Source organism: Pseudomonas sp. HT11 (assembly GCF_044875395.1).
Classification (GTDB): Bacteria; Pseudomonadota; Gammaproteobacteria; order Pseudomonadales; family Pseudomonadaceae; genus Aquipseudomonas.
The window spans coordinates 6207552-6321512 of the sequence record NZ_CP173217.1 but is presented as its reverse complement, the minus strand read 5'-3'; the positions used below and the strand labels follow the sequence as shown (position 1 = coordinate 6321512).

The window sequence follows — 113961 nt, the reverse complement described above, 5'->3', positions numbered from 1 at the left end:
ATACTCTGGGTTGGTCTGTCGCATTGGGTCTGATCTTCGTCCTGATTTTCCGCATGGCGGCAAAGAAGGCGACTTCCGGTCAGCCGGGTGCTTTGCAGAACTTCGTTGAAGTATTGGTCGAATTCGTCGATGGCAGCGTGAAAGACAGCTTCCATGGCCGTAGCCCGGTGATTGCACCGCTGGCACTGACCATCTTCGTCTGGGTGTTCCTGATGAACGCCGTCGACCTGATTCCGGTCGACTGGATTCCTCAGCTGGCCATCCTGATCACCGGCGATCACCACATTCCATTCCGTGCGGTTTCCACCACGGACCCTAACGCCACCCTGGGCATGGCCCTGTCGGTGTTTGCGTTGATCATTTTCTACAGCATCAAAGTCAAGGGCATCGGCGGCTTCATCGGCGAACTGACCCTGCACCCGTTCGGCAGCAAGAACATCTTTGTTCAAGCCCTGCTGATCCCGGTGAACTTCCTGCTGGAGTTCGTAACGCTGGTCGCCAAGCCGATTTCCCTGGCCCTGCGACTGTTCGGCAACATGTATGCCGGCGAGCTGGTGTTCATTCTGATCGCTGTGATGTTCGGCAGTGGTCTGCTCTGGCTTAGCGGCCTGGGCGTAGTTCTGCAGTGGGCGTGGGCTGTGTTCCACATCCTGATCATTACCCTGCAGGCCTTCATCTTCATGATGCTGACCATCGTCTACCTGTCGATGGCGCACGAAGAGAACCATTAAGACCAGTCTCGACTAGTCTGATGTCCTTCCCGGTAACACGGGAAGGTGGGCCCTACCGGGCTATGAAACGATTTGTTTTACCGCTTTAAAATCTAAAAAACCTAAACCATACGACGTAAAAGTCGGGAGGAAAGATGGAAACTGTAGTTGGTCTAACCGCTATCGCTGTTGCACTGTTGATCGGCCTGGGCGCCCTGGGTACTGCCATTGGTTTCGGCCTGCTGGGCGGCAAATTCCTGGAAGGCGCAGCGCGTCAGCCAGAAATGGTTCCAATGCTGCAAGTTAAAATGTTCATCGTCGCCGGCCTGCTCGACGCCGTGACCATGATCGGCGTTGGTATTGCTCTGTTCTTCACCTTCGCGAACCCTTTCGTTGGTCAACTCGCTGGCTAATCACTCGAATTTTTCGAGTTGATTGGGGTGATGGACAACGAATGAGCGAGGTGTTGGCGTGAACATTAATGCAACCCTGATTGGCCAATCCGTTGCGTTCTTCATTTTTGTAGTGTTTTGCATGAAGTTCGTGTGGCCTCCGGTCATCGCGGCTTTGCACGAACGTCAGAAGAAGATCGCAGACGGCTTGGACGCTGCCACCCGTGCAGCTCGCGACCTGGAGTTGGCCCAAGAGAAAGCGGGTCATCAACTGCGCGAAGCTAAAGCACAGGCAGCTGAAATCATTGAGCAAGCCAAGAAGCGCGGTAACCAGATCGTCGAAGAGGCTGTTGATAAAGCCCGCGTCGAAGCTGACCGTGTGAAGGCTTCGGCTCATGCCGAGATCGAACAGGAACTGAACGGCGTCAAAGACGCGCTGCGTGCCCAACTGGGTGCTCTGGCGGTCGGCGGTGCTGAGAAGATCCTCGGTGCCACAATCGATCAAAACGCGCACGCGGAGCTGGTTAACAAACTGGCTGCTGAAATTTAAGCGAGGGCGATCATGGCAGAACTGACCACGTTGGCCCGACCTTACGCTAAGGCAGCCTTCGAGCACGCCCAGGCCCACCAGCAGCTGGCCTCTTGGTCAGCCATGCTCGGCCTGGCTGCAGCAGTGTCGCAAGACGACACCATGCAGCGCGTGCTCAAGGCCCCGCGCCTGACGAGCGCAGACAAGGCCGCCACTTTTATTGAAGTGTGCGGCGACAAGTTTGATGTGAAAGTGCAGAACTTCATTCACGTCGTTGCCGAAAACGACCGTCTCTCGCTATTGCCGGAGATCGCCGCTCTGTTCGACCTGTACAAGGCCGAAGAAGAGAAGTCGGTAGACGTTGAAGTGACCAGTGCTTTTGCATTGAACCAAGAACAGCAAGACAAACTCGCCAAGGTTCTCAGTGCACGACTCAATCGGGAAGTGCGCCTGCAAGCTTCGGAGGACGCATCCCTGATTGGGGGTGTTGTTATCCGTGCCGGCGACCTGGTTATCGATGGCTCGATTCGCGGCAAAATCGCGAAACTTGCCGAAGCATTGAAATCTTGAGTTTGAAGGGGCAGCAGAGCAATGCAGCAACTCAATCCTTCCGAAATAAGTGAAATTATCAAGGGCCGCATCGACAAGCTCGATGTGACCTCCCAAGCCCGTAACGAAGGCACTGTCGTCAGCGTATCTGACGGCATCGTGCGGATTCACGGTCTGGCCGACGTAATGTACGGCGAGATGATCGAGTTTCCGGGCGGCGTCTACGGTATGGCCCTCAACCTGGAGCAAGACTCCGTAGGTGCCGTTGTATTGGGCGCGTACACCAGTCTGGCTGAAGGCATGAGCGCCAAGTGCACAGGCCGCATCCTGGAAGTTCCGGTTGGTAAGGAACTGCTGGGTCGCGTAGTCGACGCACTGGGTAACCCTGTTGACGGTAAAGGTCCACTGGGCAACACCGAGACCGACGCGGTCGAGAAAGTTGCTCCAGGCGTGATCTGGCGTAAGTCGGTAGACCAGCCTGTACAGACTGGCTACAAGGCTGTCGATGCCATGATTCCGGTCGGCCGTGGCCAGCGTGAGCTGATCATCGGTGACCGTCAGATCGGTAAAACCGCTCTGGCGATCGACGCGATCATCAACCAGAAAGACAGCGGCATTTTCTGCGTCTACGTAGCCATTGGTCAGAAGCAATCGACCATCGCCAACGTGGTTCGCAAGCTGGAAGAAAACGGCGCCCTGGCCAACACGATCATCGTGGCTGCCAGTGCTTCGGAATCTCCTGCGCTGCAATTCCTGGCACCGTACTCCGGTTGCACCATGGGTGAATTCTTCCGCGACCGCGGTGAAGACGCGCTGATCGTTTATGACGATCTGTCCAAGCAAGCAGTGGCTTACCGCCAGATTTCCCTGCTGCTGCGCCGTCCACCAGGCCGTGAAGCTTACCCAGGCGACGTGTTCTATCTCCACTCCCGTCTGCTGGAGCGCGCATCCCGCGTATCCGAAGAGTACGTAGAGAAGTTCACCAACGGCGCAGTGACCGGCAAAACCGGTTCCCTGACCGCACTGCCGATCATCGAAACCCAGGCTGGCGACGTTTCCGCGTTCGTTCCGACCAACGTGATTTCCATCACCGACGGTCAGATCTTCCTGGAATCGGCCATGTTCAACTCCGGGATCCGTCCTGCTGTGAACGCCGGTGTTTCGGTATCCCGTGTGGGTGGTGCCGCTCAGACCAAGATCATCAAGAAGCTCTCCGGTGGTATCCGTACCGCTCTGGCTCAGTACCGTGAACTGGCGGCATTCGCCCAGTTCGCTTCTGACCTGGACGAAGCCACCCGTAAGCAACTTGAGCATGGTCAGCGCGTTACCGAGCTGATGAAGCAGAAGCAATACGCCCCAATGTCGATCGCTGACATGGCGTTGTCGCTGTATGCCGCTGAGCGTGGGTTCCTGACTGACGTCGAAATCACCAAGGTCGGCAGCTTTGAACAAGCGCTGATTGCTTACTTCAACCGCGATCACGCCGACTTGTTGGCCAAGATCAACGTGAAGGGTGACTTCAATGACGAAATCGACGCTGGCATGAAAGCCGGTATCGAGAAGTTCAAGGCCACCCAAACCTGGTAAGCCGCAGCGGGAGCCGCAAGGCTCCCGCTTGCTAACCTGATAGGTGTTACATGGCAGGCGCAAAAGAGATTCGCAGTAAGATTGCGAGCATCAAAAGCACGCAAAAGATTACCAGCGCCATGGAAAAAGTGGCGGTCAGCAAAATGCGCAAGGCACAAATGCGCATGGCTGCTAGCCGTCCTTATGCGGAACGTATCCGCCAGGTAATTGGGCATTTGGCCAACGCCAACCCGGAATACCGCCACCCGTTCATGATCGACCGCGCCGTTAAGCGTGTGGGTTATGTGGTAGTGAGCAGTGACCGTGGTTTGTGCGGTGGTCTGAATACCAACCTGTTCAAGGCCCTGGTCAAGGACATGGCGGTAAACCGCGAAAACGGCGTCGAGATCGATCTGTGTGTTGTTGGTAGCAAGGGTGCGGCCTTTTTCCGTAACTTCGGCGGTAACGTCGTTGCAGCTATCAGCCACCTGGGTGAAGAGCCGTCGATCAATGATTTGATCGGCAGTGTGAAGGTGATGCTGGATGCGTACCTGGAAGGCCGGATTGACCGCCTGTCCGTGGTATCCAACAAGTTCATCAACACCATGACCCAGCAGCCAACCGTGGAGCAATTGATTCCACTGGTGGCGACTCCGGATCAGGAACTCAAGCACCACTGGGACTACCTCTACGAACCAGACGCCAAAGAGCTGCTTGACGGCTTGATGGTGCGCTACGTGGAGTCGCAGGTGTACCAGGCGGTGGTCGAGAACAACGCAGCTGAACAAGCGGCGCGGATGATCGCGATGAAAAACGCTACCGATAACGCCGGTGATCTGATCAGCGATTTGCAGCTGATCTACAACAAGGCGCGTCAGGCTGCGATCACCCAAGAGATCTCGGAAATCGTCGGCGGCGCTGCCGCGGTTTAACGGTTCAAATATTCAGAGGATCCAGCTATGAGTAGCGGACGTATCGTTCAAATCATCGGCGCCGTTATCGACGTGGAATTTCCACGCGACAGCGTACCGAGCATCTACAACGCGCTGAAAGTACAAGGCGCGGAAACTACTCTGGAAGTTCAGCAGCAGCTGGGCGACGGCGTAGTTCGTACCATTGCGATGGGTTCCACCGAAGGCTTGAAGCGCGGTCTGGACGTAGTCGACACTGGCGCAGCCATCTCCGTACCGGTCGGTAAAGCGACCCTGGGCCGGATCATGGACGTACTGGGCAACCCGATTGACGAAGCTGGCCCGATCGACACCGAAGAGCGCTGGGGCATCCACCGTCCAGCACCTTCGTTCGCCGAACAAGCTGGCGGCAACGATCTGCTGGAAACCGGCATCAAGGTTATCGACCTGGTTTGCCCGTTCGCCAAAGGCGGTAAAGTCGGTCTGTTCGGTGGTGCCGGTGTAGGCAAAACCGTAAACATGATGGAACTGATCCGTAACATCGCCATCGAGCACAGCGGTTATTCCGTGTTCGCCGGTGTGGGTGAGCGTACTCGTGAGGGTAACGACTTCTACCACGAGATGAAGGACTCCAACGTTCTGGACAAAGTGGCACTGGTTTACGGTCAGATGAACGAGCCGCCGGGAAACCGTCTGCGCGTAGCACTGACTGGCCTGACCATGGCCGAGAAGTTCCGTGACGAAGGTAACGACGTTCTGCTGTTCGTCGACAACATCTACCGTTACACCTTGGCCGGTACTGAAGTATCCGCACTGCTGGGCCGTATGCCTTCGGCAGTAGGCTACCAGCCGACCCTGGCTGAAGAGATGGGCGTTCTGCAAGAACGTATCACTTCGACCAAAGAAGGTTCGATCACCTCGATCCAAGCGGTATACGTACCTGCGGATGACTTGACTGACCCGTCGCCTGCGACCACCTTCGCCCACTTGGACGCCACCGTCGTTCTGTCCCGTGACATCGCTTCCCTGGGTATCTACCCAGCGGTCGATCCACTCGACTCGACTTCGCGCCAGCTGGACCCGAACGTGATCGGCCAGGAGCACTACGACACCGCTCGCGGCGTTCAGTACGTGCTGCAGCGTTACAAAGAACTGAAGGACATCATTGCGATCCTGGGTATGGACGAGCTGTCGGAAGCCGACAAGCAGTTGGTAAACCGTGCTCGTAAGATCCAGCGCTTCTTGTCGCAGCCGTTCTTCGTGGCTGAAGTCTTCACCGGTGCTTCGGGTAAATACGTTTCCCTGAAAGACACCATTGCTGGCTTCAAAGGCATCCTCAACGGTGACTACGACCACCTGCCAGAACAAGCGTTCTACATGGTCGGCGGCATCGAAGAAGCGATCGAGAAAGCCAAGAAACTGTAATCCCGGCGCCCGGCAACGGGCGCTCATCAGGTTGAGGCAATCAGATGGCTATGACAGTCCATTGCGATATCGTCAGCGCGGAAGGGGAAATCTTCTCCGGTCTGGTAGAAATGGTGATTGCACACGGCGAACTCGGTGACCTGGGTATTGCCATGGGCCACGCGCCGTTGATCACCAGCTTGAAGCCAGGTCCGATCACGCTGACCAAGCAAGGCGGGGAAAAGGAGGTGTTTTACATCTCTGGTGGTTTCCTCGAGGTTCAGCCGAACATGGTCAAGGTACTTGCCGACACCGTGCAACGTGCTGGCGACCTGGATGAAGCCTCCGCTCAGGAAGCCGTCAAGGCTGCCGAGAAGGCCCTGAACGAAAAGGGCGCGGACTTCGACTACAGCGCTGCTGCTGTACGTCTGGCCGAGGCTGCAGCTCAGCTGCGCACGCTCCAGCAGATCCGCAAGAAGTAAGCGGCCCAGCCGTCATGCTTCATGTGCGATTGATTAAAAAGGGTAGCCTCGGCTACCCTTTTTCTTTTTTTGCAAAACACTTCTCTGGTCTGAAGCCGGACCGCCCAGGATTGGTAGCCATTCATGTCTCTTGAAATCGTCATCCTCGCCGCAGGCCAAGGCACTCGCATGCGTTCGGCCCTGCCCAAGGTGCTGCACCCGGTCGCGGGTAATTCCATGCTCGGCCGTGTTATCCACAGCGCCCGGCAACTGGACCCCCAGCGGATTCACGTAGTGATCGGCCACGGCGCCGACGTGGTGCGTGAACGCCTGGCGGCGGATGACCTGAATTTTGTGTTGCAGGACAAACAGCTGGGCACCGGCCACGCCACCGCGCAGGCCGTGCCGTTCATCAGCGCCGACACAGTGCTGATCCTCTACGGCGACGTGCCGTTGATCGAAGTGGAAACCCTGCAACGCCTGCTCAAGCACGTAGTGCCCGGCCAAATGGGTCTGCTCACTGTTGAACTGGATGACCCCACCGGTTATGGCCGCATCGTGCGCAATGCCGACGGCAAGGTTGCGGCCATCGTTGAGCACAAAGATGCCAGCGATGCCCAGCGCGCCATCACTGAAGGCAACACTGGGATTCTCGCGGTGCCGGCCAATAAGCTTGCTGACTGGATGAGCCGCCTGTCCAACAACAACGCCCAGGGCGAGTACTACCTCACTGACGTGATCGAAATGGCCGTGAGTGATGGCCTGCTGGTCGCCACCGAGCAGCCCCACGACCCCATGGAAGTGCAGGGCGCCAACGACCGCAAGCAGCTTGCTGAGCTGGAGCGTCATTACCAGCTGCGCGAAGGCCGCCGTCTCATGGCCCAGGGCGTGACCCTGCGCGATCCGGCGCGCTTCGACGTACGCGGTGAAGTCAGCGTCGGCCGCGACGTGCTGATCGACATCAACGTGATCCTCGAAGGTCGCGTGATCATCGAAGACGACGTAGTGATCGGCCCGAACTGCGTGATCAAGGACAGCACCCTGCGCAAAGGCGTGGTGATCAAAGCCAACAGCCATATCGACGGTGCGGTGATGGGCGAGGGCAGCGATGCTGGCCCATTCGCGCGTTTGCGTCCGGGCAGCGTATTGGGGGCCAGGGCGCATGTGGGTAACTTTGTCGAACTGAAGAACGCGCGCATGGGCGACGACGCGAAGGCCGGCCACCTGGCTTATTTGGGCGATGCGGTGATTGGTGCTCGCAGCAACATCGGTGCGGGTGCGATCACGTGCAACTACGACGGTGCGAACAAGTATCAGACGACGATTGGCGAGGACGTATTCATCGGCTCGAATAACTCGCTGATTGCCCCCGTGACTATCGGCGACGGATCCAACACTGCTGCGGGCTCAACCATCAACCAGGATGTGGATAAGTCTCAACTGGCCGTAGCCCGCGCCCGCCAGCGCAACATCGACGGCTGGAAACGCCCGGTCAAAATCAAAAAGACCTGAGTTATCCACAATCAATGTGGGAGGGGGCTTGCCCCCGATGGCGGTAGATCAGTCAGCTTACGAATCGACTGACACTCTGCTATCGGGGGCAAGCCCCCTCCCACATTTGCGGTGTGGTGGGCTTAAAAATTTTATTCGCCCCGCTTGACGATCTTTCGCCAATAGGTTTTGATTGCCTTCGTTATCTTTCGAAACGAAACTTATCATCACCATGTCGAAACGAAATACTCCCCAACGACGCCACAACATCCTGACCTTGCTCAATGAACAGGGCGAAGTCAGCGTGGACGAATTGGCCAAGCGTTTCGAAACGTCGGAAGTCACCATCCGCAAGGACTTGGCCGCGCTGGAAAGCAATGGCCTGTTGCTGCGCCGCTACGGTGGCGCCATCACCATGCCTCAGGAGCTGGTGGGCGACGCCGCCCAGCCCATCTCGGCTTACAAGCGCGCCATCGCACGTGCGGCCGTGATGCGCTTGCGTGAACACGCGCGCATCATCATCGACAGCGGCAGCACCACCGCCGCCATGATCCCCGAGCTGGGCCATCAGCCCGGCCTGGTGGTGATGACCAATTCCCTGCACGTGGCCAGCGCCTTGAGCGAGCTTGAACACGAACCGGTGCTGCTCATGACCGGCGGCACATGGGACCCGCATTCGGACTCGTTCCAGGGCCAGGTGGCCGAGCAAGTGCTGCGCTCCTACGACTTTGATCAACTGTTCATCGGCGCCGACGGCATCGATCTGCAGCGCGGTACCACCACATTCAACGAACTGCTGGGCCTGAGCCGCGTGATGGCCGAGGTCGCCCGTGAAGTGGTGGTGATGGTCGAGTCCGACAAGATTGGCCGCAAGATTCCCAACCTGGAACTGCCCTGGAGCAGCGTCCATACCCTTATTACCGATGATCGCCTGCCGCTTGAGGCCCGCGACCAGATCCAAGCCCGCGGCATTACGCTGATATGCGCGGCAATCATCTAGGAGAAAACCATGTGTGGAATTGTAGGCGCAGTCGCTGAACGCAACGTCACCGCCATCCTGCTTGAAGGCCTCAAGCGCCTGGAATACCGCGGCTACGACAGCGCCGGTGTGGCGGTCTTTACCAACGCCGGCAAGCTTGAGCGTATGCGTCGCCCGGGCAAGGTCAGTGAACTGGAGCAAGCCCTGCTCGGCGAGCCGCTGGTCGGCCGCCTCGGCATCGCCCACACCCGTTGGGCCACCCACGGTGCGCCATGCGAACGCAACGCGCACCCGCACTTCTCCGGTGACCTGGCAGTGGTGCACAACGGCATCATCGAGAACCACGAAGTGCTGCGCGAGCAGCTCAAAGGCCTGGGCTACGTGTTCACCTCGGACACCGACACCGAAGTCATCGCCCACCTGCTGAACCACAAGCTCAAGGACCTCGGCGACCTGACCGTCGCCCTCAAGGCCACCGTTAAAGAGCTGCACGGCGCCTACGGCCTGGCCGTGGTCAGCGCCAGCCAGCCAGACCGCGTGGTTGCCGCGCGCAGTGGCAGCCCATTGGTGATCGGCCTGGGCCTGGGCGAAAACTTCCTCGCCTCCGACCAGCTGGCGCTGCGCCAGGTGACTGACCGTTTCATGTACCTGGAAGAAGGCGATATCGCCGACATCCGCCGCGAAAGCGTGGCGATCTGGGACGTCAACGGCAACTCCGTCGAACGCGAAGCCGTGCAATACCGTGACGGCGCCGAAGCCGCTGACAAAGGCGAATTCCGCCATTTCATGCTCAAGGAAATCCACGAGCAACCGTCCGTGGTGCAACGCACCCTGGAAGGCCGCCTGAGCCAGAGCCAAGTGCTGGTCAACGCCTTCGGCCCACAAGCTGCCGAGCTGTTCGCCAAAGTGCGCAATGTGCAGATCGTCGCCTGCGGCACCAGCTACCACGCCGGCATGGTTGCGCGTTACTGGCTCGAAGAACTGGCCGGCATCCCGTGCCAGGTCGAAGTCGCCAGCGAGTTCCGCTACCGCAAGGTGGTGGTGCAACCCGACACCCTGTTCGTGACCATCTCCCAGTCCGGCGAAACCGCCGACACCCTGGCGGCCCTGCGCAACGCCAAAGAGCTGGGCTTCCTCGCCAGCCTGGCGATCTGCAACGTCAGCATCAGCTCCCTGGTGCGCGAATCCGACCTGACCCTGCTGACCCAGGCCGGTCGCGAAATCGGCGTGGCTTCCACCAAAGCCTTCACCACCCAGCTGGTTGGCTTGTTGCTGCTCACCCTGTCCCTGGGCCAAGTCCGCGGCACCCTCGCCGAAGGCGTCGAAGCCACGCTGGTCGAAGAACTGCGCCGCCTGCCAACCCGCCTCGGCGAAGCCCTGGCCATGGACAGCACCGTGGAAAAAGTCGCCGAACTGTTCGCCGACAAAAACCACACCCTGTTCCTCGGCCGTGGCGCGCAATACCCGGTAGCGATGGAAGGCTCGCTGAAACTCAAGGAAATCTCCTACATCCACGCCGAAGCCTACCCAGCCGGCGAGCTGAAGCACGGCCCACTGGCCCTGGTGGATGACGACATGCCAGTGGTCACCGTCGCGCCGAACAACGAACTGCTGGAGAAGCTCAAATCCAACCTGCAGGAAGTGCGTGCCCGCGGCGGCCAACTGATCGTGTTCGCCGACGAAAAAGCCGGCATGACCAACGCCGAAGGCACCCACGTCATCAACATGCCGCACATCCACGACACCCTGTCACCGATCCTCTACACCATCCCGCTGCAGTTGCTGTCCTACTACGTTGCCGTGCTCAAGGGCACCGACGTGGACCAGCCGCGTAACCTGGCGAAGTCGGTGACGGTGGAGTAATACGGCACACGCTGGAGGCCCGCACCGGGTCTCCAACTTCCACGCAAGGACGCGACCTCGATGCAACCTGACTTTTCCCAACTGCGCGAACGTTTGAACGATCGCCGCTTTGCGGTAGCGACCAACACCCAAGGGCTTTCCGGCTCGGACACGGTGTTTCATTATCGAGTCGAGGGTGACGCTATTACGGGCACTTACCAGGGTGGCCGCATCCGCACGGGCCAGCAGATCGGGCGCGTGACGGGCTCCAACACTCTCGAGCTTCTATTTCAGTGCCTGACGCTGGACGGTGAGCTGCTTGCCGGGTGGTCACGCGGCACGGTCGGCGTGAATCACGCCGGGCTTACCACGCTGGCGTTCGAGTGGGGGTGGTTGTCGGGCGCGACGGGTGGCGGGACATCCAGCTACATCGAGATGGCGGCACCAGAACCCCGGTAATCGGGGTTTTTTATGCGCGCTGTTTCGGGCGTTGTAAGGATCAGATCGTTAGCTTCACCGACAAGATTTTCCCCGTGGAAGTGGAAAACCAGCTGATCCTGTACCCCTAACGACCTCCTGTCGAATCTGTGCGCTACTGCCGGGCGCGCCGTCAGGCTTTACCCCTAGAATGCCTCCCTGTGGATAACTCAGCCAGGGACGCCTTCACCATGAATATCGAACTGCTAATCGCCGGCATCGTCGTGCTGATCATTGTCGTGGGCGTGATCGGCTGGATGGTCGGGGTCTACAACGGCCTGGTCATGCGGCGTAACGATGTGGATAAGGCGTTCGCCAACATTGACGTGCTGCTCAAGCAACGGGCCGACCAGATCCCCGACCTGATGCGCGTGGTGCAGACCGCCATGAACCACGAGAACGCGCTGTTTACGCGGCTGAGCGATGCGCGTAACCAATACTTGAATGCCAGCAGCCTCAACGACAAGGTCGATGCGTCCAATCAGCTCAATGCCGCGCTCAAATCGGTGATTGCGGTGGCGGAGAGTTATCCGGCGTTGATCTCCGGGCCGAACATGGTCGAGTTGCAGCAGGCCATTTCGGCCGTGGAAGAGCGCATTGCCGACCGGCGTGAGTTCTTTAACGAGTCGGTCAACCTCTACAACATCGCCATCGCGGTGTTCCCCGACCTGTTCTTTGCGCGAATGCTCAGCTATCAGCGTATTCCGTTGCTGGCGATCAGCGCCGAAGAAACCCGCTACGAAGGCGTGAAGCTTGAGGTGCCGGGGGCATGAAAACCACCCAGGCAGGCGTCGTCGCGAAGAAACCCAAGTGGAAAACCGCGTTGGCGCTGGTGTTGCTCGCAGGCTTCATCAGCTTGATTGCTTACGCACCGCACATTTTTATCGCGCTGTTTTTCCCCGTGGGCATTCTGGTCGGCCTGCTGCTCAGCTTCGGGCCCAGTTTCTATAAAACCGAACAGCGGCTGGCCACCAGCCAGATTCGCTCTCTGGCGATGGGCTTGGTGGAAGTGCGCGGCAAAGTGATTGCCGACAAAACCCAGCTGTCGCCGGTGAATGGCAAGCCGTGCGTGGGCTATGTCTGGGTTGTCGAGGACGGCAAGAAAGACGACGACGGGCGCTGGAGCTGGAGCCGGGTATCTGGCGAGGCGCGCTGCAATGACTTTCGCCTGCAGGATGCAACGGGTGAGATCCGCGTGATCGCCGAAGGCATTGATCTGTTCGGCAATAAGGCCCCCGACGACTACGAACTCGTCGGCAGTTCCCGACGCCAAGGCGAGATCCTGCTGGTCCAGGACCTGGACGTGATGCTGATTGGCGATGCTTGTGAGCGCGACGGCAAACCTGCGATTGCCCAAGGCAAACAGCGCAACGCGGTGTTCGGCCTGGCGCTGACCCAGGATGTGGAAAACACTCGCGTGCTGGCGCCGCTATGGCGTGCCGGTGGTTTCTATGCGGCCGTGGTCGGGATGATCGGCGTGGGCATCATGGCCATGACGCCCGCGCATTTCGCCCAACTGCATTTACCCGGTCCCGACACGTATCAGCAAATGGAGCCACTGGGCCCCGTGTATCGGCTGCTGGCCTGGCTGTACCGCGAGGGCGGTTTCCCGATTCCGTTCATGGCGGCGTTTGGTTTTTTCCTGACGATCATCGTGGTGATGATGGCGACCCGGCTGGTGCTGCCCAAAGGCATGCGCCTGGCGGTGGGTCGGGTGCTGGGTGCGTGGATGGGATTGGGCATGGTCATCGGCGGCGTGGTCACGCTGCTGCTGTTCGTGGCTCAGGTGGATACCTTGAAGCTGTTTCTGGTGTGGATGCTGATCCTGCTCGGCACATTGGTGTTTTCGATCTTCGAGCAACGCAAGCTGGGTGCGGCGTACAACCATTTTGCCAAGAGCGCAGGCAAAGCCAGTTTCGGCGATGAAGACGCCTGATCAGGGCGTCGCGCAGGAGATCAAATGTGGGAGCGGGCTTGCCCGCGAAAGCGGTGGGTCAGTCAACATCACTGTTTGCTGGGCCACCGTCTTCGCGGGCAAGCCCGCTCCCACAGGGGGGATCTGCGCTTATCCAGCCAAGTACCTTGTGATCACGGCACAAACTCCACCTTCAACCCCCGGCTCGCACTGCGGCCTTGATCATCACTGACCCGCAACCGGTATTCGCCCGACTTGCCCGGCCGCCAGTTCAACGTGGTTTGCGGCGGGCCTTGGCCGATCAGCGTCTGGTCGGCAAACCAGTACAGCGTGGTTGCGTCGCTGGCCGCGTTGGCATTGAGCGGGATACTTTCCTGCGGCTGGGACAGTCGCAACTGGTAGCTCACCTGGGTCAGCGGCGAGCGAATCTGCGGGGCTTCGCTCTGATCGCTGACGCGGTTGGGCTGGCAATTTTTCATCACATTAGGCGGCGTGCGCCGGGGCAGGCCGGCGGCGCGATACAGGCGCTGCACATCGCTTGGCCAGAATTCGAAGACTTCTTCACGGGTGTATTGCGCATCGAATGGCGGGCACGCGGCCTTGCCAGTGCGGGTGTCGATCAACACCGGGCGGTGCAGGTTCGACACACGAATCGGCGACACGCCGGGGATGTACCAGGTCTTGCGGGTTTGCGGGCACCAGCGGTTGGGCAACTCACCGGAAGCGGCACACACGTCGATGCGCACCAACCCGGCGGGTGGTTTGTCAGGTTTTATCACCACGTTGGGCAGCGCCAGCGGCAGGGCGTCAGCGATGCGAAAGAACAACGGCGCAGCGGTCTTGGCGCCGATAAACGCAGGGTTCGGTCGACCATCGAAATTACCCACCCACACCACCAGCACGTACGGCCCGACCAGGCCGGCGCTCCACGCATCGTGAAACCCCCACGAGGTGCCGGTTTTCCACGCGGTGCGCCAATGGCGGCTCGGCAAGCCATCCGGCCGTGGGTTGCGGCGCAACATATCGCGCACCATAAACGCGGCCTGCGGCGTGAGCAGTTGCGGCCCAGTGGATGGCGGCTGTTCCTGCAAATACCGTAACGGCCGCAGATGCCCGTCACCGGCCAGCATCACATACAGCCGCGCCAGCTCCTCGGGCGTCATCTCACCACCGCCGAGGGCCAACGCCAGGCCGTAATGGCTTTCGCCGCGCAGGCCCTGGATGCCGGCGCGTTGTAGCAAACCATACAGCGAGGGTGATTTGACTTGGCTGGCCAGCCACACCGCCGGGATATTGCGACTACGGATCAAAGCATCCCGCGCTGTCAGCGGCCCGATAAAACTGCCGTCGAAATTTTCCGGCTGGAAGTAGCCGAAGTTGCTCGGCAAATCCTTGAGGATGCTCATGGGGTGGATCACACCCTGATCCAGCGCCAGCCCATACAGAAACGGCTTGAGGGTCGACCCCGGCGAGCGCCGCGCCAACACGCCGTTGACCTGCCCGTGAATGCTTGTGGATAAGTAATCCGCCGAGCCCACCAGTGCTTTTACGCTCTGGTCGCGGCTGTCGATCAGGATCGCTGTGGCGTTCTCCACGCCTGTGCTGCGCCGCTCGGCGATAAAGCCGGTAATCAGGCGCTCGAGCAGTTGCTGAAGCGGCAGGTTGAGCGTGCTGTTCAGCTCGTTGCCGGTCTGGGACGCCAGCAACTGTTCGCTCAGGTGCGGCGCCAGAAACGGGATTTGCTGGCGGTTGCGCGCCTCCAGTGGCAAGTCCAGCAAGCTGTCGTTTCGTGGGTCGTGTGGATAAGTCTCGCGCCAGTCGGCCATCAGGCGTAGCCGCGCGTTTTGCAGCGAGGGCCCGAAGCGCGCGCGTCGCCCCGGTTGCTGGGGAATCACCGCCAGCGCCAGTGCTTCGGACAACGACAACTGAGCTGCCGATTTGCCAAAGTAAATGCGACTGGCCGCCTCGGCGCCTTCGATATTGCCGCCCATGGGCGCCAGGTTCAGGTAGGCCTCGAGGATGTCGTGCTTGCTGTATCGCGCCTCCAGCCATAACGCCAAGGCCATCTGCTGCAACTTGCCCGGCACTTGGCGGGTGTTCAAATCCCACAAGCGCCGCGCCAGTTGCATGCTCAAGGTCGAACCGCCCTGGCGTTGGCCGCCGCTATAGGTGGCCAACGCCGCGCGCAGCAACGCCGGGGGATTGATCCCCGGGTGCCAATAAAAATTGCGGTCTTCCTTGAGCAGCAACGCCTCGACCAGTGACGGCGACATGCGCGCAAGCGGCAGCCACAACCGGTATTGGCCGTCATCCGCCAACGTCATGCGCAGCAGCGCGCCGTCGTCGGCCAACACCACCCGCGACGAGGTGACGGCCTGTTCCAGCGGGGCGTGCGGCCACAACCGCAAGCCCACCAGCACCACCGCCGCTGCCAGCAGCGGCGTCAGGCGTTTAAGGCTTGGTAATTTCAAGCTGGCCTACTTTGCCGCGCCCTTGCAGGGTGGTTTCGTACATCCCTTCGGCGTAGGCCGGTGGCGTGTTGAAGGTGCCGGCGTTGGTGGCGCGCACGCGGTAGACGAAAGTGCCCACATCGCGCAGCGCGGTGCCGTACAGCACCACCCGATCATCACGCACGTCCACGTAGTCCGGCTGCCAGTTGCTCAGCTCGGTTTCGCCGATAGGCGCCTGCCAGGCATCCGCTTCATCCCCGTCGGCGGTTTCCACGTACTCCGAATCGTCGCCTTCACTTTCATCGGCGCTGGCGGTTTCCGGCTCCGGCGGCAAGTTATACACAGGCTCGACGCCGCCGGGCAGCAGGTCGACCACGGCCACTTGTTGCACTTGGTCGCGGTCGGTCGCACGCAGGCGCAGACGCACCAGGAACTCATCGCCCACCGCCACTTTGCTCACCGGCTCGCCTTTGAGGTCGAGGTATTCGTGGATGATTTCCAAGCCATTGTTGATCGGCTTGAGCTTGGCGCCCTTGTCGAAACCGGCCTCGCTGAGCATGTAGAACGCGGCCGGGCCGTCGGTTTTTTCCATCACCAGTTTTTGCGTGGCACCCGGCACGGCGGCGCGTGGCGGTTGACCGGCCATTTCCAGCAGTTGCTGCTGCTTGTCGCCCAGCCAGGCGGTGGCTTTGAGGGTCATGTCGCTTTGCGCACGCTGGCCATAATTGTCCAGGGCACGCAGCAGCAGAGCGGCCGACAGCGAGTTGTAGCGTTGCTCATTAAGACGCTTGCCGAGCTTATCCAGCAAGGCTGCTGGTACATCGTCCAGCAACTCAGGGAAGTGGCGCGCCAGCAGGTGCAGGTGTTCGGCGTCGTGCACCAGCGGGTCGTAATACAGGCCGTCGCTGTCCCACTTATCCACAAGGGAGCGCCATGGGATTTTGCGGAACAGCGTATCGGCCTGGCGGTCCTGCTTGAGCAGCTTGTAGCTGGCGGCCAGGTAAGCGGCGCCCAGGTCGTTCTGCCAGGTGTCTTTGAAGTAACTCTCGTAGCGCTCGCGGATATCGCTCAAGGCGCCGCTTACCAGAATTCCCTGACGGCTCAGCAGGTAACTGGCGTAGGCGCGGTTGCGCAATTCCGACAGGCCTTCGCTCGGGCCGTTGGCCAGTTCTGTCAGGTAGGCGTTGGAGCGCACCAGCAAATCTTCCGGCACCGGCAGCCCACGCTCCTTGGCTTCGATCAGGAAGTCGGTGGCGTACAGGCTGGCGTACGGCGCCACGTCCGGGTTGGCCGCCCACAAACCGAAGCCGCCGGCCTGGTTCTGACGCTGGCGCAACATACGCACTGCGCTGGTGAACGCTTGCTCGGCCTCGGGCGCCGTGCCGCCCCAGATCAACGCCGGCATGGCCTTGGACACCAATTGCTCGGTGCAGGCATAGCCATAGTCATCCAGGTAATGCTTGAGGCCGTTGGCCCACACCAGCGGCGAGGCCGCCACGCCCAGTTGCACGTCGCGCAGCTGGCTGAACAGCTCGCGCGTTGGCTTGAGCTCTTTGCTGGCGCTGTCGAAACGACCCAGGCTCAGGGCCACGCGATGTTCGCTCAGCGGGCGGATCGAGGTGGTTTCTGCTACCTGGATGCGTTTGCCATCCGGCAGCACGGCGATAAAGCGCAGGTCCGCCGAACCGAGGGTTTCGCCGACCTTGATCTTGAACTCGGCGGTGCCTTCCTTGCGCGGCTGCAATGACAAGGTGCTGCCTTTGTCGCCCTGCACGGTGAGGCCGTCGCTGGTCTGCACTTCAAACTTCACATCGGCCGCCGCGTCGAGGTTGCTGAACACGCCAGCGCTCACGTTGAATACATCCCCCGGCGCGACAAAAGCCGGTACGTTCGGTGTGATCACGATCGGCCCACGCACCTCGGTGTTGGCCTCGCTCACACCGACGCTGTCGGCATCCACCGCCACCGCAAACAGGTGCAGCTTGCCGTTGAAGCTGTCCGGAACTTGGTAATGCAGCACGGTTTCACCGGCCGGCAGGTCCACCAGCCCGGACCACCACGCCACGGGCGGCTGATGTTTACGCTTGAACGGGTTGAGGTGGTTGGCCAGGGCGCCTTCCGTATCGCCACCGGGCGCCGCCCCACTGAGCAAGCGGCTGAATTCCGGCAGGATCAGGTCAAGAATCTGACTGGTACCGACCTCCAGTGCGCGCTTCTGGAAGAAGAAACCCAACGGGTCTGGCGTCTGGTAGCGCGCCACTTGCAGAATGCCTTCGTCCACCGCGTAGACCACCGCGCGGCCTGGGCGGTCGGCGGTGACCTTGATGTCCAGGGTTTGCCCCGGCTCGATCTTCGCCGGGCCTTCGACCTTCAGCGCCATGCGCCGCGCATCGAGGTTGATGCTGAACGGCACCACGCCGTAGGACAGCGGGCTCATATAAACCTCGGACGAGCCAATGTCGCGCACAAACTGCACGTTGACGTAGGCATTGCCCTCAAGGCCTGCAGGCACGCGGATATGTTGCACGCTGTTGGTGCTGTCGGCCTTGAACCATTGCTGGGTGTAAACCTTGTCGCGCTCGATGGTGATCAAACCCGCGCCGGTGTACGGCGCGCGGATGCTGATCGCAATCTCATCGCCGGTGGCGTAGCTGCGTTTATCCAGGCGCAGCTGCAACTCGGCGTTACGCTCCAGGGAGCGCGACGTGTTGCCACGTCCGGCCACGCTGTAGTCGATCTGGTTGAGCAGGTTGCCGTTGGCATCCTTGAGTTGCAGGGTGAAATCGCCCGGCGTGCCGGTGTTCAGGGTCTGCTTGGCGCCGTCCTTGGTCATCGTCAATGGCGAGGCGGGCTGGCTGATGTTCTTGATGCGTGACTCGTATTTGTAGGTGCCGTTGGACTGTTTCACCAGCACCGACACATAACGGTGCTCGACCACTTCACTGGTCAAGCCGTCCACCGCCAATGGCGTGAGGTCCGGCGCGACGGCCAGCCACTGCACCTGACGCGGGGCGTCCTTGGCGACGTACGACAGCGAATCCTGACTTTTCACACCCACCAGATAAGGCGCGGACGACACCAGCAGCGCACTTTGCGCCGTCACATTACGCCCACCTTCAGCCTCGAACACCTGGGTCATAACCTGCAGGCGATAGGTGCTGTTGGCGAAGCGTTGCAGGTTAAGGTCGAGCACGGCCTGGCCGTTGTCGTCGACGGTGGTTTCGGCGAGGTCTTCGGTGCTGGCGTCTTCCAACGAGTTGTTGAGGCGGAAGCGGTAATCGGGATAACGGTCGAAGGCCGCAAGCGTCGGGCTCAAGGACATCTTCGCCGTCACCCGGCGGCCAGCTGCCGGGGCGCCGAACAAGTGCATTGCAGTGACTTTGGCCACCACCTGGTCCGGTGGAATCCAGCCCAATACGGGCGTGTCGTGCAGGCTCAGGCTGACCTTCATGCGGTCCGGCTCGAAATCGCGGACTTTGAAACTGACACTGCCCAGGTCGGTGCGGGTGTTTTTCTCGCCAATCAACTGCAAGGTCGCGGTGTAATCGCCTGCGGGGGCGACTTCGCTGCTGGGGAAATCAAAGGTTTCAAAACCGCTGGTGGATAACTTCAGGGGTTGGCGAATCACTTCCAGGCCGCGCGGGTCGGTGATTTGCAGCTCCACCGGCAGGCCTTGCAGGGCGCCTTTCCAGTTGCCGCTGCGCACGATCATGCCCAAGTGCGCAGTCTCGCCAGGGCGATACAGGCCGCGGTCGGTAAACAGGTAGGCGCTGAGGCGATCAATCGCGCCGTCTTCTTCCAATCCGCCTACGTCAAAGCGCGACAAATCCAGCTGCTGCGACTGGCGGGCAATCGGCAGGAAGGACTGGTCATTGCCGCGAGTGACTACATACATCAGCGGCGTTTTCTCACGGCGCAGTTCATCCAGCTTGGCGAAATGCGCATGGCCTTCGGTGTCGGTACGGCCACTGCTGACCGGCAGGCCGTTGCGACCAATGATGTCGACCTGTGCGTCGGCCACCGGCGAACCATTGCCGATCGACTGCACGTACACATCATGGCTGCCGTCGCTGGAACGCTTGGCGATGATGCCCAGGTCAGTCACCACGATAAAGCGCAGGTCGCTGGTACTGCTGCGGTCGTACTCGAACGTGCGTTCTGCAGGGTCATCCTGAGGGCTGAGCTTGAGCACGAAAATGCCACGACGCCCGCCGTTGGCGGTGAGGTAATGGCTCAGGTCGACGTTGTCGTAGACGGTTTTTGCCGGGTCATTGGACGACAGCGGAATATCCAGCGACTGGCGCTCGACCATCCGATCAAAGTATTCGTTGCCGAAATTGGGCCGGGCAAAACTGCCGCTGCTCTGGTCCACCAGGTGTTGCAACTGGTTGGGCAGCAGCCGGGCGATTTCCACATGGGCGCCGGGCACGCCACGGGCCATGAAGCCCAGGCGTTTTTCACCGTTGAGGCTCAGCAGCGCGCCGTTGGACAGGAACTGCAGCGTGCGCGGATACGCCGGCATGCTGATCAACGAGGCCGTAGGGTTTTTCGCCAGATAGCCACCGATGGCTTCCAGGTTGGCGGGCACGCGCACATACAGCGCGCGACCGGCCGGGGCCTTGAACTTGAACGCGTGCAGGGTATTCAACGGCTCGACGCTGGGCACATGGGTCAGGACGACCTTGGTGCTGCGGGCGAGCAGGGCGTCGTCGATGTCGTTGCTGGTATAGGGGCGGGTGTCGTCCTGGGCTTTTTCCGGCAGCAGCCACGCCTGGACCTTACCGGCAATGGTGTCATCGGCCACGGCGCTGGAGCTGCTGAACATCAGCACCGGTTCCGGTTCACCGCGTTCATTGTCGACAAAGCTGACGTCGGCGCCGGTAAAGGTCAGGCGATAACGGCCGGGCACGATGACTTCCGACACCAGCGGCGCGGTGCTGGCGTTGCCACCGTCGCGGGCCTTGATGCCTTCGTCGAGCCTGGCGCTGACCGGCGTGCTTTCCAGTGGCGTGGCGAGGGCGGCGGAGCGTACGTAGGCGTTGAGCTTGTTATCGTCGAAGGTGATTTCCGGGCGGTTGGGCAACTGCGCGTCGCGGTAGGCCAGGCCTTTGCCGAGGGTCACAGACACGCGCTTGCGCAGGTTGTCTTCATCCACCGGGTGGGAAAAGTGGAAGGTCGCGACCAGCTGTTTCAGCGTCGGGTTGGACGGGTCTTGATACAGCTCGTTTTGTGCCAGGGTGGCGCGGAATGGCTGGGTGGAAAACTGGCTGCTGTACTGGCTGAGCAACACGCCGTCGGCCAGGAGGTTTTTCTTCGCCAGGTCCAACGTGTAGTGGGCGTCTACTGGCCAGTCTTTTTCTGGCACGAACAGTAAAGTGTGGTCATCGGACCAGCGCCAGGCGCCTGCCACGTTGGGTTTGAGGGTGATGCCCTCAGTCACCGGTTTGCCAATCGCCGCCAAGGGGGCCACGGATTCGGCGAAACGCACCTGCAAGTTATCCACCACCGGCGGTTGCTGGGTGTAATCCGTCAGGTTCGGTTTGTGCAACGAATAACCAACGGTGTGCGGCTGCGGCAGGTTTGAATACCAATGCCAGCCATAGAATCCGGCGCCAGCCAGTAAAACGAGGCCCAACACCCCGGCGCCGGCCTGGCGCGGATAGGCGCGAGCGTTGCGGCCCAGGTTCGCAAGGCCTCGGCCGATGGCGCGCAGCCAGAAAGGCGGCTGCCATTGGCCGAACAGGGCACTCACCACCGTGGTTAACAGGCCGAGAAAACGGCGGCTGATCGCTTTCAACGCATCGAACATGGTGAGCATCCCTGGCTAAGTGCGGCGTATCTTACACGCGTCTTTGATACAAAAGATGACGTGAATATGCCGCAAACGCTCAGGCGTGTTGCACAAAAGTGAGACGCACCGCAAAACCGATCAAAAGGCTGCCGAATAACCACTGCTGCAGGCGCTGCGCCGAGCGATTGCTGGCCAGCCAGCGGCCGATGCGCGCGCCGGCCAGGGCGTAGCAGCAGTCAAATGCGAAGCCCACCGTCACCAGCATCACCCCCAGCCATGCAAACTGCGCCGCCACCGGGCCGGCTTGCGGGTTGATGAATTGCGGCAGCAGCACCGAGCAGAACAGCAGGGCCTTTGGGTTGAGCAGGTTCGTCAGCAGTCCGCGTTGAAAGGCCATGCGCCAGGCATGGGCGGGTGGTGCGCCGTGAGAGGCGTCGAGCGATGGCAGCCCGTTGGCACGCAGGCATTGCACGCCCAGCCATAACAGGTAGGCCGCACCGCCCAGGCGCACCACGTCGAAGGTCCAGGGCGCCACCTTGAACAAGGTCGCCAGCCCCATGCCCGCCAACACCACATGGCAGGCCCGGGCGAGGCCCAGGCCGATGGCCGTGGTCAGCGCCAGCGCTTTGCCCTGGCGTGCGCCGGTTTGCAGCAACAGGATCATGTCCGGCCCCGGCAGCAGAAACGCCACCGAAAGTGCCATCAGAAATAGCCACAGCTCTGTCATGTTCCACCCCCTTGATGTGTCGGCTGATTCTAGGAGCGAAGGCCGGGGCAGGTGCTTGCGTATTCAGCTTAAAAGGCGTCTATTCTTGGCACTGTCTGCCATTGATTAAGCTTGCGGTCATTCATTTATGCCAAATTTGAAACTTGATGCCTTTGACCGCAAGATTCTTGAAGCCCTGCAGCGCGATGGGCGCCTGAGTAACGTGCAGCTGGCGGATGAGATCGGCCTGTCTGCCTCCCCCTGTTTGCGCCGTGTGAGGCTGCTGGAAGAAGCCGGCGTGATTCGCGGCTATCAAGCGACCCTGGATCGCGATGAAGTGGGCCTGGGCATGATGGTGTTCGTCGGCGTGAAGGTGGAGCGGCACAACGACACCGAGGCCAATGCCTTCGCGAGGCGGTGACCGCACTGCCCGAGGTGATCTCGGCATTTCTGGTGTCGGGGGAGTCGGATTTTCTATTGCAGGTGGTGGTGCCGGATTTGCGTGGGTACGAGCGCTTCGTCACCGGCAGCCTGTTGAAGCTGCCCGGGGTTAGGGACATCCGCAGCAACTTTGCGATCCAGACCGTGAAAACCCCAGGCGCCTTGCCTTTGGGGCACCTGCCAGGCTGAACACTTGAAAACACCGCAAAACCACTGTGGGAGCTGGCTTGCCTGCTCCCACAGTTGATCCGCGTTGAGCTTGAGGTGGTATTTCTCAAGTCCACCAGTAGCGAACAAGGTGGAAGAAAATCGGCGCGGCAAAACACACCGAATCCAGCCGGTCCAGCATCCCGCCGTGACCTTCGATCATATGGCCCCAATCTTTCACGCCTCGGTCGCGCTTGATCGCCGACATCACAATGCCGCCGGCAAAGCCGAGCAGGTTGATCAGCAGCGCGATCAAGAACGACTGCCACGGGTTGAACGGCGTGGTCCACCACAGCGCTGCGCCGATCAGGGATGACAGCAGAATCCCACCGACGAAACCTTCGACGGTTTTGGACGGCGACAGGTTGGGCGCGATCTTGTGTTTGCCGAACAGCTTGCCACACACGTACTGCAGCACGTCCGACAGCTGCACCACGATCACCAGGTAGGCGATCAGCAACAGGTTGCGACCTTCGTAGCCAGGAATGTCGAGGGTCAGCAGGGCCGGGACGAAGGACACGCAGAACACTGCAATCATCAGGCCCCATTGCACCTTCGACGCGCGCTCCAGGAAGTGCGTGCTGTCGCCCCCCAGCGAAGCGAGGATCGGCAGCAGCAGGAACACGTACACCGGGATGAAGATCGAGAACAGCCCGTACCAATCGGAATAGATCAGCAGGTATTGCAGCGGCAAGGCCAGGTAGAACGCGGCCACCAGCGCCGGGTAGTCACTGCGCCGGGTCGGGGTGAGGGTGAGGAATTCGCGCAGGGCGTAGAACGACACCGCGTAGAACAGCAGGATCACCGCACCGGTGCCGAGCCAGAAGGCGATGCCGATCACCACGACCATCACCCACCAGGCATTGATACGGGCGTTGAGGTTGTCGACGACCGCATTTGGCGTACCGCGGGTGCGCAACTTGAGGATCAGGCCGATCAGCGAGGCGAGCACCAGGATGGCGCCGATCCCGCCGAACAACATCAGGGTTTGGCTATCCATGTCAGACATGCTCCGGGGCAAGGGCAAGCAGGGCGTCGCGGGTGCGGGCGAGGAAGGCGGCTTTGTCTTCGTTATCCTCCAATTGCAGGGGAGCACCAAAGCTGGTGGTGCACAGCAATGGCAGCGGCAGCACGCGACCCTTGGGCATGACCCGGTTGAGGTTGGCGATCCACACCGGGATCAATTCGGCCTGTGGGTAACTTTTCGCCAGGTGGTACAGGCCGCTCTTGAAGGGCAGCAAGCCGTCTTCGAGATTGCGCGTGCCTTCGGGGAAGATAATCAGCGAGTCGCCACCTTCCAGGGCGGCAAGCATAGGCTGCAGTGGGTTATCCACAGGGTCTTTGCGCTCGCGGTCGATCAGCACGCCGTTGAACACGCGGTTGATGATGTAACGGCGCAGGGCGCTTTTGTTCCAGTAGTCGCTGCCGGCCACCGGACGCGTGAACGTGCGCAGGTTTTGCGGCAAGGATGCCCACACCAGCACGAAGTCGCCGTGGCTGCTGTGGTTGGCGAAATAGATGCGCTGCACCGGCACCGGCGCGCACCCCAGCCACAGGCTGCGGGCGCCGGTTACGGTGCGGGCCATTGAGGTAATCAGGGTGGCAACCACAGGTTCGAACATGGGGATTCCTTATCCGGCGAAAGGTAGCCAAGGGCTGGCGAGGATCACGGCCAGGGTCAGCAGCATTTGTGCGCCCAGCAGCCAGGCCTGCTTGCGCAGCAGTTTGAGGGCGCCGCGACGGCGTTCGGTCCAGGGCCGGCCGGCCCGCTTGGCCGATTGCAGGCCAAGGGTTTGCAGGGCCTGGTCGAGGTCGGGGGTGCGCTCGGTGTCGCGAGCGAGCAGCGCGAACAGGTCGGCATCAAAGGCGACGCGCAGCGCCCAGTACTTTTGCAGCAGCCCCAGGACAATCATCCACAGGCTGAGCAGCAGGCAGATTGGCGCGACACTCGCCATCAGCAGTTGGGCCAGGCCGAAAAGCACGCCGAGCAGCGTCAGGCCTGTGGATAACTGATCCAGCGAGCGACCACGGCGCAGCAGGCTGGCAACCACCTGGAGTTCCATATCAGCGGGCATGGGCTAAACCCTCCAAAGCTTCGCGGTGAGCGGGGTGCAGGACCACATGGGCCCGCGCTGTACGAATAATAGCCAGTGCCTCGTCCACCGTTGTGGCGCGCCCACTGTGCAGCAGCCAGGCTGCAACGGCGGTGGCGCTGCGTGAGTAACCGAGGGCGCAGCACACCAGTAATGGCCCGCTTGCGCGCAGGCGCTCAATGGCTTGGGCGGCTTGCAGGCATTCGGCGGGTGTCGGCGCAATCAGGTCCAGCACGGGGACGCATGCATAAGCGCGGCCCTGTGGATTAATCGGCAATTCGGCGCACAAATCGACGATCGCCTTGAATGAACCTTGCTCGCGTGCGGCGGGTATTCGACCGAGCCAGACGTTATCCACAATCAGGTCAGGCTGTGGATGCTTGCGTGTCCACAGGCGTGAGTTGATCCACGCGGTCGCAAGGTAGGGCGCATACAGCCAGCGCGCGGCAGGCGTCAGCGTGCCGTCGAGCCGTTTTTGAAAGCCCGGCGCGCCGAGTACCAAGTAATTGGCCTTGATCAAGCCCAGGGAAACCGCCGGCCATAGCAGCCACAGCCACCAGCCGCCGAGCGTTAACGCGAGAATCACCAAGGCCAGCGCGCCCAAGCCGTAGCGCACGCCCAGCCGCCAGCGTTTTCGATCCCGCGTAAGCCGCGCATTCAACAGCGGGCTCGGGTGCTCCAGCGGCCACAGCCACACGCATAGCCAGCCGGCGAGGGCGCCTGTGGGTAAGTCGATAAAGTGATGTTGATAAGTGGTCAGCACCGAAATACCGATCAACGCGAACCACCCGTGCACCATCCAGCGCCAGAAGCCCTGGCTGTGGCGCTGGTACATGATCCACAGAATCACCAGCAGTGCGATGTGCAGCGACGGTGCCTGATTAAACGGTTTGTCGAAACCTGCCAGCACGGCAAACAGCCAGCCGAATACGCCATCCAGCGCCGGCCGTTCAAAGGTGAACCGCAGCGGCCAGATCAGGAAGCAGCTCACGGCAATCACCTGGGCGGTCAGCAGGCGCAGCGCGTGTTGTTTGAGTTCATGGCGGCTAGTGGGCAGCAGCAGCGAGAAGCCGTAGAGCAGGTCGATGGACCAGTAGGGCACGATGGTCCAGGCCCAGAACGGCATATGGGTTTCCCAGCCGAACACCAGTGTGCCGACGTCGCTGCGCTGGCTGGTGACCCAGGTGGCAAAGCCGTAGGTGCTGAAAAACAGCGGCGCCAACAGCAGCAACCACAGGACCGCAGGTTTCAATAAACCGGGTTCGCGCATGCTCAGATCTTCTGTGCCAGAGACACCGTGAAAATGCCCCATTCGTCCACACGCTGAGTGATCTTGCGAAAGCCTGCGGCCTCGACCAGTTGATCCATTTCTGCCTGGCTGCGACGGCGCATCACCCAGGCCTGGCCCTGGCGATGGCTGGTCAGCGCGCGGGCGATCAGTTCCAGCTGCGGGTGCCACGGCTGGCCGGTGTACACCAGGTAACCGCCGGGCTCCACGGCTTCGGCAAGGCCGGCCAGCGAACCGCCGACCATGGCGTTATCGGCAAACAATTCATACAGCCCGGACACCACCGCCAAGGTCGGCTTGGGGTCGAGCGCCGCCAGGTCCGCGCGATCAAACGCATCGCCTTTGACGAACTGCGCAATATCCCCCAGGCCTTTTTCGCGAATCAGCGCGCCACCGTCGCGCACGTTGATGTCGCTGTAGTCGCGCAGCAGGATCGACTCCGGCAGCGGCGATACGCCCTGCAAGGCTTCAAGAATGTAGCGGCCGTGGCCCGCAGCGATGTCGACAATGCGCACCTGGCGATCATCGCTGCGCAACTTGGCCATGGCCAGGCGCAACAGCTCTTCAACATTCAGCTTGCGCTGGCGAATGCCACGCCAGCCGATGGAGTTGAGGTAGTTGGTGTCGATCATCCGCCCCAGCCCGCCTTTGCCGGTGGGCTTGTTGCGGTACACATAATCCAGTGTGCTGCCGGAATCGAAGCCGGTGTCAAAGCCCAGTTTCACCCCGTCCGAGAGATTCTTGCCCAGGCCCATGCTGGCGCGGGTCATGCGCCAGTAGAGGTCGCGCAAAGAGTTGCGCGGCAGCGGCGCGGCCAGGGATTCGGACTCGGCGCAGGTGGCGCCCAGCTTGTCGGCGTCGAGCAATGAGGCGCGGTCCAGCGGGTGCGCAAAGTTCTGCAGGATAAAGCGCCTGGCGCTGCTCACGGCCACGGCACGGTCGCGTTCACCGAGGGTGTCGTGGAAGAAGCCGGGCAGGATGTGCAGTTCTTTTTTCAGGCTGCCCAGGCGGTCGAAAAATTGCTGCTGGGGTTTGCGGTGCACCACAAAGTCCGAGCCGGAGATCAGCAGCTGGGTCGGCACCTGGATCGCCTGGGCATCGGCGACAACGCGGTCGGCAGCTTCGTACAGGCCGAGCAGCACATTCACCGAGATCGCCTTGGTGATCAGCGGGTCGCTGTCGTAGGACGCGACGCGCTCGGGGTCATGGCTGAGGAACTTGGCCTTGACGTAGCTGTTAACGAAAAAGTTGCCGCGAAATGTGCGCATCAGCGCCAGGCCTGGCCGCGCGAACGGCACGTAGAGCTTGACCTTGAACGCCGGGGAGGCGAGCACCAGTGCGCGGATTTTCGGCGCGTAATCGTGCACCCACGTGGCTGCGATCACCGCGCCGACGCTCTGGGCGATCACCGCGCAATTGTCTTCTTCGATGCCGTAAGTGGCACCGATGTGGTCTCGAAAGGTTTGCACGTCGCGGGCACAGGTGGCGAAGCTTGGGCTGTCGCCGCGCGCGCCGGGCGACTGGCCGTGGCCACGGGCGTCCCAGGCAAAGAAGTCGAAGTGCGGCAGGTCCAGTTCATCGACCATGTGGGCAATGCGCCCCGAATGCTCGTGGCCGCGATGGAACAGCAGGATCGCCTTGCGCGGCTCGTCGCCAAGCGGCGCAGTGGCCGGCCAGTGCCGGTAGAAAAGCTCGACGCCGTCGTGGGTACTGAAGCTGTGCTCTTGCTGTTCACGCATCGCAAATTCCTTATGCAGAAGGGGACGTCGTTTCTTTGAGGCCCTGGCGCACGCGGTTGACCAAGGTGTAGGCGAGCAGCGCCGCGACCAGCCACATCACCGCGTCGACCCAACCTGCGCCGAGCCAGCCCAGCGCCACGCCGGTGGCCAGCACACCCAGTACAAACGCGCGATCACTCTTGCCCATCGGCCCGTCGTAGCGCCGCGACGCCCCGACCATGGGCCCCAGCACACCGGCGTATTCGCTGAACACCGCCAGCAACGTGACCAGCAGCACCGGCGCCAGGCTCACGCCGGGGATCAGCGCAAAGGGCAGGATCAACGCGCTGTCGGCGATCACGTCGCACAGTTCATTGAGGTAGGCGCCCAGCCGCGACTGCTGGCCGAATTCACGGGCGAGCATGCCGTCGATGGCGTTAAGAGCCATGCGCAGGATCATCCACAACGGGATCAGGGCAAACAGCCAGAGGTGTTGGGCAAAGCCTGCGATGAGCAGGCCGACCAGCAAGGACACCACGCAGGCCAGCACGGTGATCTGGTTGGCCGTGGTGCCGTTGTCGTAGAGGCGCTGCACGAGTGGGCGCAGTAAGTCTTGAAAACGCGGTTTGAGCTGATAGATCGAAATCATGGGAGGCGACGCTTCCTTGTCCGTTTACCCGCGAAAAACTGTTTTGGAGTGTGCCGATTAATCGGCGGCTGCACCAGTGATGGCTCGTGTTTATGGGGGGTTAGTCACGGTCTCGAAGGTAATGACGTACGAATGTGACAGGGGGCTTGCTCCCAATAGTGGTGGGGCCGTCAGCTGATCTGTTGCTGATACACCGTCATCGGGGGCAAGCCCCCTCCCACAGGGATTCTCGGTAGGGTTCAACCAGGGTGTTTTCGAACAAAAATTTCACGCCGCGTGTTATATCGTAACGAATTGTGTACAAACGGGCGTGAGTGGATGCAAGTGGATCTAGAAGCTGACGGCGCTTCGGTTGAAGGCTTGCCGCGTTTTCAGCAGGGGCTGTTTCATGCGCGTCGATTGCGCCAGGCCGGCATCAGCCTGACGGCGCTGGCCGTTTGCGCTTGGGTGCTGGCATTGTTTGTCGCCCTGTTTGCGCCGCTGTCGATCTGGCCGGTGGTGCTGATCAACTGCGCGTCGGCCTTGTGGGTGTTGGTGGCCGGCTTGCAATCGGCGTGGTGGGTCGCCGATTGGCGGGCGCAGGCGCTGGAAGAGCCGACGCTGGAATTGATCGAGCCGCGGCTTGAAGACACGGGCGGGTACGCGCGGTTTGCCGGACGTTTCGGCAGCAGCCTGCTGGCGCAGATTGGCGCGCCGGTGCTGTGGTTGAGTGGCTGGTCGTTGCTGGCACTGTTGAGCATTGTCGAATTCTGGAACCTGGCACTGCCCGCTGCAGCCGTGGGGCAATCGGCAAGCGTTGGCGCCGCGCTGGGGCTGGCATTGGCCTTTGGCTTGCTGGTGTTCGAGCGCCGCCTGGCGCAGGAAACAGCTGCGCAATGGCCGGAAGCCTCACAGCTGGCGCAATTAAGCCGGGTGGCGATTGCGTGCCTGGTGGTCAGCGCGATCTGCCTGCTGTTTGCCGGCGCGCAATCTGTATGGCCCCTGCGCCTGGCCGTGTTGATCGGCCTGCTGCCGGGGCTGGTTGCCGTGGAGTTTTTGCTCAGGGCCGTACTGTCGCTGTTCAGCCCACGCCAGCCGCGCCTCGAACCACGCTTGATGGCGCAAAGCTTTATTGCCGGTTTGCTGCGTTGGCCGCCACAACCCTTGCAGGCGCTGCAGCACGAGTTGCACAACCGCTTCGGTATCGATTTGCGCCAGATCTGGGCGTTTACCTACATGCGCCGGGCATTCCTGCCGGTGCTGCTGGTGGTATTGGCCGTAGGCTGGGCGCTGACCGGCGTGCACGAAGTGCCCCTGCAAGGCCGTGGGATTTATGAACGCTTCGGCAAACCTGTGGCGGTGTTCGGCCCTGGCCTGCATGCCGGATTGCCATGGCCGTTGGGCCGCGTCATCGCTATCGAAAATGGCGTGGTGCATGAACTCGCTACCAGCGTCAGCGAGGCGGCTACACCGGAGCTGGCCGCCGCCGAAGGCCCGGCGCCGACGATCGCCAACCGGTTGTGGGACGCCAGCCATGTGAATGACAAATCCCAAGTGATCGCCAGCAGCAGCGGCGACAAGCAGAGCTTCCAGATCGTCAATATGGACGTGCGGTTCGTCTACCGCATTGGCCTGACCGATCAGGCGGCGCTGGCCGCCACCTATAACAGCGCGGATGTGCCGACGCTGATTCGCAGCACCGCCAGCCGCATCCTGGTGCACGACTTTGCCTCGCGCACGCTCGACGAATTGCTCGGTGAGCAACGCACCCAACTGGCCGACGAAATCGGCCGCTCGGTGCAGGCGGACTTGCAGAAACTCAACAGCGGCGTGGAGATTCTGGCCACGGTGGTCGAAGCGATTCACCCACCGGCTGGCGCTGCCAATGCCTACCACGCCGTGCAGGCTGCGCAGATCGGCGCCCAGGCGCTGATCTCCCGCGAACGCGGCGCTGCCAGCGAACAGACCAACCAGGCCTTGCTGCAGGCCAGCACTGCTCGCGATCAGGCGTTGGCCACCGCGCGCGAAGTGAATGCTGGCGCGCAAGCGGCCGACCTGCGGTTCAGCGCCGAACAAAAAGCCTACGCCACCGCTGGCCAGGCATTCGTGCTGGAACAGTACCTCGGCCAACTCAGCCAAGGCCTGGCCCACGCCAAGCTGCTTATTCTGGATCACCGCCTGGGCGCCGACGGCGCACCGACGATCGATCTGCGTTCTTTTACCTTGCCGGCCGACCCTAGGGCGCCGCGTAAAGCCGTTCAATAAGGAGTCTGTCTGTTGAGCGCTCATTCTCACGATCATGGTCATCATCACGGCCACCATCACCACCACGGTGATGAACAAGCCGCTGGCCCGTTTCCTTGGCGGCGCATGGCCTGGGCGGTGTTGCTGGTGCTGTTTGCGGTGGCGGCCGCCAGCCTGGTGCAGGTGCGTTCCGGCGAAGCCACGGTGATTACGCGGTTCGGCAACCCGTCGCGGGTGCTGCTGGAGCCAGGCCTGGGCTGGCGCTGGCCGGCGCCGTTCGAAGCGGCGATCCCGGTGGACCTGCGCCTGCGCACCACCTCCAGCGGTTTGCAGGACGTGGGCACCCGCGACGGCTTGCGGATTATCGTGCAGGCCTACGTGGCGTGGCAGGTGCAGGGCGATGCCGACAATGTGCAGCGTTTTATGCGCGCGGTGCAGAACCAGCCGGATGAAGCGGCGCGGCAGATTCGCACCTTCGTCGGCTCGGCGCTGGAGACCACTGCGGCCAGCTTTGACCTGTCCAGCCTGGTCAACACCGACGCCAGCCAAGTGCGCATCGCTGATTTTGAGGCACAGTTGCGCCAGCAGATTGATCAACAATTGCTCACCACTTATGGCGTGCGCGTGGCGCAAGTCGGCGTTGAACGCCTGACCCTGCCGTCGGTCACCCTCACCGCCACCGTTGACCGCATGCGCGCCGAGCGCGAGACCATCGCCACCGAACGCACTGCCGTGGGCAAACGTGAAGCGGCGCAGATTCGCTCCGCCGCCGAACGTGATGCGCGCATCGTGCAGGCCGATGCCACGGTGAAGGCCGCCGATATCGAGGCGCAGTCGCGGGTCGAAGCGGCGCAGATCTATGGCCGTGCCTACGCCGGCAATCCGCAGCTGTACAACCTGCTGCGCTCGCTGGACACCTTGGGCACGGTGGTGACGCCGGGCACCAAAATCATCCTGCGCACTGACGCCGCGCCGTTCCGCGCACTGGTGGACGGGCCGAAGGATGTTCAGCCATGAGTGAGCGTGACAGCCCGGACAGCCCATGGATCCAGGCCGGGCGCCTGACCTTCCTGGCGCTGTACGCGGTGACGGTGTTGGCGGCGTTGGCCTGGGCGTTTTCCAATGTGCGCCAGATCGACCCGCAGAACCGCGCCGTGGTGTTGCACTTCGGCGCGCTGGACCGTATTCAAAACGCCGGCCTTTTATTGGCGTGGCCGCAGCCGTTCGAGCAGGTGGTATTGCTGCCGGCAGCCGACCGTGTGATTGAGCGTCGGGTGGAGAACCTGCTGCGTTCCGACGCGGCGACCCAGGCCGACCGCGTGGCCACCTTTGCCGCGCCGTTGAGCGACGCGCTGGCAGGCTCCGGCTACTTGCTAACCGGCGACGCCGGTGTGGTGCAGCTGGATGTGCGGGTGTTCTACAAGGTCACCGAACCCTACGCGTTCGTGCTGCAGGGCGAGCACGTGCTGCCGGCGCTGGATCGCCTGGTGACGCGCAGCGCCGTGGCGCTGGCGGCGGCGCGCGACCTGGACACCATTCTGGTGGCGCGCCCGGAATTGATCGGCAGCGATAACGGCGCCGCCGAACGCCGTGAGCGACTGCGCGGCGATCTGGTGCAAGGCATCAATAAACGCTTGGCAGACTTGGCCTCCACCGGTTTGGGGTTGGGCATCGACGTGACGCGTGTCGATGTGCAATCAAGCCTGCCGGGCCCGGCGGTGAATGCCTTCAACGCAGTGCTGACGGCCAGCCAACAAGCCGATAAAGCCGTGGCCAATGCGCGCACCGACGCGGAAAAACTCACCCAAGCCGCCAATCAGGAGGCCGACCGCGTTGTGCAAGTGGCCCACGCCCAAGCCAGCGAACGCCTGGCCAATGCCCAAGCGCAAACGGCCACCGTCGCCAGCCTGGCCCAGGTCAAAGACCCGGGCCTCATGCTGCGTCTGTATCGCGAACGCTTGCCGAAGATTCTCGGCCAGGCCGGTTCGGTGACCACGGTCGATCCCAAAGACGACTCCCGCTTGATCATCCAGGGAGCCGAACAATGAGCGCGCCTATGTTGACGTCCGCCGAGCAGCGCAGTGCTGCCCGGCAATTGACCCTGGCCATGTTGGCCTTGGGCTTGCTGGTATTGGGTTTGGTGTGGCGCTGGCTGGCGCCCGACCAGAACGGTGTCAGCCAACTGCTGCTCGGCGTCGCTTCCTTGCTGGTGGCCGTGCCGGTGATGCGTTCGGCCTGGTACAGCCTGCGTTACCCGAGCCTGCATGGCATCACCGACCAATTGATCGCCCTGGCGATGATCGGCGCGTGGGCCACGGGCGATCTGCTGACGGCTGCATTGCTGCCGATCATCATGATTTTCGGCCACGTGCTGGAAGAGCGCAGCGTGATTGGCTCCCAGGAAGCGATTCATGCCCTGGGCAAACTGACCCGCAGCCATGCGCGGTTGGTGCAGGCCGACGGCAGCATTGTGGAAGTGGATAACGGCACGCTGAACAGCGGCGATATCGTCGAAGTGCGTGCCGGTGATCGCGTGCCGGCCGATGGTGTGGTGCTGTCGGGCCAGGCGAGCCTGGACACGGCGCCGATCACCGGTGAGTCGGTGCCGCTGGAAGCCAGCGTGGGCGTGCAGGTGTTTGGTGGCGCGATCAACCTCGACGGCTTGCTGCGCCTGGAAGTGACGCGCACCGGTAACGAATCGACCCTGGGCAAAGTCATTGCGCTGATGCAGAACGCCGAACGTTCCAAGCCGCCGATCACGCGGTTGCTGGAGCGTTACGCCGGCAGCTATATGGTGCTGGTGTTGCTGCTGGCGGCGGTGACCTGGTTTGTGACCAATGACGCCCAGGCGATGTTGGCCGTGCTGGTAGCGGCGTGCCCGTGTGCCTTGGTGCTGTCCGCCCCGGCCACGGCGATTGCCGGGATTGCAGTGGCGGCGCGGCACGGAATTTTGATTCGCAGCTCGGCATTTCTCGAGGAGTTGGCGGACCTCACCTCGCTGGTTGTGGATAAGACCGGCACGCTCACGTTTGGCACGCTGCGTTTGCAATCCATCGACACCACGGCGCCGGATCGGCAGGTGTTGTTGAACCTTGCCGCCAGCCTGGGTTCGGCCAGCAGCCACCCGGTCAGCCGTGCGTTGGCGGGGCTGGCAACGCAGGAGCAAATGCTGGGGCTGACGGACATTCGCGAACGCCAGGGCCTGGGCGTGGTGGCGCAGACCGAGCAGGGCGAAGCGGCTTTGGGGCGCCCGGAATTGTTCGAGCAATTGGGCATCGTGACCACCCGAGTCCCTGATCATGACGGCCCGATTGCCGGTCTGGCGCTGAACGGCCAGTTCCTCGCCTGGCTGCTGCTCGCAGACAGCGTCAAGCCGGAAGCGCGCCAGGCCCTGCAGGAGCTACGCGACTTGGGCCTGGGCCGCCAACTGCTGCTGACCGGTGACCGTCAAAGCGTGGCCGACAGCCTGGCGCTGGATGTCGGTATCAGCGACGTCGAAGCCCAGGCACTGCCGGAAGACAAGCTCAACCGCGTGCTCGGGGAAATCGGCAGTGGCTTTCGGCCAATGGTCGTCGGCGATGGCATCAATGACTCGCTGGCGCTCAAGGCGGGCGTGGTCGGTGTGGCAATGGGCGCGGGCGGTGCGGACATCGCGCTGGCGTCGGCGGATGTGGTGTTGATCGGCAGCGACCTGCGGCGCCTGGGCACGTGTGTGCGCTTGAGTCGCCAGTGCCGCCACACGTTGCAGGTCAACGTGATCATCGGGTTGGGCTGGACGCTGGCTATTGTGGTGTTTGCCGCGTTTGGCTGGCTGGGCGCGGCCGGCGCCATGATTGCGGCGGTGTTGCATAACTTGAGCACCTTGCTGGTACTGGGCAATGCCGGGCGTTTGCTGCGCTTTCAGGAGCCACTTTTGAAGCTTGAAGAATAATTTCAGAAATATCTGCATACAGCTGTAACGCCGATAAGGGTCCTCACTCTAGTGGTATGTCGAGACTGAACACTCCGTTCAGACCGGCACCCCTACCGATCATGAGGACTCTAAAAATGAACTTCAAATCCGCTGCTGCTGGTGCCGCCCTTGCGATGGCCGCCGCTACCCTGTTTGCTGGTGTTGTGACCCAGGCTCAAGCCGCTGACACGGCTGTGCACTGCTACGGTATCAACGCGTGCAAAGGCCAGAACGACTGCAAAACCAAGGACCATGCTTGCAAAGGTCAGGGTTCTTGCAAAGGCCAGGGCTTCCTCGCCAAGCCCTCCGCTGCTGCCTGCATGAAGGCTGGCGGCACCGTCGGCGAGTAACCGGCACCGAGTGCACCCGCAGCGGACGCCCCCCACCGCTGCGGACACTTTGCCCTGGAGTGAGTCATGTCCGCGTCCCTTCCAAGTCTGGGTTACGGCCTGGGTTTACGCAGTGAGTACTACCAGCAGATCCTTGAACAATCGCCGGCCGTGGATTGGTTTGAAGTGATCTCCGAGAATTATCTGGTCCAGGGCGGTAAAGCCTTGTACTACCTGGATGCGATAGCCGAGCGCTATCCCTTGGTGATGCACGGTGTGTCCCTGTCCATCGGCGGGCCGCATGCCCTCGATATCGATTACCTGAAACACATCAAGCAGCTCGCCGAGCGCATTCAGCCGGCGTGGGTTTCCGATCACCTGTGCTGGAGCCGCGGCAACGCCCATCAGTTGCATGACCTGCTGCCGCTGCCTTACACCGAAGAAAGTCTCTACCACGTGGCCGGCCGCGTGCGCCAAGTGCAAGACGTCTTGCAGCGTCCGCTGGTGCTGGAAAACGTTTCCAGCTATGTGCGTTCCAAGGCCGACGAATTCACCGAGTGGGAATTCCTCAAGGCCCTGGCCCACCTGACCGGCTGCCAGCTGTTGTTGGACGTGAACAACGTGTATGTCAGCTCGCGTAACCACGGCTTCGACGCCTGGACGTTTATCCGCAGCCTGCCGCCTGAAAGCATCCGCCAACTGCACTTGGCCGGGCATAGGGATTACGGCGACTACGTGGTCGATACCCATGATCACCCGGTGTGCGATCCGGTGTGGGCGCTGTATCAACAGACGCTGGAGCTGTTGGGGCCGGTGTCGACATTGCTGGAGCGCGATGACCATTTCCCGCCGTTCGAAGAGCTGCTCGCCGAGTTGAGCAAGGCCCGTGAGCTGGGCGCCAGCGCGTTGGCCAGGAGGGCGTTATGCGCCTGATCGACTGGCAGCTGGCGTTTGAGCAGCATCTATTGTCCGAAAGCTCGGTGGCCAACAGTGGGTTTGCCGCGACCTTGCTGGGTGGGCCGACTCTGGATGTGGACACGGGCCTGGCGATTTACCACAACGCCTATGTGTCGCGGCTTCAGGAAGTGTTGCGGCATGACTTCGGCGCCATCCGCTATTGGCTGGGTGACGACGAGTTTGCATTACTGACGGACGCCTATGTACGCCGCTATCCGTCGGCCCATTACAGCCTGCGTTGGCTGGGCGAGCGGTTCCCGGCGTTTCTCGTCGAGCATCTGGTGCAAGAGCACAGCGCGCCGCTGGCCGAGTTGGCGCGGTTGGAGTGGGCGTTTACCTTGGCGTTCGATGCGCCGCAGGGTGAGCCGCTGGGTGTGAATGACATGGCGCAGTTGGCCCCCGAAAACTGGCCGGGTTTGCAGGTAGGCCTGGCGCCTTCGGTGCAACAGGTGCTGTGTCAGTTCAATAGCGTGGCGATTTGGCGGGCCAGCAAGGATGAGTCGGATTTCCCTGATAGCCAGGCGCTGGAACGGGCGCAGATGTGCCTGGTGTGGCGTCACCAGAATGTGTGCCATTACCGCAGCCTTGAGCCGGCTGAAGCCTGTGCGCTGGCGGGCATGGTGACCACCGGCTGGAATTTTTCAGAACTGTGCACAGGGTTGGCAGTCACTTATGGAGAGGGGGCGCCACTGCAAGCGGTGACCTGGCTGAAACAGTGGATCCAGGACGGTTTGCTCGAGCATCGAGCCTTATAGTTAAGTGCTATCAAATCGATAGCCTCCTACTTTGTCTTCGGATGGTCTACCCTCACTCCAGACGTCTGAAACAAGGGGGGACTACTCATGCTCGCGCAACTTCCACCGGCCTTACAGAATCTCAAGCTACCGCTGCGTCTTCGACTCTGGGACGGCCATGAATTTAACCTGGGCCCCGAGCCCAGTGTGACGATCGTGGTAAAGGACCCCACGGTCGTGTCCAGCCTGACTCATCCAACGCTGGACTCATTAGGCGAAGCCTTCGTCGAGGGCAGACTGGAGCTGGAAGGCTCCATCAGCGAAGTAATCCGAGTATGTGACGAACTGAGTCACGCCCTGATTGAAGACGACGAGGAGAGTCGTCCGGTACGCTCGATCCACGACAAGGCCACTGATGCCGCGGCCATTTCCTACCATTACGACCTGTCCAACGAGTTCTACCAGCTGTGGCTGGATCAGGACATGGCGTACTCCTGCGGTTATTTCGAAACCGGCAGCGAATCGATCGATCAGGCCCAACAAGACAAATTTCGCCACCTGTGCCGCAAGTTGCGGCTGCAGCCAGGCGAGTATTTGCTCGACGTCGGCTGTGGGTGGGGTGGGCTGGCGCGTTTTGCGGCGCGCGAGTTCGGCGTCAAAGTGTTTGGTATCACGCTGAGCAAAGAACAGTTGGCGCTGGCTCGTGAACGGGTCAAGGCCGAGGGGCTGGAAGACCAGGTAGACCTGCAACTGCTCGACTACCGCGATCTGCCTCAGGACGGTCGTTTCGACAAGGTGGTGAGCGTGGGCATGTTTGAGCACGTCGGCCACGCCAACCTGGCGGAGTACTGCAAGGTGCTGTTTGGCGCCGTGCGCGAAGGCGGCCTGGTGATGAACCACGGCATCACCGCCAAGCACACCGACGGTCGCCCCGTAGGCCGTGGCGCCGGCGATTTTATCGAGCGATATGTGTTCCCCAACGGCGAGCTGCCGCACCTGGCGATGATGACGGCGGAAATCAGCGAAGTCGGGTTGGAAGTGGTCGACGTCGAAAGCCTGCGCCTGCATTACGCGCGCACGCTGGACCATTGGAGTGAACGCCTGGAAGACAACCTCGAGGCGGCCGCCAAGATGGTGCCGGAGCAAGCGTTGCGGATCTGGCGGCTGTACCTGGCCGGGTGCGCATATGCGTTTGCGCGGGGCTGGATCAACTTGCACCAGATATTGGCAGTGAAGCCTCACGCTGATGGCAGCCATGAACTGCCGTGGACGCGGGAAGATATTTACCGCTGATCTTCAGCACACTGCAGATCAAAAAACTGTGGGAGCTGGCTTGCCGGCGATGGCGGTGTATCAGGACCAGATGGGTCGACTGATACACCGCTTTCGCCGGCAAGCCAGCTCCCACATTTGTTTCTGTGTTGTTTGTTAGAGAATCGGTGAGATCAAACGCGCCACTCGCATGCCCAGCTGTTGCAGGCGGCGGGTCTCGAGGCTTTCTTCGTGGCTGACTTCATGGGCTTGTGCGAAGTCGTCCAGCAGCATCTGCTCCACCTGGCTGGCAAACGCTTCATCGACCGTCAGCAACATCACTTCAAAATTCAGCCGGAACGAACGGTTGTCCATGTTCGCACTGCCGATTGCGCTGATTTCGCTGTCCACCAGCACCACTTTCTGGTGCAGGAAGCCCGGCTTGTAGCGGAACACGCGCACGCCAGCGCGTACGGCTTCGATGGCGTAGAGGCTGGAGGCGGCGTAGACGATACGGTGATCAGGCCGCGACGGCAGCAGCAGGCGCACATCGACCCCGCGCAAAACCGCCAGGCGCAGGGCGGCGAACACCGCTTCATCGGGTACGAAATACGGGCTGGTGATCCACACGCGCTCGGTCGCGGCATGGATAGCCTCGACGAAAAACAGCGAGCAGGTTTCATACGGATCGGCCGGGCCGCTGGCGAGCAATTGGCAGAGCACGCCGTCTTCGGGGTAGGCGTCAGGCAGGATCAGCGGCGGCAGCTCGCGCGCGGCCCAGAACCAGTCTTCGGCAAACGACTCCTGCAGGCACGCCACCACCGGGCCGGTAACCTGCACGTGGGTGTCGCGCCACGGCGCCAGTGGCGGTTTTTTGCCCAAGTATTCATCGCCGACGTTATGCCCGCCGACAAAGCCGGTGAGGCCGTCGACCACCACGATCTTGCGGTGGTTACGAAAGTTGACCTGGAACCGATTGAGCCAGCCACTGCGGGTAGCGAACGCTTTGACTTTGACCCCGGCGTCGCGCAGCGACTGCACATAGCTGTGGGGCAGGGCGTGGCTACCGATGCGGTCGTAGAGCACGTGAATATCTACACCTTCGGCAGCTTTTTCCTTCAGCAGGGCGTGCAACTGCCTGCCAAGATCGTCGTCATGAATGATAAAAAACTGGAACAGCACCGCGGTCTTAGCCTGGCGAATCGCCGCGAAAATCGCGCTGAACGTGGCATCGCCATTAATCAGCAAGCGCACGTCATTGTTGGCCAGGCACGGCATGCGGCCCAATTTGGGCATGGCGCGCAAGGACGCATAGGCGTGGGAGTTGCGCGCTGTCAGGGCTTCTTCGACCCACGGGCGCCAGTTCAGCGCGGTGATGGCGGTGTGCATTTCCTGGTTGGCCTGGCGACGCGCCTGGATGTACGCGTCAAAGGTGCTGCGGCCAAAGATGAGGTAGGGAATCAGCGTCAGGTAGGGCATGAACATCAGCGACAAGGCCCAGGCGATCGAGCCTTGGGCGGTCCTGACGGTCAGCACCGCGTGGATCGCGGCGAGCGTCCCGAGAAAATGCAGCGTGGCAATGAAGTAGGCGAGCAGGTGCGGGCCAAAAAAATCCATGAACGACATCACTCCAGGCAATCCAGTGCCCTAACAGACCATGTTCGACGACGAATGTCGCTATTTTATTTGCCGTGCAACACTGGCGCCTTTGCAGCGTCTAACGCCCACAATTACCCAGGAGTTACCCGATGAATGCTCGTCTGCTTGGTTTGGCCATGGTTGTTGGATTGACGCTGCCCGTGGCGGCTCAGGCGCAGATGCTGGCGCCGGGCTTGTGGGAATTGACCACCAGCAATATGAAAGTCGATAACCAGGACTTGCCCGACCTGTCGCTGATCCTCGGTCAGCTCAAGCAACAGATGACGCCCGAACAGCGCGCCATGCTCGAAAAACAGGGCATCACCATGGCCGGCAAAGGCGTGCAGGTTTGCCTGACGCCTGCCCAGGTCGCGTCTGATTCTATTCCCTTGACCGATCCGCAATCGGGCTGCAAACAGCAAGTGACCGACAAAACCGGCAACCAGTGGAAATTCCGTTTCAGCTGCCCGAAAGCCCAAGGCACTGGCGTTGCGACCTTCCAGAGCCAGCAGGAATTCACCACCACCGTCAACGGTACCTTCAATGCCACCGGCGTTCAGCAAAAGGGCAGCCTGGACACTCACGCCCAATGGCTGGGCAACGATTGCGGTACGGTCAAACCCCGCGCTTAACGCAGAAAGTGCAGGGGCAGCCCCTGGCAACTGTCGATCACCTGGCCGTTGTGCCACGCCAGGTGGCCGGACACCAGGGTGGTGCTGACGCTGTGGCGAAAGCTGCGCTCGGCGAAGGGCGTCCAGCCGCAGCGTGCGAGAATCGGCTGGCTGCTGACGGGTTTGCCTTCGGGCTCAGGTTTGATCAGCACCAGGTCGGCCCAATAGCCCTCGCGTAGATAGCCTCGATCCGGGATAGCGAACAGGTCGGCCACACGGTGACTGGTCTTTGCCACCAGTGTGGTCAGCGGCAAATGCCCGTCAATCACCAGCTCCAACAACGCCGGCAGCGCGTGCTGCACCAGTGGCAGGCCTGACGGCGCTTCGCGATAGCCCAACTGTTTTTGCGCCCAGGTATGCGGCGCATGATCACTGCCGATCACATCCAGACGATTACTCAGCAAGGCCAGGCGCAGCGCGTCGCGGTCGGCGCGGGTCTTGATCGCCGGGTTGCATTTGATCTGGTGGCCAAGGCGGTGATAGTCGCGGTCATCGAACAGCAGATGGTGCAGGCAAACCTCGGCAGTGATGCGCTTCTCGGCCAAAGGCTTGTCTTCGAACAGGGCCAACTCGCGAGCGCTGGTCAGGTGCAGCACGTGTAGGCGCGTGCCGTGTCGCTGGGCCAGTTCCACCGCAAAAGACGATGAGCGAAAACAGGCTTCGGCATCCCGGATCAGCGGGTGGGCGACGGCGGGAATGTGCTCGCCGAAGCGCTCACGCAGGCGCTGCTCATTCGCCAGGATGCTCGGCGTGTGTTCGCAGTGGGCGAGAAGGATGGTCGGTACTTCGGCAAACAGCCGCTCGAGAATTCGCGGGTCGTCCACCAGCATGTTGCCGGTGGAGGCGCCCATGAACACTTTCACCCCGGCGACTTCACGCGGATCGAGGGCGGCGACGATGTCCAGGTTGTCGTTGCTCACGCCAAAGTGAAAGCCGTAGTTGGCCACCGAGTGCAGCGCGGCGCGGCGCTTCTTATCGGCCAGGGCTTCCAGGTTCAGGGTGGCAGGGTGGGTGTTGGGCATGTCCATGAAACTGGTGATGCCACCGGCCACCGCCGCGCGGGATTCACTGTAAAAACTGCCTTTGTCGGGCGCGCCAGGGTCGCGAAAGTGCACCTGGTCGTCGATCATGCCTGGCAGCAGCCATTGACCCTGGGCGTCAATTTCCAGCGGCTCGTTGTAGCCTTCGAGGCTGGCGGCAATCTTCTCGATGCGGCCATTGGCGACCAGTACATCGGCATCGAACTCCCGGCCTTCATTCACCAGGCGGGCATTGCGAATCAGCAGGCGGCTCATGGTTCAGAACTCGTTTTGCAGGGCTTTGTAACCACGCACCAGGTCGACGTTGGTGCGCGCCACGTCTTCAGAAAACTCTGAAGCGCTGACACTCACCGGCGGAAATTGCGACAGGTCGGTGTTCGGGCCAATGCGGGTGGTGGAGGGCACGTAGAACGCGGCGGGCAGGTCGCGGCCGTCGACCACCGAGTTGTGGCGCACCACGCAGCCATCGCCGACGGCGCAGTTGAACAGCACGCTGTTGAAGCCGATAAACACGCGGTCGCCGACGGTGCAGGGGCCATGGACGATGGAGCGATGCGCGATGGAGGTAAATTCTCCAATGGTCACCGCCGCGCCGGATTTGGAGTGGATGACCACGCCGTCTTGAATGTTTGAATTGGCGCCAATGGTGATCGGGTCCATGTCGCCAGTGGCGTCGACTTCGTCAGCACGTATCACGGCGTAAGGGCCGACGAAGACGTTTTCGCCGATGATGACCTTGCCGCAGATGATCGCGGTTTTATCCACGTAGGCCGATTCGGCAATCACCGGCAGATCGCCGGAAGGGTTCTTGCGGATCATGCAGCGGGCTCCTTTTTTAGGGGCGAGGTGATGATGTGAACGTGGGCGCCGTCGATGGCGTTGTAGAAGCAGGTGGGCCGGCCGGTGTGGCAGGCCGGGCCTCGTTGGTCGACGATCAGCAGCACGGCGTCGCCGTCGCAATCCAGCCGGGCCTCGACCAGCTGTTGCCAGTGACCGGAGCTTTCACCTTTGCGCCACAGCTGCCCGCGCGAGCGCGACCAATAGCAGACTTGCCCGGTGGCCAGGGTTTCGGTGAGGGCCTGGCGGTTCATCCAGGCCAGCATCAATACCTCGCCGCTGCCGTGTTGCTGGGCGACGGCGGCAATCAGGCCGTCGCTGTTCCACGCCACGGCGTCGAGCACGGTGTCGAGTGGAAAGCGGCTGCCCATGGCAGCCTCTTCCAGGTCGAGCATGCTCAGGGTCATGGCTTGCTCAGGGCCGCGCACAGGGTGTTGAGGTTGTATTCGAACAGCCCGGTGAAGGTGCTGGCCGGGCCTTCGGCGGCGAGGGCGTCGGAGTACAAGGTGCCGCCGATCTGCGCGCCGCTTTCGTCAGCAATCTGCTTGAGCAGGCGCGAATCCTTGATGTTTTCCATGAACACGGCTTTGACCTTGTCTTTGCGGATCTGGGTGATCAGCGCCGCGACTTCGGCGGCAGACGGTTCGCGTTCAGTCGACAGACCCTGGGGCGCAAGGAACTGAATGCCATAGGCCTGGCCCAGGTAACCGAAGGCGTCATGCGAGGTGACGATGCGACGGTTGCCCGGTGGCAGCGCGCCGAACTGGGTCTTGGCCTCGGCCAGCAGGCGGTAGATTTCTTTCAGGTAGGTTTGGCTGTTGCGCTGGTAATCGGCTTTGTTGGCCGGGTCGGCGGCAATCAACGCCTTGGTGATGTTGTTCACATAGATTTCGGCGTTGGCCAGGTTATGCCAGGCGTGCGGGTCGGGGATGGTTTCGCCGTCTTCTTCCATGGTGTGAGAGATCACGCCTTTGCTGGCGGTCACGACCGTGGCTTTGGTTTCGGTACTGGTCACCAGGCGGTCCAGCCAGGGCTCGAAGCCAAGGCCGTTCTTGATGATGACCCGGGCCTTGAGCAGCGCCTTGGCGTCGTCCGGCGTGGGTTCGTAGGTATGGGCGTCGGCGTCCGGGCCGACCATGTTGCTGATCTGGATGTGATCGCCACCGATCTGGTGGGTGATGTCATCCAGAATACTGAAGCTGGTCACCACTTGAAGTTTGTCGGCGGCCTGAGCCATCGACAAGGGCAGCAGAAGGCTGAACATCACGAGTAGAGCGCGCATCGGGAAACACCTCATTGGGATGTAAGAGAGGGCGGGCGGCGCAGCAAGCCGTGCACCGGACCGAAGACCACGGACAGCAAATACCCGCCGCCCGCTACCAGCACGATGGCCGGGCCGCTGGGCAGTGAGTAGTAGAACGACAGCAACAAACCGAACCACACCGACAGGCATCCCAGCACCGCCGATACCGCAATCAACACCGGCAGGCGCCGGCTCCAGAAGCGTGAAGCAATCGCTGGCAACATCATCAAACCCACCACCATCAACGCGCCGATGGCCTGGAAACCGATCACCAGGTTCAGCACCACCAAGGTCAGAAATAACCCGTGTGCGAGTGGGCCGAGGCGGCTGACGGTTTGCAGGAACAGTGGGTCGAGGGTGTCGAGCAGTAACGGTTTGTAGATCAGCGCCATGGCGATCAGGCTGAAACCGGAGACCCAAAGCATGCCGGTGAGGGTGGTTTCATCCACGGCCAACGCGGAGCCGAACAGCAGGTGCAGCAAGTCCAGACGCTTGCCCGCGATGCCGAGAATCAGCACGCCGGCGGCGAGGGAGATCGGGTAGATGGCGGCAAGGCTGGCGTCTTCACGCAGGCCGGTGCGGCGAGTGATCCACGCGGATAAACCGGCCATGCTCAGGCCGGCACCGAGGCCGCCGATGGTCAGCGCGGGCAGGCTGAGCCCGGCAAACCAGAAGCCCAGCGCGGCGCCGGGCAGGATGCCGTGAGCCACCGCGTCGCCGATCAGGCTCATGCGCCGCAGGATCAGAAACACACCCAGCGGCGCGGTGCTGCAGGCGAGTACAAGCCCGCCGATGAGTGCGCGGCGCATGAACACGAAGTCGAAAAAAGGCATCCACAGGTGGGCGGCAAAGTGCATCAGGCCACCTGCATTTGGGGTTGGGGGCGGATCAGCTCTTTGCTGGGGCCGAACACGCAGCCGGTGCTTTTGATCTGCACCACGTGCTGGGTGTGGTGGCGCACGGAGGCCAGGTCGTGACAGACGACGATGATCGTGCGGCCTTGGTCGTGCCAGGCGTGAATGTGTTTCCAGCACAGCGCCTGTCCGTCTTCATCGAGGGCGGCGTGGGGTTCGTCGAGCAATAACACGGGCGCTTCGGCGAGGCTCATGCGGGCGAGCAGGGCGCGTTGCAGTTCGCCGCCGGACAAGGCCATCAGCGGGCGATGTTCCAGCCCACTGAGGCACCAGTCCTCCAGCACCGCCTGCAGACGTTCGTTGCGTTGGGCTGGCGTGAGCTGGGTGCCCCAGAAGCCGGCGGCGACCAGCTCTTGCAGGCTGATGGGGAACTGGCGATCCAAGTGCTGTTGCTGCGGCAGGAACGACAGGCCACCCCGGCGCGGAACCTCCACGCTGACCTTGCCCGCCAGCGGTTTTTGCAAACCAGCGATCACTTTGAGCAGGCTGCTTTTGCCGGTGCCGTTGGCGCCGATGATGCCGGTGAGGCTGCCTTTTTCCAGGGTCAAATCCAGTGCCGGGGTGAGCGGTTGCCCAGGTGCACCCCAGCGCAAAGCGTTACAGGTGATCATGCAGAGTCTCTCCTCCAGCGGCTTTCAGCCACGGCATCGTGCGCGTGCAGGCTTTCGGCGTGGATCACTTTCAGGTGGAAGGCTTTGACGGCATCCGAGCGTTTCAAGGCGAGGTTGAGGCGGCGTGCGGCGTCTTCACAGAACATCAGGTTCTGCCCGTTGGCCAGGGCGAAGGCTTGTTCGTCCGCACGTTTCACCGCGGTTTGCACGGCGGTACCGAGCGCGGCTTCGACGTCATCGATCAGGTCGGTGAGCGGCAAGGTGGACTGATTGGCGTCCAGCTCGATAGAGAGTTGTGCGCTGCTGCGTTGGCTGTGGGGCGTGGCGACGATGCCGTTGGCGCTGCCGAGCCAGGTCAGTACGTCTTCGTGTTGCAGCGGCGTGTTGGCGAAATCTTCAAGAAATTGCTGCTGAATCAATTGCCTGGCGAGCGCAGCGGAGCAGGGGCAGGTTGAGGAATAGGTAACGTCAATTTTTAGTTCCACGTGGAACATCTGGTTTTCCAGACGTGCCTCGATGCACACCGGGTAGCCTTTCCAGCCAGCCAATGGGCTAACCAATGCCGGGCGTTTGAGCAGCAAATCCGTGTGAATTCGTAGGTAGGCGTTCTTAGATAATCCTTCATGACTCTCAAGAAAGCGCTGCAGTACATTACGCAGAAGTGCAGGCGTAAGAAGCTGCTGGTCGAGCATTTCCAGGGCCAGGTACAGGCGCGACATATGAATGCCGCGGGCCTCGCCGTCGTCTAGGCTGACGCCAGCATCGGCGGTGGCAGTCAGGCGTTGGCCGTCGATGAGAATGGGCAAGGCGATGCCGCACATGCCTACCCAGTCGAGCGGCAAGGCTTGGCGTGAAGCCTGCGCGGCGATATCCGGCAGAGTCAGCGCATTCATGAGCAGGTCCATCGTTGGAAATAAAAAGACATGTTATATTATAACTATTGAGTCGACGATGATTTTTCTGCTCCAGCCTTTCTTCAGTCATGTCGAGCAGGGACGCTCCTCTATTCGCGGTATATGTCATGCACAGACGTCAGCTCCTCAACCTGCTGCTGGTCAGCCCTCTGTTCACCTTTCCATTGGGGGCTTTTGCCACGCAGATTCGCAATGCGCGCCTGTGGCGCTCCGACGACAAACTGCGGCTGGTGTTCGACCTCAGCGGCCCGGTGCAATACAAGACCTTTTCCCTGACCTCACCGGAGCGTTTGATCATCGACCTGAGCGGCGCCGGACTCAGCGGCGATTTCTCGCAACTGGCGTTGAAGAACAGCGGAATCACTTCGATCCGCTCCGGGCATTTTGGTAAAGGCGATACGCGCATCGTGCTGGACCTGGCCGCACCGATGCAGGTCAACAGCTTCTTGTTGCCGCCGCAGGATGGCCAAGGTCATCGCCTGGTACTCGACCTGAGCAGCGCCACCCACGCGCCGCGCCAGATCGCCGCGCAGCCGCAACCTCTGGTGGCGCCGGTGGACAAGGCGCATCCCAAGCGCGACATCATCGTAGTGGTCGATCCCGGCCACGGTGGCAAAGACCCAGGCGCAATCGGTTCCAAGGGCCAGCGCGAAAAGGACGTGGTGTTGTCCATCGCCCAATTGCTGGCCAAACGCTTGAAGCGTGAGAAAGGCTTTGACGTGAAACTGGTGCGCAACGATGACTTCTTCGTACCGCTGCGCAAGCGCGTGGACATCGCCCGTCAGCACAAGGCGGATATGTTTATCTCGGTGCACGCCGATGCCGCGCCACGGCTCACGGCCTCCGGGGCGTCGGTGTATGCGCTGTCTGAAGGCGGCGCCACCTCCGCCACGGCGCGCTTCATGGCGCAGCGTGAAAATGGCGCGGACCTGCTGGGTGCCACCACCTTGCTCAATCTCAAGGACAAGGACCCGATGCTGGCCGGGGTGATTCTCGACATGTCGATGAACGCCACCATCGCCTCCAGCCTGCAGTTGGGCAGCTCGGTGTTGGGCAGCCTGCAAAACATCACCACGCTGCACCAGAAGCGCGTGGAACAGGCAGGGTTTGCGGTGCTCAAGTCACCGGATGTGCCGTCGATCCTGGTCGAGACCGGGTTCATTTCCAACACCCAGGACGCTCAGCGGTTGGTCACTGCGCGCCATCAACAGGCGGTGGCGGATGGGCTTTTCGAAGGCTTGAAAAAGTACTTCGAGAAGAACCCGCCGATGAACAGCTACATGGCGTGGGTTCAGGAGCAGAAGAACGGCCAGGTCTAGCAGCCGGTAATGCGGCTGCACGTGAACTTCGCACGGGTGCCGCCTGAGCTGGAAAACCGGTTGATGGTGGTCCAGCCCACGCGGCGCGTGTAGCCGACCCACGCCTCACCATCGGACGCCAACCCGGTAAAGAACGTCAGCTGCCCATAGCGGCTGTTGGTCTGTGCCCAGTAGCGTTTGCCGATCACCTCGAAACCGCGCAAATACGTGGTGCTGCCGGCAGTCGCCACGCTGTAGGCATTCCCCAGCGGATCCACGCAAGCCAGCAGGTTGGCGCTGCGCACGCAGTTAGCCGCCAGGCTCGGCGTTTGTGCGCAGGCAGGTCCTGCCACTGCCAATAACAGGGCGCACAGCAGATATTTCATAAGGTTTCTCGGGGGATGGAACGGGCTCAAGCATTGCGCCCTTCGTCGTGACGAGCAAGGGGATTGGCTTATTTGTGTTGTTATACTATAACATAAAAGCACAGCCTGACCCGTGAACTGTTCTCCATGACTGAACAAGACCTCCTTGCCCAATCGCCCAACGATTACATGAATGAAGCCCAGCAAGGTTTCTTCCGCGAGCTGCTGCTGGGCCAGCGTTTTGAACTGCAAGCGCGCATCGAAGCCGAGTTCCTGGTACTGCGCGAGCAGGAAACCAACAGCGACCCCGCCGATGTCGGCAGCGCCGAGGAACAGCGCCAATGGCAACTGCGCCTGCTGGAGCGCGAAAAAAAGCTGCTGGACAAGATCGACGACGCGCTTGAACTGCTGGCCCGTGGCGAATACGGCTGGTGCCGTGAAACCGGCGACCCCATTGGCCTGAAACGCTTGCTGCTGCGCCCCACAGCGACCCTGAGTATCGAAGCCAAAGAACGTGAAGAGCTGCGCGAACGCCATCAACGGGCGATTTGACCGGCCAACCCTGATGAGGAACACCTGATGCCCAATCGTCTCCCCGTTACCGTGTTGTCCGGCTTTCTCGGCGCCGGCAAAAGCACGCTGCTCAACTACGTCCTGCGCAATCGCGACAATTTGCGAGTGGCGGTGATCGTCAACGACATGAGCGAAATCAACATCGACGGCAGCGAGGTGCAGCGCGACGTCACCCTCAACCGCTCCGAAGAAAAACTGGTGGAGATGAGCAACGGCTGCATCTGCTGCACCTTGCGTGAAGACTTGCTGGAAGAAGTCGGAAAACTCGCCAAAGAAGGTCGGTTCGATTACCTGTTGATCGAATCCACCGGCATTTCCGAGCCGTTACCCGTGGCCGAGACCTTCACCTTCCGCGACGAAAACGAGCAAAGCCTGGCCGATATCGCGCGCCTGGACACCATGGTCACCGTGGTCGACGGCATGAACTTCCTGCTCGACTACCAGGCCGCCGAAAGCCTGGCCTCACGCGGTGAGACCCTGGGAGAGGAGGACGAACGCTCAATCACTGACCTGCTGATTGAGCAGATCGAATTTGCTGACGTAATCCTGATCAGCAAGATCGACCTGATCAGCAGCCGTGAGCGCGAGGAACTGATGGCGATTCTCGAACGCCTCAACGCTCAGGCCGAAATTATCCCGATGGTCATGGGCGAAGTGCCGCTGAACAAAATCCTCAACACCGGCCGCTTCGACTTCGAGCGCGCCGCCCAGGCGCCGGGCTGGTTACAGGAACTGCGCGGTGAACATGTGCCGGAAACCGAAGAATACGGCATCGCCTCCACGGCTTATCGCGCGCGCCGACCGTTTCATCCTCAGCGTTTTTTCGACTTTATCGACCGCCCGTGGGTGAACGGCAAACTGCTGCGCTCCAAGGGCTTTTTCTGGCTGGCCAGCAAGCATCAGGATGCCGGCAGTTGGTCCCAGGCTGGCGGGCTGATGCGCCATGGTTTTGCCGGGCGTTGGTGGCGTTTTGTGCCGAAAAGCCAATGGCCGCAGGATCAAGAAAGCGTGGCGGCGATCATGGCCAACTGGCAGCTGAGTACCGGTGATTGCCGCCAGGAATTGGTGTTCATCGGGCAAAACATCGACTTCAACCACATGCGTGCCGAACTGGACGCCTGCTTGCTCACCGATGAAGAAATGGCCGTTGGCGTTGAAGGTTGGCGCCTGCTGGCTGACCCTTTTGGCCCCTGGTTCGAGCAGGTCGCCTGATGCTGGCCCCGGTTATCCCATTGCGCCCCGTGATCCGCCAAATGTGCGGTGAAACCCCGCTGGCGCTGGCTGACATTCTGGAAGACGGGGTGAACCTGGCGGTTTGGCAGCGTCAACTGCCGCTGCATATCGCCGAATTCGGTGCCCTGCTGGTGGCGCTCAATGAGCCGCTGGCCGATTCCATGGTAATTGAGCTCAACAACGAAGACGCTGTACCGAACTTGCAGGGTTTGGCGTCCAGTTGCCGTGATCTTGAAGGCTACGAAGGCTTTATTGCCGATGTGTCCTGGTTGGTCAGCGCGTTCGCCTGTTTGCTCGGCGCCAAACGCATTGGCGTGCGCTTGCGGCTGCTGGACAAGGCCATGTGCCCGCGTTTTCACGTTGACCACGTGCCGGTGCGACTGATCACCACCTACGCCGGCATTGGCAGCCAGTGGTTGCGCGAAGGTGTGATGGACCGCCGTAAGCTGGCCCAGTCGGACGCGCAACCCACCGAGCGCATCGAGCAGATCCTCTGTGGCGAAGTCGCCATGCTCAAGGGCACCCAATGGCATGGCAACGAAGCTCACGGCTTGATTCATCGCTCGCCTGCACTCAAGGCTGATGAGCGACGGTTGATCCTGACGCTGGATTGGCTCGCATAACCGGGTAGGATCAAGCTCTCTACACGGTCTGAATGATGCCACTGATGCTGCAGAACATTCCCACCCACGTGATTGCCGGGCCGTTGGGCGCCGGCAAGACCAGCCTGATCAAACACCTGCTGGCCCAACGCCCGGCCAACGAGCGCTGGGCCGTGTTGATCAACGAGTTCGGGCAGATCGGTCTGGACGCTGCCTTGCTCACTCAGGATGACGACGGCATTGCCTTGGGCGAGGTGGCAGGCGGCTGCCTGTGTTGTGTGAATGGTGCACCGTTCCAGGTAGGCCTGGGCCGCCTGCTGCGTAAGGCCAAGCCTGATCGGCTGTTTATCGAGCCTTCGGGCCTGGGCCACCCGGCGCAGTTGCTCAGGCAACTGCGGCAGGCGCCGTGGCAGGACGTGCTGGCGGTTCAGCCGTGCGTACTGGTGCTGGATGCCCAGGCGCTGGCGGCGGGTAAACCCTTGCCTGATGCGCAACGCGAGACGCTGGCCAGTGCCGGGCTGCTGGTGTTGAACAAGGATGAGGCGCTGGATGCCGCGCAGCGCCAGGCCATTGAACAGCAATTACCCGACTGCCCGCTTTACTGGACGCGCCGGGCGCACGTGCCGCTCGACCTGTTGCCCGGCTTGGACGCGCAAGGCCGCACTGCTGTGGATAACTTCGATGCGCCCAAAGGCTTAGCGCAGATGCCAGCCATCTGGACCGATCCGACGCTGCCAATCTGCCTTAGCCAGGCTCAAGAAGGCGGCTGGAGCATCGGCTGGCGCTGGCACTCTAGTCAGCAATTCGACACCGTGCGCCTGCACCGCTGGCTGACAAATCTGGTGTGGCGGCGCGCCAAACTGGTTATCCACAGCCCTGAAGGTTGGCTCAGTGCCAACGCTGTGGATAACGGCGCACTTCTCTGGCAACCGAGCGAATGGCGCCGTGACTCACGTATTGAATTGATCTTCAGTCAGCCACTGGACGTGGCTGCATTGCAGGACGCCTTGACCGCCTGCCGTCAGTGACGGTTCTTGCTGGCGTGGTCCTGGCGCCATTGGCTCAGCTCGATCACTTCAGCGCTGGGCAACGGCGTTTTGATCTCGAACGGGTAGGGCGCCAGTTCGATCTGCGCGCTGTGAGCACCAAACTGAGTGATCGTCCCGGGATGGCGTGCTTCGCCGGTCACGGTGAACTCAAAATTGTAGATGCGCGCCAGACGGCGCCGACCCTTGGCGTCCCTCACAAAACCGATGCGTTTCAACGCCACCGCGCCATCGAGCAGCTCGATATCGAGCTTGGCGCAATGCTGCTTGACCCGCTCCAGCGCCCGCTCGCGCAGGCCGTGGTTGTGCCAGACCCAGGCGGCGCCGGTCGCCAGCAGCATCAACACAAAGATGTTTCCCAGGGTCAGCATGCGATGAACTCCAACAAAGTGAGAGCAGCTTAACTGTGTCTCTGGTCTGTCGTATAGGCCGTGTTTAGTCGCATACTGCGCGGCCAGAATTTCAATGGCTTTACGGAAATCTCCCGCATGAAACGCACACCTCATCTGCTTGCGATCCAGTCTCATGTGGTTTTTGGCCACGCCGGAAACAGCGCCGCCGTGTTCCCCATGCAGCGGGTCGGGGTGAATGTCTGGCCGCTCAACACGGTGCAGTTCTCCAATCACACTCAGTATGGTCAGTGGGCGGGCGAAGTGTTGGCGCCGCAGCAGATTCCGGCGCTGGTGGAAGGGATTGCCGCAATCGGCGAGTTGGGTAACTGCGATGCAGTGCTGTCCGGCTACCTCGGTAGCGCAGCCCAAGGCCGTGCGATTTTGACCGGCGTGGCGCGCATCAAGGCCATCAACCCCAAGGCCTTGTACTTGTGCGACCCGGTGATGGGCCATCCGGAAAAGGGTTGCATCGTGCCCCAGGAAGTCAGCGATTTCCTGTTGGACGAAGCGGCAGCGATAGCGGATTTCCTTTGCCCCAATCAACTGGAGCTGGACAGCTTTGCCGGGCGCAAGCCGCAATCGCTGTTCGATTGCCTGGGCATGGCCAAGGCGCTGCTGGCGCGCGGGCCCAAGGCCGTGCTGGTCAAGCACCTGGATTATCCGGGCAAGCTGCCGGATGGTTTTGAGATGCTGTTGGTGACTGCCGATGGCAGCTGGCACTTGCGTCGGCCACTGCTGGCGTTCCCGCGTCAGCCGGTGGGCGTGGGCGACCTGACGTCGGGGCTGTTTCTGGCGCGGGTGCTGCTGGGTGACAGCCTGCTGGCAGCCTTCGAATTCACCGCCGCCGCGGTGCATGAAGTGCTGCTGGAAACTCAGGCTTGCGCCAGCTACGAGCTGGAACTAGTCCGCGCCCAGGACCGCATCGCCCATCCTCGCGTGCGCTTCGAAGCCACACCGATCGGTTTGTAACCCCACAACACCCAATGTGGGAGCGGGCTTGCAGCTCGGGTCTTACGGCCCGTCTGCCTTGATTTCCTGATAGCGCTTTTCCAGCTCCTGGCGAATCTGCCGGCGCTGTTGCGCCTGTACGAACCGGCGTTTGTCTTCGCTGTTGTGCGGCTGCAGTGGCGGCACGGCGGCGGGTTTACGCTGGTCGTCCACGGCCACCATGGTGAAGAAGCAGCTATTGGTATGGCGCACCGAGCGCTCGCGGATGTTCTCGGTCACCACCTTGATGCCCACTTCCATCGACGTGTTGCCGGTGTAGTTGACCGAGGCGAGGAAGGTCACCAGCTCACCGACATGGATCGGTTCGCGAAAAATCACCTGGTCCACCGACAAGGTCACTACATAGCGACCGGCATAACGGCTCGCACAGGCGAAGGCCACTTCGTCGAGGTACTTGAGCAGGGTGCCGCCGTGAACATTGCCTGAGAAGTTGGCCATGTCAGGGGTCATCAGTACCGTCATCGACAGCTGGGCGTTTCCGGGTTCCATAGCACACTCACGGGTTGTAGGCATCGGTTGGGGTGGCACCTCTGCGGGTGCTGAAATCTTTGCAGCGCCATCCCTAACGGGACGCCGGTGGGCGGCTTGCCGTCACGCCTGCACCGATCTGTTTCCATATATTGCACCGGCTTTCTGCCGGAAGTCGCGGTGTTAACCTTCAAAAGCCCGTCTCAGGGCATTTCTTACGATTAAGGCCGACTTTTCCTTCCGCTTATTGCGACCGTTCATAGGTGCCGGTGGAAGTGGGAAAAGCGCCAGTACCCTCAAGGAGCCCCTCGCCATGCACGCCATCAGCTTTATCCAGGACTTGGCCGTGATCATGCTGGTGGCAGGGGTTGTCACCATCCTGTTTCACCGCCTCAAGCAACCGGTGGTGTTGGGGTATATCGTCGCCGGGTTCATCATCGGCCCTCACACCCCGCCGTTCGGCCTGATCCACGACGAAGACACCATCAAGACCCTCGCCGAGCTGGGGGTGATCTTCCTGATGTTTTGCCTGGGCCTGGAGTTCAGCCTGCGCAAGCTGTTCAAGGTCGGCGCCACGGCATTTATTGCCGCATTCCTCGAAATCATCCTGATGATCTGGATCGGCTACGAAATCGGCCGCTGGTTCGATTGGAACACGATGGACTCGCTGTTCCTCGGCGCGATCCTGGCGATCTCTTCAACCACCATCATCGTCAAGGCACTCAACGACCTGAAGATGAAAAACCAGCGCTTTGCCCAGCTTATTTTCGGCGTGCTGATCGTAGAAGACATCCTCGGTATCGGCATCATCGCCTTGCTGTCGAGCATCGCCGTCAGCGGCACGGTCAGTTCCGGCGAGGTGTTTTCCACCGTCGGCAAACTCTCGCTGTTCATGATCGTCGCGCTGGTCATCGGCATTCTGCTGGTGCCGCGCCTGCTGGCCTATGTGGCCAAGTTCGAGAGTAACGAGATGCTGCTGATCACTGTGCTCGGCCTGTGTTTCGGCTTCTGCCTGCTGGTGGTGAAGCTCGAATACAGCATGGTGCTGGGCGCGTTCCTGATCGGCGCGATCATGGCCGAGTCCCGTCAGTTGATTAAGATCGAACGCCTGATCGAGCCGGTTCGCGACATGTTCAGCGCGATCTTCTTTGTCGCGATTGGCTTGATGATCGACCCACAGATCCTGCTGCAATACGCCTGGCCCATCGCGGTCATCACCGTGGCGGTGGTGCTGGGCAAAATGTTGTCCTGCGGCCTGGGGGCGTTTATCGCTGGCAACGACGGCCGCACCTCACTGCGCGTAGGCATGGGGCTGTCACAGATTGGAGAGTTTTCCTTCATCATCGCCGCATTGGGGATGACCTTGCAGGTGACCAGCGACTTCCTCTACCCGGTGGCCGTGGCGGTGTCGGCGATCACCACGCTGCTCACGCCGTACCTGATTCGCGGCGCCGACCCGTTGTCGTTGAAGATTGCGGCGGTGATGCCCAAGCGCATGAGCCGGGTGTTCGGTATGTATGGCGAATGGTTGCGCAGCATCCAGCCTCAGGGCGAGGGCGCAATGCTGGCGTCGATGATTCGCAAGATCATCCTGCAAGTGGGGGTAAACCTGGCGTTGGTGGTGGCGATCTTTTTTGCCGGCAGCTTTTTTGCGGCGCGCATCGGTGGGTATCTGGAGGGCTGGATAAGTGACCCAAGCTGGCAGAAGGCGTTGATCTGGGGCGGGGCGTTGCTGTTGTCGCTGCCGTTTTTGATTGCGGCGTATCGCAAGCTCAAGGCGCTGTCGATGTTGCTGGCAGAGATGAGCGTCAAGCCGGAAATGGCCGGAAGGCATACCCAGCGCGTACGACGAGTGATCGCCGAACTGATCCCCATCCTGTCGCTGCTGGTGATTTTCCTGCTGCTGGCAGCCTTGTCGGCCAGTATCTTGCCAACCAACAAGTTGCTGGTGCTGATCGCCGTGGTGGCGGCAGCGGTGGCGGCGGTGCTCTGGCGGTGGTTCATCCGCGTGCATACGCGGATGCAGGTTGCCTTGCTGGAGACCCTGGATAACCACAAGGACACGCCGGAGCACTAAGCCGAGTGGCGCATTCTTGTGGCGAGCGAGCTTGCTCGCGTTGGGCTGCGCAGCAGCCCTAAAACCGCCACATCGCAACATCTGAAAGAACGCGTCGCCCTGGTTGGGGCCGCTTCGCAGCCCAGCGCGAGCAAGCTCCTTTGCCACAAAAGCTTTGCGGAATCAGCTTTCCAGCCAGACGTCCCGCGCCCAGTGCCACACCGATTCCCAGGTTTCTTCGGTAACCAGTTCTTCTTCGCCGGACCACAGCACCACGGTGCCGTCTTCTTCGACGCAGTAGTAGTCGTCACCGTCCTGGCAGATCGGGATCATGCTGCGGTCAACACCGGCATCCCAGGCGTTGGCGGCCACGTCCGGCAGGTAGGTGTGGGACTGCGGGTCGGTAACCGTCACCGGCTCCAGGCTGCCATACACCACGTCGCTGACGGTGAGCAGGAATTCGCGGAAGACAAACGGGATGTCGATGAACAGTTGTTCTTCGATTTCCACAATTTGGTCTTCGTCAGGCAGTTCCAGAGGAACCGGGACCGGTTCGTTGGCTTCACGCAATTGTTCGATGATTTCTTCCACGGCCGGGATCCTCTTGCTAGTTGGCGCGGTTAATAGGGCGTTTTATACAGTAGCTCGCTATAAGTGCAACCGCGAAATAGAAAACCCCGGAACATGTCCGGGGTTTTTATTGCCAAGTGCTCAAGCGTGCGGTTATCAGCCGTTCTGGCGGATACCGGCGACCAGCCAAGGCTGGTTGTCGCCCTGGGCGCGTTCCATGTTCCAGCTTTCGCTGAACACTTCGCCCTGGTCGAAACGCGAGGTCTTCGACACGCCGCTGAAGGTCAGGGTGGCGATGGTCTTGTCGGCGCGATCATCCACACCTTCCAGTTGTACGCGCAGATCGTCGATGTAGGTCGACTGGAAACCGTCGCCCAGGTCGGCACGTTCGCGCTTGAGGAACTCCAGCAGTTGCGGGGTCACGAACTCGGAGATCTTGTCCATTTCGTTGGCGTCCCAGTGCTGTTGCAGGGACTGGAAGTGGCTGCGGGCCGCTTCGACGAAACGCTCTTCGTTGAACCAGGCCGGTGCATTGATTACCGGACGGGCGGCAGCAGGTGCACCCGAACCACCAAAGATCGAACCCATGGCTGGTTTTTGCTCGAATACTTCACGCTGCATCGGCGCGCCGGCTGGAGCCATGTGCTCCTGCTGCTTGCGGCGACGGGCGGCGATGAAGCGGAAGATCAGGAAGGCGATGACCGCCATGATCAGGATGTCGAAGATCTGCATGCCCTGGAAGCCGCCGCCCATGAACATGGACGCAAGCAGGCCACCGGCGGCGATACCGGCCAGAGGGCCTAACCAGCGCGAAGCACCGCCGGCCTTGGCAGCCGCGCCAGCGGCACCGGCTGCACCTGCAGTTGCCGCAGCACCGCCGGCACCGGCGGAAGGAGCCATTTGGCTGGTCTGGTGAGTCGGTGCCGAGCCCATGCTTTTGCCGCCACCGAAGCGCTTGGCGTTGGCGTCGAGGCTCATCGTCAGGCCGATGCACAACGCCATGGCGATGCTAAGAAAACGTTTCATAAAGGGAATTCCCATTTGTGGATTGCACGCGCGCCATGTTGCACAGGTGTCGTGACAGTGGCTAGCGGCATAATGTTTCGGGCTTTTACGTAAGACCAATTCCGAAGGGTCTGTAGGACTAGTTACAGATATTGGCCCGAGCGGGCGAAAAACAAGGGAGGGGCACGATTCTTCACATTGCAGGCGCCCGGCTAGCCGGGCGCCTGACAGTGAGCATGCAGTGTCTCAGATCGCTTCGAGCTTGGCGTAACCCATCATCAGCCACTTGCTGCCTTCGGCGAAATTCACCTGCACCCGCGCCTGGGCACCCGCGCCTTCGAAGTTGAGGATCACGCCTTCGCCGAACACCGAATGCCTGACCTGCTGACCAAGGCTGAACTGGGTTTCCGGAATCTCGGAGCCGGCAAACAGGGTGCTGGAATTTTGCTGCTGGCCGCCGCCGAACGGGCGGCTGACGCTGTTGGACAGGCGCACTTCCTGGATCAGTCCCTTCGGCACTTCACGTACGAAGCGCGACACCTTGTTGTAGGTCTCGCTGCCGTACAGGCGTCGGGTTTCGGCGTAGGTCATCACCAGGTTCTGCATGGCACGGGTGATACCCACGTAAGCCAGGCGGCGTTCTTCCTCAAGGCGGCCGGGCTCTTCCAGGCTCATCTTGTGCGGGAACAGGCCTTCTTCCATGCCCACCAGGAACACATACGGGAATTCCAGTCCCTTGGCGCTGTGCAAGGTCATCAGCTGGATGCTGTCTTCATGCTCATCGGCCTGGGTATCACCGGCTTCCAGCGACGCATGCCCGAGGAAGGCAGCAAGCGGCGTCAGCTCTTCATCGTCATCGGTGTTTTCGAACGCGCGGGCGGCGCTGACCAGTTCTTCAAGGTTTTCTACCCGCGCCTGGCCCTTCTCGCCTTTTTCCGCTTCGTGATAGGCGATCAGGCCCGATTGCTCAATCACGGTCTGGGTCATCAAATGCAGCGGCATTTCCGCGCATTTGGCGGCCAGGTTCTCGATCAGCTCAACGAACACACCCAAGGCACCGGCAGCGCGGCCGGTCAGGCCTTTATTGGCGATCAGCAAGCGCATGGCTTCCCACATCGACACATCGGCGTGGCGCGCGTGGTCGCGGATGGCCTCGACGGTTTTCTCACCGATGCCACGCGCCGGAACATTGATCACCCGCTCCAGCGCCGCATCGTTGCCACGGCCTTCCAGCAAGCGCAGGTACGCCATGGCGTTCTTGATTTCCGCACGCTCGAAGAAGCGTTGGCCGCCATAGATGCGGTACGGAATACGTTCGCGCAGCAGGGCTTCTTCCAATACCCGCGATTGGGCGTTGGAGCGGTACAAGATGGCGATATCGTTACGCGCCAGCCCGGTTTTCAGCGCGCTTTCGATGGTTTCCACCACATAACGCGCTTCATCGTGCTCGTTGAACGCGGCGTACAGGTTGATCGCTTCGCCTTCGCCGCCGTCGGTCCACAGCTCTTTGCCCATGCGCCCGGTGTTATTGGCGATCAGTGCGTTGGCAGCCTTGAGGATGCCGGCGGTGGAGCGGTAATTCTGCTCCAGACGGATAGTGATCGCGTCCGGGAAGTCGTCGGAGTACTGGTAGATGTTCTCGATTTTCGCGCCACGCCAGCCGTAGATCGACTGGTCGTCATCGCCCACCACCATCAGGCTGTCGCCACCTTTGGCCAGCAAGCGCAACCAGGCGTACTGCACGGCGTTGGTGTCCTGGAACTCGTCCACCAGGATATGCCGGAAGCGCTTCTGGTAATGCGCCAGCAAGCCAGGGTTGTCGCGCCACAGGTCGAGGGCGCGCAGCAGCAGCTCGGAGAAGTCGATCACGCCGGCACGCACGCAGGCGGCCTCGTAGGCTTCATAAATGCTGCGCATGGTGGCCAGGAACAAATCGCCACTGGCCTGGATATGTTGCGGGCGCAGGCCTTCGTCTTTCTGGCCGTTGATAAACCATTGCGCCTGACGCGCGGGCCAGCGCTGTTCGTCCAGGCCCAGCTCGCGGATCACGCGCTTGACCAGGCGCTGCTGGTCATCGCTGTCGAGGATCTGGAAGGTCTGGCTCAGCCCCGCTTCCTGCCAATGCGCCCGCAACAAGCGGTGCGCCAGGCCGTGGAAGGTGCCCACCCACATGCCGGCCGGGCTGATACCCATCAACTGCTCGATGCGGTGGCGCATCTCGGCAGCCGCCTTGTTGGTGAAGGTCACCGACAGGATGGAATGCGGGGACGCGTTTTCAACCTGGATCAACCAGGCGATACGGTGCACCAGCACTCGGGTTTTACCGGAGCCAGCACCGGCCAGGACCAACTGACGGCCAACGGGGGCTGCTACGGCCTGACGTTGGGCATCGTTGAGGGAGTTCAGCAAAAGGGAGAGATCATCGCGCATCGGCGCATTCTAGGGTGCCCGGGGGAGTGGGGCAAATCCCAATGCCGGGTGGTCACTCGAAAACGTCGGGCGTGTTTGGAGCCGGACAAACATTCTGGCGGGGCTGATGACCGGTCGGTCATAGGCCACAGCCCGCGCAGCACCTCGCTCAAGCTGTCTGGCTCCGAGTTTTGCGGCGGATTATCGCGCGGTTTTTATGACTTGGAGCAGTTTGGCCCAAGCGTTTGCTTGTGTATGCTCCGTGCACGTTTCGGGCTCACCATTATAAGAACACTGCCTATGACTCTCAGTCCTGACCTGTTCGGCCCCTCGGCGGCGCCTGCGCAGATCATTCGTAAACGTTACGCAACCGAGATGGCGGTCGAACGAACTCGCCTGCTGTACCAGGGCTCATTGCTGCCGACTTTATTGATGTTGGTGAACGGCCTGGTCTGCGCCTGGTTGCTGTGGAACCCCAAGCAATATCTGTTGGACAGCGTGTGGCTGGTTTGGCTGCTCGCCCTGGTGGCCCTGCGCGTTATCCAGGTGGCCGCGTTTGATTCGGCCATGCCCAGCCGCCAGGCCCAACCGATCTGGCGGCGCATGTTCATGCTCGGCTCGGCGGTCAGTGGCCTGACGTTAGCCACCGCCGCGATTGCGCTGGTGCCCGCGGACAGCTTCATGCAGCAGGCCTGGGTGTTCGGCCTGATCGGCGCCGCGACGCTGTCGGCCAGCGTCGCCTACGCGGTGAGCCTGCCCGCGTTCCTGTCCTTTGCCGTGCCGTGTCTGGTGCCGGCCATCCTCTATCTGTTTTGGAACGGCACGGCGCAGCAGCAAGGTTGGGGCGTGCTTGGCCTGATCCTGCTGGGCTCTTTGAGCCTGGTGGCGTGGCAGGTCAACCGCCTGATCCAGCGTGGCCTGCTGCGACGCTTTCAGAACCAGGCGCTGATCGAGCATTTACAGCAGGCGCAGCAGCGCAGCGAGCAGTTGAATCAGGAGCTGGTGCGCGAAGTCGAGCAGCGCCGCCAGGTCGAACAGGACCTGCGCGAGGCCCAGATCGGTCTGCAAGACCGCGTGGCGCAACGCAACCAGGAACTGGACGCCGCCAGCCTGGCCCTGAACAAAAGTGAAGCGCGCCTGGCCATGGCGCTGCAGGCCAGCGAACTGGGGCTGTGGGACTGGAACCTGCAAACCGACGAAGTCCACCACACTCAGCTCAAAGAGTTGTTCGGCCTGGAACCTGAATACGTCACGGCAATGCTCAGCCACCTCAAGCCGCGGCTGCACCCCGACGACTTGCCGCTGCTCAAGCGCGCACTGGTGGAGCATCTCAAAGGCCGTACCGAGGACTATCAGGTTGAATACCGCGTGCGCCACGGCGACGGTCACTGGGTCTGGATCGAAGACCGCGGTCGCGCCGTGGAGCGTTCGCCCAGTGGGCGGGTAACGCGCATGCTCGGCACCCGCCGCGACATCAGCGCCGGCAAGGCCCTGGAAGAACAGCAGCGGCTGGCCTCGACCGTGTTCGAGGCGGCCAGCGAAGGCATCGTGATTCTTGACCCGAACTATGCGCTGATCGCCGTCAACCAGGCTTTCAGCCGTGTCACCGGCTTTGAAATCGACGACATGCTCGGCCGCAACGTCGTGGAACTGCCCAGCAGCCGCGACGCCCGTCGTCACTTTCCGGTGATTCGCCAGGCCCTGCTCAGCCACGGTACCTGGCAGGGCGAGCTGGTCGAAACACGCAAGAATGGCGAACTGTACCCCCAATGGCTGCAACTGAACGTGGTGCGCGATGTTCGCGGAAATGTCAGCCATATTGTGGGCTTCTTCGCTGATCTGTCGGCGCGGCGTGAGTCTGAGGAGCGCATGCGCTACCTCACGCACTATGACGAGTTGACGGGCCTGGCCAACCGTTCGCTGTTCCGCGAGCGACTGCGCGAAGCCCATGCGCGTGTGCGTCAGGGCGGGCGTAGCCTGGCGTTGCTGCATATCAACCTGGACCGCTTCAAGTTGCTGAACGACAGCCTGGGCCATGAAGTCGCCGACCAGCTGTTACAGAAAATGGCGCGTCGTCTGATCAACGCGTTGCCCGAGGCTGACACCATTGCGCGTCTGTCCGGCGATGAGTTCGCCGTGCTGTTCGACGCCTACGGCAACCTGTCGAGCCTGGCGCGAGTGGCCACGCGGCTGCTGGCAAAGCTGCGGGTGCCGGTGACGGTAGACGGGCATGAGTTGGTGGTCAGCGCCTCAATGGGTGTCAGCTTGCTGCCGGACAATGCGCGGGAAATTTCCGCGTTGGTCAGTCAGTCGAACATGGCCATGCAACATGCCAAGCACCTGGGCGGCAATAACTTCCAGTTCTACACCGACAGCCTGCAAGCCAGCACGCTTGAGCGTTTGCAGCTGGAGAACCACTTGCGCAAGGCCATCGACGAACGCCAGCTCACGGTGTTCTATCAGCCGAAACTGTGCCTGGCCACGGGCAAGCTGAACGCCGCCGAGGCGCTGATTCGCTGGGAGCATCCGCAGTGGGGCATGGTGCCGCCGGGGGACTTTATTGGCCTGGCCGAAGAAACAGGCCTGATCGTGCCGCTGGGCGAATTTGTCTTGCGCCAAGCCTGTTGGCAGGCGTGTGAATGGCAGCGCCAGGGGTTGGCGCCGATTCGGGTGTCGGTGAACCTTTCCGTGCACCAGTTGCGCCAGGGCAAGTTGGTCAGCCTGGTGCGCCAGGTGCTCGAAGAAACCGGCCTTGACCCGCAATACCTCGAATTGGAGCTGACCGAGAGCCAGTTGCTCGACAGCGTCGAGCACATCATTGCCACCTTCCAGCAACTGCGCGACCTGGGCGTGAAGCTGGCCATTGACGACTTTGGCACCGGCTACTCGTCCCTCAGCTACCTCAAGCGTATTCCCGTGGATTACGTGAAGATCGATCAGACGTTTATTCGCGGCCTGGGCCAGGGCCGTGAGGACGCCGCGATTACGCGTGCAATCATCGCCATGGCCCATGGGCTGGCGCTCAAGGTGGTGGCCGAAGGCGTGGAAGATCAGCAGCAGCTGGATTTCCTGCGAGGGGAGCGCTGTGACGAGGTGCAGGGCTATCTGATCAGTCGGCCGGTGGAGGCCGAGGGGCTGGCAGATTTGTTACGCAAAAATGCAGACTTTCCTTAAAGACGGCCAGCCCGCCTGTGTGGCTACACGGCGGCTGCCCGCTGATTCAAAGGGCATCAGGGCGATTTAGTGATGCATCGGACGGGCAAAACGGCAATTCTTGTAGTATAACTACAAGCTTGCTACATCCCTGGCGCCTGCCAATAACAAGAGTCCTGCCCTTTGAACCTGTTGCAACATATCGCCCAGTCGCGCCACCTGTTACGCAAATCGGAACTCAAGGTTGCCGATCACGTGCTGCTTGACCCTGCGGCCGTGATGCACAGTTCCATGGCCGACCTGGCCCACAGCGTGGGCATCAGTGAGCCGACCATCGTGCGTTTTTGCCGCGCCATCGGTTGCTCCGGGTTTCAGGACTTGAAACTCAAGCTGGCCCAGAGCCTGGCGGCGGGTGCGAGCTTTGGGCAATTTGCGATTCACGAAGACGATTCCGTCGCCGACTACAGCCTGAAAATCTTCGACACCACCTTGCACACCCTGATGGAAGTGCGAGAAAAGCTCGACCCGGTGGAGTTGCAGAAGGCCGTGACCGCAATGTCCCAGGCCCAGCGCGTCGAATTTTACGGCTTCGGTGCGTCGGGCGCCGTTGCTGCAGACGCCCAGCACAAATTCTTCCGCCTGCTGCTCACTGCAGCGGCCTACAGCGATCCACACATGCAGGCGATGTCGGCGGTCACGCTGAAGCCGACGGATGTGGCGATCTGCATCTCCCAGTCCGGTCGCTCCAAAGACTTGCTGATCACCGCCAACCTGGTGCGTGAAAGCGGCGCGACGCTGATCACGCTGTGCCCAAGCCAGACGCCATTGGCAGAGCTGTCGACGGTCAACCTGGCGATCGACGTGCACGAAGACACCGAAATCTACACCCCGCTGACCTCGCGCATCGCCCACCTGGTGGTGATCGACGTGCTGGCGATGGGCGTGGCCATGGCGCGCGGCCCGAGCCTGGTCAACCACCTCAAGAGCGTGAAGCGCAGCTTGCGCAGCCTGCGTCTCTCGCCAAAATCGGTCAAAGCCCTCGACGACTGATTCAAGGTCGCACCCGGTCCAAATGTGGGAGCTGGCTTGCCTGCGATGGCGTCATCTCGGTTTAACTGAAAAACCGCGGTGCCTGCATCGCAGGCACGCCAGTTCCCACAGGGAATCTCCTTCAATTTCGGAATATTCATCGTCCTGTAACCCCCACGCCGCCAAACCGTCATCCGCCGCGCCCATCCTGACCTCCCCGTACTCGCATTGGGAGACTCAACATGGCCCGGCAATACGAAGACAGCAGCACCGTCAAAACCCGTCGTCAGCAAGAAGACCAGCGCCGCATGGCGTTTCGTCGCGCAATCGAAGACCGTTGCGAAGAGCGCCAATTGCTCCAGAGCATCACGGACTACCCTGAACTCCACTGGCAGGCACCCGCGGCTGCCCAGCGAAACGCTCAGCCAACGCGCTGATCTGCACCCGCTCGCTGCGGATAAAGCCCAGGAACGCATGGGCCACCGGTGACAGGCGCTTGGCCTTGGCCTGCACCAGGCACCAACTGCGGTACAGCGGCAGTTCTTCCACCGGCAGCTCCTTGAGCCCGCCGGTGGCCAGTTCCAGGTTGATCGCGTGGCGCGTCAGCAGCGCCACGCCCAACCCCGCGCTCACGCATTCACGCTGCGCCTCAGCCGAGGCCACTTCCACCGTTTGGGTGAAATGCACGCGCTTTTCCTTGAAGTACTCCTCGCAGGCCAGTCGCGTGCCGGAACCCGGCTCGCGCACCAGCAGCGTGTACGGTTCCAGGTCCTGCAGGCGCAGCGGGCCTTGAAGGCTCAAGGGGTGGTCGAGCGGCGCCACGGCGACAATCGGGTTGTTCAGGAACGGCAGAAATTCCAGGCCCATGTCCTGCGGCACCATGGACATGATCACCAAGTCATCACGGTTGTCTGAAAGCCTTCGAATCACTTGAGCGCGATTGACCACCGTCAGGTGCAACTGCACCTCGGGGTGCTGACGCTTGAAGGCGGCAAACAGGTGCGGCACGAAGTATTTGGCACTGGATTCGATCGCCAGCTTCAGCTGGCCCTGCAGCGAGCCCTGCATGTCCGACAGCTGCATATCGAGGTTTTCCAGGCGCCCGAAAATATCCCGGCTGGCGCGCTGCAAGGCTTCGGCGGCCTCGGTCATGTAGAGCTTTTTGCCGACGTAATCGAACAGCGGCTGGCCGATCAGCTCTTCCAGCTGACGAATTTGTAGGCTTACGGCCGGTTGTGTGAGGGACATTTCCTCGGCGGCACGGCTGTAGGAGCGCAAATCACAGACTTCGTTGAAAATCTGCAACTGACGTAATGTCATACGCATCAATGACTTACGCATTATTTGAATCCTCTAGCCCCAGGCTGTTCGGCCAACTATAAGTGTTTACTTATACACAACCCAATAATTATTGATTTTTGTTAATCCTCCGTTGCGCCTAGTGTGTGTCTCGCGACTGTCATGAAACATTTGGTCACGCGCCGACCCGGACTCAGCGGGTTGAAGACGCAGCAATCGGCTCAAGGGAATTTCCAAGTGATAAAAAAGATCCTGATCGCCAACCGTGGTGAGATTGCCGTACGAATCGTGCGTGCCTGCGCCGAGATGGGCATTCGCTCGGTCGCGGTGTACTCGGACGCCGACCGCCATGCGTTGCACGTCAAACGTGCCGACGAAGCCCACAGCATTGGTGCCGAGCCTCTGGCCGGCTACCTGAACCCGCGCAAGCTGGTGAACCTGGCCGTGGAAACCGGCTGTGATGCGCTGCACCCCGGCTACGGTTTCCTGTCGGAAAACGCCGAACTGGCAGACATCTGCGCCGAACGCGGGATCAAATTCATCGGCCCGTCGGCCGAAGTGATTCGCCGCATGGGCGACAAGACCGAAGCGCGCCGCAGCATGATCAAGGCCGGCGTACCGGTGACCCCCGGCACCGAAGGCAACGTTGCCGACATCGCCGAAGCCCTCACCGAAGGTGACCGCATTGGTTACCCGGTGATGCTCAAGGCCACCTCCGGTGGCGGCGGGCGTGGTATCCGTCGCTGCAACAGCCGCGAAGAACTCGAACAAGCCTTCCCTCGCGTAATTTCCGAAGCCACCAAGGCCTTCGGTTCGGCGGAAGTGTTCCTGGAAAAATGCATCGTCAATCCCAAGCACATCGAAGCGCAGATCCTCGGTGACAGCTTTGGCAACGTGGTGCACCTGTTCGAGCGTGATTGCTCGATCCAGCGTCGCAACCAGAAGCTCATCGAAATCGCTCCAAGCCCGCAGCTGACCCCGGAACAGCGCGCCTACATCGGCGACCTGTCGGTGCGCGCAGCCAAGGCCGTGGGTTACGAGAACGCCGGCACCGTAGAGTTCCTGCTCGCCGAGGGCGAGGTGTACTTCATGGAGATGAACACTCGGGTGCAGGTTGAACACACCATCACCGAGGAAATCACCGGCATCGACATCGTGCGTGAGCAGATCCGCATCGCCTCGGGCCTGCCGCTGTCGGTAAAACAGGAAGACATCCAGCACCGTGGTTTCGCGTTGCAGTTCCGCATCAACGCCGAAGACCCGAAAAACAACTTCCTGCCCAGCTTCGGCAAGATCACCCGTTACTACGCACCCGGCGGCCCCGGCGTGCGTACCGACACGGCGATCTACACCGGCTACACCATCCCGCCGTTCTACGATTCCATGTGCCTGAAGCTGGTGGTGTGGGCGTTGACCTGGGAAGAAGCCATGGACCGTGGCCTGCGTGCCCTGGACGACATGCGCCTGCAAGGCGTGAAGACCACCGCCGCCTATTACCAGGAAATCCTGCGCAACCCGGAATTCCGCAGCGGCCAGTTCAACACCAGTTTCGTGGAAAGCCACCCTGAGCTGACCAACTACTCGATCAAGCGCAAACCCGAAGAGCTGGCCCTGGCCATCGCCGCCGCCATCGCCGCCCACGCAGGCCTGTGAGGAATATTCCAATGACTAAAAAGATCTTCGTAACCGACACCATCCTGCGCGACGCCCACCAATCGTTGCTGGCGACCCGCATGCGCACCGACGACATGCTGCCGATCTGCGACAAGCTCGACAAAGTCGGCTACTGGTCGCTGGAAGTCTGGGGCGGCGCGACCTTCGACGCCTGTGTACGTTTCCTCAAAGAAGACCCGTGGGAGCGCCTGCGCAAACTGCGCGCCGCATTGCCCAACACGCGCCTGCAAATGCTGTTGCGCGGCCAGAACCTGCTGGGCTACCGCCACTACAGCGACGACGTGGTCAAAGCCTTCGTCGCCAAGGCGGCCGTGAATGGCATCGACGTGTTCCGCATCTTCGACGCCATGAACGACGTGCGTAACCTGCGCGTGGCCATCGAAGCGGTGAAAGCCGCCGGCAAGCATGCCCAAGGCACCATCGCCTACACCACCAGCCCGGTGCACACCATCGACGCGTTTGTGTCCCAGGCCAAGCAAATGGAGGCCATGGGCTGCGACTCGGTCGCCATCAAAGACATGGCCGGCCTGCTGACGCCGTACGCCACGGGCGAGCTGGTCAAGGCGCTCAAAGCCGAGCAGAGCCTGCCGATCTTTATCCACTCTCACGACACGGCGGGTTTGGCCGCGATGTGCCAACTCAAGGCCATCGAAAACGGTGCCGACCACATCGACACCGCCATCTCCAGCTTCGCCTGGGGCACCAGCCACCCAGGTACCGAGTCGATGGTTGCCGCCCTCAAAGGCAGCGAGTTCGACACCGGCCTCGACCTGGAGCTGCTGCAGGAAATCGGCCTGTATTTCTACGCCGTGCGTAAGAAATACCACCAGTTCGAAAGCGAATTCACGGCGGTCGACACCCGCGTACAAGTCAACCAGGTGCCGGGCGGGATGATTTCCAACCTGGCCAACCAATTGAAAGAGCAGGGCGCGCTGAACCGCATGAGCGAAGTGCTGGCCGAAATCCCGCGCGTGCGTGAAGACCTCGGTTTCCCGCCGCTGGTTACCCCGACCTCGCAGATCGTCGGCACCCAGGCGTTCTTCAACGTGCTGGCCGGCGAGCGCTACAAAACCATCACCAATGAAGTGAAGCTCTACCTGCAAGGCGGCTACGGCAAGGCGCCAGGCACCGTGAATGAAAAACTGCGCCGCCAGGCCATCGGCAGCGAAGAGGTGATCGACCACCGCCCGGCTGACCTGCTCAAGCCGGAAATGACCAAGCTGCGCGGCGAAATCGGCACGTTAGCCAAGTCCGAAGAAGACGTGCTGACCTACGCAATGTTCCCGGACATCGGGCGCAAGTTCCTTGAGGAGCGTGACGCCGGCACCTTGAGCCCGGAAGTGCTGTTGCCGATTCCTGAGGCCGGCGGCGTAGCGCGGGCCGGTGGCGAAGGCGTGCCGACCGAGTTCGTGATCGACGTGCACGGTGAAAGCTACCGCGTGGATATCACCGGGGTTGGCGTCAAGGCCGAAGGCAAGCGCCACTTCTACCTGTCCATCGACGGCATGCCCGAAGAAGTGGTGTTCGAACCGCTCAACGAGTTCGTCAGCAGCGGCGGCAGCAAGCGCAAGCACGCGACCGAGCCGGGCCATGTCAGCACGGCAATGCCGGGCAATATCGTCGACGTGCTGGTCAAGGAAGGCGACGTGGTCAAGGCTGGCCAGGCCGTACTGATTACCGAAGCCATGAAGATGGAAACCGAAGTGCAGGCCGCGATTGCCGGCAAAGTTTGCGCCGTTCATGTGGCCAAGGGCGACCGGGTCAACCCTGGCGAAATCCTGATTGAAATCGAAGGCTGAATAACAGCCTTCAAGACGACCGCTTAATCCTCGGGGGGGCAGGTGCCCCCCTTTTTTTTCGCCTGAAATAAAGCGTGGGTCAAAAGCCCATGGCCCATTGGCCCATCAACCCCTGATTGCGGCTGTTGCTGCCAACGTCAGCGGTGTAGGTCAGGCCCAACGTGTGTTGGGCCGACAGTGCAAGGTCGAGACCGGCGCGCAGGCCCAGACTGTTGCGATCCAGGGCGGTGCCTTTGAGGGTGAAGCCGCTGTCGAAATCATCGCGTTTATCCCATGCCGAAGATTGGCGAACCGTGCTGCTGACGTCGCCATAGAGGTGCTGCCAGCGTGTACTCAAGTGGGGCGTGAGGCTCATCTGATTGCCCAGGGCATACAGGCTCGACAGGCGCAGGCCGAAGGTGCTGCCCAGGTTCTGTTGGGTTTGTTCGCCGACGTTCAGGGCTGTCACGCCACCTTTTTCCGTGAAGCTGTCGCGGTGATAGCGCTGCCAACCGAGACCGGCAAAGGGTTCGATGCTGATTGCGGCACCGCCCAGCTGATAGCCCAACTCGACGAATGCGTTCTGGCTCTGAGCGCTGTACTTGCCCTTGAGTTGGTTGCGCAAGTTGAGGAAATCGACGTCGACGCTGCGTTTATTTCGCCCGTCGTGGTGGCTGTAAATCGCCCCCAGGCGCAGTGCCAGCGGGCCGTCCTGGCGCAGGGCATAGGCGCCCAGGTGCCAGCTTTGCAGTTCGGCCTTGAAACGTTTGGCGTTCAGGTTGCTGCCTGACTTGGCACCCATGACGCCGACGCGCCAGGCGGTGTCCATCGACCAGTCGGCGCCGACCATCAAGCCTTGTGTGCGTTGCTGCAAACCGGCGCTGCCGCGCTGGTCGTCGAGCTTGCCGCTGTTGCCCAGGCCGTTGAGCCACACCCTAGCGCCTTCGCGTGTCTGGCCGCTCAGCTCGCGGATCGCCGACAGCAGGTTGGCGTTCAGCTGTTTCAGGCTGTCTTGGGTGGCGGTGCCCAGGTTGGCATGCTGGCTGCCCGCCAATTGCTCAAGCACCGCGCCGACGTTGCCTTGCGCCAGGCTGCTCAGGTAACTGCCCAGGTGCTCAAGTGCATCCTGTTCCCGCTTGCCCAGCGCGCCAGACTCCAACAGTTGATCAATGGCGTAATCGAGCATGATCGCCGCCTGTTTACCGTTATGGGTGGTGGCATGCTCGACGAAGTAGAACTCATCGCCAGGCGCGGGATGCGCGCGGTCGTGCACGGCGGGCAGGTCGCCCAGAGGGATCTCGTTAAGCCAGTCGCTGTCGTGCTCCAGGTTCCTCTGCGCCTGTGCAAACGGAGCAGCAGTGACCACCAGCATGAGGGTAAGGGCTATAGCGAACTGTTTTTGTGCAAGTGACATGTAAATCCAGCCTCATGGAATAAGAGGCCGGGAATTTAGCGAGATGACGGGGCGATAACTGTCAGGCTACCGACCCCTGATTCGCGGGAGTTGTCTTTAGTGCTGAGCGATTAAAAACTCATCTGCCATTGGCCGACCAACGCGTGATTGCGGCTGTTGCTGCCCATCTCGCCGGTGTAGCCCAGGCCTAGGCTGTGGCGCGCCGACAAGCCGACGTCCAGCCCGGCTTCGAGTAGCAGGCTATTGCGGTCCAGGGCGCTGCCTTCGACATTGAACGCCGTGCCGCCGGCCAGGAAAGCCTGACGCGTGCTGCTGTCGACATCGCCGTAGGTGTGCTTCCAGCCGGCGCTGACACGGGGCGTGAGGCTGATGCCGTTATCCAGTTGGCTGAGGTGCGCCAGGCGCAAACCGAATGTGCTGCTGAAATTGTCCTGGGTCTGACCGTCGACATGCAGCGCGGCGGCGCCGCCTTTTTCGTTGTAGCTGTCACGCTGGTAGCGCTGGTAGCCGAGGTTGGCGAATGGCTCGGCACTCAGGTGCCCGCTGCCCATGGCGTAGCCGAGTTCGGCAAAGGCCTGCTGGCTGTTGGCGTCATAGTCGCCTTTGGGGCGGTCGTTGAAACCGTTGAAGGCCACCGTGCGCTTGCTGTCGCCCTGGTGCCCGCTGTAAGCCGCGCCCAGGCGCAAGGCCAGAGGCCCACTCTGGCGCATGGCGTAGACGCCGGCGTGCCAGCTGTCGACGCTGCCGTCCACGCCGGAGGTGTCCAGGTCGGTCTTCGAATAGCCGCCCAGCAAACCCACGCGCCAGTCGCTGTCGAGGGCCCAATCGGCCCCCAGCACCGTGCCTTTGGTGCGTTGGGTCAGGCCGTTGCTGCCGTGCTCGCCATCGAGCTTGCCGTAGCTGCCGATGCCCTGCAGCCACAGGCGACCGCGCGCGTTCGGGTCATTGAGGTTGCGCGCCTCGCTGGGTACGCCGCTGGCGGCGAGCACTGGGGTGTCGCGCTGATCAAGCCCGACCATCAAGCCCGCGCCGCCGCCCAATTGATGCATCGCCGCAAGCATGCTGTTGCCTACTTGGGCGCTGGCGCCGAGGGTGGCGCCAGTGAGGTTGGCAGTGCTGCTGCCGGCCAATTGCTCGATGGCTGCACCTGCCGTGGCGGTGGTGGTGGAGAGCAAGGCGTTATACAGCGGATTGTGAGTGCCCAGGCCTGCCAGGCTGTTAGCCGCGCTGGCGCCGTTGCCGGTACTGGCGAACTGATTGAAGGCAATGTCGTTACGGGTGTACGTGAGGCCGACTTGAGTCGGGCTGTAATCCAGGCTCGGCGTGAGGAATGCATAGTCGCTGGTGACGGTACCGAATTGACCCGTGATGCTGCCGGCTTGCAGCACGGTGTAATGGCTCTGCCATGGGTACGTGCCGCTGGCAGGGTTGATTGCCAGCGTCGCGCCATTGAGGTTGGCCGTGCCGCCTACCTTGATCGGCGCGCTGCTGCCATCGGCATTCACGCCATAGGCCAGGGTCGAGCCGCTGCCCATCGTCAAGTCGCGGGCGATGGTGGCGGTGCCCAGTGCGGTATTGGTTTGCAGCGTGCCGTTGACCACCAGGCTGCCCACCGAGCCACCCCCAGCGTAAATACCGCCGGCATCGACTGTCACGTTACCGGCAATGCCACCCTGGTTGATCAGTTTGGCACCGCTGTAAATCTCGCCGCCGTCGCTGAAATCGCCGCTGCCGGTGAGGGTCCAGGTGCCTTGTTTCACGGCCAGCCATTCGAAGTTACGGCTGTCACCGAAACTGCCGCCTGCAGCATCATCCAGGCTCAGTCGGTCGTAGCCGGCGCCGCCATCCACCAGGCCGACAAAGCGGCTGCCATTGAGCAACACCAGCGTGTCATCGCCGCCGCCCAGATCCAGAGCCAGGCCATTGCTGCCGCTGATGGTGCCGCCGTTGATCACGGTGTCGGCAAAGTTGCCGACAAACTTCACGCCAAAGCCATTCAGACCCTGAATGACGCCGTGGTTTTCCAGGGTGGTCGCGGCAACGCCCGGGCCGTCGCTACCGTCGTCCACCAGGATCGCGTTGTTGGCGCCGCTGACCCGCGCACCTTTGGCGTTGTACACATAGCCGCCGCCCAGGGCGATGCCTTCGCTGCCGTTGGCAAAACCATTTTTGTCGACACCGCCGGCACCGATGCCCTGGATGATGCCGTAGTTTTCGATATGCGCGATTTTGTCGATGTCCACGCCATCGCCGTCGCCATCCGGCTGTAACCCGGAGAACGCGCCGGTGATGGTGCCGTGGTTGATCACCGTGCCGTCGCCGTCGGAGCCAAAGCCCGAGCCGTTGCGGCCAATCACCGTGCCGTAGTTGGTCAGCGACGCACCCAGGTCAGTGGTGATGCCATGGCGACCGCCGGAAATCAGGCCGTAGTTGGTCACCGTCACACCGGTGGCGGAGTCGATATCGACGCCGTCGAATTTGTCATCGCGCGAGAACGTGTCGCCGGTGGAGATCTCGCCGTAGTTGGTAATGTTCGCGTTGGCGCCGGTCTTCATGCCGTCACTGGCATCGCCACGAATCAGCCCACCGGCGCGGTTGATGATCGTGGTCGTCACGTTGGCGCTGCGGATCGCATCCAGGTCGAGCCCTTGGCCGGTGGCTGAGCGAATGGTGCCGCTGTTGTCGATCAACAAACTGCCGCTGGCAAAATTGCTGTTGATACGCAGCGCGTCATTGGCGCCCTGGATCACACCGCCCGCGAGGTTGTAGACGCTGTAGTTGCGCGCCCCGGTGAGCGTGCCCGAACTGTCGATAGCGCGCCCGCCGCTGGAGACCAACTTGCCCGCGTTGGTGATCACCACGCCCGCGCCGCTGGTGCCGTCCTTGAGCGTGACGGCCACGCCGGAGGTAGTGAGGCTGCCCGGCGCTGTGGTGGTCAACGAATCACTGCCGGTCAGGGTTTGCCCCGTGGAGGTGGGCGTGTCGATCTGCACGGTTTTGGTCGGCGCAGGCGCCGCTTCAGCAAGGCCGCTGGCCAATAACGTGATGGCGAGTGCGAGGCGGTGGGGCGACGGGGGCATGACGGACGACCTTGTTATGGAAACGAGTCGACCTGTATAGCGAAGGGGGGTTGCAGGAATGTGTCGGAGAGATGACAGCAGTGGGCCCGCAGCAGATCAACTGTGGGAGCGAGCAAGCCCGCTCCCACAGTGGTTTTGTGTTGTGGCTGAGAATCAGGCCCGGCACTCGGCCAGTGTTTTCAGTTGGCCAGAACCACGCTGGTTCGCCTCGGACAGCCACGCTTCAAACCCCGCCCCAACGGTTGGCCATTCCGAGTCCAGGATCGAATACCACGCCGTATCGCGGTTCTGTCCCTTGACCACCATGTGCTGGCGGAACACGCCTTCAAAGCTGAAGCCCAAGCGCTGCGCCGCGTATTTGGAACGGGCATTGGCGTTGTTGCACTTCCATTCCAGGCGACGGTAGCCCTGCTCGAAAGCGTATTTGGCCAGCAGGTACACCGCCTCGGTGCTTTTGGGCGAGCGTTGCATCGACGCGCCGAAGGTCACGTGGCCGATTTCGATGCGGCCCTGGGCCGGGACGATGGACATCAGGCTGAGGATGCCTTGCACCTCGCCGCTCTGGCGGTCGATCACGCTGAAGAAATACGGGTCGCTGTGCTGGGCATGGTTGGTGAGCCAGGCATCAAACGCGGCGCTCTCGGGGAAGGGGCCGTAAGGCAAGTAGTCCCAGAGCTTCGGATCGGCGCCCGCGCCTTCAAGGGCCCGAAACAGGCCATCGCCATGGCGCGCGGGGTCGAGTTTTTCCAGGCGGATAAAACGCCCTTCGAGCACTTGAACGGTGGGCGCGGGAACGCCTTTCCAGTCGGCGGGTGAGATAGGCATGCGGGGCTCCTTAAAGACCTTTGCGAAATTGGATAAAGCCAGGACGTTCGGCAATGCGTTCGTAGAGTTGAATCGCGGTGGCGTTGGTCTCGTGGGTCAACCAGTGGACCTTGCAGCAACCGTCAGCCTTGGCGGTGGCGTAGACAAACTCGATCAGCTTGCGACCCACGCCGCTGCCGCGTTGGGCCGGCTCCACCAGCAGGTCCTGCAGGTAGCAGGAATTTTCAATGCTCCAGTTGGAGCGGTGGTAGATGAAGTTGACCATGCCCACCGCCTTGCCGTCCTGCCAGGCCAGGGCGGAATGGGTCGGCTCACTGGCATCGATCAGGCGCTGCCAGGTGCTTTGGCTGACGGCGTCGGGCAATTGGGTTTCGTAGAACCTCAAGTACGCCTGCCACAGTGGCAGCCAGGCGGCATGGTCGCCGGCGGTGACGGGGCGGATATCGATCTGGCTCATTCTGTGCCTCCTTGAGGGATAAAGCGCGCGAGCGTCTGATCGCGCACATCAATGCTGGCGGCCAAGCCCTCGCGCACGCCGTTGATATCGGCCTGGCTGCGGTTCTGGCTGAGTTTGCGTTTGCCGATCAGGCGCTCGATGGGCAGGGCGAAGCCGACGATGGCCTTGAGCATGCCGTCAATGTAGTCGGCGGGGGCATCGCTGACGCTCCAGGGCTGGGCGCGGTTGCCTTCGTGGCGATCGGTCAGCGCCGTGACCACCGCAAGTAAGCGCTCGGCATCGGCAAATACCTCGGCCTTGCCGTACGCATGCACGGCGATGTAATTCCAGGTGGGCACCACTTTGCCGTGCTCGGCCTTGGCCGGGTAAAACGCCGGGCTGATGTAGGCGTCGGCGCCGGCAAAGATCACCAGGGCTTCGCTGCCATTTTGCAGGTCGCGCCATTGGGGGTTGGCCTTGGCCATGTGCCCGTAAAGCGTACCGTTCGGGCCTTGATCGGGGTTGAGCAGCAGCGGCAGGTGACTGGCCTGCAGGCCCTGCTCGCCAAAAGTCACCAACTGCGCCAGGCGAGTGTGCTGGATCAGTTGCTGCAGTTCGGGCAAATCGTCGAGGGCAAAGGCGCGGGGTGTGTACATGGAAATATTCCTTGGCGAATGCCTGCATCCTAGGCAGGCTATTGGTCTGTTGTAAGAGCCAACTGGCACCAATTTCATAGGTCCAATATGTCGCCTATCACACCGCCGCTGTCATTCAACCCCGCTGGGATTGAGCTGGATCGCCGCCTGGGTTTGACGCGCCAGCTGTATGACGCCCTGCGCCAGCGCGTGTTGGACGGGCGGCTGGTCAGCGGCACGCGATTGCCCGCCACCCGTGATCTGGCGGCGGCGTTGTCGATTTCCCGCAACAGTGTGGTGCGCGCCTATGACCAGCTGTATGCAGAGGGATTTATCGAGAGCCGCGTTGGCGACGGCACCTACGTTGCCCAGTTGCCCACGCCGAAAAAACTATCCACAAAAGTATCCACAGGGTTTTCAACAGGCTTATCCCCAGCCTTATCCACAAAATGCGCGGATTTGCCGGAAGATCTGGACCATGAAGTTATCCACAGCACCAGCCTGGCGCGGGTAAAAACCAACCATCTGTCCCAGCCTCCGTCGGGGCCGCCACGGGCATTTCGCGTGGGTGTGCCTGCCTTTGATCTGTTTCCGTTTGAGGTCTGGGCCAAGCTGAATGGGGCTTTTTGGCGCAAACCGGACCTTGAGCAGCTGTGCTACGGCGACCCGGCGGGTGACGCGCGCCTGCGCGGTCTGATTGCCGCTTATTTGCGCAGCTCAAGGGGCATGCAATGTGCGGCTGAGCAAATTGTGATCACCTGCGGCGCGCAACAGGCAATCAGCCTTTGTGCACAGTTGCTGGTAGAGCCGGGCGATGGCGTGGCGGTAGAAAATCCGGGCTACCGCGCCGCCGGTCACGCGTTTGCCCTGGCCGGTGGGCGCCTGCACGGCGTACCCGTGGACGGCGAGGGCATTGACTGCCAGGTGCTCAATACCCTGAGCGATTGTCGCGTGGCGTATGTCACCCCCTCCCACCAGTACCCGTTGGGCGTGGTCATGAGCCTGGCCCGCCGCCTTGAACTGCTGGCCTGGGCCGAGCGCACGGGCGGTTGGATCATCGAGGATGACTACGACGGCGAGTACCGTTACAGCGGCGCACCCTTGTCGCCCTTGGCCGCGCTGGATCGCAAGGGGCGGGTGCTGTACGTGGGCACATTCGGCAAAGTGGCGTTTCCCGCGTTGCGTCTGGGTTACCTGGTGTTGCCGCCGGCCCTGGTGGATTCGTTTGCGCGGCGCCGTGCGGTCGACATGCGCCACTCGGAGGTCAGTACCCAGGCGGTGATGGCGGAGTTCATGGCGGCGGGGCACTTTCAGCGGCATATCCGGCGTATGCGACGCGCTGCGCTGAGCCGGCGTGACGCGCTGTTGAGCGGCTGGCCCGGTGAGCTGCCGGGCGTGAGCAGCCTGCCCACTGTCGCGGCAGGCTTGCACCTCACGGTGCGAGTGGACAGCCTCGCCCGCGAACAGCAACTGGTGGCGCAGGCCCACGCCGTGGGGGTCGAGGTCAATGGCTTGAGCGCCTATTGGCTGCCGGACTCCAGCACTGCTCCCGACCAGCGCGCCGGGCTGGTCTTGGGGTTTGCCGCCGTGCCGCCGGCGAGCATCGCGCAGGCGCTTGGGCGGTTGTACCGCGCCTGGGGTTGTCAGCCACCACCTTCAGCGCCGGGGCACCGGCAAGGCGGCCGTCTTGAAGAACAGTGATCGCGCCAGCAACGGCCCGATCTCACTGCGGTACACCGCGATGTTGTCGCGGTCATCGGCCTTGGCCGGCGCTTCATACTTGCCGCCCAGACGCCGCTGCGATTGGGTCTTGAGGTGCGCGGCGGTGTAGGCCTCCTCGGGACTGACCAGGTCCTTGTAGTGAAAGTGGGCGTACCACAGCGCATTCGAGTGTTTGGCGTCGAGGATTTCGTACTCCTTCAAATAGCCCTTGTGGCGGCCGGAAAGCTTGCTGCGTGGGCCTGGCAGCGGTTTGATGATGATCTCGTTTTCACGGTAAAGCAGTTCGACATGCGCGGCCGTCGGTGGGCGCTGCTTGAGCATGTCGAGCCGGGTGCGCAGGCCCTCGGCGTAGAGGCGTTTGATCGCGGCATCGAGGCTGCGGTTGATCAAGGCGGCCGACGGTGAGCCGCTTTCGGTCATATTGCTGGCGGTCAATGCCTCCTCAATGTCCTCGCCGGCCTGGGCCAGCTGCGCGGCGCGGCGGTGGAAACGCTCTTCAATCTCCACGGGCAGGCGTCTTGCCTCGCCGGCCAGGCGCTGGGTGCGCGTGATGAACTGTTCGACATCGTCGAGCAGCGCCTGAGCACTGGCGATACCGGCGGCCACGTTTCGCGACTGCGCCCGCGCAGTGGGCCGCGCCCCCGTACGCTCACGCTCAACCCATACCCCGTCCTTTTTATGAAACAGAGCAATCACCTTGCCGGTCAGTGCTTGCTTGACCTCCACCAGCGGGGTCGGTTCTCCCCGTTGTGGCGGGCGTTCTTCGCCGACCACGATGCCCTGGAAGCGGGTCTTGATCACCTTTTTCTGCGGTCTGGGCACAGGCGCGGAGGGGCCGGCAATTGCCGACTCCAGGGCCTTGCGCTCGCGCAGCAGCGTGGTCATTTGCTTGACCGCCCGTTGGGCGAACTCTTCGGTGAGCTGCTGCAAGGTCTCCAGGGCCGGGCGATGCACGTCCAGTGGAAAATCGGCCGGCAAATCGGCCAGGCTTTGATCCAGGCCAGTGAACTGGTCTACCAGGCTGTCGAGGACCTCGATCTGTTCATCCAGCGTGGCCAGATTGTCTGGCTGCAAGGCTTCGCACAGGCTCTGTACCGCCAGTTCCGCCCGGTCGACCATCTGGGCGATCACCGAACGGGCAGTGTCTTTGCTGGCCGAGGCGGCTTCATTCACGCAGAGGAAGCGTGACAGGGTGATCCGGAATGCCTTGAGGTCATCCAGCGTTATCTTGGGCAGCACTTGTTCGTGGCGCAGCACCAGTTCCACGCCTTTGACCCCCAGGGCGCGGGCCTCCTTGAACCGTGATTGCAGGTAACTGATGCGCTCAACCATGGCCTGGGTCGACGCGTCGACGGCACGGCAGTCTTCCAGGGCCATCGGGGTGTCTGGCAAGTCCTCGTTGTCCAGGTATTCAGACACGGTGTGCAGGCCGTCTCGAAAGCGGATCATCTGTTCGGCGGTGGCACTTCGCGCCAGGATCATCTGGTCATGCAGGTAGCCCAGCATGGCTTCCTGATACGTCGGCACGGTATCGAGAATGTTCAGCGATTTGAGCTGGGCAATCGGTACGTCCAATTCTTCCAGGCGCCTGCTGACGTGCGTCAGGTAGGTGGTGCGGGCCTCTGCGCGATCGGCCGGTGGCGCGTGATCGATGGCCTGCTGCAAACCCATCATGTCCTGGCGTCGTTGTTCGACCTGTGTGTCGAAGGCTGCCAGTTGCTCACGCAGTTCGCGGATTTTCGGCGGCCTCAGGCGCTGGCCTTTCTGTCGCCGACTGCGCATTCCGCCGCCGCGCAGGCGCAACCGGGTGTCGACAAACCATTGGCCGAGACGGTTGCCAATCAAGGCCGGGCCTTCGCGGTTCGGGTCTTTGGGGTCGATGATCAGCACGGTGTCGTTTTCATCGAGCGTCACTTCGAACCAGCGCTGCGCCACCGGGACGTACCACGCCTGGCCCTTGGGGTAGAGGTGCAGATGAGGGCCGGGCTGGGTGATTATGTCGCCCAGCCCTGCAGGTTTGGCCAGGCTGAAACTGTCCAGTGTCGCGTCCAGGCTGTTGCGGTTACGCGTGAGGGCGCCGCGGGTGTGGAGGTTGATGTCATGGTCAGTCGGCAGGTGCGCGGTGTCGAGCGTGGGGTGCTGGATGATCGGCGGTTTGGCCGGTAACGACGCTGCCGGCGGCGGGCGTTTTTCAGGCGCACGCGCCGGCGCGCGCTGCAGGCTGATGTGCAGCGCCAGGGCCATGCCCAGGGTCAGAAAAAAGTCCACGGCAGCACTCACGCCCGCCGTTTGATCGCCGCTTTGCCGGGCCTCGATAACCTGCTGCAGGTCATCCATGAGTTGCCAGATCCAGGCTGCGGCGCCCGCGGTGCGGCCCATGAACGGCAGCGCCGCACTCAGAACAATCCAGCCTGCATGCTTGAAGCTTTCCCAGCGAGCCTCGGCATTGGACACCGATTGACGGTCGGCCAGTGTCACCAGGGCGCGGGCGTTGGCGTTGTACAGCACCGCGAGGCAGTCCGCGCCCAGCGCCTGGGTGCCGAACTCAATCGGGCCGCTCATCACCATCGAACTCACCGGCTCGCTGAGCAGCGTCGGCAGGACCCAGGGTGAAGGCACGCTGCCGGGGAAGACAAACTGGGCGTAATCCTGGCGCACAGCGTCGGGCAACCAGGCCAGTACCGACTGGCGTAACGGCGTGTCCTGCTTGATGGCGTAAAGCAGGTTGGCCTGTGAAGGAAACTGCACCAAGGGTTCGTTGGACAATGGTCGATACAACAGACAAGGGCCACTCGCAGGGTCCTGCGGCCCAATGAGAAACATGTTATCGACGCTGTCGGTGGCGCCGCTCACGCGCCACCGGGGGCGCAGTGTCAGCGGCCGGATTACCACGGTGACGCCATCCACTCGGCGGTGTTGCGCGCTGCTGGCCATGACCGCGTGGACGTAGCGATAACCCTGTTCGTCAACGTCGAACAGGCCTCGAATCTTGTACTGCAGCGCCAGCAAGGGCAGTTGCAGGCTCAGTTGTCCGGCGTACAACTGTTGGCGCCGCAAGGCTTGCTCGGGATTGGCCAGCAGCAGTGTGTTGACCCGCTCGGGGTAGTGCTTGCCGATGTCTGCCTGGGTGACCAGTTGCTCCAGGTAGTCTGCGGTCATCCACGCGGGTGTCGGGCTGCCGTCCTGGTAACTCACAGTCTTGTTGCCCAGCGGCAGCGCGACGAGGTTTTGCAAGGCCAGCTCGACCAGGCTCAAGGTCAGGGTTTGCGTCTGGCCAGGCAGCGCGACGGTCCCCCACACGACTTGGCTGGTGATCGTTATTGTCACGCGGTCCAGATCCAGTGATGAGGCCTGCGGATGGTCCTTGATGAGCGCCGTGCGCAAGGCCGTGCGGGTGAAGTCGGTGAGGGTTGGCAGTTCGTCCATGAAGGTCTTGCCGTCGCTTTGAAGGCTCAGCGCGGCCAGGTCCATCATGTAGCGCCCGTAGGCTGACTGATCGGTTTCCGAGGCCTGCAGCAGCCAGGCCGGCAATGCCCGTCGCGTGGTGCCAATACGCGACTGATCGAGACGCGCCAGCTCGGCCCCTTGCATGCCGATAGCGCGGGCGGGCAACAGCGATTTGGGGGCCGCATCGGCCAGGTCGAGATCGCCCATGGCTTCGATTTGCAAGCTGATCAGGCTGCAGGCCTGGTGTTCGAAAAAGTTGCCGTCCGGTTCCAGCAAGCGCCAGTTCAGGGTTTTGCCGGGCAAGTCGGCGATATAGGGCAGCAGTGCCTGGCCGAAGGCCTCCAGGCTGGCAAATTTTGCATAGCCGGTATCGATCGAGTAGCTGAGGATGATGGTCTGTTCACCGTGATGCGCGATCAGTACGGCCATGGCCGTAACGCTGATGTGCTGGGCGCCGCTGGCGTCCTGCGCATCGATGTCCACCAGGTAGGCGCGTGTCGCGTACGGGTCGTGGGGCTGGCGCTTGATGAACTCGGGACAGTGGAACACCGCCCGTGCCACGGCGCAGTCGTCGGCGTTCCAGCCATGAACCTCCTGCACGTTCCACACATCGCGCAGCGACTGGGCAAATAGCTGCCAGCGTGGGCCGGTGGTGCCTGCGCTCTGGTTCCAGAAATCTATCTGTTGCTCCTGGAAGGCCACGAACAGCAACGGCGCGAGCTCATTGATCAGTCGGCCTATCGCGTCGATCCTGACGGGCAGGTGCACATCGGGACCATTGCCTGAGGGGTACGCCAGGTAGTGTTCGCGATCAAGGTAAGTCACGGGCACGCGGGAGATTGCACTGCGTGTCAGGGCGCCGGTGAGGGTGTCCGTTGCCGGCTTGGCGGGGATGATGTCGCCGCCCAGTTCGAGCCATTGCGGGGCGTTGACGATGGCCAGGTCCGGGTTGATATCCAGCTCCGGATACAGCTCGCGCAGCGCCGCACGCAAGGTGGTGCAAGCCACTTCACGCAGGGACGGGCCGGTGGCCAGCTGCGCTAGTAATCCGCTGTTTTCGGTTGGAACGAGGTCTTTCATGGGCACTCCTTGGCCTTGAGAAATACGCGAGGTCGCCCGTGGGCCTCAGCGCGCAGACCCTGGCTGTAGCGGTTCCTGGCTGATCTTGCGGCGACAATCGCGCTCACGTTAGGCGCGATGAGGAGGGGGCGGGCATTACTTAGTTAGCGGCGGCGGTGAGTGTGCGTTGCCTGTGGCCGACGGGCCCAGCGACCAGGGAGGTTGCAGCGCTGCTCGGGTGGCAGGTTCTTTTGTGAGCCGCTGGGTGGCGGACAGTCAGTCTCAGGGTCACTGACTGTCCGTTGGCGGTGGGGTGTCAGGTGCCCGACTTGATTTTGGTCCAGGCCCGCGTGCGAGCGCGCTCGGCATCGCGCCCCAGTGGTTTCAAGGTGTAGAGCGTGGCCATGGCCGCCTCGGTCGGGTACAGGTTGGGGTTGTTGCGAATCGACGCATCCACCTGCTCGGTCGCGTCTTTGTTGGGGTTGGGGTAGCCGACAAAATCGCTGATCGGCGCGATCACCTGCGGTTGCAGCAGGTAGTTGATAAAGGTGTAGGCGTCCTGCGGGTTCTTGGCGCCTTTGGGGATGGCGAGCATGTCGAACCAGATCGGCGCACCTTCCTTGGGCAGGCGCATGTCCACGGTCACGCCGTTCTTCGCCTCTTTGGCGCGGTTGGCGGCCTGGGAGAAGCTGCCGGAATAGCCAACGGCCACACAGATGTCACCGTTGGCGATATCGGCCATGTATTTGGAGGAGTGGAAGTACGTGATGTAGGGGCGGATTTTCATCAGCAGCGCTTCGGCTTTTTCATAGTCCTTGGGGTTGCTGCTGTTGGGGTCAAGGCCCAGGTGTTGCAGGGCCAGCGGCAGAATCTCCGAAGGCGAGTCCAGCAGCGCGACGCCGCACTGCTTGAGCTTGCTGATGTTTTCTTCCTTGAAGATCAGGTCCCAGCTGTCCACCGGCGCGTTGTCACCCAGCGCGGCCTTGACCTTGGCCGTGTTGAAGCCGATGAGAATGGTGCCGTACATGTAGGGCACGGCGAATTTATTGCCCGGGTCGTTGGCTTCGATCAGCTTCATCAGCTTGGGATCGAGGTGGTTCCAGTTCGGCAGCTGGCTGCGGTCCAGCGGTTGGAATACGCCGGCTTCGATCTGTTTGGCCAGAAACACGTTGGACGGCACCACCACGTCATAGCCGGAGTTGCCGGTCAGCAGCTTGGCTTCCAGCGCCTCGTTGGTGTCGAAAATGTCGTACACCAGCTTGATGTCGGAGTGCTGTGCCTTGAAGTCATCCAGCACTTTGGGCGTGATGTAGTCGAACCAGTTGTAGACCCGCAGGGTTTTCTCTTCGGCATGCGCCGCGCCACTGATAACGGCGGCGCAGAGCACGAGTGACTTGAGCATGTTCATTGGGCTGCCCCTTCAAAACCTTCGAGAACGTTGACGGCGTTGATGCCGATTTCTTCCACCGCATAACCGCCTTCCATCACGAACAGCGTGGGTTTGCCCAGCCGAGCGATACGCGCGCCCATGGCCAGGTAGTCCGGGCTGTCGAGCTTGAACTGCGAGATCGGGTCGTCCTTGAAGGTGTCCACACCCAGGGACACGACGATGATGTCGGCGCCGTAGCGCGTAATTTCCTGGCAGGCCTGCTCCAGCGCGGCGCTCCAGGTGTCCCAGCCGGAGCCGGCGGGCAGTGGATAGTTGAAGTTGAAACCTTCACCCGCGCCGTCGCCCAGCTCATCGGCATAACCCAGAAAAAACGGAAATTCCGCTTCCGGGTGGCCGTGGATCGAGGTGAATAGCACATCGCTGCGCTCATAGAAAATCGACTGGGTGCCGTTGCCGTGGTGGTAATCCACATCGAGAATCGCGACTTTTTTGTGGCCCTGATCGAGAAAGGCCTGGGCGGCGATGGCGGCGTTATTGAGGTAGCAATAACCGCCCATCAAGTCGCTGGCGGCGTGATGCCCCGGCGGGCGGCACAGGGCGAAGGCGCTGTGGGCGCCCTGTTGGATGGCGGCCTGGGCGGTGAGGGCGACTTGCGCCGCGCTGTAGGCCGCTTGCCAGGTGCCGGCGGTAATCGGCGCGCCGCCGTCGAAGCTGTAGTAACCGAGCTGCCCGTGCAGGCTGGTGGGCAACACGCGGCGCAAGGTGCGGGCGGGCCAGGTGTAGGGCAGCAGGTCGCCGTCCTGGCCAAATTCGGTCCAGCGCTCCCAGGCACCTTTGAAGAAATCCAGGTAGTCACGGCTGTGAATGCGTTGCAGCGGTGCCAGGCCAAAGTCCTGTGGCGCGTTGACCGGCCCCAGTTCACGGTCCTTGACCCGTTGCAGCACGTGGTCGGCACGCGAGGGCATCTCAAAGCACGGCATCAATTGCCCGTCCATCAGTTCGCAACGGCCGTGGTGCAGGTGGTGATCGTCCGAGTAGATCGTCAGCATTTGTTGTTCTCCGCAGGCTGTATCGGTGGATGCAGTCTTGCGGCGGACGCCGTTTATGAGAATGGCAGGAGCGGCCAAAAGGGGATGAATATGGCCAAATTGTCTGTCCGAAATTCGCCCCTCAATGGGGCGTCACGGTCGAAATTGGCTCGGCGCCACGCCACTCCAGCGGACAAACGCATGCCTGAAACTCGCGGTTTCACTGAAGCCCAACGCCTCGGCAATCCGATAGATCGGCCATTGGTCTTCGGCCAGCAATTGCTTGGCGCGCTCAAAGCGCAGCTCGTCGAGCAGTTCCTGATAGCTGCATCCCAAATCGTGCAGATGCCGACGCAGGGTGCGCGCCGAACAGTTCATCTGCTCGGCCAGGCCTTCCAGGCCAGGTGCTGCGTTGAGTTGGGCGGTGAGCAGCTGGCGAATCCTGCTCAGCCAGGCCTGGCGCCCGGTGAACTCCAGGTTCTGTTTGCGGCAGCGCTCGGCCATGGCCTGGTGGGTAATTGCGTCAGCCAGCGGCAGCGGCCGTTCGAGCCAGTGCTTGTCGAAGGCAAAGGCGTTGGCGGTGGCCTGAAACTGCAACGGGCAAGGGAAGCGCTCGGTGTAGCGCGTGCGGTAGTCCGGGGCGTCATGTTCAAAGCGTGCGGCGAGCAGCGGCAGGGGCTGGCCGAGCAGGTCGTCGCAGATCACCTTGAGCGAGGCCAGGCACAGTTCGACGTTGAACATTTCCAGCGCAGGGTTTTCGCGGTAATCGCTGGCGGTGAACCAGATGCGATCACCATCCTCTTCAAGGCTCAGCTCGAAAAGTGTTCCCAACAGCGCCGGATAACGCAGGGCCAGGCGCAAAGCGTCACCGAAGGTGGCACTGGTGAGCAGGGCGTAACCGAGCATGCCGTAGGCCGAAACATGCATTTGGCGCCCCAGCTCCAGGCCGACATCCTGGCGCAGGGCCACGGCGTTGGCACACACGCGCATCTCCTGATTGGTGGTAATGCGCGTGTCGGAGCGGCTCAGGTCCGCCGCGCAGATACCACTGCCGGCCAGCAGCGCCTCAAACGGCAAACCTTCGGCCTTGAAGGTGTTGAGCACCAAAGAAACGGCATTGAGGGTGGTGAGGTGGGAGTGCAGCATGGGAACTTCCAGCCAGGAGATGGCTGGAAGGGGAGCAAGTTACATGCCGGTCAGCTCAGTTCGCCGCACAGGTCCAGTTCTACCAGGCGGCGGACCTCGCTGATTTCGAGGCCAGCGCCGAGCAAGGCGTTGAGCTTGCCGAACACCGCTTCGCGGGTCATGCCGCCACCGGAAAGCACGCCCACGCCGCGCAGACGGCTGCCAGCTTCGTACACGTCCAGTTCCACGCCGCCCTCATGGCATTGGGTGATTGCGACGACGACCACACCCAGGTCCTGCGCACGCTTGAGGCTGGCGAGGAAGGCCGGGTTGTCACTCGGCCCGGTGCCGCTGCCGAAGCATTCGAGCACCAGCGCCTGAATGCCGCTGTCGATCAGCGCATCCAGTTGGCCGGCGGCGATACCCGGCACCAGCGGCAGCACGCCGACGTTGGCCAACGCTTTGGGCTGACGGTAATGCAGGGCGGCCGGGATCATTTCGGCCTGGGCGACACCCCCGTTGCGTTGCAGGGCAGCAAACGGGTGACGACCGAAACTACGGATTTTCGCGCAACGGGTCGGCGCCATCAGCGCGCCATGGAAATACAGCTGAACGCCCGGCGACAGACCTTCGCCCAACGCGTGCAGGGCGCCACTGACGTTTTCCCAGGCGTCGCTGTCGGGCACGCCGGCGGGCAGCATGGAACCGGTGAACACCACCGGCGCCGGCAGGCCGAGCAACTGGAAGCTCATGGCCGCCGCGCTGTAAGCCAGGGTGTCGGTGCCGTGCAGGATCAGTACCGCGTCGCAGCCCTCGTCCACGGCTTCAATCACCGCGACGCGCAGGCGCTGCCAGTAGGCCGGGGTCATGTTGGCGCTGTCGATCAGGGGCGCCATTTCCCGGAAGCGCCAGGCAGGCAGTGGCAGGGTGGCAAGTTGTTCGCGCATGCGCGCTTCAAAACCGGATGCCGGGGCCAGGCCGTTGGCGCTGGCTTGCATGCCGATGGTGCCGCCGGTGTAGAGCACCATGATGGTGTTAGCTGTGGTCATCGAGACTTCTCCTGAACGAAAAACGCCGCCGGGCCCAGAGCATGCCCAAGGCCGGGCGGCGTGTCATCTATCTAGGCTTGCTGCGCTCAGCGTGGCGCTTGAGCGTTCAGTTCAGCCGAGGCTTGAGCGCCAGGCTCAGGCTTCACCGGGTTCGCAGGCCAGGCCTTGCGGTCCAGGTCCAGGTCAGGGAACTGGCTGGAGTCGAACACCGGCGTCTTGATGCCTGCCGCGCGCTGGCCGTCGTAGTCGTTCAGGATGCGCATGGCGATCTTGAACAGGAACGCCAGGGCGAACAGGTTGACGAACGCCAGCAGGGTCATGGTGATGTCGGCGAAGGCGAACACGGTGCCGAGGTTCTCGATGGAACCCCAGAAAATCAGCACCAGCACCAGCGCGCGGTAGCCCATCAGCACCTTGCGGTTGTCGCCCACGATGAAGCGCAGGTTGCTCTCGCCGAGGTAGTAGTTGTACATGATCGAGGTGAACACGAACAACGCCAGGGCCACCGAGATGAACATCCGGCCCCAGTCGCCGACGACCGCCGCCAGGGAGTTCTGGGTCAGGGCAATGCCGTCGCCTTCAAAGCCCGGGGTGTAGAAACCGGAGAGCAGGATCAGCAACGCGGTGCAGGTGCAGATCACGAAGGTGTCCAGGAACACGCTGAACGCTTGCACCACACCTTGGGCGATCGGGTGTTCTACCGAGGCCACTGCCGCCACGTTAGGCGCACTGCCCAAACCGGCTTCGTTGGCGAACACGCCGCGCTTCACACCCATGATGATCGCGCTGCCCACCAGGCCACCGAAGGCCTGGTCGAGGCCGAAGGCGCTCTTGACGATGGTCGCGAGCATGGCCGGCACGTGGTCGAATTGCAGCACGATCACGTACAGGGTCACGGCGATGTAGACCAGCGTCTTGACCGGCACCAGCAGGTCGGCGATCGAGGCGATACGCTTGATCCCGCCAATGAACACCAGGCCCAGCAATACCGCCAGCGCGAGGCCTGTGTAGGTGGTGTCCAGGCCGAACGCGTTGTTCAGCGAGTGGGTCACAGCGTGGGCTTGCAGGCCGTTGAAGGCGAAACCGAAGGTCACCAGCAACAGGAACGCCATGACCATACCCAGCCAGCGCTTCTGCAGGCCGTGCTGAATGTAGTAGGCCGGGCCGCCACGGTAGGTGCCTTCAGCGTCGGTGCGCTTGTACAGCTGGCCGAGGGAGCATTCGATAAAGCTCGAGGACATGCCCACCAGCGCGGTGACCCACATCCAGAACACGGCACCGGGGCCGCCCAGCGTCACGGCGATACCGACGCCTGCGATGTTACCGGCACCCACACGGCCGGCCAGGCTGAGCATCAGCGCCTGGAACGAGCTGAGCTGGCCGGAGCTGCTCTTCAGGCTGTCTTTGAACACCGAGAACATGTGGAAAAAGTGGCGCAACTGAACGAAACGCGAGCGAATCGTGAAATAGCCGCCGAGCCCGACAATGAGCACGATCAGTACTTTCCCTGAGAGGAAGTCGTTGATGACTTCGAGCATGGAGTGTTCCTCGCTGATTTTTCTAATGGCAAAAACGCAGGACGGTGCGACGCATCGCTCGGCACCAGGCAGTGCACGACGCTTCGACCCCAATCCTTTTGCGGGTGTTGTTATTCATGCGGTTTCGCGCTGTCCAGGACCTCGTTACCGACAATCTCTGACGCGAAGAGGGGCGGCACTATACCTAGGAGAGCGTGATCCGTCTGCACGGGGCGATTAAAGGTTTCAGCCAAGCTGTTGCAGGCAAGGAGGGTTTGCAGGGCGATATTGGATTTTTTATGGGCGTCATTTCACAACCTTGAGGCAAAAAAAAGGGCCTGAAGAACGAGCCTTCAGGCCCTCAAAAGGTGAGAGGTGTCTAGTCCCTCAACCTGGTGAGCAGTGCAACAACCGTCAGGCCTTCAGCGGGACCAGACGTGGGGCAATCATGTTTTCGGGGCGCAGGATGTCGTCGAGCATGGCGTCGTCGAGCAAGCCTTCTTCGCGCACCAGTTCCAGCACGCCGCGGCCGCTTTCTAGGGCGATACGCGCAATGCGGGTGGCGTTTTCATAGCCGATGTACGGGTTCAGCGCGGTCACCAGGCCGATGGAGTGCTCCACCAGTTCGCGGCAACGCGCTTCGTTGGCGGTGATGCCGACGATGCAGTGTTCGCGCAGCATGTCCATGGCGCGTTGCAGCAGGCGGATCGAGTCGAAGATCTTGAAGGCGATCAGCGGCTCCATCACGTTCAGCTGCAGTTGGCCGCCTTCGGCTGCCATGGTCAGGGCCAAATCGTTGCCGATTACCTGGAACGCCACCTGGTTCACGGCTTCCGGGATAACCGGGTTGACCTTGCCGGGCATGATCGAGCTGCCTGGCTGGCGTGCCGGCAAGTTGATCTCGTTGATGCCAGTGCGTGGGCCGCTGGACAGCAGGCGCAGGTCGTTGCAGATCTTCGACAGCTTCACCGCGGTACGCTTGAGCATGCCGGAGAACAGCACGAAGGCGCCCATGTCAGAGGTGGCTTCGATCAAGTCGGCAGCCGGGACCACTGGCTGGCCGCTGATAACGGCCAGGCGTTGTACGGCCAGGGCCTGGTAACGCGGGTCGGCGTTGATGCCGGTGCCGATGGCGGTGCCGCCCAGGTTCACTTCGGTCAACAGCTCTGGCGCCAGGGTTTTCAGGCGGGCCAGGTCTTCACCCAGGGTGGTGGCGAAGGCACGGAATTCCTGGCCGAGGGTCATCGGCACGGCGTCTTGCAGTTGGGTGCGGCCCATTTTCAGCACGTGGCTGAATTCGACGCCTTTGGCGGCGAACGCCTGGATCAGGCTGTCGAGGCTGGCCAGCAGTGCGTCGTGGCCCAGCAGCAGGCCCAGGCGGATTGCGGTCGGGTAGGCGTCGTTGGTCGACTGCGCCATGTTCACGTCGTTGTTAGGGTGCAGGTACTGATATTCGCCCTTGTTGTGGCCCATGGCCTCCAACGCGATGTTGGCGATGACTTCGTTGGCATTCATGTTGGTTGAAGTGCCGGCGCCGCCTTGAATCATGTCCACCACGAACTCTTCGTGGAAATCGCCGCGGATCAGACGGGCACAGGCTTCGCTGATGGCAGCGTGCTTGGCTTCGCTGAGCTGGCCCAACTCGCGGTTGGCGTCAGCGGCTGCTTGCTTGACCATTGCCAGGCCGACCACCAATTTCGGGTAATGCGAAATCGGAACGCCCGAGAGGCGGAAGTTGTTCACCGCTCGCAGGGTCTGGATGCCGTAATACGCTTGAGCAGGTACTTCGAGTACGCCAAGCAGGTCTTTTTCTGTGCGGAATGATGCAGCGGAGGACATGACGGAAATCATCTCGATATGGACCCGGAACTGGCCGGAACGCTGCGAATGCTAGGCTTGTGGGAGTTTTTGGGCCAATGCTGTTAAACACTGGCCTATGCACAAACGGCATAATGTCGGTGTGACCCGGTTATCATGGCGGGCGTGTGTGCCAAAATGGTGCGTACCCGTGGGAGGAAGTGATGAACCTTGAGAGCAAATGGCTGGAAGACTTCAGCGCCTTGGCGGCGACCCGCAGCTTTTCCCAGGCGGCGGAACGGCGCTTTGTCACCCAGCCGGCCTTCAGCCGGCGTATTCGCAGCCTGGAAGCCGCGCTGGGCCTGACCCTGGTCAACCGCTCGCGCACGCCCGTCGAACTGACGGCGGCGGGGCAGCTGTTTCTGGTCACCGCGCGCACGGTGGTCGAGCAGCTCGGCGAAGTGCTGCGTCATTTGCATCATCTGGAAGGCGGGCAGGGCGAGGTCATGCAAGTGGCGGCAGCGCATTCCCTGGCGCTGGGCTTCTTCCCTCGCTGGATCGCGCAACTGCGCAATGAAGGCCTGAACATCGCCACGCGGCTGGTTGCCACCAACGTCGGCGACGCGGTGCATGCGCTGCGCGAAGGCGGTTGCGATTTGATGCTGGCGTTCTACGACCCGGACGCGGCCATGCAAATGGACCCGGAAATCTTCCCGTCGCTGCACCTGGGCAACACCGAAATGCTCCCGGTGTGCGCCGCCGATGCCGACGGCAAGCCGCTGTTTGACCTGGAAGGCGAGGGCAGTGTGCCGTTACTGGCCTACAGCGCCGGGGCATTCCTGGGGCGCTCGGTAAACCTGCTGTTGCGCCAGCGCTCCCTGCGCTTTACCACCATCTACGAAACCGCCATGGCCGATAGCCTCAAAAGCATGGCGCTGGAAGGGCTGGGCATTGCCTGGGTGCCGCAACTGAGTGTGCGTGCCGAACTGGCGCGGGGCGAACTGGTGGTGTGCGGCGGGCCGCAATGGCATGTGCCGTTGGAGATTCGTTTGTATCGCTGCGCGTTGGTGCGCAAGGCCAACGTACGGTTGTTGTGGCGCAAGTTGGAAGGTGGGGCGGCGCAGTCCCCTCCAGTTGAACGCGGTTAGTGTGGGAGCTGGCTTGTCGGATCGCCGCACCGCTGCGATGCAGGCGCCTCGGTACATCGGGCATATTCAGGTGATGCTGTCGCAGGCAAGCCAGCTCCCACATTGATCCAGTTTCCATGGTTTATCGGTAGTGTTTTCGCTGACCTGAAAGTCAATAAAACCGCTGGTTTGCGCCACTGGACAGATGGTCATTCCAGGGGCTGTTTATCTGGATTATTACGGTATACTGCGCGGCCTTCGGCCGGTCCAACCGGCCAAATTTCGTACAACAAGCCACGCCGGATTTCCTGCGTGGCTTGTTGTTTTTTGACGCGCCTGCGGGCGCCCAGAGAGAAGAGGCACGACGATGAGTGCATTGGTTGGCGTGATCATGGGCTCCAAGTCCGATTGGTCCACCCTTAGCCACACCGCCGATATGCTGGAAAAACTCGGCATTCCGTATGAAGTGAAAGTGGTCTCTGCCCACCGCACGCCGGATTTGCTGTTCCAGTATGCCGATGAAGCAGAATCCCGTGGCATCGAGGTGATCATCGCCGGTGCCGGCGGTGCGGCGCACCTGCCAGGCATGTGTGCGGCCAAGACCCACCTGCCGGTGCTCGGTGTGCCGGTGCAGTCGTCGATGCTCTCGGGCGTGGATTCGCTGTTGTCCATCGTGCAGATGCCCGCCGGTATCCCGGTGGCCACCCTGGCGATCGGCAAGGCCGGCGCGATCAACGCCGCTTTGCTGTCTGCCAGCATCCTGGGCGCCAAGCACCCGCAGTTTCACGCGGTGCTGAAAAAATTCCGTGCTGAGCAGACAGACAGCGTGCTGGACAATCCAGACCCACGCATCGCCTGAGGTTATTGATTGATGAAAATCGGTGTAATCGGTGGCGGCCAACTGGGCCGCATGCTGGCCTTGGCGGGAACCCCGCTGGGGATGAACTTCGCTTTCCTGGACCCGGCGCCGGACGCTTGCGCGGCGGCCCTCGGTGAACACCTGCGGGCTGACTACAGCGACGCGGATCACCTGCGCCAACTGGCCGAAGAAGTCGACCTGGTGACCTTCGAGTTCGAAAGCGTCCCGGCCGAAACCGTGGCCTTCCTGTCGCAGTTCGTACCGGTTTACCCGAGCGCCGAAGCCTTGCGCATCGCTCGCGACCGCTGGTTCGAGAAGAGCATGTTCAAGGACCTGGGCATCCCGACGCCGGCCTTCGCCGACATCCAGTCCCAGGCCGACCTGGACGCTGCAGTCGCCTCCATCGGCCTGCCGGCCGTGCTGAAAACCCGCACCCTGGGTTATGACGGCAAGGGCCAGAAAGTGCTGCGTACCGCCGCCGATGTGGTTGGCACCTTCGCCGAGCTGGGCAGCGTCGCCTGCCTGCTGGAAGGCTTCGTGCCCTTCACCGGTGAAGTCTCGCTAATCGCCGTGCGTGCCCGTGATGGCGAAACCCGCTTCTACCCGTTGGTGCACAACACCCACGACAGCGGCATCCTCAAGCTGTCCGTGGCCAGCACCGATCACCCGTTGCAGGCCCTGGCCGAAGACTATTCCAGCCGTGTACTCAAGCAGCTGGATTATGTCGGTGTGATGGCATTCGAGTTCTTTGAAGTCGACGGTGGCCTCAAGGCCAACGAAATCGCGCCGCGTGTGCACAACTCCGGGCACTGGACCACCGAAGGCGCCGAGTGCAGCCAGTTCGAAAACCACCTGCGGGCGGTGGCGGGCTTGCCGCTGGGCTCCACGGCCAAGGTCGGCGAAAGCGCCATGCTCAACTTCATCGGCGTTGTGCCGCCGGTTGAGCGCGTGATCGCGATCGATGATTGCCATCTGCATCACTACGGCAAGGCCTTCAAGGCTGGACGCAAGGTTGGCCACGCCAACCTGCGCTGCAAGGACCGTGCAACGCTGCAAGCTCAGATCCTCAAGGTCGAAGCGCTGATCGCCGAGCAATAACCTGAGGATCGGCGGGAACCATTGGTCACCGCCGTCTCTCTGATTGCAGGATGGCAAAGCCTGACTAGGCTTTGGCATGACTCACATTCAATCAGAGGGAAATGCCATGGGTATCATCGGAACCATCTTTATCGGCTTGATCGTCGGCCTGCTGGCGCGTTTCCTCAAGCCAGGCGACGACAGCATGGGCTGGATCATGACCATCCTGCTGGGTATCGCAGGTTCTCTGGTCGCCACCTACGGTGGTCAGGCCCTGGGCATCTACCAGGCAGGTCAAGGTGCAGGCTTTATCGGTGCGCTGATCGGCGCCATCGTGCTGCTGGTGATCTACGGTCTGCTGCGTAAAAAGTAATTAAGCGACAAAGCCCTCTGCGCTGCGCAGGCGCAGAGGGCTAGAATGCTCGCCACCTGTACTTGCCGAGCCTCACCATGCGCCGTCTTCTGTTGACTCTCCTCTTGCTGGGCTCTGGCCTGGCGCACGCTGGCGAACTGCCGGAAACCGACTGGCTCGACCTGATGCCGCTGTCGGACCAGAAAGCCCTCGAAGCCATGCCCGAGATCGACCACAACTCCCCCGAAGCCCAAGGCACGTTCACCGACAAAGGTGGCCTCAAGCAAAGCAAAGGCTTGCCGGCGGTGATGTATTCGACCAAGACCGTGGCCGCCATGAATGGCAAGAACATCCGCATCGGCGGCTACCCGGTGCCGTTGGAAACCGACGCCAAGGGCCGCAGCACGCTGTTCTTTTTGGTGCCGTACCCAGGCGCCTGCATCCACGTGCCGCCTCCGCCGCCCAACCAGTTGGTGCTGGTGCGTTATCCCAAGGGGTTGAAGCTGGATGACATCTACACGCCGTTGTGGGTTACCGGCACGCTGAAGGTGGAGAAGGTCAATAACGATTTGGCGGATGCGGCGTATGCGCTGGATGCGGGGAAGGTGCGAGCGGTGAAGGAATCCGATCTCTAAGCCACAACGCAAATCAGTGTGGGAGCTGGCTTGCCTGCAATGCAGCCACCTTGGTGTGACTGATACACCGCGGTGATGCTATCGCAGGCAAGCCAGCTCCCACATTTTGCTCGTTATTTACAAGGCGAGACTTGTGATGCTCACGCCCAGTGTGTGGCTTTCACCCGGCGCCAGTGCCACCACATCATCCAGCACATTCGCCGTTTCGATGCACAGCATGCCCTGCCAGCCGTCATCGGCCATGTCGTCGAACGCCTTGGCGCGTTCGGTCCAGGGGTTCCAGATCACGGTCGAGTTCGAGCCTTGGCTGGTGAGCTGGAGACGACGCTGCCAGTCTTTATCGACAATGCTCAACTGCGCCGGCGTGTCCAGGTAGATGCGGTCGGTCTCCGCGCTGAAGTGCAGCAGGCCCGACTGGGTCTTTTCGCTCCAGCCGTCGGCGGTGTCGATATAGGCCAGCCCGTCCAGGCCTTCGACCTGCACGTTGCGCACGTCGCTCACGGCGAAATAGGTGTGCAGCGCCTGGCTGAGGGTCACGGTGTCGCTGCCACGGTTGTGGCTGGTCAGGCGGATATGCAGTTGATCGTCCAGCAGCAGGCTCAGCTTCAGGTCGACCTGATGCGGCCAGCCGGGAAAGCCGCCCGCCGGCACCGGCAATACCAGGTCGACGCGCAATGCCTGGCCTTCGAGTTCGGTTGCAGCCAATTCCCACAGTGCCGTGCGCACAAAACCATGGGCCCCCGCGGGTTGGTCGCTTTGGCGCATCGCCTTCACGTTTTGCGGGTTACGGTCGAATACGCCAAACCATGGCCAGCACACCGGCACGCCGGTACGAATGCCTTTGCCCTGCTTGAATACCGCCTCAGGGTTCGGCCAGATCACTGGCTGCTCGCCCTGGCGCTGGTAACTGAAGATGTGCGCGCCCTGTTGGGCCACCATGACTTCGGCGCCGTTGTGGCGGACGCGCCAGCAGTCCAGCTCGTCGATTTTCACGGTTTCAACGTGGGGCGTAGGCATAGCAGTGCTCTCTCATGGCAGGCAATGGGGCAATTGACCGTCAAAACCCGGCGATGTTTAACGCGCGCGCGATGGCACCGAGCGGGTACGGCCGCTGCCGTCGATGGCGACAAACACAAATACCGCCTCGGTCACCTTGCGCCATTCGCTGGACAGCGGGTCGTCGCTCCACACCTCGACCATCATCTGGATCGAACTGCGGCCGATTTCCAGGGCCTGGGTATAGAAGGACAATTGCGCGCCGACCGCCACCGGCACCAGGAACGCCATGCGATCGATCGCCACCGTGGCGACACGTCCGCCGGCCACTTTGCTGGCCATGGCGGTGCCGGCCAGGTCCATCTGCGCGACCAGCCAGCCGCCGAAGATATCGCCAAAACCGTTGGTTTCACGCGGGAGTGCGGTGATTTGCAGGGCGAGATCGCCTTGCGGGATAGGATCTTCTTGTTCGAGTTCGATCATGCCGAGGGTGCCTCTGACCCGTGACGCTTCATGGGTATTTCAAGTGGATAGCCGTCTCTGGAAAAACGTTTCAGCACCAACATACACCGCTCGATGCGTTTCTCGTAAGGCGTACTAAAGGGAAACTCTGCCAAATCGGCTGGATGGCACCCAACGACGTTTTGGCACAGCAGCCCCTCAAGACTGGGGTTCTTGCGCTTGCAGGGGCCGAGTATATCGAGACGCTGGCGCCACGACGACCTCCCGGCGCTCATTTGGTCGGCAAATCCTGGCTGTAATGCGGCTTTTTCCCGCAACTGTGCTTCTGATGGCTAATAAAGGGAAGAAACGGGTGTTAACGCGCGCCTGCAAAGTGTTATTCGGTGGGCGCTGTGCTTTTTCAAGCGATTTGCTATCTTGCCAGACCCGCCGCAAGTCCCGGGCTTGCCGTCATTACTATAAGAGAAGCCTTGCCATGTCCTCCGTGCCCGCAAGCAGCGCGCAACCGTCGCGCCCGCTGACCCGCAACGACTACAAAACCCTGTCGCTGTCTGCCTTGGGCGGGGCGCTGGAATTTTACGACTTCATCATTTTCGTGTTTTTCGCCACCGTGGTCGGGAAACTGTTCTTCCCCGTCGATATGCCGGAATGGCTGCGCATGATGCAGACCTTCGGCATCTTTGCCGCCGGTTACCTGGCTCGTCCGTTGGGCGGCATCATCATGGCGCACTTTGGCGACCTGCTCGGCCGCAAGAAGATGTTCACGTTGAGCATCTTCATGATGGCCGTGCCGACCCTGATCATGGGCCTGCTGCCGACCTACGCGCAGATCGGCCTGTGGGCGCCGCTTCTGCTGCTGTTGATGCGCGTCATCCAGGGCGCGGCCATCGGCGGCGAAGTACCGGGCGCCTGGGTGTTTGTCTCTGAACACGTACCGCCGCGCCACATCGGCTATGCCTGCGGCACCCTGACCAGCGGCCTCACCGCCGGCATCCTGTTGGGGTCGCTGGTGGCCACCGCCATCAACACGCTCTACAGCCCGGAACAAGTGTCCGATTACGCCTGGCGTATCCCGTTCCTGCTGGGCGGCGTGTTTGGCCTGCTCTCGGTGTACCTGCGCCGCTGGCTGCATGAGACGCCTATCTTCGCCGAGATGCAGCAACGCAAAACCTTGGCCGCCGAGCTGCCATTGCGCGCGGTATTGCGCGACCACCGTGGCGCCATCGTGCTGTCGATGCTGTTGACCTGGTTGCTGTCGGCCGGTGTTGTCGTGGTCATCCTGATGACCCCGACCGTGCTGCAAACCGTCTACCACTTCAGCCCGACCATCGCATTGCAAGCCAACAGCCTGGCCATCGTGACCCTGAGCCTGGGCTGCATCGCTTCCGGCGCCCTGGCTGATCGTTTTGGCGCTGGCCGCGTGCTGGTCATCGGTTGCCTGTTGCTGTTGGCAACGTCGTGGACGCTGTACCACAGCCTGATCGATCATCCGAACTGGCTTTTCCCGCTGTACACCCTGACCGGCCTGTTTGTCGGGGTGATCGGCGTGGTGCCTTACGTGATGGTGAAAGCCTTCCCGCCGGTGGTGCGTTTCAGCGGGTTGTCGTTCTCCTACAACGTCGCTTACGCCGTGTTTGGTGGTTTGACGCCGCTGGCGGTGTCGCTGCTGATGAAGGAAAGCCCGATGGGCCCTGCCTACTATGTCGCCGTGCTGTGTGTGATGGGGATGCTGGTGGGTGGCTATCTGTGGAAGCGCGGGCGCTAAAACCCTGCAATGACGCTGTGGCGAGGGCATTCGCTCGCCACAGGGTTTGTGGTTGACCAACGATTACAGAGTATTTCTGAAACACCGCTTCATGCGCTTCAACCTCCTCGCAAGTCCCGGATTTACTGATCTTTCCCCTTCCTGTCAGGTTTTTCACAAATGCTGGCCTTTCATCTAATTGTCACATTGCGGACATAGAGTGTTCACACGGCCTACCGATACTTGGCCCCGATCCAACTATCCCTATCTGCTAGGAGCAAGGCATGAAACTGAAACGTTTGATGGCGGCAATGACTTTTGTCGCTGCTGGCGTTGCGACCGCTAACGCGGTAGCCGCTGGTGTTGACCCGGCAATTCCGGCTTACGCCAAGACCACCGGTGTATCGGGCAACCTGTCCAGCGTTGGTTCCGACACCCTGGCTAACCTGATGACCCTGTGGGCTGAGTCCTATAAAAAGGAATACCCGAACGTCAACATCCAGATTCAGGCTGCCGGCTCCGCCACTGCACCGCCTGCGCTGACTGAAGGCACCTCCAACCTGGGCCCGATGAGCCGCAAGATGAAGGACACCGAACTGGCGGCCTTCGAGCAGAAGTACGGCTACAAGCCAACCGCTATCCCGGTGGCTGTGGATGCCCTGGCCGTGTTCGTGCACAAGGACAACCCGATCCAGCACCTGACCATGGAACAAGTCGACGCGATCTTCTCCTCGACGCGTCTGTGCGGCGCCAAAGCTGATGTCAAAACCTGGGGCGACCTGGGCGTGACCGGCGACCTGGCCAACAAGCCGGTGCAACTGTTCGGTCGTAACTCGGTATCCGGCACCTACGGCTACTTCAAGGAAGAAGCCCTGTGCAAAGGCGACTACAAACCTAACGTGAACGAACAACCAGGTTCGGCGTCGGTTGTGCAGTCGATCAGCTCCTCGCTGAACGGCATCGGTTACTCGGGCATCGGTTACAAAACCGCCAGCGTGAAGACCGTGGCCCTGGCCAAGAAAGGCAGCACTGACTTCATCGAAGACAGCGAAGAAAACGCCCTGAACGGCAAATACCCGCTGTCGCGCTTCCTCTACGTGTACGTCAACAAAGCTCCGAACAAGCCTCTGGCTCCGCTGGAAGCTGAGTTCGTGAAGCTGGTTCTGTCCAAACAGGGCCAGGAAGTGGTCGTCAAAGACGGCTACATCCCGCTGCCAGCCAAAGTGGCCGCCAAGGCCCTGGCTGACCTGGGTTTGAAAGAAGGCAACTAAGCCTGCAAGACCTGGTGTAGATGCATGCTTTTGTGTGGGAGCGGGCTTGCCCGCGATGCTGGCGACGCGGTGTAGCGTTGAGACCGCATTGATGCCATCGCGGGCAAGCCCGCTCTCACATTAAACCGTCTACACCCCTAATTTTTTAGTCCGCTGCCAGCTCTGCTACGCGGCGGCTTTGCTGCGTCACTGCATTGTCATCTTTCTGTCATACAGGATCGCTAGGGTGTGCGCATGAATGATCTGGCCAATTCCACCATGACGACGACTTCTCCCCCCAAGCGCATTGATTTCAATACGCCTGAGCTGCAACGCAAGCGCCGCATTCGCGCGCTCAAGGATCGCCTGACCCGTTGGTACGTGTTGATCGGCGGCCTCGCCGTCCTCGGCGCCATTACCCTGATTTTCTTCTTTCTTGCCTACGTCGTCGCGCCACTGTTCCAGGGCGCCTCGCTGACCAAGGAAGATGCGCTGACGCCCGCCTGGATGCAGGACGCCGGCAAGCCGTTGATGATCTCCCTCGAAGAGCAGAACCAGGTTGCCATGCGGGTTTCCGACAAGGGCCAGGCGCTGTTCTTTGATGTGGACACGGGTGCTGAACTCAAGCGTGTCGACTTGCCGCTGCCGGCAGGCGCCAGCGTTGCGTCCATTGGTGAAGACCAGCCGGGCAGCCCGCTGGTGATCCTGGGTTTGTCCAATGGCCAGTCCCTGGTGTTCCGCCACACTTATAAGGTGTCCTACCCGGACGGCAAGAAAACCATCACCCCGGCCATTGAATACCCTTACGGCGAAACGCCGATCGTGCTCGACGAGCAGGGTCGCCCGCTGGAGCACGTCGCACTTAACGCCACCGATTCCTCGCTGGTCGTTGCCGGTTCCGCAGGTTCCTACTTGAACGTGCTGAGCCTGAGCCGCGAAGAAAACATGATGACTGGCGAAGTCACCAGCGAGCAGAAGCGTATCGAGCTGCCGCAAATGACCGAGCCGGTAAAGGCGATCTTCATCGACCCACGCCAGCAGTGGCTGTATGTGATCAACGGTCGTGCCCTTGCTGACGTCTTCAGCCTGCGCGACAAGAGCCTCAACGGTCGCTACAAACTGCTCGAAGACGGCAACGCCGAAATCACTGCCAGCACTCAGTTGGTGGGCGGTATCTCGCTGATCGTGGGTAACTCCAAAGGCGGCCTGGCCCAGTGGTTCATGGCCCGCGACCCGGACGGCGAGCAACGCCTGAAACAGATCCGTACCTTCCAGATGGGCACCGCGCCTATCGTTGAAATCACCGCTGAAGAACGTCGCAAAGGCTTCACCACCCTCGACGCGTCCGGCAAGTTCGGCGTGTTCCACAGCACCGCGCACCGCACGCTGCTGGTCGACCCGGTGGTCGATGGCCAAGGCGTGTTCGGCCTGTCGCCACGCGCCAACCACGTCATCGTCGAAGCCGGCGGCAAGCTGCAACCGCTGTTGCTGGACAACCCGCACCCGGAAGTGTCCTGGAGCGCGTTGTGGAGCAAGGTCTGGTACGAAAACTACGACGAGCCTAAATACGTCTGGCAATCGACCGCCGCCAACACTGATTTCGAACCCAAGATGAGCCTGGCGCCGCTGACCTTCGGTACCCTGAAGGCCGCGTTCTACGCCATGTTGCTGGCCGCACCACTGGCAGTGGCCGCTGCGATCTACACCGCCTACTTCATGGCCCCGAGCCTGCGCCGCAAGGTCAAGCCGGTGATCGAACTGATGGAAGCGATGCCGACGGTGATCCTCGGCTTCTTCGCCGGCCTGTTCCTGGCGCCGTATGTCGAAGGGCATTTGCCGGGGATTTTCAGCCTGCTGATGCTGTTGCCGATTGGCATCCTGGTGGCCGGCTTCGTGTTCAGCCGCTTGCCTGAGTCGATCCGCCTGCGCGTTCCCGATGGCTGGGAAAGCGCGATCCTGATCCCGGTGATCCTGTTTGTGGGCTGGCTCTCGCTGTACATGAGCCCGTACCTGGAAACCTGGTTCTTTGGCGGCGACATGCGCATGTGGATCTCCCACGACCTGGGCATCACCTACGACCAGCGCAACGCTCTGGTAGTCGGCCTGGCCATGGGTTTTGCGGTGATCCCGAACATCTACTCCATCGCCGAAGACGCCGTGTTCAGCGTGCCGCGCGGCCTGACCCTGGGCTCGTTGGCCTTGGGCGCCACGCCATGGCAGACCATGACCCGCGTCGTCATCCTGACCGCCAGTCCGGGGATTTTCTCGGCGCTGATGATCGGCATGGGCCGTGCGGTCGGTGAAACCATGATCGTGTTGATGGCCACCGGTAACACCCCGGTGATGGAGATGAACCTGTTCGAAGGCCTGCGCACCCTGGCGGCTAACGTCGCAGTGGAAATGCCCGAGTCGGAAGTCGGCGGCAGCCACTACCGCGTGCTGTTCCTCTCGGCGCTGGTGCTGCTGTTGTTCACCTTCATCATGAACACCCTCGCCGAGCTGATTCGTCAGCGTCTGCGCAAGAAATACTCGTCGCTTTAAGAAAGGTAGAAGTCTGTGAAACAGAACTCCCTGAATGGATGGTTCAAGAGCGGCGCCCCGGGCGTCTGGATCAGCGGTGGCGCGGTGTCCATCGCGGTCATCATGACCATTGGTTTGCTGGCCGTGATTGCCGTGCGTGGCCTGGGCCACTTCTGGCCGGCCGACCTGATCCAGGCCAACTACAATGTGCCGGGCCAGGAAAACCATATCGTCATCGGCGAAGTGGTACAGAAGGAAGAAGTGCCACGCGAGCGCCTGAAAAGCGCTGGCCTGCCGGTGCCCGACCAGGGCCCGGAGTTCATGACCCGCGAGCTGATCAAGGTCGGCAACCGCGACCTGAACGGCAACGACTTCACCTGGATCGTCGGCGAGTGGCTCAAGGACCAGACCAAGCCGGCCAACCTGATGGCCATCGAACGGCGTGAGTGGGGCAACTTCTACGGCACCCTGGTCAACGTCAAACAGGACGGCAAGGTCATCGCCGAAGGCGAAGCCGCGTGGCCGGAGCTGCAGGCCCGCGTTGACCGCGTGAACAAGCTGGCTGCGCAACTCAAGAGTCTGGAAAAAACCGACATCGGCGCGATCAACGCCGGGCTGGAGCGTATCCGCCTGCACGGTCGTAAGCTGGAGCTGGAAGGCAAGCTCGACGCTACCGCCCAAGCGGATATGGACTCGGACCGCGCAGAACTGAACAACCGCTACAAGGACGTCGAAGCGCGCCTGGCGGACCTGCACACCCAGTTCAACCGCGACAGCCTGACGGCGCGCGACGCTAACGGCAAAGAAGTGGAAATCGGCATCGGCAAAGTGGTGCACGCCTACCAGCCGAACGCCATGGGCACGATGACCAAGGTCGGCTTCTACTTCAGCAAGGTCTGGGAATTCCTCAGCGATGACCCACGGGAAGCCAACACCGAAGGCGGGATCTTCCCGGCGATTTTCGGCACCGTGATGATGACCCTGATCATGGCGATGATCGTGACGCCGTTCGGTGTACTGGCGGCGGTGTACCTGCGTGAATATGCCAAGCAGAACACCCTGACGCGGATTATCCGCATTGCGGTGAACAACCTGGCGGGCGTACCGGCCATTGTCTACGGCGTGTTCGGCCTGGGCTTCTTTGTGTATGTATTGGGCGGCTCGGTTGACCGTCTGTTCTTCGCCGAAGCCCTGCCGGCACCCACGTTCGGTACGCCGGGCCTGCTCTGGGCCTCGCTGACCCTGGCGCTGCTGGCGGTGCCGGTGGTGATTGTGGCCACCGAAGAAGGCCTGGCGCGGATTCCTCGCACCGTGCGCGAGGGCTCCCTGGCACTGGGCGCGACCAAGGCGGAAACACTGTGGAAGATCGTGCTGCCAATGGCCAGCCCGGCGATGATGACCGGCATGATCCTCGCCGTGGCCCGCGCCGCCGGTGAAGTGGCGCCGCTGATGCTGGTGGGTGTAGTGAAACTGGCGCCGTCGCTGCCGCTGGACGGCAACTACCCGTACCTGCACCTGGACCAGAAAATCATGCACCTGGGCTTCCATATTTATGACGTCGGCTTCCAGAGCCCCAACGTCGAAGCTGCGCGGCCACTGGTGTACGCCACCGCCTTGCTGCTGGTGCTGGTGATCGCCACGCTCAACTTGTCGGCGGTGTGGATTCGTAACCACCTGCGCGAAAAATACAAGGCGCTGGACAGTTAACACGGCCCAATGTGGGAGCTGGCTTGCCTGCGATGCAGGCAACTCGGTGGAACAGGTACACCGCGGTGATGCCATCGCAGGCAAGCCAGCTCCCACACTTAACCGCGTCACACGCAGATTTTTGAGTAAACCGCCCCGGCGGTTCAACCAAACGAATTGGTAGCACAGGGAGCATCCCATGCAACACGAAACCCACACCCACGGCATCAACATGTCGGCCCTGGGTCGCGACAAGCAGAGCCTGAGCCTGGCCCAGGAAACCGTGGCCATCGAAGTGCCGGGCCTGAGCCTGTACTACGGTGAAAAGCAGGCGCTGTTCGACGTCAGCATGAACATCCCCAAGCAGCGCGTGACCGCCTTCATCGGCCCGTCCGGCTGTGGCAAGTCGACGTTGCTGCGCACCTTCAACCGCATGAACGACCTGGTCGACGGTTGCCGTGTAGAAGGCGCGATCAACCTCTACGGCACCAACATCTACCGCAAGGGCGAAGACGTGGCCGAACTGCGCCGCCGGGTGGGCATGGTGTTCCAGAAGCCCAACCCGTTCCCCAAGACCATCTACGAAAACGTGGTCTACGGCCTGCGCATCCAGGGCATCAATAAAAAACGCATCCTCGACGAGGCCGTTGAGTGGGCGCTCAAAGGCGCGGCACTGTGGGATGAGGTCAAGGACCGCCTGCACGAGTCGGCCCTCGGTTTGTCCGGCGGCCAGCAGCAACGTCTGGTGATCGCCCGCACCATCGCCGTGGAGCCGGAAGTGCTGCTGCTCGACGAACCGTGCTCGGCACTCGACCCGATCTCCACACTGAAAGTCGAAGAGCTGATCTACGAACTCAAATCCAAGTTCACCATCGTCATCGTGACCCACAACATGCAACAGGCGGCGCGGGTTTCCGACTACACCGCGTTCATGTACATGGGCAAGCTGGTGGAATTTGGCGACACCGATACCCTGTTCACCAACCCGGCGAAGAAGCAGACCGAAGACTACATCACCGGTCGCTATGGCTAGCCCCAGCTGCACGCCGCAAGCTTCAAGCGGCAAGTAAAAGCAGTTTGATCAACGACACACATCAGCTTGCAGCTTGTAGCCTGCGGCTTACAGCTTTTGCGGAGCAAACCCATGATTAGCAAAGAAGGCCTTACCCATCACATCTCCGCGCAGTTCAACGCCGAGCTTGAGGAAGTGCGCAGCCACCTCCTGGCGATGGGCGGGCTGGTGGAGAAGCAAGTCAACGACGCCGTCACCGCGCTGATCGAGGCCGACTCGGGCCTGGCCCAGCAAGTGCGTGAGATCGATGACCAGATCAACCAGATGGAACGCAACATCGACGAAGAATGCCTGCGCATTCTGGCGCGTCGCCAGCCGGCGGCGTCCGACCTGCGGTTGATCATCAGCATCTCCAAGTCGGTGATCGACCTGGAGCGCATCGGTGACGAAGCCACCAAGATCGCCCGTCGCGCCATCCAGTTGTGCGAAGAAGGCGAAGCGCCGCGCGGCTACGTGGAAGTGCGCCACATCGGCGACCAGGTGCGCAACATGGTGCGCGATGCCCTCGACGCTTTTGCGCGCTTCGACGCCGAGCTGGCATTGTCGGTAGCGCAGTACGACAAGACCATCGACCGCGAATACAAGACCGCACTGCGCGAGCTGGCCACCTACATGATGGAAGACCCGCGCTCTATCTCGCGGGTCTTGAACATCATCTGGGTGCTGCGTTCGTTGGAGCGTATCGGCGACCACGCGCGCAATATCTCGGAACTGGTCATTTACCTGGTACGCGGTACCGACGTGCGGCACATGGGCCTCAAGCGCATGAAAGCCGAAGTTGAAGGCACGGCCGATCAAATCCCTAATGTTCCGGGCGAATCTGACGATAAGTAAGGTTGCCCGAGAAATTAACGCCCGGCCTTTGGTCGGGCGTTTTCGTTTGCGGCATCTGAATTTTTTGCGCGGCAGGAACGATAAAGTCCTTCTGTGAATCGCGAGTTTTGGCAAAATGCCATCAGTCAGGCGTTTTGCGTGCCGAAGTTTTTATAGGATGAAGGGTCGATGAGTAAAGTCAGTGTATTGGTGGTGGACGACGCCTCGTTTATCCGCGACCTGGTGAAGAAGTGCCTGCGCAACTACTTTCCGGGGATCAAGATCGAAGATGCGGTGAACGGCAAAAAGGCGCAATCCATCCTGATGCGCGAGACCTTCGACCTGGTGCTGTGCGACTGGGAAATGCCCGAGATGTCGGGCCTGGAGTTGCTGACCTGGTGCCGTGAGCAGGCCCATCTCAAAGCCATGCCGTTCGTGATGGTGACCAGCCGTGGCGACAAGGAGAACGTGGTGCAGGCCATTCAGGCCGGCGTCTCCGGCTACGTCAGCAAGCCGTTCACCAACGAGCAATTGCTGAACAAGGTCAAGCAGGCCCTGCACAAGATCGGCCGCCTCGACGCGCTGATCGCCAGTGCGCCGACCAAAATGAATTCGGCTTTCGGCAACGACTCCCTGAGTGCCCTGACCGGCGGCAAGCCTGAAGCCGTCAAACCGGCGCCGGTGGCTGCGCCAAGCAAAGGCCTGCTCAACAGCCCTCCGGTGCAAACGCCAGCGGCAGCGCCGGCCGGCGGCCGTGGCCAAGGGCAGCTGCGCCTGTCCAGCGGCACCCAGCAATGCGTGATCAAGGCGCTGAGCATCAAGGAAGCGCTGCTGGTGGTGCGTCGCGGTGAAGTCCTGCCGCAGGTACTGGAAAGCGCGGTGCTCGACCTTGAGCAAGGCGACAACGCCGAAGTGGCACGCCTCAACGGCTACCTGCACGCCGTCGTCGCCTACGAGCCCAAGCCCGACAGCGACTGGCTGCAACTGACCTTCCGGTTTATCGACCAGGACGCGCAGAAACTCGACTACATCTCCCGCCTGATCGCACGCGGCACGGCGCAGAAGCACTTTGTGCCGGGTGCGTGATTGCCTGCATAACGGGAATCAACCGACCGTCTGATTCCCGGTGCTTGGCTTGATTTATATCTGTTTCGATATAGGCTCTCGATAACGCATCAGTGTTATCGAGCTTTTGCTATGCCTTGAAACAAAGCTCCACCGCCATGGCCTGAATCGTCTATTACGCTTTTTCTTTCCAGCAAAGGAGAAGCCAATGCCCAGGCACAAGGATGTGGTGTTTCCAGGAAGCTCACTCAAGGACCTCAAGGAGTTTCCTCTCGACGCCCGAAGGGCAGCCGGTTTTCAGTTGGATCTTCTGCAACAGGGCGAACAGCCTTTTGATTGCAAGCCCATGAGAACTATCGGACGGGGCGTCAGTGAGATTCGGATCACTGAGCAATCAGGCGCGTTTCGAGTGTTCTATGTGGTCAATCGCCCAGAGGCTGTCTATGTGTTGCACGCGCTGCGCAAAACCACACAGAAAACCGAAGGGTGCGATATCGAACTGGCGCGTGCCAGATTGCAGGAGTTAGGTTAAGCCTATGACAGACCCAAAGATTCACACCGAACGCTTCAGCAACGTCTGGGATGCTCTGGAAGACACTCCCCAGCAAGCCGCCAATATGCGCCTGCGCTCAAAGTTGCTGCTGGCGTTGTGCAACACCATCCGCAGTTGGGAGCTCTCTCAGAAAGCGGCCGCTGAGCGGCTCAATATCAGCCAGCCTCGGCTCAATGACGTCCTCAATGGCAAGATCGACAAGTTCTCGCTGGACGCATTGGTCAATTTGTCTGCCGCAGCGCAGTTGGAAGTCGATATCTGCTTCTCCCCGCTGCCGGCCTGATCATCGACGCGGGGGCGAGTTGCTCACCCTCCGCGCTCTATCTGATCAATCCAGCAACAGCACCTTGGCCAGCACGATCTTCGGCCCTTTCATCTTCTTGATGATGATTCGCAAGCCTTCAACCTCCAGCACTTCTTCCTCTTCCGGCACGCGTTTGAGGGTGTCGTAGATCAGGCCGGCGAGGGTTTCGGCTTCGATGTGGTCCAGGTCGACACCCAGCAGGCGTTCTACCTTGAACAGCGGCGTGTCGCCACGCACCAGCAGTTTGCCCGGCTGGTAGGCGAGGATGCCGCGCTCGGCCTTGCGGTGTTCGTCCTGGATATCGCCGACCAGCACTTCCAGCACGTCTTCCATGGTCAGGTAGCCGATGATCTTGCCGTCCGCTTCCTCTACCAGAGCAAAGTGCGCGCCGCCTTTGCGGAACTGCTCCAGCAACTGCGACAACGGCATATGGCGCGATACGCGCTCCAGCGGGCGGGTCAGCTCGGCCAGGTTGAACGACTCGGGAATGTGGTCCAGTGCCGCCAGTTCCAGCAGCAAATCCTTGATGTGCAGCAGGCCGACAAACTCATTGCGCACCGCGTCATACACCGGGTAGCGGCTGAATTTGTGGCGGCGGAACAGCGCGAGGATTTCCTTGAGCGGGGCGTTGAAGTCCAGGGTGACCAGGTCTTCGCGAGAGTTGGCCCAGTCCACCACTTCCAGTTCGCCCATTTCCACGGCGGAGGCGAGTACACGCATGCCTTGGTCGCTCGGGTCCTGGCCACGGCTGGAGTGCAGGATCAGCTTGAGTTCTTCACGGCTGTAATGGTGCTCATGGTGCGGGCCAGGCTCGCCTTGGCCGGCAATACGCAAAATTGCGTTCGCACTGGCGTTGAGCAGGTAAATCGCCGGGTACATCGCCCAGTAGAACAGGTACAACGGCACCGCGGTCCACAGCGACAGCAACTCGGGTTTGCGGATAGCCCAGGATTTAGGGGCCAATTCACCCACCACGATGTGCAGGTAGGAGATCACAAAGAAGGCGGCAAAGAACGACACGCCCTTGATCACTTCCGGCGACTCTACGCCCACCGCGCCCAGCAACGGCTCGAGGATATGCGCAAAAGCCGGCTCACCGACCCAGCCCAGGCCCAGGGAGGCGAGGGTGATGCCCAGCTGGCAGGCCGACAGGTAGGCGTCGAGCTGGCTGTGCACGGTGCGCAGGATCTGCCCGCGCCAGCCGTTCTTGTGGGCGATGGCCTCGACCCGGGTGGCGCGCAGTTTGACCATGGCGAATTCCGCCGCAACGAAGAAACCGTTGAGCAGTACCAGGATCAGTGCAAAAAGAATCATGCCGAAGTCGGCGAAGAGTGTAGCGAGGGTGATGCCAGGGGAAGGGTCCATGATGGGGTTTTGCAGGTTCCGTGTGTTCAATAAGGAGTGACAGAAGTGCCTGAAAGGCAGGCGCAAGTCGGCCAATGTAGCGGCTGACGGGGCGCTTGCCTAGTGCCCGCTGCCGGGCGGGGCCTGGAATACGTTCGTCAACACGCTGCATGTCCAATGTGGGAGCGGGCTTGCTCGCGAAAGCGGTGGGTCAGTCAACACGTTCATAACTGACCCACCGCTTTCGCGAGCAAGCCCGCTCCCACACTTAGTTCAGCGTCGCTTTCGGGTTATTCATCTGTGCCGACCAGCCGCGAACGCGTCACCTGCGTCGGCGGAAAGTGGCAGGTAAACGTGCTGCCATGCCCCAGCACACTGCTGATTTCCAGCCGTGCGCGATGGCGCAACAGCACATGTTTGACGATGGCTAGGCCCAGCCCGGTGCCGCCGGTGTTGGAGTTACGGCTGGAGTCCACACGGTAGAAACGCTCGGTCAGGCGCGGCAAGTGTTTGGCGTCGATGCCGATGCCGGAGTCCTGCACGCTCAGGTGTGCGCCGTGTTCATCGGCCCACCAGCGAATGCGGATATTGCCCTTGTCCTGGGTGTACTTCACGGCGTTGAACACCAGGTTGGAAAACGCGCTGCGCAACTCGCCCTCGCTGCCTTTGAGCAGCACCAACGGGTCGGCTTCCAGGGTGATCTGCTGCCCGCGTTCGCCGGAAAGCGCCTGGGCGTCATTCTTGATGGTCTGCAACAGGCTCTGCACGGCGACGGGATGGTTGTCCGACGGGTAATCGGTGGCCTCAAGCTTGGCCAGCAACAGCAGGTCGTTGAGCAGCGTCTGCATGCGCGAGCCTTGCTGCTGCATTTGCTGCAGGGCGCGGCTCCAGCGCGGGTTGATCTCATCGACGTTGTCCAGCAGCGTCTCCAGGTAGCCGCAGATCACCGTCAATGGCGTACGCAGCTCGTGGGAGACGTTGGCAACGAAGTCTTTGCGCATCTGTTCCAGCTGGTGGATGCGGGTCACATCACGCACCAGCATCAGGTGCTCGTTGTTGCCGTAGCGCGTCAGGTACAGCTGGATGCGCACGCGGTCATTGGTGGGCGAGGGGATTTCCAGGGCTTCTTCGTAATTGTCCTGTTCGAAGTACTCCTTGAAGCGCGGGTGACGCACCAGGTTGGTCACCGGCTGGCCGCTGTCCTGGGGCGTCTTGAGGCCCAGCAGGGTTTCGGCGGCGCGGTTCCACCATTCCAGGTTGCCATCGCTGTCGAGCATGATCACCGCGTCCTTGAGCGCGGCGGTGGACTCCTGCACCCGGTCGATCACCGCCTGCAGGCGCCCGCGAACGCGTTGGTCGCGACGTTGCAAGTGGTAGATGCTGTCGAACACCTCGCCCCACAGGCCGTAGCCGTCGGGTGGTGCTTCGTCGGGTTTGTGCTGGCGCAGCCATTCATGCAGGCGCAGCAGCTGTTTGAGGGTCCAGCCCAGGTACAGACCGATGCCGACGGCCAGGCTCCAGCCGTATTGGCCGCTGACCAGGCCGACCACCAGGCAGCCGGTGATCAATAACAGCATGTGGCGGATCAGGGTGCCATGCCAGTTCTGGTTCACTTAAACATGCGTCCTTGTCAGCTGTTAAGGAAAGGGAAGGGCTGGCTCAGCCTTTGGTGGAAAAGCGGTAGCCGGTGCCGCGCACGGTTTGTACCAGATTCTCGTAAGCGTCGCCCAAGGCTTTGCGCAGGCGGCGGATATGCACGTCGACGGTGCGCTCTTCCACGTACACGTTGCCGCCCCACACCTGGTCCAGCAGTTGGCCACGGGTGTAGGCGCGTTCCTGGTGGGTCATGAAAAATTGCAGCAGACGGTATTCGGTCGGGCCCATCTCGGCTGGCTTGCCATCGATGGTCACGCGGTGGCTGATCGGGTCCAGAATCAGGCCGTCGACTTCGATCGGCGCTTCGCCATCGGTAGGGCCAGCACGGCGCAGCACGGCCTTCAGGCGGGCAACCAGCTCGCGTGGCGAAAACGGCTTGGTGATGTAATCATCGGCGCCAACTTCCAGGCCCTGGATCTTGTTGTCCTCTTCGCCTTTGGCGGTGAGCATGATGATCGGGATGTCCCCGGTCAGCTCGTCACGCTTGAGGCGGCGGGCCAGCTCGATGCCGGAGGTGCCGGGCAGCATCCAGTCCAGCAGGATCAGGTCCGGCTTGCGGTCGACGATGATGGCATGGGCCTGCTGGGAGTTCTCCGCCTCCAGGCAGTCATAGCCGGCCATTTCCAACGCAACGGCGATCATCTCGCGAATGGGCGCTTCGTCGTCAACGATCAGAATGCTCCTGCCAACCATGCCTAAATCCTCTTGTCATTTAACTGTCTTGCGCCGCATTAGATAACGGAATTATTGCAGTCGTGTGACAGTAATTTAGTCGCTTGGGCAATTCTCGGCACTCTGGACTACCCTTTGGGTCCGAATCCTGACAACCACAAAAGGAAGGTTCCGATGACTCAAAGTACTTTTTCCTGGAAAGCCCTGCTGGTAACGGCCGCGTTGACGCTGCCGACACTGGCATTCGCGGCAGACCCTGCGATGACCAAAGACGGCATGTTGGTGGACCACAAGGGCATGACGCTCTACACCTTTGCCAAAGACGCCGATGGCAAGTCCATGTGCAACGACAAGTGCGCCACCAACTGGCCGCCGTTGATGGCCGAATCCACCGACAAGCCAATGGGCAAGTGGACCGTGATCACCCGTGATGACCAAAAAAGCCAATGGGCCTACAGCGGCAAGCCGCTTTACACCTTCGTGATGGACAAAAAGGCCGGTGACATGACCGGTGAAGGCAAAATGGACGGTGCCTGGAAGGTCGCCAAGCCCTGATCGCTTAGCGGCCAGTGAGCTAATTGTGGCGAGCAGGCCTGTTAGGGCTAACAGGCTTGTTATGGTTTGAGGGCTTGTAGTGGCGAGCGGGCTTGCCCCGCGTTGGGCTGCGAAGCAGCCCCAAAACCTGACGCATCGGTCTTTCTGACGAAACACAGTGGCCCTGAGAGGGCCGCTGCGCGCCCCAACGCGGGGCAAGCCCGCTCGCTACGACAAGTCGGCTCGTCACAGGGTCAACGGAACGCGTAGTCCGCCACAATCCCGACAAAAATCGCCAGCCCGGCCCAGTGGTTGTGCAAAAACGCCTTGAAGCATTTCATGCGGTCCTTGTCGCGGGTGTACCAGAACTCCCAGGCAAAGCAGCCTGCCGCCGCCAGCAACCCCAGGTGGAACCAGCCGCCCAGCTCGAACCGCATACCCGCCAGCACCAGGCAGACCAGCGACAGGCCTTGCAAGGTGAGGATGATCACGCGGTCGGCATCGCCGAACAGAATGGCAGTGGATTTCACGCCGATCTTCAAGTCGTCGTCGCGGTCGGTCATCGCGTAATACGTGTCATAGCCCACCGTCCACAACAGGTTGGCGATGTACAGCAGCCACGCCGTGGCAGGCAGGTGACCGGTCTCGGCGGTGAACGCCATCGGCATGCCCCACGAAAACGCCGCGCCCAATACCACCTGCGGGTAATAGGTGTAACGCTTCATGAACGGGTAGCTCGCCGCCAACGCCAGGCCGCCGAGTGACAGCAGGATGGTGGTGGCGTTGGTCAGCAACACCAACAGGAAGCTGATGCCCATCAGCACCGCAAAAAACACCAGCGCCTCTCTGGAACTGATCTTGCCGCTCACCAGTGGGCGTTGTTCGGTGCGTTTCACGTGACCGTCGACCTTGCGGTCGGCCCAGTCATTGATCACACAGCCGCCGGCGCGGGTCAGCACCACGCCGAGCACGAAAATCACGATATTGAGCAAGGACGGCGAGCCCTTGCCGGCAATCCACAGTGCCCACAGCGTCGGCCACAACAGCAGGTAGATGCCGATGGGCTTGTCCATGCGGGTCAATTGAATGAAATCCCAGGCCCTGGGGTTCAGGTGGTTCAGGGACTTGAGCAGACGTTGATACATCAGCAGTTCTCCGCACGGTCATGCAACGCCTGCCAGAAGCTCGGCAGGAAAATTTCCGCCACCAGCACGCTCAGCTGCCCGCGATCAAAGCGCGAGCGGCGTCCCCACAACCCGTCGGCCTGGTCCGCGGTCGGCAGCCATTGCCGTGGGTAGTGGCACACCTCGATGGCCTGGCGGGTGAAGGCGTGGTCGCAAAACAGCAACTCGCCCAGCGAACGGCTGCCCAGTTCGTCCATGTGCAACCCGTCGCCTTGCAAGGCACTGCGCGCCGCCACGCTGCGCGCGAACACCCACGGCTGACCATGGCCGCGCAGATACACCTCGCGCACCCACCCGACAGTGGCCGGGGCCAGGCTCAGCGCCGCGCATTCATCGTCGCGCAACGGCTGCCAGCCTTCGAACAGCGGCGTCACGCTGAAGCCATCGTCGGACAACCCCGTCAGCCGCCGCGTCAGCGAGCCTTCGTCGAACAGCCAGTCAAGGGTCAAGGGCGCGGGCAGTGGGCTCAGGAGGCTCTGGGTCAGCCATTGGCAAGCATCGGGAGGGGCGATTGAGTGCGGCACGGTGAGTCAGTATTGGCAGCAAAAGAGGCGGCGAGCTTACCATGGCATCCTGAGCTTTTGCCGGGCTGAACCGGCCGTTTGCGCCGAACATGCTTGCATCTGCCGGCTCCGATCAGTACAAAACGCCCTGAGCCGCACGGCAACGTTGGTCTATCGACCGTCGGCCAAGATGCCTGGACCCTGAGGAAGCAAGTAATGAAGAAGTGGCAATGTGTAGTCTGCGGCCTGATCTATGACGAAAAAGATGGCTGGCCGGATGACGGTATCGCACCGGGCACCCTGTGGCAGGACGTTCCGGAAGACTGGCTGTGCCCGGACTGCGGCGTGGGCAAAATGGATTTCGAAATGATCGAAATCGGTTAATCATCGATTTTTGAAACGTACTTCAAGGAGAAAGGAATGAACGCACCTGTCGTGATCATCGGCACAGGATTGGCCGGTTACAACGTGGCCCGGGAGTTTCGCAAGCTCGACAGCGAGACCCCGTTGCTGCTGATCACCGCAGATGACGGGCGCTCCTACTCCAAGCCCATGCTCTCCACCGGCTTTGGCAAGAACAAGGAAGCCGACGGCCTGAGCATGGCCGAACCGGGCGCCATGGCCGAGCAACTCAAGGCCGAAGTGCGCACCCACACCCGCATCAGCGGCATCGACCCGGGCCACAAACGCCTGTGGATCGGCGAGGAAGCGGTGATCTACCGCGACCTGATCCTGGCCTGGGGCGCAGAAACCGTGCGTGTCCCGGTTGAAGGCGACGCGGCTGAGCTGATTTTCCCCATCAACGACCTCGAAGATTACGCGCGCTTTCGCGCCGCCGCCGCCGGCAAACGCCGCGTGCTACTGCTCGGCGCCGGCCTGATCGGCTGTGAGTTCGCCAACGACCTGATCCTCGGCGGCTATGAAATCGACCTGGTGGCGCCGTGCGAGCAAGTCATGCCGACCCTGCTGCACCCGGCGGCAGCCGCCGCCGTGCAAGCCGGGCTGGAAGGCCTTGGCGCGCGTTTCCACCTGGGCCCGGTGCTCAATCGCCTGCAGCGCACGGCTGATGGCCTGGAAGCGCACCTGTCGGACGGTGAAGTGATTCACTGCGACCTGGTGGTTTCGGCCATCGGCCTGCGCCCACGGGTGGACCTGGCTGCCGCCGCCGGCCTGCAAATCAACCGTGGAATCATGGTCGACCGCCACCTCAAGACTTCCCACGCCAACATCTACGCCCTGGGCGACTGCGCCGAGGTCGATGGCCTGAACCTGCTCTATGTGATGCCGCTGATGAGCTGCGCCCGCGCCCTGGCCCAGACCCTGGCCGGCAACGCCACGGCCGTGAGCTACGGGCCGATGCCGATCACCGTGAAAACCCCGATCTGCCCGCTGGTGGTTTCCCCACCGCCACGCGGCACCGAAGGCGTGTGGAGCGTCGAAGGGCAGGGCGCCGACATCAAGGCCTTGTGCCGCGACGCCAGCGGCCGCCTGCTCGGCTACGCGCTGACCGGCAGCGCCGTGATGGAAAAACTGGCCCTGAACAAAGAACTTCCGCCGTTACTGGCGTAAATACCGGTCGTTCTGTCGGAATCAGCACGTTCTTACCTCTATAAAGGTCGCCACGAGACTGGCGGAGCGTGCGAGGGCATGCCATCCTCACTCCCGTCTGCCGCAGAGTAGAGCCTGCGGCGCCTTGGGCGCTGCTCCACAAGAGAGCAGCACGGACATAACAACAAAAAACCGTCAAAGAGGCTTCACTTATGCGTAAACCAGAACTCGCAGCCGCCATCGCTGAAAAAGCGGATCTCACCAAAGAACAGGCCAACCGCGTACTCAACGCCGTTCTCGAAGAAATCACCGGCGCCCTGCATCGCAAGGACAGCGTCACCCTGGTTGGCTTCGGCACCTTCCTGCAACGCCACCGCGGCGCCCGCACCGGCAAAAACCCGCAAACCGGTGAGCCAGTGAAAATCAAGGCGAGCAACACCGTTGCATTCAAGCCGGGCAAGTCGCTCAAAGACAGCGTCAACCCGTAATCGCGGGACCGTCTGAAGGGAGGCGGGATGGGAAAAAATGGGCACGCCGACTGGGTTGGGTGCCCATTTTTTGTGGGGACGAGCAATCAATGCTTCTTTTTCTTTTCATCCAGATAGAAATTCAAATATTTCTTTGGTCTTTCTTGAAAGGCGCGTGCCTTACCGAATTTATAAGCTTCATCAAAGTATTTATACGCCTCGGCACTTCTTCCCAGTTCGAGAGATACCATCCCCACATTAATTAATGGACCAGTATCTATATCCGACTCTCGGCCCTCAAGAGTCTTTTGAGCCCATGGCTCGGCTGCGTTGAACTCGCCATTTTCGAAGTGAAGGTTGAAGAGGGAGCCAGTGACCCAAGACGATAAGGGGGTCCACTCAAGCTTTGGTTCCGGCAGTAAACTCCATGCCTTTTGGTATAGGGTGTGCGCTTCAGTTTTACGGTTTTGTTCATCGAGATCGTTGCCTGCCGCCATAGTGGCCATGATCTCATCTGCCAGTGTTGGATTCTCGTCCGCCAAATCTTTCATACAATAATCCTTAATAATATTTAGGCTTTTCTGCGGGGCCGATAAAGTCACCGGGGTCTTTGTACCTGTCAGTCAGCAGCGCGCCTTTGGATCGGTTGTGGGAATAATATTTCAGCTCGTAGTTATCAGGGTCATGCATCCAACCCCGTACTTCTTTTGTTTTAGCTCCGTGATAACCGCCTTTGCTGTTCCAATACTTAACGGCGTCGGTTTTATGAGCCATATCCGCGTCTTTGATCGAATACCATTTTTTATCAGTACTCTGGAACCGCATGTTTTTTCCGGAGCCAATTATTTTGCCTTCAGCTCTCATCCTAGCCAATTACGGCTTTTCCTGTGCGGCTGCCTTTACCTGGTGTTCTACCCACTGAGTTCAGGCGGCAAGACAACCCTAGTGGGTCGTTCCAACCGAACGGGTTGAGCGCGTACGCGTAGAAATTCAATCCCCCCGTTTAACCCAATCGGATCCGGCGTCGAAAACCGCCCCACATCCGGATCATAAAACCTGAACGTATTGAAATGCGGCCCCGTCTCCCGGTCCAGATACTGGCCCTGAAACCGT

At 61.5% G+C, this 113961-nt stretch carries 99 protein-coding genes and 2 pseudogenes (2 of these 101 running past the window's edge); 55 read left to right on the top strand and 46 right to left on the bottom strand.

Translation table 11 applies throughout. The features are described 5' to 3' along the window. The 14 genes from atpB to ABWL43_RS29160 form a co-directional block, all read left to right on the top strand. Positions 1-731: the 3' portion of a F0F1 ATP synthase subunit A gene (gene atpB, locus ABWL43_RS29225; RefSeq protein WP_017848936.1), read on the top strand. 139 nt of this gene lie to the left of the window's left edge; only the last 731 of its 870 coding nucleotides appear in the window; its start codon lies off the left edge, out of view; its stop codon occupies positions 729-731. Positions 732-865: 134 nt separating this feature from the next. Further along, the gene (gene atpE / locus ABWL43_RS29220) at positions 866-1123 is read left to right on the top strand and encodes a F0F1 ATP synthase subunit C (RefSeq protein WP_002555987.1); all 258 of its coding nucleotides are present in this window, start codon (positions 866-868) and stop codon (positions 1121-1123) included. Between the two features lie 58 nt (positions 1124-1181). Beyond that, on the top strand, positions 1182-1652 hold the full coding sequence (locus tag ABWL43_RS29215; RefSeq protein ID WP_016970692.1) for a F0F1 ATP synthase subunit B: 471 nt from the start codon (positions 1182-1184) through the stop codon (positions 1650-1652). A 12-nt stretch (positions 1653-1664) separates the two neighbouring features. After that, a complete protein-coding gene (locus ABWL43_RS29210) occupies positions 1665-2201 on the top strand; it encodes a F0F1 ATP synthase subunit delta (protein WP_145158401.1) in 537 nt (178 codons plus the stop codon). A gap of 21 nt (positions 2202-2222) precedes the next feature. Continuing rightward, the gene (atpA, locus tag ABWL43_RS29205; RefSeq protein ID WP_017135120.1) at positions 2223-3767 is read left to right on the top strand and encodes a F0F1 ATP synthase subunit alpha; all 1545 of its coding nucleotides are present in this window, start codon (positions 2223-2225) and stop codon (positions 3765-3767) included. 50 nt (positions 3768-3817) lie between these two features. After that, complete coding sequence (gene atpG / locus ABWL43_RS29200; RefSeq protein ID WP_003233565.1) at positions 3818-4678, top strand: F0F1 ATP synthase subunit gamma; 861 nt, start codon at positions 3818-3820, stop codon at positions 4676-4678. A 27-nt stretch (positions 4679-4705) separates the two neighbouring features. Then, positions 4706-6082: a F0F1 ATP synthase subunit beta gene (atpD, locus tag ABWL43_RS29195; protein ID WP_017135118.1), complete on the top strand. Its 1377-nt coding sequence runs from the start codon at positions 4706-4708 to the stop codon at positions 6080-6082. Positions 6083-6126: 44 nt separating this feature from the next. Then, positions 6127-6543, top strand: a complete 417-nt coding sequence (locus ABWL43_RS29190) for a F0F1 ATP synthase subunit epsilon (protein WP_003177061.1) — start codon at positions 6127-6129, stop codon at positions 6541-6543. A 123-nt stretch (positions 6544-6666) separates the two neighbouring features. Further along, positions 6667-8034: a bifunctional UDP-N-acetylglucosamine diphosphorylase/glucosamine-1-phosphate N-acetyltransferase GlmU gene (gene glmU, locus ABWL43_RS29185; protein WP_404486090.1), complete on the top strand. Its 1368-nt coding sequence runs from the start codon at positions 6667-6669 to the stop codon at positions 8032-8034. A 211-nt stretch (positions 8035-8245) separates the two neighbouring features. Beyond that, on the top strand, positions 8246-9013 hold the full coding sequence (locus ABWL43_RS29180; RefSeq protein ID WP_106575964.1) for a DeoR/GlpR family DNA-binding transcription regulator: 768 nt from the start codon (positions 8246-8248) through the stop codon (positions 9011-9013). A 9-nt stretch (positions 9014-9022) separates the two neighbouring features. Next, on the top strand, positions 9023-10855 hold the full coding sequence (gene glmS, locus ABWL43_RS29175) for a glutamine--fructose-6-phosphate transaminase (isomerizing) (RefSeq protein ID WP_369302785.1): 1833 nt from the start codon (positions 9023-9025) through the stop codon (positions 10853-10855). Between the two features lie 60 nt (positions 10856-10915). Then, a complete protein-coding gene (locus tag ABWL43_RS29170; protein WP_404486087.1) occupies positions 10916-11293 on the top strand; it encodes a hypothetical protein in 378 nt (125 codons plus the stop codon). Positions 11294-11502: 209 nt separating this feature from the next. After that, positions 11503-12084: a LemA family protein gene (locus ABWL43_RS29165; RefSeq protein WP_145158389.1), complete on the top strand. Its 582-nt coding sequence runs from the start codon at positions 11503-11505 to the stop codon at positions 12082-12084. After that, positions 12081-13247, top strand: a complete 1167-nt coding sequence (locus ABWL43_RS29160; protein WP_404486085.1) for a hypothetical protein — start codon at positions 12081-12083, stop codon at positions 13245-13247. The genes ABWL43_RS29165 and ABWL43_RS29160 overlap by 4 nt, the downstream gene beginning before the upstream one ends. Positions 13248-13399: 152 nt before the next feature. Here the strand turns inward: ABWL43_RS29160 and pbpC are convergent, their stop codons facing one another. The 3 genes from pbpC to ABWL43_RS29145 form a co-directional block, all read right to left on the bottom strand. Further along, positions 13400-15697 carry a penicillin-binding protein 1C gene (pbpC, locus tag ABWL43_RS29155; protein ID WP_404486083.1) on the bottom strand — a complete coding sequence of 766 codons (2298 nt, stop codon included), beginning with the start codon at positions 15695-15697 and terminating at the stop codon, positions 13400-13402. Beyond that, complete coding sequence (locus ABWL43_RS29150) at positions 15678-21485, bottom strand: MG2 domain-containing protein (RefSeq protein WP_404486081.1); 5808 nt, start codon at positions 21483-21485, stop codon at positions 15678-15680. The genes pbpC and ABWL43_RS29150 overlap by 20 nt, the downstream gene beginning before the upstream one ends. Before the next feature lie 79 nt (positions 21486-21564). Further along, the gene (locus tag ABWL43_RS29145; protein ID WP_404486079.1) at positions 21565-22194 is read right to left on the bottom strand and encodes a LysE family translocator; all 630 of its coding nucleotides are present in this window, start codon (positions 22192-22194) and stop codon (positions 21565-21567) included. A 136-nt stretch (positions 22195-22330) separates the two neighbouring features. Here ABWL43_RS29145 and ABWL43_RS29140 point away from each other — a divergent pair. Beyond that, a pseudogene (locus ABWL43_RS29140) lies at positions 22331-22803 on the top strand (Lrp/AsnC family transcriptional regulator). An 85-nt stretch (positions 22804-22888) separates the two neighbouring features. Here ABWL43_RS29140 and ABWL43_RS29135 read toward each other — a convergent pair. The 6 genes from ABWL43_RS29135 to ABWL43_RS29110 are packed head-to-tail and all read right to left on the bottom strand — an operon-like array spanning position 22889 to position 28569. After that, positions 22889-23821, bottom strand: a complete 933-nt coding sequence (locus ABWL43_RS29135) for a phosphatidate cytidylyltransferase (protein ID WP_106575956.1) — start codon at positions 23819-23821, stop codon at positions 22889-22891. A 1-nt stretch (position 23822) separates the two neighbouring features. Next, positions 23823-24443: a 1-acyl-sn-glycerol-3-phosphate acyltransferase gene (locus ABWL43_RS29130; protein ID WP_145158377.1), complete on the bottom strand. Its 621-nt coding sequence runs from the start codon at positions 24441-24443 to the stop codon at positions 23823-23825. A gap of 9 nt (positions 24444-24452) precedes the next feature. After that, positions 24453-24896, bottom strand: coding sequence for a hypothetical protein (locus ABWL43_RS29125; protein WP_242201278.1), 444 nt, complete (start codon positions 24894-24896; stop codon positions 24453-24455). Continuing rightward, positions 24886-26184, bottom strand: coding sequence for a phosphatase PAP2/dual specificity phosphatase family protein (locus ABWL43_RS29120; protein WP_404486076.1), 1299 nt, complete (start codon positions 26182-26184; stop codon positions 24886-24888). The genes ABWL43_RS29125 and ABWL43_RS29120 overlap by 11 nt, the downstream gene beginning before the upstream one ends. Before the next feature lie 2 nt (positions 26185-26186). Beyond that, positions 26187-27941: a bifunctional alpha/beta hydrolase/class I SAM-dependent methyltransferase gene (locus ABWL43_RS29115; RefSeq protein ID WP_404486074.1), complete on the bottom strand. Its 1755-nt coding sequence runs from the start codon at positions 27939-27941 to the stop codon at positions 26187-26189. A gap of 10 nt (positions 27942-27951) precedes the next feature. Beyond that, positions 27952-28569 (bottom strand): CDP-alcohol phosphatidyltransferase family protein, encoded by a 618-nt coding sequence (locus tag ABWL43_RS29110; protein WP_404486072.1) that lies wholly within the window; start codon positions 28567-28569, stop codon positions 27952-27954. A 318-nt stretch (positions 28570-28887) separates the two neighbouring features. On the opposite strand from ABWL43_RS29110, the gene hflK (ABWL43_RS29105) reads away from it, so the two are divergent. The 8 genes from hflK (ABWL43_RS29105) (at position 28888) to cfaB (ending at position 38057) form a co-directional block, all read left to right on the top strand. Then, on the top strand, positions 28888-30813 hold the full coding sequence (gene hflK / locus ABWL43_RS29105; RefSeq protein ID WP_404486070.1) for a protease modulator HflK: 1926 nt from the start codon (positions 28888-28890) through the stop codon (positions 30811-30813). A 12-nt stretch (positions 30814-30825) separates the two neighbouring features. Beyond that, the gene (hflC, locus tag ABWL43_RS29100) at positions 30826-31809 is read left to right on the top strand and encodes a protease modulator HflC (RefSeq protein WP_404486068.1); all 984 of its coding nucleotides are present in this window, start codon (positions 30826-30828) and stop codon (positions 31807-31809) included. After that, positions 31806-32840 carry a protease modulator HflK gene (gene hflK / locus ABWL43_RS29095; protein ID WP_404486066.1) on the top strand — a complete coding sequence of 345 codons (1035 nt, stop codon included), beginning with the start codon at positions 31806-31808 and terminating at the stop codon, positions 32838-32840. The genes hflC and hflK (ABWL43_RS29095) overlap by 4 nt, the downstream gene beginning before the upstream one ends. Continuing rightward, positions 32837-34723: a cation-translocating P-type ATPase gene (locus tag ABWL43_RS29090; protein ID WP_404486064.1), complete on the top strand. Its 1887-nt coding sequence runs from the start codon at positions 32837-32839 to the stop codon at positions 34721-34723. Before hflK (ABWL43_RS29095) ends, ABWL43_RS29090 begins: the two co-directional genes overlap by 4 nt. Before the next feature lie 116 nt (positions 34724-34839). Next, on the top strand, positions 34840-35094 hold the full coding sequence (locus ABWL43_RS29085; protein WP_145158355.1) for a hypothetical protein: 255 nt from the start codon (positions 34840-34842) through the stop codon (positions 35092-35094). 66 nt (positions 35095-35160) lie between these two features. Then, entirely contained in the window at positions 35161-36006 is an 846-nt protein-coding gene (locus ABWL43_RS29080; RefSeq protein ID WP_145158352.1) for a DUF692 domain-containing protein, read from the top strand. After that, a complete protein-coding gene (locus tag ABWL43_RS29075; RefSeq protein WP_262206803.1) occupies positions 35997-36785 on the top strand; it encodes a DNA-binding domain-containing protein in 789 nt (262 codons plus the stop codon). Before ABWL43_RS29080 ends, ABWL43_RS29075 begins: the two co-directional genes overlap by 10 nt. 87 nt (positions 36786-36872) lie before the next feature. Beyond that, positions 36873-38057 carry a C17 cyclopropane fatty acid synthase CfaB gene (gene cfaB, locus ABWL43_RS29070; protein ID WP_145158346.1) on the top strand — a complete coding sequence of 395 codons (1185 nt, stop codon included), beginning with the start codon at positions 36873-36875 and terminating at the stop codon, positions 38055-38057. A 135-nt stretch (positions 38058-38192) separates the two neighbouring features. Here cfaB and cls read toward each other — a convergent pair whose 3' ends face one another. Continuing rightward, on the bottom strand, positions 38193-39632 hold the full coding sequence (cls, locus tag ABWL43_RS29065) for a cardiolipin synthase (RefSeq protein WP_262206802.1): 1440 nt from the start codon (positions 39630-39632) through the stop codon (positions 38193-38195). 131 nt (positions 39633-39763) lie between these two features. On the opposite strand from cls, the gene ABWL43_RS29060 reads away from it, so the two are divergent. After that, the gene (locus ABWL43_RS29060; RefSeq protein ID WP_119741192.1) at positions 39764-40285 is read left to right on the top strand and encodes a DUF3617 domain-containing protein; all 522 of its coding nucleotides are present in this window, start codon (positions 39764-39766) and stop codon (positions 40283-40285) included. Here ABWL43_RS29060 and ABWL43_RS29055 read toward each other — a convergent pair. From ABWL43_RS29055 to folE2, 7 genes are read right to left on the bottom strand one after another with little or no spacing between them, the layout of a single operon-like run. Further along, positions 40282-41619 (bottom strand): dihydroorotase, encoded by a 1338-nt coding sequence (locus ABWL43_RS29055; RefSeq protein ID WP_404486061.1) that lies wholly within the window; start codon positions 41617-41619, stop codon positions 40282-40284. The two genes, ABWL43_RS29060 and ABWL43_RS29055, sit on opposite strands and share 4 nt — an antisense overlap. Positions 41620-41622: 3 nt before the next feature. After that, positions 41623-42183, bottom strand: a complete 561-nt coding sequence (locus ABWL43_RS29050; protein WP_017135756.1) for a DapH/DapD/GlmU-related protein — start codon at positions 42181-42183, stop codon at positions 41623-41625. After that, on the bottom strand, positions 42180-42608 hold the full coding sequence (gene hisI / locus ABWL43_RS29045) for a phosphoribosyl-AMP cyclohydrolase (RefSeq protein WP_404486059.1): 429 nt from the start codon (positions 42606-42608) through the stop codon (positions 42180-42182). The genes ABWL43_RS29050 and hisI overlap by 4 nt, the downstream gene beginning before the upstream one ends. Next, positions 42605-43483, bottom strand: coding sequence for a metal ABC transporter substrate-binding protein (locus ABWL43_RS29040; protein ID WP_404486057.1), 879 nt, complete (start codon positions 43481-43483; stop codon positions 42605-42607). The genes hisI and ABWL43_RS29040 overlap by 4 nt, the downstream gene beginning before the upstream one ends. Positions 43484-43494: 11 nt before the next feature. Then, the gene (locus ABWL43_RS29035; RefSeq protein WP_145158332.1) at positions 43495-44361 is read right to left on the bottom strand and encodes a metal ABC transporter permease; all 867 of its coding nucleotides are present in this window, start codon (positions 44359-44361) and stop codon (positions 43495-43497) included. After that, entirely contained in the window at positions 44361-45029 is a 669-nt protein-coding gene (locus ABWL43_RS29030) for a metal ABC transporter ATP-binding protein (RefSeq protein WP_404486055.1), read from the bottom strand. The genes ABWL43_RS29035 and ABWL43_RS29030 overlap by 1 nt, the downstream gene beginning before the upstream one ends. Next, positions 45026-45922 (bottom strand): GTP cyclohydrolase FolE2, encoded by an 897-nt coding sequence (gene folE2, locus ABWL43_RS29025; protein WP_404486053.1) that lies wholly within the window; start codon positions 45920-45922, stop codon positions 45026-45028. Before folE2 ends, ABWL43_RS29030 begins: the two co-directional genes overlap by 4 nt. A gap of 128 nt (positions 45923-46050) precedes the next feature. Here folE2 and ABWL43_RS29020 point away from each other — a divergent pair, with 128 nt between their 5' ends. Further along, positions 46051-47262, top strand: a complete 1212-nt coding sequence (locus ABWL43_RS29020; RefSeq protein ID WP_404486051.1) for an N-acetylmuramoyl-L-alanine amidase — start codon at positions 46051-46053, stop codon at positions 47260-47262. Here the strand turns inward: ABWL43_RS29020 and ABWL43_RS29015 are convergent. Next, positions 47259-47627, bottom strand: coding sequence for a glutamine synthetase (locus ABWL43_RS29015; RefSeq protein ID WP_404486049.1), 369 nt, complete (start codon positions 47625-47627; stop codon positions 47259-47261). The genes ABWL43_RS29020 and ABWL43_RS29015 overlap by 4 nt on opposite strands. 126 nt (positions 47628-47753) lie before the next feature. On the opposite strand from ABWL43_RS29015, the gene dksA reads away from it, so the two are divergent. Genes dksA through ABWL43_RS28995 form a run of 4 tightly spaced genes read left to right on the top strand, consistent with a single transcriptional unit; the run spans position 47754 to position 51042 of the window. Then, positions 47754-48158, top strand: coding sequence for an RNA polymerase-binding protein DksA (gene dksA / locus ABWL43_RS29010; protein ID WP_145158317.1), 405 nt, complete (start codon positions 47754-47756; stop codon positions 48156-48158). Between the two features lie 27 nt (positions 48159-48185). Next, positions 48186-49391: a zinc metallochaperone GTPase ZigA gene (zigA, locus tag ABWL43_RS29005; protein WP_404486047.1), complete on the top strand. Its 1206-nt coding sequence runs from the start codon at positions 48186-48188 to the stop codon at positions 49389-49391. Beyond that, a complete protein-coding gene (locus ABWL43_RS29000; protein WP_404486045.1) occupies positions 49391-50035 on the top strand; it encodes a DUF1826 domain-containing protein in 645 nt (214 codons plus the stop codon). The genes zigA and ABWL43_RS29000 overlap by 1 nt, the downstream gene beginning before the upstream one ends. A gap of 44 nt (positions 50036-50079) precedes the next feature. Beyond that, positions 50080-51042: a CobW family GTP-binding protein gene (locus tag ABWL43_RS28995; protein ID WP_404486043.1), complete on the top strand. Its 963-nt coding sequence runs from the start codon at positions 50080-50082 to the stop codon at positions 51040-51042. Here the strand turns inward: ABWL43_RS28995 and ABWL43_RS28990 are convergent. After that, on the bottom strand, positions 51036-51431 hold the full coding sequence (locus tag ABWL43_RS28990; protein WP_145158305.1) for a DUF3301 domain-containing protein: 396 nt from the start codon (positions 51429-51431) through the stop codon (positions 51036-51038). The genes ABWL43_RS28995 and ABWL43_RS28990 overlap by 7 nt on opposite strands. A gap of 117 nt (positions 51432-51548) precedes the next feature. Between ABWL43_RS28990 and pdxY the strand changes: the two genes are divergently transcribed. Beyond that, the gene (gene pdxY, locus ABWL43_RS28985; RefSeq protein ID WP_404486041.1) at positions 51549-52421 is read left to right on the top strand and encodes a pyridoxal kinase PdxY; all 873 of its coding nucleotides are present in this window, start codon (positions 51549-51551) and stop codon (positions 52419-52421) included. A gap of 42 nt (positions 52422-52463) precedes the next feature. Here pdxY and ABWL43_RS28980 read toward each other — a convergent pair whose 3' ends face one another. Beyond that, positions 52464-52949 carry an acyl-CoA thioesterase gene (locus ABWL43_RS28980; protein WP_404486039.1) on the bottom strand — a complete coding sequence of 162 codons (486 nt, stop codon included), beginning with the start codon at positions 52947-52949 and terminating at the stop codon, positions 52464-52466. Positions 52950-53241: 292 nt separating this feature from the next. Here ABWL43_RS28980 and ABWL43_RS28975 point away from each other — a divergent pair, with 292 nt between their 5' ends. After that, positions 53242-55005 (top strand): cation:proton antiporter, encoded by a 1764-nt coding sequence (locus ABWL43_RS28975; protein WP_177016739.1) that lies wholly within the window; start codon positions 53242-53244, stop codon positions 55003-55005. A 162-nt stretch (positions 55006-55167) separates the two neighbouring features. Here the strand turns inward: ABWL43_RS28975 and ABWL43_RS28970 are convergent, their stop codons facing one another. The 3 genes from ABWL43_RS28970 to uvrD all read right to left on the bottom strand — a co-directional run bounded on the left by ABWL43_RS28970 (position 55168) and on the right by uvrD (position 58989). Further along, positions 55168-55575, bottom strand: coding sequence for an SMI1/KNR4 family protein (locus ABWL43_RS28970; RefSeq protein WP_017135771.1), 408 nt, complete (start codon positions 55573-55575; stop codon positions 55168-55170). Between the two features lie 135 nt (positions 55576-55710). Continuing rightward, positions 55711-56580 (bottom strand): Tim44 domain-containing protein, encoded by an 870-nt coding sequence (locus tag ABWL43_RS28965; RefSeq protein ID WP_242201229.1) that lies wholly within the window; start codon positions 56578-56580, stop codon positions 55711-55713. A gap of 225 nt (positions 56581-56805) precedes the next feature. Continuing rightward, positions 56806-58989, bottom strand: coding sequence for a DNA helicase II (gene uvrD, locus ABWL43_RS28960; RefSeq protein ID WP_242201227.1), 2184 nt, complete (start codon positions 58987-58989; stop codon positions 56806-56808). Between the two features lie 279 nt (positions 58990-59268). On the opposite strand from uvrD, the gene ABWL43_RS28955 reads away from it, so the two are divergent. From ABWL43_RS28955 to ABWL43_RS28945, 3 genes are all read left to right on the top strand, one after another. Further along, a complete protein-coding gene (locus ABWL43_RS28955) occupies positions 59269-62142 on the top strand; it encodes a GGDEF domain-containing phosphodiesterase (protein WP_242201224.1) in 2874 nt (957 codons plus the stop codon). A gap of 162 nt (positions 62143-62304) precedes the next feature. Continuing rightward, on the top strand, positions 62305-63171 hold the full coding sequence (gene hexR / locus ABWL43_RS28950) for a transcriptional regulator HexR (RefSeq protein ID WP_010168370.1): 867 nt from the start codon (positions 62305-62307) through the stop codon (positions 63169-63171). A 221-nt stretch (positions 63172-63392) separates the two neighbouring features. Next, a complete protein-coding gene (locus tag ABWL43_RS28945) occupies positions 63393-63587 on the top strand; it encodes a PA3496 family putative envelope integrity protein (protein WP_145158291.1) in 195 nt (64 codons plus the stop codon). On the opposite strand, the gene ABWL43_RS28940 is transcribed toward ABWL43_RS28945, so the two are convergent. Continuing rightward, on the bottom strand, positions 63517-64491 hold the full coding sequence (locus tag ABWL43_RS28940) for a LysR family transcriptional regulator (protein WP_145158288.1): 975 nt from the start codon (positions 64489-64491) through the stop codon (positions 63517-63519). The two genes, ABWL43_RS28945 and ABWL43_RS28940, sit on opposite strands and share 71 nt — an antisense overlap. 195 nt (positions 64492-64686) lie before the next feature. Here ABWL43_RS28940 and ABWL43_RS28935 point away from each other — a divergent pair, with 195 nt between their 5' ends. Both ABWL43_RS28935 and oadA read left to right on the top strand, forming a co-directional pair. After that, complete coding sequence (locus tag ABWL43_RS28935; protein WP_003213442.1) at positions 64687-66102, top strand: acetyl-CoA carboxylase biotin carboxylase subunit; 1416 nt, start codon at positions 64687-64689, stop codon at positions 66100-66102. A gap of 11 nt (positions 66103-66113) precedes the next feature. Then, a complete protein-coding gene (oadA, locus tag ABWL43_RS28930) occupies positions 66114-67922 on the top strand; it encodes a sodium-extruding oxaloacetate decarboxylase subunit alpha (protein ID WP_404486034.1) in 1809 nt (602 codons plus the stop codon). Between the two features lie 79 nt (positions 67923-68001). Here the strand turns inward: oadA and ABWL43_RS28925 are convergent, their stop codons facing one another. The 5 genes from ABWL43_RS28925 to ABWL43_RS28905 form a co-directional block, all read right to left on the bottom strand. Then, positions 68002-69315: an autotransporter domain-containing protein gene (locus ABWL43_RS28925; RefSeq protein ID WP_404486032.1), complete on the bottom strand. Its 1314-nt coding sequence runs from the start codon at positions 69313-69315 to the stop codon at positions 68002-68004. Between the two features lie 110 nt (positions 69316-69425). Further along, on the bottom strand, positions 69426-72395 hold the full coding sequence (locus ABWL43_RS28920; RefSeq protein WP_404486030.1) for an autotransporter domain-containing protein: 2970 nt from the start codon (positions 72393-72395) through the stop codon (positions 69426-69428). 153 nt (positions 72396-72548) lie between these two features. After that, the gene (locus ABWL43_RS28915) at positions 72549-73220 is read right to left on the bottom strand and encodes a GNAT family N-acetyltransferase (protein WP_404486028.1); all 672 of its coding nucleotides are present in this window, start codon (positions 73218-73220) and stop codon (positions 72549-72551) included. Positions 73221-73230: 10 nt separating this feature from the next. Further along, positions 73231-73677: a GNAT family N-acetyltransferase gene (locus ABWL43_RS28910; RefSeq protein ID WP_404486026.1), complete on the bottom strand. Its 447-nt coding sequence runs from the start codon at positions 73675-73677 to the stop codon at positions 73231-73233. Further along, the gene (locus tag ABWL43_RS28905; RefSeq protein WP_145158274.1) at positions 73674-74312 is read right to left on the bottom strand and encodes an FMN-binding negative transcriptional regulator; all 639 of its coding nucleotides are present in this window, start codon (positions 74310-74312) and stop codon (positions 73674-73676) included. The genes ABWL43_RS28910 and ABWL43_RS28905 overlap by 4 nt, the downstream gene beginning before the upstream one ends. A gap of 87 nt (positions 74313-74399) precedes the next feature. On the opposite strand from ABWL43_RS28905, the gene ABWL43_RS28900 reads away from it, so the two are divergent. Further along, positions 74400-75992, top strand: a complete 1593-nt coding sequence (locus tag ABWL43_RS28900; protein ID WP_404486024.1) for a PLP-dependent aminotransferase family protein — start codon at positions 74400-74402, stop codon at positions 75990-75992. On the opposite strand, the gene ABWL43_RS28895 is transcribed toward ABWL43_RS28900, so the two are convergent. The 7 genes from ABWL43_RS28895 to aspA form a co-directional block, all read right to left on the bottom strand. Next, positions 75948-80540: a dermonecrotic toxin domain-containing protein gene (locus ABWL43_RS28895; RefSeq protein WP_404486022.1), complete on the bottom strand. Its 4593-nt coding sequence runs from the start codon at positions 80538-80540 to the stop codon at positions 75948-75950. The genes ABWL43_RS28900 and ABWL43_RS28895 overlap by 45 nt on opposite strands. A 295-nt stretch (positions 80541-80835) precedes the next feature. Further along, a complete protein-coding gene (locus ABWL43_RS28890) occupies positions 80836-81927 on the bottom strand; it encodes a polyamine ABC transporter substrate-binding protein (RefSeq protein ID WP_404486020.1) in 1092 nt (363 codons plus the stop codon). Next, positions 81924-82958, bottom strand: coding sequence for a histone deacetylase family protein (locus tag ABWL43_RS28885; RefSeq protein ID WP_404486018.1), 1035 nt, complete (start codon positions 82956-82958; stop codon positions 81924-81926). Before ABWL43_RS28885 ends, ABWL43_RS28890 begins: the two co-directional genes overlap by 4 nt. A 132-nt stretch (positions 82959-83090) precedes the next feature. Beyond that, a complete protein-coding gene (locus tag ABWL43_RS28880) occupies positions 83091-84083 on the bottom strand; it encodes an AraC family transcriptional regulator (RefSeq protein ID WP_404486016.1) in 993 nt (330 codons plus the stop codon). Positions 84084-84133: 50 nt separating this feature from the next. Then, the gene (locus ABWL43_RS28875) at positions 84134-85111 is read right to left on the bottom strand and encodes an asparaginase (RefSeq protein ID WP_242201203.1); all 978 of its coding nucleotides are present in this window, start codon (positions 85109-85111) and stop codon (positions 84134-84136) included. A gap of 86 nt (positions 85112-85197) precedes the next feature. Next, a complete protein-coding gene (locus ABWL43_RS28870; RefSeq protein WP_145158252.1) occupies positions 85198-86649 on the bottom strand; it encodes a sodium:alanine symporter family protein in 1452 nt (483 codons plus the stop codon). Between the two features lie 393 nt (positions 86650-87042). Beyond that, positions 87043-88467, bottom strand: coding sequence for an aspartate ammonia-lyase (gene aspA / locus ABWL43_RS28865; protein WP_025854459.1), 1425 nt, complete (start codon positions 88465-88467; stop codon positions 87043-87045). Positions 88468-88649: 182 nt separating this feature from the next. Between aspA and ABWL43_RS28860 the strand changes: the two genes are divergently transcribed. From ABWL43_RS28860 to ABWL43_RS28840, 5 genes are all read left to right on the top strand, one after another. After that, complete coding sequence (locus tag ABWL43_RS28860) at positions 88650-89573, top strand: LysR substrate-binding domain-containing protein (RefSeq protein WP_106575908.1); 924 nt, start codon at positions 88650-88652, stop codon at positions 89571-89573. A 346-nt stretch (positions 89574-89919) separates the two neighbouring features. Further along, positions 89920-90411 (top strand): 5-(carboxyamino)imidazole ribonucleotide mutase, encoded by a 492-nt coding sequence (gene purE / locus ABWL43_RS28855; RefSeq protein ID WP_003195648.1) that lies wholly within the window; start codon positions 89920-89922, stop codon positions 90409-90411. Between the two features lie 12 nt (positions 90412-90423). Beyond that, positions 90424-91509, top strand: a complete 1086-nt coding sequence (locus ABWL43_RS28850; RefSeq protein WP_404486013.1) for a 5-(carboxyamino)imidazole ribonucleotide synthase — start codon at positions 90424-90426, stop codon at positions 91507-91509. A gap of 106 nt (positions 91510-91615) precedes the next feature. Further along, entirely contained in the window at positions 91616-91861 is a 246-nt protein-coding gene (locus tag ABWL43_RS28845; protein WP_010168336.1) for a GlsB/YeaQ/YmgE family stress response membrane protein, read from the top strand. Between the two features lie 77 nt (positions 91862-91938). Then, on the top strand, positions 91939-92475 hold the full coding sequence (locus ABWL43_RS28840; RefSeq protein WP_106575906.1) for a DUF3299 domain-containing protein: 537 nt from the start codon (positions 91939-91941) through the stop codon (positions 92473-92475). A 117-nt stretch (positions 92476-92592) separates the two neighbouring features. On the opposite strand, the gene ABWL43_RS28835 is transcribed toward ABWL43_RS28840, so the two are convergent. Then, a complete protein-coding gene (locus tag ABWL43_RS28835; protein ID WP_404486010.1) occupies positions 92593-93492 on the bottom strand; it encodes a D-hexose-6-phosphate mutarotase in 900 nt (299 codons plus the stop codon). A gap of 57 nt (positions 93493-93549) precedes the next feature. Further along, complete coding sequence (locus ABWL43_RS28830; RefSeq protein WP_003176975.1) at positions 93550-93954, bottom strand: acyl-CoA thioesterase; 405 nt, start codon at positions 93952-93954, stop codon at positions 93550-93552. 454 nt (positions 93955-94408) lie between these two features. On the opposite strand from ABWL43_RS28830, the gene ABWL43_RS28825 reads away from it, so the two are divergent. The 9 genes from ABWL43_RS28825 to ABWL43_RS28785 all read left to right on the top strand — a co-directional run bounded on the left by ABWL43_RS28825 (position 94409) and on the right by ABWL43_RS28785 (position 104919). Continuing rightward, positions 94409-95698 (top strand): MFS transporter, encoded by a 1290-nt coding sequence (locus ABWL43_RS28825; protein WP_145158243.1) that lies wholly within the window; start codon positions 94409-94411, stop codon positions 95696-95698. A gap of 263 nt (positions 95699-95961) precedes the next feature. Beyond that, entirely contained in the window at positions 95962-96948 is a 987-nt protein-coding gene (locus tag ABWL43_RS28820; protein WP_106575903.1) for a phosphate ABC transporter substrate-binding protein PstS, read from the top strand. Between the two features lie 486 nt (positions 96949-97434). Further along, positions 97435-99468 carry an ABC transporter permease subunit gene (locus tag ABWL43_RS28815; RefSeq protein WP_404488508.1) on the top strand — a complete coding sequence of 678 codons (2034 nt, stop codon included), beginning with the start codon at positions 97435-97437 and terminating at the stop codon, positions 99466-99468. Positions 99469-99483: 15 nt separating this feature from the next. Then, positions 99484-101154: a phosphate ABC transporter permease PstA gene (gene pstA, locus ABWL43_RS28810; RefSeq protein WP_404486007.1), complete on the top strand. Its 1671-nt coding sequence runs from the start codon at positions 99484-99486 to the stop codon at positions 101152-101154. 178 nt (positions 101155-101332) lie between these two features. Next, a complete protein-coding gene (gene pstB, locus ABWL43_RS28805) occupies positions 101333-102166 on the top strand; it encodes a phosphate ABC transporter ATP-binding protein PstB (protein WP_056860879.1) in 834 nt (277 codons plus the stop codon). A 111-nt stretch (positions 102167-102277) separates the two neighbouring features. Next, positions 102278-103039, top strand: a complete 762-nt coding sequence (gene phoU, locus ABWL43_RS28800) for a phosphate signaling complex protein PhoU (RefSeq protein WP_053258703.1) — start codon at positions 102278-102280, stop codon at positions 103037-103039. A 168-nt stretch (positions 103040-103207) separates the two neighbouring features. Further along, entirely contained in the window at positions 103208-104104 is an 897-nt protein-coding gene (locus tag ABWL43_RS28795) for a response regulator (RefSeq protein ID WP_369302824.1), read from the top strand. 187 nt (positions 104105-104291) lie between these two features. Beyond that, positions 104292-104615, top strand: coding sequence for a type II toxin-antitoxin system RelE/ParE family toxin (locus ABWL43_RS28790; RefSeq protein WP_404486004.1), 324 nt, complete (start codon positions 104292-104294; stop codon positions 104613-104615). Between the two features lie 4 nt (positions 104616-104619). Beyond that, the gene (locus ABWL43_RS28785; protein WP_242201190.1) at positions 104620-104919 is read left to right on the top strand and encodes a helix-turn-helix domain-containing protein; all 300 of its coding nucleotides are present in this window, start codon (positions 104620-104622) and stop codon (positions 104917-104919) included. A 45-nt stretch (positions 104920-104964) separates the two neighbouring features. On the opposite strand, the gene ABWL43_RS28780 is transcribed toward ABWL43_RS28785, so the two are convergent. The 3 genes from ABWL43_RS28780 to phoB form a co-directional block, all read right to left on the bottom strand. After that, a complete protein-coding gene (locus ABWL43_RS28780) occupies positions 104965-106305 on the bottom strand; it encodes a hemolysin family protein (protein WP_010207573.1) in 1341 nt (446 codons plus the stop codon). 269 nt (positions 106306-106574) lie between these two features. Further along, a complete protein-coding gene (phoR, locus tag ABWL43_RS28775) occupies positions 106575-107861 on the bottom strand; it encodes a phosphate regulon sensor histidine kinase PhoR (protein ID WP_404488506.1) in 1287 nt (428 codons plus the stop codon). Positions 107862-107943: 82 nt separating this feature from the next. Continuing rightward, positions 107944-108633, bottom strand: a complete 690-nt coding sequence (gene phoB / locus ABWL43_RS28770) for a phosphate regulon transcriptional regulator PhoB (protein WP_003195617.1) — start codon at positions 108631-108633, stop codon at positions 107944-107946. A 153-nt stretch (positions 108634-108786) separates the two neighbouring features. Between phoB and ABWL43_RS28765 the strand changes: the two genes are divergently transcribed. Further along, on the top strand, positions 108787-109167 hold the full coding sequence (locus ABWL43_RS28765) for a hypothetical protein (protein ID WP_145158227.1): 381 nt from the start codon (positions 108787-108789) through the stop codon (positions 109165-109167). A gap of 233 nt (positions 109168-109400) precedes the next feature. Here the strand turns inward: ABWL43_RS28765 and ubiA are convergent, their stop codons facing one another. Together ubiA and ABWL43_RS28755 are read right to left on the bottom strand one after the other, a co-directional pair. Next, positions 109401-110291 (bottom strand): 4-hydroxybenzoate octaprenyltransferase, encoded by an 891-nt coding sequence (gene ubiA / locus ABWL43_RS28760; protein WP_404486001.1) that lies wholly within the window; start codon positions 110289-110291, stop codon positions 109401-109403. After that, complete coding sequence (locus tag ABWL43_RS28755) at positions 110291-110854, bottom strand: chorismate--pyruvate lyase family protein (protein WP_404485999.1); 564 nt, start codon at positions 110852-110854, stop codon at positions 110291-110293. Before ABWL43_RS28755 ends, ubiA begins: the two co-directional genes overlap by 1 nt. Before the next feature lie 195 nt (positions 110855-111049). On the opposite strand from ABWL43_RS28755, the gene ABWL43_RS28750 reads away from it, so the two are divergent. The 3 genes from ABWL43_RS28750 (at position 111050) to ABWL43_RS28740 (ending at position 112869) form a co-directional block, all read left to right on the top strand. Beyond that, a complete protein-coding gene (locus tag ABWL43_RS28750) occupies positions 111050-111217 on the top strand; it encodes a rubredoxin (RefSeq protein WP_003213373.1) in 168 nt (55 codons plus the stop codon). 36 nt (positions 111218-111253) lie between these two features. Then, on the top strand, positions 111254-112402 hold the full coding sequence (locus ABWL43_RS28745; protein WP_106575895.1) for an NAD(P)/FAD-dependent oxidoreductase: 1149 nt from the start codon (positions 111254-111256) through the stop codon (positions 112400-112402). Between the two features lie 191 nt (positions 112403-112593). Then, positions 112594-112869, top strand: a complete 276-nt coding sequence (locus tag ABWL43_RS28740) for an HU family DNA-binding protein (protein ID WP_003213368.1) — start codon at positions 112594-112596, stop codon at positions 112867-112869. An 86-nt stretch (positions 112870-112955) separates the two neighbouring features. On the opposite strand, the gene ABWL43_RS28735 is transcribed toward ABWL43_RS28740, so the two are convergent. The 3 genes and pseudogenes from ABWL43_RS28735 to ABWL43_RS28725 all read right to left on the bottom strand — a co-directional run. Next, a complete protein-coding gene (locus ABWL43_RS28735; protein WP_262206770.1) occupies positions 112956-113399 on the bottom strand; it encodes a hypothetical protein in 444 nt (147 codons plus the stop codon). A gap of 10 nt (positions 113400-113409) precedes the next feature. Further along, on the bottom strand, positions 113410-113673 hold the full coding sequence (locus ABWL43_RS28730) for a hypothetical protein (RefSeq protein WP_404485995.1): 264 nt from the start codon (positions 113671-113673) through the stop codon (positions 113410-113412). 70 nt (positions 113674-113743) lie between these two features. Then, positions 113744-113961, bottom strand: a pseudogene (locus tag ABWL43_RS28725) (RHS repeat-associated core domain-containing protein) (its annotated part continues 1063 nt past the right edge of the window); the annotation flags it as partial.

Excerpts from the sequence above, each read along its gene's own strand:
- ABWL43_RS29020 (WP_404486051.1), top strand. The coding sequence starts at position 46,051 with ATGCACAGACGTCAGCTCCTCAACCTGCTGCTGGTCAGCCCTCTGTTC.
- ABWL43_RS28890 (WP_404486020.1), bottom strand. The coding sequence starts at position 81,927 with ATGAACATGCTCAAGTCACTCGTGCTCTGCGCCGCCGTTATCAGTGGC.
- hflK (WP_404486070.1), top strand. The coding sequence starts at position 28,888 with ATGCAAGTGGATCTAGAAGCTGACGGCGCTTCGGTTGAAGGCTTGCCG.
- ABWL43_RS28980 (WP_404486039.1), bottom strand. The coding sequence starts at position 52,949 with ATGGAACCCGGAAACGCCCAGCTGTCGATGACGGTACTGATGACCCCT.
- ABWL43_RS29055 (WP_404486061.1), bottom strand. The coding sequence starts at position 41,619 with ATGAGCCGCCTGCTGATTCGCAATGCCCGCCTGGTGAATGAAGGCCGG.
- ABWL43_RS29115 (WP_404486074.1), bottom strand. The coding sequence starts at position 27,941 with ATGCGTGAACAGCAAGAGCACAGCTTCAGTACCCACGACGGCGTCGAG.
- ABWL43_RS28945 (WP_145158291.1), top strand. The coding sequence starts at position 63,393 with ATGGCCCGGCAATACGAAGACAGCAGCACCGTCAAAACCCGTCGTCAG.
- ABWL43_RS28850 (WP_404486013.1), top strand. The coding sequence starts at position 90,424 with ATGAAAATCGGTGTAATCGGTGGCGGCCAACTGGGCCGCATGCTGGCC.
- ABWL43_RS28830 (WP_003176975.1), bottom strand. The coding sequence starts at position 93,954 with ATGATCGAACTCGAACAAGAAGATCCTATCCCGCAAGGCGATCTCGCC.
- ABWL43_RS28955 (WP_242201224.1), top strand. The coding sequence starts at position 59,269 with ATGACTCTCAGTCCTGACCTGTTCGGCCCCTCGGCGGCGCCTGCGCAG.
- phoR (WP_404488506.1), bottom strand. The coding sequence starts at position 107,861 with ATGCTGTTATTGATCACCGGCTGCCTGGTGGTCGGCCTGGTCAGCGGC.
- ABWL43_RS29190 (WP_003177061.1), top strand. The coding sequence starts at position 6,127 with ATGGCTATGACAGTCCATTGCGATATCGTCAGCGCGGAAGGGGAAATC.
- ABWL43_RS28895 (WP_404486022.1), bottom strand. The coding sequence starts at position 80,540 with ATGAAAGACCTCGTTCCAACCGAAAACAGCGGATTACTAGCGCAGCTG.
- cls (WP_262206802.1), bottom strand. The coding sequence starts at position 39,632 with ATGGATTTTTTTGGCCCGCACCTGCTCGCCTACTTCATTGCCACGCTG.
- atpE (WP_002555987.1), top strand. The coding sequence starts at position 866 with ATGGAAACTGTAGTTGGTCTAACCGCTATCGCTGTTGCACTGTTGATC.
- ABWL43_RS29120 (WP_404486076.1), bottom strand. The coding sequence starts at position 26,184 with ATGCGCGAACCCGGTTTATTGAAACCTGCGGTCCTGTGGTTGCTGCTG.
- ABWL43_RS29160 (WP_404486085.1), top strand. The coding sequence starts at position 12,081 with ATGAAAACCACCCAGGCAGGCGTCGTCGCGAAGAAACCCAAGTGGAAA.
- hflK (WP_404486066.1), top strand. The coding sequence starts at position 31,806 with ATGAGTGAGCGTGACAGCCCGGACAGCCCATGGATCCAGGCCGGGCGC.
- ABWL43_RS28835 (WP_404486010.1), bottom strand. The coding sequence starts at position 93,492 with ATGCCTACGCCCCACGTTGAAACCGTGAAAATCGACGAGCTGGACTGC.
- ABWL43_RS28900 (WP_404486024.1), top strand. The coding sequence starts at position 74,400 with ATGTCGCCTATCACACCGCCGCTGTCATTCAACCCCGCTGGGATTGAG.
- ABWL43_RS29050 (WP_017135756.1), bottom strand. The coding sequence starts at position 42,183 with ATGATCCGCAAGAACCCTTCCGGCGATCTGCCGGTGATTGCCGAATCG.
- ABWL43_RS28885 (WP_404486018.1), bottom strand. The coding sequence starts at position 82,958 with ATGCTGACGATCTACTCGGACGATCACCACCTGCACCACGGCCGTTGC.
- ABWL43_RS29080 (WP_145158352.1), top strand. The coding sequence starts at position 35,161 with ATGTCCGCGTCCCTTCCAAGTCTGGGTTACGGCCTGGGTTTACGCAGT.
- ABWL43_RS28845 (WP_010168336.1), top strand. The coding sequence starts at position 91,616 with ATGGGTATCATCGGAACCATCTTTATCGGCTTGATCGTCGGCCTGCTG.
- oadA (WP_404486034.1), top strand. The coding sequence starts at position 66,114 with ATGACTAAAAAGATCTTCGTAACCGACACCATCCTGCGCGACGCCCAC.
- ABWL43_RS28840 (WP_106575906.1), top strand. The coding sequence starts at position 91,939 with ATGCGCCGTCTTCTGTTGACTCTCCTCTTGCTGGGCTCTGGCCTGGCG.
- ABWL43_RS29165 (WP_145158389.1), top strand. The coding sequence starts at position 11,503 with ATGAATATCGAACTGCTAATCGCCGGCATCGTCGTGCTGATCATTGTC.
- ABWL43_RS29135 (WP_106575956.1), bottom strand. The coding sequence starts at position 23,821 with ATGGATAGCCAAACCCTGATGTTGTTCGGCGGGATCGGCGCCATCCTG.
- ABWL43_RS29125 (WP_242201278.1), bottom strand. The coding sequence starts at position 24,896 with ATGCCCGCTGATATGGAACTCCAGGTGGTTGCCAGCCTGCTGCGCCGT.
- ABWL43_RS28965 (WP_242201229.1), bottom strand. The coding sequence starts at position 56,580 with ATGAAACGTTTTCTTAGCATCGCCATGGCGTTGTGCATCGGCCTGACG.
- ABWL43_RS28825 (WP_145158243.1), top strand. The coding sequence starts at position 94,409 with ATGTCCTCCGTGCCCGCAAGCAGCGCGCAACCGTCGCGCCCGCTGACC.
- ABWL43_RS28920 (WP_404486030.1), bottom strand. The coding sequence starts at position 72,395 with ATGCCCCCGTCGCCCCACCGCCTCGCACTCGCCATCACGTTATTGGCC.
- ABWL43_RS28995 (WP_404486043.1), top strand. The coding sequence starts at position 50,080 with ATGCTGCAGAACATTCCCACCCACGTGATTGCCGGGCCGTTGGGCGCC.
- ABWL43_RS29060 (WP_119741192.1), top strand. The coding sequence starts at position 39,764 with ATGAATGCTCGTCTGCTTGGTTTGGCCATGGTTGTTGGATTGACGCTG.
- hisI (WP_404486059.1), bottom strand. The coding sequence starts at position 42,608 with ATGACCCTGAGCATGCTCGACCTGGAAGAGGCTGCCATGGGCAGCCGC.
- ABWL43_RS28735 (WP_262206770.1), bottom strand. The coding sequence starts at position 113,399 with ATGAAAGATTTGGCGGACGAGAATCCAACACTGGCAGATGAGATCATG.
- ABWL43_RS29145 (WP_404486079.1), bottom strand. The coding sequence starts at position 22,194 with ATGACAGAGCTGTGGCTATTTCTGATGGCACTTTCGGTGGCGTTTCTG.
- ABWL43_RS28925 (WP_404486032.1), bottom strand. The coding sequence starts at position 69,315 with ATGTCACTTGCACAAAAACAGTTCGCTATAGCCCTTACCCTCATGCTG.
- ABWL43_RS29030 (WP_404486055.1), bottom strand. The coding sequence starts at position 45,029 with ATGATCACCTGTAACGCTTTGCGCTGGGGTGCACCTGGGCAACCGCTC.
- ABWL43_RS29000 (WP_404486045.1), top strand. The coding sequence starts at position 49,391 with ATGCTGGCCCCGGTTATCCCATTGCGCCCCGTGATCCGCCAAATGTGC.
- ABWL43_RS28790 (WP_404486004.1), top strand. The coding sequence starts at position 104,292 with ATGCCCAGGCACAAGGATGTGGTGTTTCCAGGAAGCTCACTCAAGGAC.
- ABWL43_RS28990 (WP_145158305.1), bottom strand. The coding sequence starts at position 51,431 with ATGCTGACCCTGGGAAACATCTTTGTGTTGATGCTGCTGGCGACCGGC.
- ABWL43_RS29015 (WP_404486049.1), bottom strand. The coding sequence starts at position 47,627 with ATGAAATATCTGCTGTGCGCCCTGTTATTGGCAGTGGCAGGACCTGCC.
- ABWL43_RS28745 (WP_106575895.1), top strand. The coding sequence starts at position 111,254 with ATGAACGCACCTGTCGTGATCATCGGCACAGGATTGGCCGGTTACAAC.
- pdxY (WP_404486041.1), top strand. The coding sequence starts at position 51,549 with ATGAAACGCACACCTCATCTGCTTGCGATCCAGTCTCATGTGGTTTTT.
- phoB (WP_003195617.1), bottom strand. The coding sequence starts at position 108,633 with ATGGTTGGCAGGAGCATTCTGATCGTTGACGACGAAGCGCCCATTCGC.
- folE2 (WP_404486053.1), bottom strand. The coding sequence starts at position 45,922 with ATGAATGCGCTGACTCTGCCGGATATCGCCGCGCAGGCTTCACGCCAA.
- ABWL43_RS28870 (WP_145158252.1), bottom strand. The coding sequence starts at position 86,649 with ATGCTCGAAGTCATCAACGACTTCCTCTCAGGGAAAGTACTGATCGTG.
- atpD (WP_017135118.1), top strand. The coding sequence starts at position 4,706 with ATGAGTAGCGGACGTATCGTTCAAATCATCGGCGCCGTTATCGACGTG.
- ABWL43_RS29110 (WP_404486072.1), bottom strand. The coding sequence starts at position 28,569 with ATGATTTCGATCTATCAGCTCAAACCGCGTTTTCAAGACTTACTGCGC.
- ABWL43_RS29210 (WP_145158401.1), top strand. The coding sequence starts at position 1,665 with ATGGCAGAACTGACCACGTTGGCCCGACCTTACGCTAAGGCAGCCTTC.
- ABWL43_RS28785 (WP_242201190.1), top strand. The coding sequence starts at position 104,620 with ATGACAGACCCAAAGATTCACACCGAACGCTTCAGCAACGTCTGGGAT.
- ABWL43_RS29150 (WP_404486081.1), bottom strand. The coding sequence starts at position 21,485 with ATGTTCGATGCGTTGAAAGCGATCAGCCGCCGTTTTCTCGGCCTGTTA.
- atpA (WP_017135120.1), top strand. The coding sequence starts at position 2,223 with ATGCAGCAACTCAATCCTTCCGAAATAAGTGAAATTATCAAGGGCCGC.
- ABWL43_RS28740 (WP_003213368.1), top strand. The coding sequence starts at position 112,594 with ATGCGTAAACCAGAACTCGCAGCCGCCATCGCTGAAAAAGCGGATCTC.
- ABWL43_RS28905 (WP_145158274.1), bottom strand. The coding sequence starts at position 74,312 with ATGTACACACCCCGCGCCTTTGCCCTCGACGATTTGCCCGAACTGCAG.
- ABWL43_RS28910 (WP_404486026.1), bottom strand. The coding sequence starts at position 73,677 with ATGAGCCAGATCGATATCCGCCCCGTCACCGCCGGCGACCATGCCGCC.
- ABWL43_RS29180 (WP_106575964.1), top strand. The coding sequence starts at position 8,246 with ATGTCGAAACGAAATACTCCCCAACGACGCCACAACATCCTGACCTTG.
- ABWL43_RS28875 (WP_242201203.1), bottom strand. The coding sequence starts at position 85,111 with ATGACCACAGCTAACACCATCATGGTGCTCTACACCGGCGGCACCATC.
- cfaB (WP_145158346.1), top strand. The coding sequence starts at position 36,873 with ATGCTCGCGCAACTTCCACCGGCCTTACAGAATCTCAAGCTACCGCTG.
- ABWL43_RS29075 (WP_262206803.1), top strand. The coding sequence starts at position 35,997 with ATGCGCCTGATCGACTGGCAGCTGGCGTTTGAGCAGCATCTATTGTCC.
- ABWL43_RS28780 (WP_010207573.1), bottom strand. The coding sequence starts at position 106,305 with ATGGACCCTTCCCCTGGCATCACCCTCGCTACACTCTTCGCCGACTTC.
- ABWL43_RS28915 (WP_404486028.1), bottom strand. The coding sequence starts at position 73,220 with ATGCCTATCTCACCCGCCGACTGGAAAGGCGTTCCCGCGCCCACCGTT.
- pstB (WP_056860879.1), top strand. The coding sequence starts at position 101,333 with ATGCAACACGAAACCCACACCCACGGCATCAACATGTCGGCCCTGGGT.
- ABWL43_RS28795 (WP_369302824.1), top strand. The coding sequence starts at position 103,208 with ATGAGTAAAGTCAGTGTATTGGTGGTGGACGACGCCTCGTTTATCCGC.
- ABWL43_RS29170 (WP_404486087.1), top strand. The coding sequence starts at position 10,916 with ATGCAACCTGACTTTTCCCAACTGCGCGAACGTTTGAACGATCGCCGC.
- ABWL43_RS28820 (WP_106575903.1), top strand. The coding sequence starts at position 95,962 with ATGAAACTGAAACGTTTGATGGCGGCAATGACTTTTGTCGCTGCTGGC.
- uvrD (WP_242201227.1), bottom strand. The coding sequence starts at position 58,989 with ATGCGCGATGATCTCTCCCTTTTGCTGAACTCCCTCAACGATGCCCAA.
- ABWL43_RS29035 (WP_145158332.1), bottom strand. The coding sequence starts at position 44,361 with ATGCACTTTGCCGCCCACCTGTGGATGCCTTTTTTCGACTTCGTGTTC.
- ABWL43_RS28765 (WP_145158227.1), top strand. The coding sequence starts at position 108,787 with ATGACTCAAAGTACTTTTTCCTGGAAAGCCCTGCTGGTAACGGCCGCG.
- ABWL43_RS28880 (WP_404486016.1), bottom strand. The coding sequence starts at position 84,083 with ATGCTGCACTCCCACCTCACCACCCTCAATGCCGTTTCTTTGGTGCTC.
- ABWL43_RS29085 (WP_145158355.1), top strand. The coding sequence starts at position 34,840 with ATGAACTTCAAATCCGCTGCTGCTGGTGCCGCCCTTGCGATGGCCGCC.
- ABWL43_RS28750 (WP_003213373.1), top strand. The coding sequence starts at position 111,050 with ATGAAGAAGTGGCAATGTGTAGTCTGCGGCCTGATCTATGACGAAAAA.
- ABWL43_RS29040 (WP_404486057.1), bottom strand. The coding sequence starts at position 43,483 with ATGCGCGCTCTACTCGTGATGTTCAGCCTTCTGCTGCCCTTGTCGATG.
- glmS (WP_369302785.1), top strand. The coding sequence starts at position 9,023 with ATGTGTGGAATTGTAGGCGCAGTCGCTGAACGCAACGTCACCGCCATC.
- ABWL43_RS28815 (WP_404488508.1), top strand. The coding sequence starts at position 97,435 with ATGCAGGACGCCGGCAAGCCGTTGATGATCTCCCTCGAAGAGCAGAAC.
- ABWL43_RS28730 (WP_404485995.1), bottom strand. The coding sequence starts at position 113,673 with ATGCGGTTCCAGAGTACTGATAAAAAATGGTATTCGATCAAAGACGCG.
- glmU (WP_404486090.1), top strand. The coding sequence starts at position 6,667 with ATGTCTCTTGAAATCGTCATCCTCGCCGCAGGCCAAGGCACTCGCATG.
- aspA (WP_025854459.1), bottom strand. The coding sequence starts at position 88,467 with ATGTCCTCCGCTGCATCATTCCGCACAGAAAAAGACCTGCTTGGCGTA.
- ABWL43_RS28975 (WP_177016739.1), top strand. The coding sequence starts at position 53,242 with ATGCACGCCATCAGCTTTATCCAGGACTTGGCCGTGATCATGCTGGTG.
- phoU (WP_053258703.1), top strand. The coding sequence starts at position 102,278 with ATGATTAGCAAAGAAGGCCTTACCCATCACATCTCCGCGCAGTTCAAC.
- ABWL43_RS28860 (WP_106575908.1), top strand. The coding sequence starts at position 88,650 with ATGAACCTTGAGAGCAAATGGCTGGAAGACTTCAGCGCCTTGGCGGCG.
- ABWL43_RS29130 (WP_145158377.1), bottom strand. The coding sequence starts at position 24,443 with ATGTTCGAACCTGTGGTTGCCACCCTGATTACCTCAATGGCCCGCACC.
- zigA (WP_404486047.1), top strand. The coding sequence starts at position 48,186 with ATGCCCAATCGTCTCCCCGTTACCGTGTTGTCCGGCTTTCTCGGCGCC.
- atpG (WP_003233565.1), top strand. The coding sequence starts at position 3,818 with ATGGCAGGCGCAAAAGAGATTCGCAGTAAGATTGCGAGCATCAAAAGC.
- purE (WP_003195648.1), top strand. The coding sequence starts at position 89,920 with ATGAGTGCATTGGTTGGCGTGATCATGGGCTCCAAGTCCGATTGGTCC.
- ABWL43_RS28940 (WP_145158288.1), bottom strand. The coding sequence starts at position 64,491 with ATGCGTAAGTCATTGATGCGTATGACATTACGTCAGTTGCAGATTTTC.
- ABWL43_RS29090 (WP_404486064.1), top strand. The coding sequence starts at position 32,837 with ATGAGCGCGCCTATGTTGACGTCCGCCGAGCAGCGCAGTGCTGCCCGG.
- ubiA (WP_404486001.1), bottom strand. The coding sequence starts at position 110,291 with ATGTATCAACGTCTGCTCAAGTCCCTGAACCACCTGAACCCCAGGGCC.
- dksA (WP_145158317.1), top strand. The coding sequence starts at position 47,754 with ATGACTGAACAAGACCTCCTTGCCCAATCGCCCAACGATTACATGAAT.